This window comes from Cupriavidus sp. 2SB (assembly GCF_005503625.1).
Classification (GTDB): Bacteria; Pseudomonadota; Gammaproteobacteria; order Burkholderiales; family Burkholderiaceae; genus Cupriavidus.
In genome coordinates, this window is the sequence record NZ_SCMX01000005.1 from 1 (window position 1) to 112,023 (window position 112,023).

The window sequence follows — 112,023 nt, forward strand, 5'->3', positions numbered from 1 at the left end:
GAATAGCGCCGATCCTGCTTAGTAAGCTCCCCTCTCCCATGCAATGGGAGAGGGGTTGGGGGAGAGGGCTAGAAGTTCTGCTTGCCGAAGTTATCGCAAATTGAACGGCTGGCCCTCTCCCCCGCCCCTCTCCCGCCTTGCGGGAGAGGGGAGAAAACCGAGAGGGCGTTGAAAGCTCGCTCGCCTTACCAACGCCCGTAATACCCCCGGTGTCCGTAATACCCCCGTCCGTAATATCCACGTCCGTAGTACCCCCCACCGTAGTACCCCACCGATGGGCTGACCACGACGGCCGGCGCTGCATAGACCGGCGCGGGTGCCACGGCTGGGCCATACGGCGTGGGGTACACCGCGCAGCCGCCCAACATGGCCGCACCGGCCACTGCCAAACCCATCACCACGATTCTCGTTTTCATTTCGACGTCCTTATGTCGCAGCCATTGCGCGGCGGCAATGCGCTGCTCTCTAGAACGTTATACGGGCGGGTCTGGTAATACAGCGTCAAGCTGCTGTAACCCTTGTTACGATTCGCAACGCCTGCGCGAATGTAAGAGAAGACCGTAGGTCGGCTCAGACGTCGAAGCGGATGCCCTGTGCCAGCGGCAGCGCATCGCCGTAGTTGACCGTATTGGTCGCGCGCCGCATATAGCTCTTCCACGCGTCCGAACCGGATTCCCGTCCACCGCCGGTCGCCTTCTCCCCGCCAAACGCCCCGCCGATTTCCGCGCCGCTCGTGCCGATATTCACATTGGCGATGCCGCAGTCGCTGCCCGCCGCCGACATGAATCGCTCGGCCTCGCGCAGGGATTCCGTGAAGATGCACGACGACAGGCCATGCGACGCCGCATTGTTTAGCGCGATGGCTTCATCGAGCGAGGTATAGGGCATCAGGTAGAGAATCGGCGCGAAGGTCTCGGTGAGCATCGTGTCGTGCTGGATCTCGGTCAGCACCAGCGCAGGACGCACGTAGCACGCACGCGGAAAGCGGTCGGCCAATAGTCGTTCGCCGCCGTGGACGATATTGCCCTGCGCGCGGCAACTGGCCAGCGCATTCGCCATGGTGTCGCCCGCGGCCGCATCGATCAGCGGGCCAACGAGCGTGCCGGCCTGCAGCGGATCGCCCACCGGCAGCCGCGCATAGACCTGCCGCAGCCGCTGCGTCACGGTCTCGATCAGGTCCGCATGCACGAACGCACGGCGTAGCGTGGTACAACGCTGCCCGGCCGTGCCCGCCGCTGCGAAGGTCATCGCGCGAATCGTCAGTTCCAGATCGGCCGACGGTGCGACGATGGCTGCGTTGTTGCCACCGAGTTCGAGAATCGCGCGCTTGAAGTGCGAGGCGCAGGCCATGCCCACCTCGCGTCCCATCCGCGTCGAGCCGGTGGCGCTGACCAGCCGCACCGACGGATGCTGCACGAGCAACTGACCGAGCTGGCGCCCGCCGTCCAGCACGCAGCTCAGTCCCGCGAATTGCGGTGCGTGTTCGTCGATCACGCGATCCAGCAGCCCTTGCGCAGCCAGCGCGCAAAGCGGCGTTTTCTCCGACGGCTTCCACACCACGCCATTGCCGCACACCAGCGCCAGCGCCGCGTTCCACGCCCACACCGCCACCGGGAAATTGAACGCCGAGATCACGCCGCACAGCCCATACGGATGCCATGTCTCGCGCATCGCATGCGCGGGGCGCTCCGATGCAATCGTCAATCCATGCAACTGTCGCGACAGGCCCACCGCGAAGTCGCAGATGTCGATCATCTCCTGCACTTCGCCGAGACCTTCCTGCAGGATCTTGCCCGCCTCCAACGAGACGAGCCGCCCGAGTGCATCCTTGTGGATGCGTAGCATTTCGCCGAACCTGCGCACCACCTCGCCGCGTGCCGGTGCGGGCGTCAGTGCCCAAAGGCTTTGCGCCGCATGGGCGCGAGCGATGCGGGTATCGGCCTCGGCAGGCAGGCAAACCGGCACCTGGCCGAAGACCTCGCCATCGATGGGCGAGCGTACGCCGAGGGTGCCTGGCAATGCCTCGCCGCCAGTGAAGGGCTGCGCCAGTCCCATCGACTGGAAGCAACCGGCAATGTCGTGTGCTTTCATGCAAGCGTCTCCTGTAGTGGATGCCGCGCGTAATGCTGGCCGAAACGGTTGGCCAGGAATCGATCCAGCGGCATGGCCTCCTGCCGCACGAACCCCGCCTGCGGCAGCACGCCCGATGCCACCAGATCCAGCGCCGTGCAGATGCCTGCGGCAGTGGTCAACTGAATCGCGTTCACATGACCGATACCGGCAAAATTCTCCATCCCGCCGATGCGCGCCGAGAACGACGCCTGCGTCAGCGGACCGCGCTTGCCCTCGCCCTTCACACCGGGCGGATGGCCCGTCGCGCTGGCGAACACCACGACCACATCCTGCTCGGTCATCGGGATGGCGTTCTCAAGGATATCGCGCAGCCAGCCCCGCCGCTCGCGCATGCGCAGGTCGTTGAGCAGCAGCTTCATCTGCGCGCAATGACCGGGATAGCGCACCGACTTGTAATCGACCTGCCGCGCGCGGCCCGCCAGTGTCTCAGGCAGTGTGCCCAGTCCACCGGAGGTATTGAACGCCTCGTATTCCACGCCGTCCAGCGCGAAGGTCTCCAGCCCTTCCAGCGCGGGCACTTCCACGCGCCGCCCATCGACGATGGCTTCGCACGGATTGCAGTATTCGTTGATCAGCCCCTCGGTACTCCACGTGAGGTTGTACTTGAGCGCGTTGCTGGGATAACGCGGCAGCGCACCCACGCGCATGCGCAGGTCGAGCAGTTCGCCGCCACCACGCAGGAAGCGCTGCGCAAGATCGTGCCCCACCACGCCGATAAAGCCAGGCGCCAGACCGCACTGCGGCATCAGCACCGACCGCGCGCTCGCCGCCAGCTTCTGGATGGCCTGCGTGGCCGCGACATCCTCGGTCAGGTCGAAGTAGTGCACACCCAGTCGCGCCGCCACCGTCGCCACCTGAATGGCTGCATGGAACGGCAGCGCATTGAGCACGGCATCGGCGCCCGCTAGCAGCGCCGCGCAGGTGCCCGGCTCGGTGGGGTCGCCAGCACGCACCGCAATGCTGCGCGGCAGGCCGTCGAGACGGTGCGCATCATGATCGACAAGACATACGCGGTAATCGCCCGAATCGGCCAGCATGGCGGCAATGACGCGCCCGATCTTGCCGGCACCGAGCACGACCACCGATAGCGGCCGGGGAGTTTGAGGCAGGTCGCGCACGGCGGCGGGACCCAGCGTGGAAGGTTGCATGGCGGACTCCGTCGAAAACTGCCTTGGTCGATGCCTCAAGTATGGTCAGGCGCACGCACGTTTTACAGGCCCGAGATTGACGAAATCTCGTCATAATCCGACGTATCGACCATCCCTTCTGACGATTCGTCAGTTCACGTCATGGCAGACCTCGACCAGACCGACCGGCACCTGCTGGCGCTGCTGCAAGCCAACGCACGGGAAAGCGCGGCCAACCTGTCGCGCGCACTGGGCATTGCGCGGACCACAGTGGTGGCTCGCATCGCGCGACTCGAACGTATTGGCGTGGTGGCGGGCTACGGGGTAAGGCTCGGCAGCCAGATGGAGGACAACGCGATCCTGGCGTTCTGCGGACTGTCAGTGCAGCCCAAGGCGGCGCCCGGCGTGGTGCGGGCGCTGCAGCGGCTACCCGAGGTGGAGGAACTGAATTCGGTCAGCGGCCCGGTGGACTACATGGCCGTGATCCGCTGCGACACCCATGCGCGGCTCGACAAACTGCTCGACGAGATCGGCATGCTCGATGGGGTGAATCACACGACGACATCGATCGTGCTGGCGAGAAAGATTGATCGGCGGCGGGCGGCAGGGTAACGCTTGGTTTGCTCCCCTCTCCCATTTCATGGGAGAGGGGAGCGACCCGGTAGCAGAGAAAACCTCACCAACTCCCCGGATTCACCGGTTTAGCCGGCGCGGCCTTCTTGTCTTCCTTCTTCTTCGCCGCCGGCGCCGAGGCCGGTGGCGGTGCCAGGGACTTGGCCACCTCCGCATCGCGATTCGCCATCAGTGCGCGGGCCTGCGGCAGCAGCAATTCGATGGTGCCTTCGTTCGTCGCGTCGGGGATGGTGTAAAGCTCGACGGTCAGCGGCTTGCGCATCCAGCCCGCGTGGATCGTCTTCACGGACTTGCCGGCCTTGTCCTTCATCTCCTCGGCTTCCTGGCGGAACGGCTTGCCATAACGCGCGTTGAGCGCCTGCGCGGCCGCGTCCTGCGAGCGAATGCCGTCGGTCGGCACGATCATGCCGACCAGCGCGTTGCCGTCGACAATCGCCACCAGCCGCGGACCATCCATGAACACGGGCCGCTTGTCGCGCGGCACGCCCACCTGGCGCATCACGCCATCGCCACGCAACTCCACACAATAGGCGGTGACGTCCTTGCCATCAGGCGTGCGGTGATCGGCGCAATCGGGCAACTGCGGCAAGGGACTGCCGATCTCGAGCGTGTCGAGCATCGTCGAGAACTGGTCCTTGCCATCGGGAATCGCTACGGGGGCAGCCTTGGGCGCCGGCTGGGCGGCGGGGGCGGCATGGGCGACGGCGGTCGCCAGCAGGGCGGCGGTGGCCAGCCCGGCAAAAGGAAATCTCAAAACACACTCCTGAAAACGGCTCCGCATTGGAGCCGGCTCCGTGCCGAGGGTTCCTGCCGGACCGCGCTCACACCGGTGGTGTGATGCTGGGTCGACTATCGGCTAGCGGAGCAGATGCTTCACGGCCTGGAAGCATACCAGCGCCACGGCGATGACCGCTGCCCACAGCACCAGCCGCGGCAACGGGCTGGGCGGCAACTGGCGCGGCGGGGTGCGGCGGGCGGCGGGCGCGCGCATGCGCGAATTGGCCTGGAGCCCGCGTGTGTGCCACATCAGGCTGTCTGCGAAGACCTCGGCGACGGGCATCTTCTGCGACTGGGGCGCACGTGGTGCGGGATTCGAACGCGTACTGCCTGTACCGCCGGAACGCTGCGTGCCCATTTCCTGCTCCCCGAAAATGCATCGCGATGGTTGCCCGGCGGAAGGATGTGCCGACGGTACACAGCAAGGCCGGCCGATCTGCTGCCACCGGTCCGTGCGCGGCACATGTTAAGACAACGCCTCTACCGCCGCCATCGGCAAACGCGCCCCACCCCACACAGCAGCGGCGCGCACGCAACGGTCTGTAACCACGTGTTACGGCCGTGACTAGGAAGACGAGGTCTTGCGCCCGATGGCCATCGCTTCGCGGCGGAACGCGTGGCCCATGTGGTGATAGAACGGATGCGGATTGAACTGGCGCGACAGGAACGACGCCAGTAGCGAGGCCGCCAGCAGGTAGATCGTCAGGTCCTGCGTGCGCGTCATCTCCATGACGATCACACTGGCGGTAATCGGCGCCTGGGTAGCGGCGGCCAGGAATGCAGCCATCGACACCAGGGCCAGCACGCGCGGTTCCGCCATGCCGCTCATGAAGTGCGTCACGAAATCGGCAACGTTCGCTCCGATGCCCGCACCAATCGCCAGCGCCGGTGTGAAGATGCCACCCGGGATGCCCGCGAAGTACGACACCACCGTGGCGCCGAACTTTGCCAGCCCGAACCACAACGTGCTGTGCGGCTCCCCGTTGATCAGCCCCGATGCCTGCTCGTAGCCCGTGCCGAACGTCGCACCCTTCGTGGCCCAGCCCAGCGCCGCCACGATGATTCCGCAGACGAACGCTACCTGCACGGGCCGATTCGTCGCCCAGCCACGCCATGCCGATGGCACCAGTCCCGGCACGCCGGCGATCAGCAGCTTGGCGAACAGTCCGCCCATCACGCCATTGACCACGGCGCAGAGCAGCACTGGTCCCCACGCATCATGCAGCACCAGCAGCGGCACCTTGACGCTGAAATACGGGTTGTTGCCGAGCACCGCCAGCGACAGGAAGCCCGCGGTCAGCACACCGGACAGCACCAGCCTGTCCCAACGCACCGCCGTGCCGCGTCCCAGTTCCTCGATGGCAAACACCACGCCGGCCAGCGGCGTATTGAACGCGGCGGCCAGTCCGCCCGCCGCACCGGCGGCGATCAACGCGTTCGGATGAAAGCCGATCCGGAACTTCAGTTTCTCCTGAAACCATTGCCCCCAGGCGAGCATGGCCGCCGCGCCCACCTGCACCGAAGGCCCCTCGCGGCCCACCGAGGCACCGGCCAGCAGCGCGCCCGTGGTCAGCAACACCTTCCACATGGCCTGCCGGAACGAGACCAGCACGGTCTGCGCCGGTCCCGCCGGTGGCAGCGTGACCGCCGCAATGACCTGCGGAATGCCGCTGCCGCGCGCCTGCGGCGCCAGCCGGATCGTCAGCCAGCGCAGCGCCGCCAGACCGAAAGGCAACAGCAAGAAAGCCAACCAAGGCGTAGCCGTAGTCACCCGCGCATTCCAGGCCAGCGACACCTCGGCGATATAGGCGAACACCATCGAGAACAGCGCCACTGCGCCCGCGCCGCACATGAACACGCCATACCGCATCGACATCCGCGAAATCCGCCCCACCTGCCGCGACTTGCGCCGCGCGGCACGGTGCGCGCGTTGACGCAGTTCACGGAGACGGCTGGGAGAAGGCTCGGACTCGGACGACTCCGGAGGCGGCGAAGGCGGCGGCCCCGACGATTCGGACGGAGTTGGCGAATCGGCGCGGTCGGTGGGCTCGGTCATGAGGAAAGTTCGGGGGCGGGACAGAGCACTCGATGATACGCCTCGTCCCCAACCCATCGGGTCACAGCCTCGATTTCGCACGCCCGATCAGACGTCATGAATCGTAAATCTCTGAAATACGTGGCGTGTGCAGGAATCACGTCGCAAATGCCTTGGCTCTCGCTATAAGATCGTTGCCCAGCAAGCCAGTCATCACCGCGCCAGCCATTTCAACACCCGATTTTTTCGAGCGCGACTAGCGAATCGACGCAGTCGCAAATGGCCACCCCCTCCGGACGCATGATGCATTGCCTTGCAAAAAACCCCTGCCTGCTTGTATTCGTATTGCTGTGCGCGCCTTGTGCTTCCGTAGCGCTGGCCGACGAGAAGCGCGACTCGGACTCACCTTTCAAGATTGACGATTTCGCGCCTAAGAAAGGGCGCGCGACGTTCAGCGCAGGTGTTGGCTACACGGCATCCGATTCGAACAGGTTGAATGTCAGCGCCATCGCCGTGCCCATCTCGCACGCGTACTCCATCTTCATTCCAGACGTTTCGCTCGCCAACACCCGCAGCGACTCCTTGTTCACGCGACTTGGCCTGCGGTTGTCGGCCACCGACAGGCTGAACATCAGCGCCGGCCTGAAATTGGATGCGGAAAGGCGACAGTCATTGGATCGTCAGACATCAGGCTCTGAATACAGTGCGGGATGGCGGAACCTCACGATAGGTGCGGACTACCGAATCACCTCGGTGTTCTCGCAGCCCTTCGTGCTCGGCTTTGCGGAAATTGCCGTTGCCGACAACTCGTCGAACGACATCACTTACGGGTCCGCTGCAACTATCGGTATAGGCAGTCATTGGGCGTTCGATCCAGTCATTGCATCGATCACCGCCACGTACAGCTACCTGGGCACGCGAAGCGATAGCGGCACCCGCTACAACCCCGGCGACGTACTGGCTGCCGCAGCTTCATTTGGCGTCGCCATGAATCCTGAAATCACGCTGCGTGCCGGGATGATCCAGAGCTTTCGCGTTGGCGAGACGAACCGGATCGGAAGACAGTCTGGCACCACTTCAGCCGCATTCACGCTCGGATACACCCAACGGCTGTCGGCCTCGTTGGTGATGAATATCGACGCACAGGCGGGCGTTGCCGGTAGCGACAGGGCACAACTCTGGACCAACTTCACCTGGCGCCTATAACGCAAAATCCAAAGGAGTCTAGTCAAATGCAAAACGGTTCAATCAGGATCAAACACTGCGCTGCGGTCGGGCTTTGCACTATAGCGATGACCCTCCAAACGACTGCACAGGCAAGCACCACAACAAGACCTACTCCAATAACAACTGAAGACATTGAGTACCTGACCACGATGCTGCCGGACCGGCCTCCTCATTTAGAGTCCATCGACACCAGTGAAATGGACGAAGTCCGGGGCCGCTTTGGGCCGGTGGGCGCAGCCATCGGCGCGATTACAGGCGCGGCGGGATACTTCGGGGAAGCCATCGTATCCGGCCAAGGCTCCACGCAAGGCTTGCTCATCGCAACTGGCGTTGGCGCGGCAACCGGATTCATCATGGGGCCAGCCGGCAATCTGGGCGCAAATGCAATCCTCGGCGGAACCATGGGCTTTTATGGGGGAATGGCAACAGGTCTGCTAGGCCGCGGGTGCTCGGGCTGCCACGCCGATTATTCGAAAAAATCGAAGAACACTTTCCCCTCATTGATTAAGGCGTCGACTCCCAATGCGGTAACCAATGTCGCGATTCCATGATCCTGTCGTGCAGCCTGTACGTTCAGGTCTTCGGTGCGGTCGGCCTGCTTCTTTGTATTGCGTACTTCCGGAAGGTTGCATTTGGCCGTCCGGATATACGCATGACGGTGGTGAGCTTTTCGATAGCACTCGTCGTCGCGCTGTGGGCATGCCGCATTGCGGCGGAACGCCTATGCCCCGTTTGAACCGCATTAGCCGCTTACTGCTTCTGTTGCCATTGGGATGGTGCTATCAGGTTGGCGCCGCGTCGATCAATTATCCGCAGTGGGATATCTGGGAGCCAGTCCCCGTACGCTCGTGGACCGAAATACGCGACACAGGCATCGTCAAGCAACGCTTCGACTATTCTTGCGGCGCGGCGTCGCTGGTCACAGTCCTCAACAAGTATTTTGGTATCGAAGCAAATGAGGCGGACGTTATCGGCCGCATTGGCATAAAGGCCGCTTTTTCCATGACGGATCTGGCCGGTGCCGCGACCTCAATGGGGTTTAGGGCGCACGGCATCGGGCTGGATTACGACGCACTCACGCGCCTGCGCCGCCCTGTCATCGTCTATCTCGACTATTGGGACGACGGACACTTCTCCGTGCTTCGTAAGGCCGACCCGACTGGCGTATGGTTGGCCGATCCCGCATGGGGCAATATCCGCATGCCACGCGCGCGGTTCGAGAAGTTCTGGCTCACCCGCTCCAAGGTCTCCGCACCGGGCAGAATCCTGGCCTTTGTACCCGCAACCGAAACTGCTGTCCGCATCGACGACAGCTTCCTCCTACCGCCCCCAGCATCGGCACCTTTGATCACATTTCCGCCTCCCCACCCTCTTACGGGCTACCGCTGACAGCCTGCCCCCCAAACTTCCCCGGCAAACTTTCAATTCGCAAGCTACACTCCCCTTCATGCAATGACTTGCATTTCAAAAGTAAAAGAGAGGGGAGACGATGGCACAAACCGACTTTGCCAACATGCCCTGCCCGGTTGCCCGTTCGATGGCGATGCTGGGAGAGCGGTGGGCGATCCTGCTGATGCGCGAGGTCTATTACGGCAGTTCGCGGTTCGACGAATTCGAGAAGCATCTGGGCATTGCGCCGAACATCCTGAGCGCGCGGCTCAAGACGCTGGTGGAGCATGGGTTGCTTGAAAAGGCCCCGGCGCCCGGTGGCGGCGCGCGGCAGGTGTATCGGCTCACGGAGATGGGCCGCGATTTCTTTCCGGTCTATGTGTCGCTGAAAGCCTGGGCGGATCGCTGGATGGCTGACGAGAAAGGTCCGTTGACCGTGCTTGAAGACAAGCGCGATGGCGGCGAGATCGTTGCCGGGCAGTTGACGCGACCCGATGGCAGCACGATCACGGTTGACGATCTGCGCGTGCGTCCTGGCCCCGGTGCCGGCCGGTATCTGCGTGCGCGATTTGGCGATACCGCCGCGCAAGACACCTCCGCGGAGGCCGTCGATGAGCAAGCCTGACGCCATGGCGCTTGGTGGCGTGGTGGCGCCAACCGAAGCGGCTTCCTCTTCCGCGATTGCGCGACGCATTGCCGCGCTGGCCGCGCCCACCAGTCTGGTTGCCTTCCTGCAGGCCGGCGCGCAGCTGATCGAAACCTGGCTGGCAGCGCGGCAAGGTACGTCCGCACTGGCCGGGTGGGCCGTGGTGCTGCCGTTTGCGCTGCTGCTGCAACAGATGTCGACGGGAGCAATGGGCGGCGGCGTGGTGTCCGCCATCGCGCGGGCACTCGGGGCGGGCAAGCGCGAGGATGCCTCGTCGCTGGTCATGCACGCCATGTTCATTGCCGTGACGGCCGGGCTCTTGTTTGCCATCGCGCTCGCTGGCTTTCCGCATCAGATCTTCGGTGCCGTGGCCGGCGCGACGGCTGCGGAGGCTGCTGCCGATTACGCGATCTGGCTGTTCGGGGCCGGTGCGGTGCCCGCGTGGCTCGCCAATACGCTCGCTTCGGTGCTGCGCGGCGGCGGTCGCCATGCATTGGCGGCACGCGTGCTGGCGGCCATGTGGATCGTGTTTCCGATCCTGGCGTGGTGGTTCACCGAGCGCCTCGGTATGGGACTGGCAGGGATCGGCGCGGGGCTGGCAACGGCATCATGGGCCGCAGCGTTGATGATGGCCTGGGTGGTGCTGCGCGGCGGAGCGGGCTTCATGCCGACGCTGCGCGTGAAGCTCTCGGGTGCGCTGTTCTATCGCATCCTGTCGGTCGGGCTGATCGCCTGCGCGCTGGCATCGGTGGCCAATCTGACCACGATCCTCGTCACGGCGCAGTTGCGCCACTACGGCACCGCGACAGTGGCCGCCTACGGCATCTCGGCGCGACTCGAATTCCTGATGATTCCGCTCGCCTTCGGTGTGGGCTCGGCGCTGACGGCGTTGGTCGGTCGCGCCGTCGGCGCTGGCGATTGGCTCACGGCGCGGCGCACTGCGTGGGTGGGCGCGTGGCTCGCCCTGCTGATTGCTGGCAGTGTCGGCGCCGCAGTAGGTCTCGCTCCGGCACAGTTCGCAGGACTGTTCACGCAGGATGCGGAAGTCGCGAGCATCGCCGCGCGTGCGCTGTCATGGGTCGGGCCAGCGTTCGGCGGCTTTGGCCTCGGCATGGCGCTGTATTTTGCGTCGATGGGAGCGGGACGGATGCGTTGGCCGATCCTCGCCGGTCTCAGCCGCATCGGGCTGGCGGCAGGCGGCGGCTGGTTGCTCGCCAACGTAGGCGGCATGGGAATCGACGGACACTTCCTCGGCGTCGCGCTCGGCATCACGGCCTATGGGCTTGTGACCGCCATCGGCGTGCGCAAGAGCGAGTGGTCGGCGCGATAGCAAAGAAAAAGGGGAGCGGCGCGATGCCACTCCCCTTCCATCGATTCAACGCTTGATCGTTGAATTGTTCAATCGAACAGCGCGGTCAACCCTGCTACTGCTGCCGGAACATCGTTGGCTTCGGTCACAGCGCGCACCACCGCTGCGCTGCCCACGCCAACGGCGAGCACTTCGCGCATATTGGTCGCGTTCACGCCGCCGATCCCCACCAGCGACGGAATCACCGGTTTCATCAACGCCACGTACGACTGGAAGCGGCCCATGCCCTGCGGCTGGGTGGGCATGATCTTGGTCGTGGTCGGGAAGATGGCGCCCAGCGCCAGATAGCTCGGTGCGATGGCGGCCACGCGCAGCATCTCGGCATAACCGTGCGTGGACACGCCAAGCCGCAAACCCGAGGCGCGAATCGCATCGAGATCGGCCTCGTCCAGGTCTTCCTGGCCGAGGTGGATGCCGTAGATGCCGCTATCGCCGCCACAAGCCGCGTGATGATCGATCGCCACGCGCCAGTGGTCGTTGATGAACAGGCGCGACTTGCCACCCTTGGCCGCATTGGCCGCGCGCACGATCTCGGCCTTGACCGCTGCCGCATCGTCCGACTTGAAGCGCAACTGCACGGTCGGCACGTTCAACGGCACCAGACGCTCGATCCATTCCGCATTTGGCAGCACCACGTACAGGCCCAGTTCAGGGCACGGAGCGAAGGGCTGCGGCGGTGCCTCGGGCGATGCCAGCGCGGCGTGGCGCACGCGTGGAAAACGCGCAAACGTCTTCGGCCACTCCGTGGAACCCGTCTGCCAGGCACGCGCGATGCACAGCGCGTCATGCGCCGGGAAGTGTAGCGACAGCGCCGCGCACAGCTTCGCCACGAAGGCCGGCGCGTGCGCGTTGTCATCGTCGGCCTGCACGTCCAGCACCCATGTGCCCATCGGGGAACGTACCGTATCGATCCAGCGGCCGCCTTCGCGCTCGCTTTCGATCAACACCGCACCACCCGCCGTGACGCGATCGATGGCGTCGGCATCCGCCTCGCCATCGCTCAGCAACACATCATGCCGGCCCAGCGTCGCCGGCGCATTCGCCAGCGGCCATACCTGCCACGGCGTTGCGTCATGGCCGAACATCACGGCATAGCGCCGCATCAGATCGTCGAACAACGCAGCATCCATCGCTGCCGCCACACCCTGGCGTGTCATGTACGATCCTCCGCGCCTTCGGCGTGCCAGAACGGCATGCCCACCACCGGCGTGCTGGCCTGTGCCACCTCACGCTCGGGCATCGGGCCGGCCAGATAGGCGGTGCGGCCCGCATCCACGGCCAGCGCGAACGCGCGCGCCATGTTCACCGGATAGGCGGCCTGTGCCACGGCGGTATTGAGCAACACGCCGTCGTAGCCCCACTCCAGCACCTGCGCTGCGTGCGACGGCAGGCCGAGGCCCGCATCGACGATCAGTGGCGTGTCTGGCAGGCGGTCGCGCAGCGTGCGCATTGCGTGCGGATTCACCGCGCCTCGCCCCGTGCCGATCGGCGCAGCCCACGGCATCAACGCCTGGCAACCCACGTCGAGCAGGCGGCGGCACAACACCAGATCCTCGGTGCAGTACGGCAGTACCTTGAAGCCTTCCTTGATCAGCGTCTCGGCCACGGCGGGCATGTTGAGCGTGTCCGGCTGCAGCGTGTAATCGTCGCCAATCAGTTCGAGCTTGATCCAGTCGGTCTCGAACACCTCGCGCGCCATCATCGCCGTGGTGATCACCTCTTGCGCGGTGAAGCAACCAGCGGTGTTCGGCAGCACCGGCACGCCCAGCGTGCGCAGCATCTGCCAGAACGTATCGCCACCCAGCGTCTGGCCGTCGCCGCTGCCCACGGCAGTCTGGCGGCGCAGCGCCACGGTGATCATCGCGGGGCGCGATACTTCCACAGCCGCCTGCAGCGTGGCCGGCGACGGGTAGCGCGCGGTGCCCAGCAGCAGGCGTGAAGCAAACGATTCCCCGTACAGCACGAACGGATCGCGCAGGGTTTCAGTCGGTTCGAATGTCATGGGAACTAGCCTCCCGTCACGGGTTGCACGAGGTCGATCTTGTCGCCTGCGCTCAGCGTCCGGGCCGCATGCGCGGCGCGCGGGACAAATTCGCCGTTCACCGCAGCGGCGAACGGCGGCGCGATGGCTGCCGCACTGACCGCGTCCGCCAGCGTGGCGGTATCGGGCAGGTCCAGTGGCTGGCCATTGAGCAGGATATTCATGGTCGGTTTCAGATTAATGCAGCATGCCGGTGCCGATGTCCGCGAGCGCGCCCGATGCCAGCGACGCCACCTCTCGCACGGGCTGGATCATACCCGGCCAGCGCAGGGCGTCCGGCACCGCATGCGCGGCAGGATCATCTTCCAGCATCGCGCGCACCACGTGGCAGGCGGCCTCGGTCACCGCCGGCGCAATCAGCCAGCCATGGCGATACAGCCCGTTCACGCGCACCACGCGCGTGGCCTGGTCCACGCGGATGGCGGGCAGGTGATCGGGCCGTGTCGGGCGACGTTGCACATTGAGTTCGAGCACGCGCGCCTCGCCAAACGCAGGATGCAGCGAGTGCGCCGCAGAGAGCAGCTCCAGCGCGGAGCGCACGCTCATCGGCGATTCGTCCTCGCTTTCGATTTCGGTGGCGCCAATCACGTACAGGTCGTTCGGCTTCGGCGCGATATAGATGGGATAACGCGGATGCAGCAGGCGCACGGGGCGATGCAGCTTCACATCGGGCGCATGCACCCGCACCACTTCGCCACGCAGGCCGCGCAGGCCCGGCAGCGCGCGTCCGTTCTCGTCTTCGGGTTCGGCCCATGCCGTGCGCGCGCCGAGTCCCCGGCAATCGAGCACCACATTGGCCCGGATGCCGAGCGCCGGCAGCGAACTGGCTTCCACTTCGCCCGCCTCCCAGATGCAATGCAGACCTTCCGAGATGGCACACGCCAGCAGCGCGCGCATCGCGCCGCGGTTGTCGAGCTGGCCTTCGCCCTGCAGCAGCAGACCCTGCCCGAAGCGTCCGGCGAGTTCCGGTTCCACATCGGCCACGCCTTTGCCATCGAGTGCGCGCAGGCGCTGCTGCACCAGCTCGGGCGGCGCCACGGCGCGCATGCGATTGGTGAAGAGGGACACTTCGCTGCGGTCCCGCGCATGCCATACCACCAGCGTGCCGTCCTCCTGGAAGAACACGGGTTCGGGCAATTCCTTGAGCCAGGTGCGCCAGAGATCGACGCTGGCGATGCCGAGATCGACGATGCGCCGTTCCGCGATGGCGGATTCCGCCAGCGGTGCGAGCATGGCCGCGGCCACGTGTGCGGCAGAGCCGCTGCCGTCGGGGCCGCCACGCTCGATCAGCGCCACGCGGACGCCCGCGCGCACCAGATGCCAGGCGGACAACCGCCCGGCCAGGCCGGCGCCGAGTACGGCAACATCGAAGGACTGTACTGCTGTCATGGGCTTGTATGCCGGCGGCGTTGGCAAGAAGGTTGCGCCGGCCGGCCTCCGGTTGGGTGAATGCCGCCGCGCCGCGTGGGGGCGCCGCGCGCGGAACTCGGGTACTGCGGGCGCGCGTCTTGCGATACGCGCCCTTGCTACACAACAACCACGCTGGCTTACGAGTAGATCTTCGAACCCGTCTTCACGAACTCGATCGACTTTTCTTCCATGCCGCGCTGCGCTTCCGGCAACGACGCCGCGTAGTCGCGCACCTCCTGCGTGATCTTCATCGAGCAGAACTTCGGTCCGCACATCGAGCAGAAGTGAGCGATCTTGGCACCTTCGGCCGGCAGCGTGGCATCGTGGAACGAACGGGCGCGCTCGGGGTCGAGGCCCAGGTTGAACTGGTCTTCCCAGCGGAACTCGAAGCGAGCCTTGGACAGCGCATTATCCCGCAACTGTGCACCGGGCCAGCCCTTGGCCAGGTCGGCGGCGTGTGCGGCGATCTTGTACGTGATGATGCCTTCGCGCACGTCTTCCTTGTCCGGCAGGCCCAGGTGTTCCTTCGGCGTGACGTAGCACAGCATGGCCGTACCCATCCAGCCGATGTTGGCGGCGCCGATGCCGCTGGTGATGTGGTCGTAGCCCGGCGCGATGTCCGTGACCAGCGGTCCCAGCGTGTAGAACGGTGCCTCGTAGCAGTGCTTCAGTTCTTCATCCATGTTGGCCTGGATGCGCTGCAGCGGTACGTGGCCCGGACCTTCGATCATGACCTGCACGTCGTGCTCCCACGCCTTGGCGGTCAGTTCGCCCAGCGTGCGCAGTTCGCCGAACTGGGCATCGTCGTTCGAATCCGCGATGCAACCCGGACGCAGGCCATCACCGAGGCTGAACGACACGTCGTACGCCTTCATGATTTCGCAGATCTCGTCGAAGTGCGTGTACAGGAAGTTTTCCTTGTGATGCGCCAGGCACCACTTGGCCATGATCGAGCCGCCGCGCGACACGATGCCCGTCACGCGATCCGCCGTCATCGGCACGTAGCGCAGCAGCACGCCTGCGTGGATCGTGAAGTAGTCCACGCCCTGCTCCGCCTGCTCGATCAGCGTGTCGCGGAACATTTCCCAGGTCAGGTCCTCGGCGATGCCGCCGGTCTTGTCCAGCGCCTGGTAGATCGGCACCGTGCCGATGGGCACCGGCGAGTTACGCAGGATCCATTCGCGCGTCTCATGAATGTGCTTGCCCGTGGACAGGTCCATGATGGTGTCGGCGCCCCAGCGGATCGACCACACCATCTTTTCCACTTCCTCGGCCAGCGACGACGTCACCGCCGAATTGCCCAGGTTGCCGTTGATCTTCACGCGGAAGTTGCGGCCGATGGCCATCGGCTCCAGTTCCGTGTGGTTGATGTTGGCGGGAATGATGGCGCGGCCAGCGGCCACTTCACGGCGCACGAACTCCGGCGTCATGTCTTCCGGACGCATCGGCAGCGAGGCACCCAGCGGGTTGCCCGGATGCTGGCGCAGCAGCGCCTTGTACTCGGGCTTGTCGTACAGCGCCTGCATGTTCAGCGATTCGCGCAGCGCCACGTATTCCATCTCGGGCGTGATGATGCCGCGGCGTGCGTAATGCATCTGCGACACGTTCGCGCCGGCCTTGGCACGGCGCGGGTTCGTCAGTTGCGCAAAACGCAGGTGGGCGGTGGCCGGATCGTTGGCGCGCGCCAGGCCGTATTCCGACGACAGGCCCGACAGGACCTCGGTGTCGCCGCGCTCGGCAATCCACTGCTCGCGCACGGCGGGCAGGCCGGCCTTCAGGTCGATATGCACGTCCGGGTCGCTGTACGGGCCCGAGGTGTCGTAGACGGGAATCGGCGGATTCCCCATCTCGCCCTTGTCGGTGCGCGTGGCAGTCTGCAGGATCGTGCGCATCGGCACGCGGATATCGGGGCGGCTGCCGGGGATATAGGTCTTGCTGGAAGCCGGGTAGGCGAACTTCTGGTCGAGATCGCTTTCGAGCGATTCAAACGAAGCGGCAGGGGCGGTACGGGCCATGAGTGTCGTCCTCTCTTTGCGGGGATGGACGAAACCAGGAGCCCTGTGAGCCCGCAACGCGCGGCATGGCCGGCGGCGGCGTCCCGTTGCGGAAATTCCGCGGGACAGGAGACTTTCGGTTCTTCGTGAAACTTCCCACGCCGGTACTAGCCGGATCGGGTTCGAAGGGACTCTCTCAGCCGCCCGGCCCATCCGGACGGCACCCCTGTTTCATCCAACGGGGTGAATTTAAGCACAACGCCCTGCCCCGCGCCACCCAAAATTCGGTCGCAGCTGTCGTGCGTGCAAGTATCGAACGCCCATGCTGCGCTGCACGATGCATGGCGAGTGCCCGATGATGCGCGAACGGGGGCCGTGCATCGGGGCACCCTCGATATGGCGAACGCGCGAGTTGCCGTACCATGGCCCGCAGCAGGTTACCCATACACCCATCGCAGCAATCAGACTGTGCCAGGAGATGCCATGACCGCCACATCCGCCGCAGGGATCGCAGATTTCACCGACGCGCAGACCCACCGCGTGACCAACCAGGTTCCCGATCTCGCCCACTACAACCTGTTCGAATCCGATCCCGGCCTGCGCGCCGCGCTCGACAGGCTGGGCGGCAACTGGCAAGCCGACGCGCTGTCCACCTATGGAACACGGCTTGGCGATCCGGAGGTGCAAGCCTGGGCAGCCGATGCCAATCGTTTAACCCCTGAACTGCACACGCACAGCCGCACCGGCGAGCGCATCGATCAGGTCACGTTCCATCCCGCCTGGCACCAGTTGCTGACGCTGCTGCGCAGCCAGCAGTTGCAGGCGCTGCCGTTTGCACAACCGCGCGCCGGTGTATGGGCAGCGCGCACCGCTGGCTACTTCCTCCAGGCGCAGGTCGAATCCGGTTCGCTGTGCCCCACCACGATGACGCTGGCGAGCATCCCCGTACTCGCCAAGGAACCCGCACTGTTCGCCGATCTCGAATCGCGTCTCTATACGAAGGAACACGACGCGCGCGACCTGCCGTGGCGCGACAAGACCGCCGTGATGATCGGCATGGGCATGACCGAGAAACAGGGCGGCTCCGATGTGCGCGCCAACGCCACCGTGGCTGTACCGGTGCGCGGCGAGGGACGTGGCGCGGAATATGCGCTGACGGGCCACAAGTGGTTTTTCTCGGCGCCGATGTGCGATGCGCACCTCGTGGTGGCGCGGATGGGCGCAGCAGATGGTCCGCTCTCGTGCTTCTTCGTGCCGCGCTGGCGCGACGATGGCAGCAAGAATCCGATCCTGATCCAGCGCCTCAAGGACAAGCTCGGCAATCGTTCGAACTCCAGCAGCGAAGTGGAATTCCGTGGCGCCACGGGCATCCTGATTGGCGAGGAAGGACGCGGCATCCCCACCATTATCGAGATGGCGACCAACACGCGACTCGACTGCGTGATCGGCAGCGCGGCGCTGCTGCGTGCGGGGTTGGTGCAGGCGCTTCATCACGCACGACATCGCATGGCCTTCGGAAAGTTGCTGGCAGACCAGCCGCTGATGCGCAATGTACTGGCCGATCTCGCGCTCGAATCCGAAGCCGCCACGCAGATGATGATGGCGCTGGCCAACGCCTTCGAACACGCCGACGACGATCCGCTCGCCGCCGCATGGAAGCGCGTGATGACACCCGCCGCGAAGTTCTGGATCTGCAAGCGCGCGCTCGAAGCCACTGGCGAAGCGATGGAAGTCTGGGGCGGCAACGGCTACGTCGAGGAAGGGCCCATGGCGCGGCTATATCGCGAGGCGCCGGTCAATTCGATCTGGGAAGGCTCGGGCAACATCATGTGCCTCGACGTACTGCGTGCATTGCAGCGCACGCCCAACGATGGTGCGCTGATCCTGCAGGATCTCGCGCGACTCTCGAACGGTCATGCTGCCGTGCGCGCAGAACTCGCCTCGCTGCAGGCCATGCTGCGCGCACCCGCCGATACGCTCGAAGCCAGCGCGCGACGTTTCGCGCAAGGACTCGTGCTCACCGCGCAGGCCGCGTTGATGATCGCGCATGGCGATGCCGAGAGCGCCGAGGTCTTTATGGCGAGCCGATTGGGACGTCAGCATGGTCGCGTGTTTGGCACGTTGGATGTCGATATCGGCACATTGCAACGTCTTGTCGATCGCACCTGGCCGGCATAGGCGGAGAGATTGAAGGGAGAGGATGGCGAACATCGCACAGGGCTTTGCTGCATTGCGGGATTGATACCTCAAATGAGTGAACCCTGTGCCGTAAACGTTGTGGCGACGGGCTGTCTGCCCGCTGCGAAAACCAAGTCGTCACAACGGGACGGTCCGCGCCAAGTAACGTGTGCCGCCAAAGCCTCTCATGAATATCAGCAAACGCCTGCTTCTCACGTTCTCCCTGTCATTATTTGCGCTTCTCTTTGTCGGCCTTGGCGGTATCTGGCAGATGAAGAAATCCGAAGAGCGCTTCGAATACTTCAACGACAACACGCTCACCAGCGTGCGCGACCTCAACAATGTCAGTGGTGCGCTCAATACCGTGCGTGTGGCGCTGTATCGCCACGCCATGAGCGACGACGCCGGCGCCAAGACCGAAGCCGAAGCCCTGTTCGAACGCGGCAACAAGCGCTTTGACGACCTGGTCGCCAAATACGAGCGCAACAATATCTCCGACCCCACGGACCGCAAGCTGCTCGAAGCAGACCGCGATGCGATGAAGCGCTATCGCGAATCCACCGTGGCGTACCTTGAACGCTCGCGCGCCAACGACTTTGCCGCCACGCAGAAGATGATCACGTCCGGCGACCTCAACGTGGCATCCAACGCCGTACGCAAGGCGCTCGACGAACATCTGGAATACAACACGAAGCTCGGTGAGGAAGCCGTGGCGCACAACAAGGCCCAGTACGATGCCTCCGTGCGCCTGTTCTGGATTGTGATCGTGCTGGCTACCGCCGTGACCGCGTTCCTCGCGTATTCGCTTTTCCAGCGCATCCGCACCAGCCTCGCGGAGATTCAGGGCACGCTGGAACACGTCAGCCAGTCGCTCGACCTCGACCACCGCGCGCCCGTGGATCACCTCGATGAAATCGGCCTGACGGCACGCTCGTTCAACACGCTGATCGAGCGCGTGGGCGGCACGCTGCGCGAAGTGCGCCGCTCCACCGACTCGGTGAGTGTGGCCGCCGCGCAGATTGCAGCAGGCAACGTCGATCTCTCGTCGCGCACCGAAGAGCAGGCCGCATCGCTGGAGGAAACCGCATCGAGCATGGAGCAGCTCACGGCCACGGTGCGCCAGAACGCCGAGAACGCCCGTCAGGCTTCTTCGCTGGCCTCGAACGCCGCGCTGGTGGCCGACGAAGGCAACCAGGTGGTGCAGCAGATGGTGGATACGATGGGCGCGATCAGCGGCAGCTCGAACCGCATCGCCGACATCACCAACCTGATCGAAGGCATCGCATTCCAGACCAACATCCTGGCGCTGAACGCTGCCGTGGAAGCTGCGCGCGCAGGCGAGCAGGGTCGCGGATTTGCCGTGGTGGCAGGCGAAGTGCGCAGCCTCGCGCAACGCTCGTCTAGCGCGGCCAAGGAGATCAAGGAGTTGATCGAAGCATCGGTAGACACCGTGCGCACCGGCTCCGCGCAGGCGCATGGCGTAGGCAACACGATGAACGAGATCCGCCAGGCCGTGAAACGCGTCTCGGACATCATCGCCGAGATCTCCGCCGCATCGCAGGAACAAAGCGCCGGCATCGAACAAGTCGGTCACGCCGTGGGGCAGATGGATCAGGTCACGCAGCAGAACGCCGCACTCGTGGAAGAAGCCGCAGCGGCCGCGCAGTCGCTGGACGAACAGGCCGGGAAGTTGAGAGAGATGGTGGGGCAGTTTCAGATGCGGGGTTGAAACTCGCATCAACTACTCGCGGTTTGCTCCCCTCTCCCGCGCGCGGGAGAGGGGCGGGGGAGAGGGCAAGCCGTTCAAATTGCCCACATCGGCAAGCAGAACCTCCGACCCTCTCCCCCAACCCCTCTCCCGCACAGCGGGAGAGGGGAGAACACACCATCGGGAGACGAACCGTGCTACCCCGCCACTGCCGCCTCTCTAATCCGCAACGTCACATGTGGCGCGAACCGGATCAGATCATGCGCACGTTCCCCGATCATGATGGCAGGCGCATTCGTATTGCCGCCGATCAGCGTTGGCATGATCGACGCGTCCACTACGCGCAAACCCTCCACGCCGCGCACGCGCAACTGCGGGTCCACCACGGCCATCGCATCCATGCCCATGCGGCAAGTGCCCACCGGGTGGTAGATCGTATCCGCGTGCCGCCGGATCAGATCGCTCGCCGCCGCCCTTCCCTCTTCATGCAACGCCCGTCCGCCGAACACGGCCAGCGGCGGTTGCGCCAGAATCTCCTGCACGATGCGCAGCCCAGCCAGCAGATCCTCCATGTCTTGCGGATCGGACAGGTAGCGCGGATCGATCAACGGCGCGTCGCGCATGTCCGGCGACGCCAGCCGCACCTCGCCACGGCTGCGTGGCCGCAGCAGGCAGACGTGGCACGAATAGCCATGGCCCGCGCGCAGCCGCCGCATGTGGTCGTCGGCCATGCCCACCACGAAGTGCAACTGAAGGTCCGGCTCGGGCAAGCCCTGCTGGCTACGCACAAATGCGCCCGCTTCGGCAAAGTTCGAGGACATCATGCCACTGCGGTCGCGCCGATAGCGCAACGTCTCGCCAATCAGCCGCCGCACGCCACCGAACGACAAGCCGAATAGCTCCGCCACCGCCACGCGCCGATGCACGGCGATATCGACATGGTCCTGCAGGTTCGCGCCCACGCCGGCCAGGTCGTTCACGACGGCAATGCCGTGTTCGCGCAGATGCGCAGCGGGTCCCACGCCCGATGCCATCAGCAACTGGGGCGAGCCAAAGGCACCCGCCGAGACGATGACCTCGCGGCGCGCGTGCAGCACCACCTCCTGGCCATCGCGCCAGACCAGCACACCCACTGCTCGTCGCCCTTCGAACAGGATGCGCAGCACCTGCGTATCGGTCATCACATGGAGATGCGGGCGCCCGCCGTTGCTGCGACGATCGCGTGCATTGCCACCATGCAGATAAGCGCGTGCGGCATTCCATCGCTCGCCGTTGTGCTGCGTAACCTGATACCAGCCCACGCCCTCCTGTTCCTCGCCATTGAAATCATCATTGCGCACGATGCCCGCATGCTGCGCGGCGTCGATGAAATGCTGGACGAATGGATTGGGCGAACGCAGGTCGCTCACATGGAGGGGACCTGTACCGCCGTGCAGCGGATCGTCGTCATGGCCGGCCACGCGCTCGTTGCACTCGGCGCGGCGGAAGTACGGCAGCACGTCGTCCCACGACCAGCCATCGCAGCCGTTGGCAGCCCAGCCATCGTAATCGGCGGGGCGTCCGCGCGTGTAGATCATCGCGTTGATCGACGAACTGCCGCCCAGCCCTCGCCCCCGGGGCTGATAGCCGCGCCGGCCGTCGAGTCCGGTTTGCGGCACGGTCTGAAAGCCGTAGTTGCGCGCCCCGGCGCGCGGCAGCATGGCGGCGAGTCCGGCAGGTGTGCGGACCAGCACATGATGGTCGTGTCCGCCGGCCTCAAGCAGCGCGATGGTGTCGCTGCCGCTATCGGCCAGCCGTCCCGCCAGCGCGCAGCCGGCCGATCCAGCCCCTACGACGAGATAGTCAAAGGTCGTTTCCATCCGTATCCCCGTCACGCCACGGCGCACGCCAGCCGCGAAAATCCAGTGTAGGCGTTGCCATCCGGCTGGTGAAGCAGTGCAACCCCGCATCGGCGTGCTGCCCCACCCAATGCCCGACCGGGGCGTTTGGGAGAAGTCCTCCATTGATATAACGGGCGGGCTGGCTTATGGTGCCCGATGGCCCATGGACCAGACGTCACGGACCCACGATTCCAGGAAGGAGACAGCGCCAATGAGAGAAGTCCCCGCCATGTCGACGGTGTTCGACGCCATGCGCGCCGCCTCGCGCCACGACCAGACGCCGCCATGGGAAATCCGGGCAGACCGGCTGCGGCGGCTCAAGCGGCTGGTGCGCGACAACCACGAAGCCATCGCCGCGGCAATTAGCGCCGATTTCACGAATCGTCCCCGTCAGGAAACCGCGCTGCTGGAGGTATTCCCGAGCCTGGCCGGCATCGACGATGCGCTGCGCCACGGCAAGCGCTGGATGCGCGTGCGTCGCGTGAAGACCGGGCTCTGGTTCCTGCCAGCCAAATCGCGGTTGATGCCGCAACCACTCGGCGTGGTCGGGATCGTCGTGCCGTGGAACTATCCGCTCTACCTGGCGATCGGTCCGCTGGCCGGCGCCCTCGTGGCTGGCAACCGGGCGATGATCAAGTTATCGGAGTTCACGCCGCGTTTTTCCGAGTTGTTCGCGAAACTGGTGCAGACCACCTTTGCGCCGGACGAGGTGACTGTCGTCAACGGCGATGCACAGGTAGCCGCTGCGTTCAGCGCGCTGCCGTTCGATCATCTGCTGTTCACGGGTTCGACCAACGTCGGCCACCACGTGATGAAAGCCGCCGCCGCCAACCTGACACCGGTGACGCTGGAACTGGGCGGCAAATCGCCCGCCATCATCGGGCCGGGTGCCGATTTCGAGCGGGCGGTCGAACGCATCCTGGTCGGCAAGCTGCTCAACGCCGGCCAGACCTGCATCGCGCCTGACTACGTGCTCGTGCCGGCTGACCAGCAGGAGCGCTTTGTCGAAGCCGCGCGCCGCTGCGTGGCCCGGCTCTATCCCGACATCGCACGCAACCCCGACTTCACCAGCATCATCAGCCCGCGCCATTTTGCGCGCCTGGCCGAGATGATCGAGGCCGCCGCCCGCTCCGGCGCGCGCGTCGTGCCGCTGACCGACGCCGCGCCCGATGCTGCCGCGCGCCGCCTGCCGCCCGTGCTGCTGACCGATGTGCCCGTCGATACCCAGGCGATGCAGGAGGAGATTTTCGGGCCGATCCTGCCCGTGGTGACGTACCGCAACATCGACGACGCCATCGGCTTCGTGAACGCCCGCCCGCGCCCGCTGGCGCTGTATGTATTCGACAAGAACGGCGATGTGGTGGACCACGTGATGCGCCAGACTGTGGCCGGCGGCGTGACCGTCAACGACACGCTCTTCCATATCGCCCAGGACAACCTGCCGTTCGGCGGCGTCGGCCCCAGCGGCATGGGCGCGTATCACGGACAGGCCGGCTTCGAGACGTTCTCGAAGATCAAGCCGGTGTTTTATCAGGCGGGGTTGAATGGCGCGGGGCTGTTGAAGGCGCCGTATGGAAAGCGGTTCGAGCGGATGGTGAAGATGTTGATGGGGTAAGTGCTTCGCTCTTCCCCATTGTTTGCTCCCCTCTCCCGCCTTGCGGGAGAGGGGAGTAAAAACCAAGCGAGAGGGGAGTAAAAGCCGGGCGGGATAGCAAAGACTCAAGCCTCCACCATCTGCCTCCCCAGCATCCGCGACAACACCGCCTCCGGCGAATGCGTGCGATCCCCGATTGCTGCCGGGTCCAGATAGATCGTCTGTTCCATCATCGCCTTGCCGCGCATCGCCGCGTGCAGCAACTGATCGCTGAACACGATCCACGTGGCGCCTGGCGGGAAATGGAATTCCTGCTGCGGCACGGATTTCTGGTAGTCGAGATCGGCCTTGGCCAGATCGTGCAGCTGCAGCATGCGATGGTCGTACTCGCTGCGCGTGCGCTTGGTAATGTGCAACGTCTTCATGAGCCATGCCTGGCCCGGCCACATGCCATGCGTCTTCGGCACGAAATGCTTCGCGAAATCGCCAAACGGCTCACCCACTCGCCACACGCGCGGGGCTTCGCGATCGATGTTATGGAACACGCGCAGCAGGCGCTTGCCGAGCATCGGATTGGACGGGAACGAATCCACGTGCAGCCGCGTATCGTCCTTGCGCCAGCTCACGGGCCGGCCGGCGATCTCGCTCGGGCGCAGCGACGTGCCCGCACGTGTCATGTGTCCCGCGTATTCGGGAAACAGCGCGTGGATCAGTGCTTCGCTGGATTCCGCATAGCGGCGGATCAGGTTGTACAGATCGGTCAGGTCCTGTTCGGTGCCTGCCGCGCCGCGCACCGCCGTCTCGTTGGCGCGCAGGTTGATGTTCTTCGACTTGCCATCCGAGTAGCGCGGATCGAGAAAGCGTTCCTCGCCCGGCGTGAACTTGAAATCGAGATTCGGGAAATACAGCACGGCGCCCTGCTCCAGCTCGCGGCGCAGCGTCGCACGCGTTTCCGGCGACACCTCGGGCGACCACTCGGTATAGGGCTGGGTACGGATCAGGTCCAGGGACATGGCAATTCCGCTTGATCGGTTTCTCTTGGGATGGCCGGATTCTAACTCGCCTGACGCCCCACCAACATGTGATGCGAGACCAACAAAAAACCCCGCGCGATCCGCAAGGACCGGCGGGGTTCTTTCATGGGGCCGGAGCCCGGAGACTTACAGGCCGGCGGCAGCGCGCAGGATGGCGGCCTTGTCGGTCGCTTCCCACGAGAATTCCGGCTCTTCGCGGCCAAAGTGGCCGTAGGCAGCGGTCTTCTCGTAGATCGGGCGCAGCAGGTCCAGCATCTGGACGATGCCCTTCGGACGCAGGTCGAAGTGTTCCTGCACCAGTTCGGCAATCTTCTCGTCGGAGATCTTGCCGGTGCCTTCCGTGTACACGGTCACGTTGATCGGACGCGCCACGCCGATGGCGTAGCTGACCTGCACCTGGCACTGGCGCGCAATGCCCGCGGCCACGATGTTCTTGGCCACATAGCGGGCAGCGTAGGCCGCCGAGCGGTCCACCTTCGACGGGTCCTTGCCCGAGAACGCGCCGCCGCCGTGCGGCGAAGCACCACCGTACGTATCGACGATGATCTTGCGGCCGGTCAGACCGCAATCGCCTTGCGGGCCGCCAATCACGAAACGGCCGGTCGGGTTCACCAGGAACTTGGTTTCCTTGAGCATCTCGGCCGGCAGCACCGGCTTGATGATTTCCTCGATCACGGCTTCGCGGATCTGGGCTTGCGTGACGTCCGGGTGATGCTGGGTCGACAGCACCACGGTGTCCACGCTGTGCGGACGGCCGTCCACGTAGCGCACCGTCACTTGCGACTTGGCATCCGGACGCAGCCAGGGCAGGCGGCCGTCACGGCGCAGTTGCGACTGGCGCTCGACCAGGCGGTGCGAGTAATAGATCGGGAACGGCATCAGTTCCGGGGTCTCGTCGCAGGCGTAGCCGAACATCAGGCCCTGGTCGCCAGCACCCTGGTTCAGGTAGTCGTCCGAGGCGCGATCCACGCCCTGGGCGATGTCCGGGGATTGCTTGTCATAGGCCACCAGCACGGCGCAGCCCTTGTAGTCGATGCCGTAGTCGGTGTTGTCGTAGCCGATGCGCTTGATGGTGTCGCGTGCGACCTGGATGTAGTCGACGTTCGCAGTCGTGGTGATTTCACCCGCCAGCACGACCAGACCGGTGTTGCAAAGCGTCTCGGCAGCCACACGCGAATACTTGTCCTGAGCCAGGATGGCGTCCAGGATGGCGTCCGAAATCTGGTCGGCTACTTTATCGGGATGGCCTTCGGAGACAGATTCCGAAGTAAAGAGGAAATCGTTCGACACGATCTAGGTTCTCCAGGTTGGCTATGTGGCTATTGCGCGCCACCCTGAAAACCGTGCGGCGACGCTTTAGCGGTATTTAGGCCACTCTTATCGAGCGGTATCGCCCCGCAAGTTGTCAGTTAACTCGGCGATGGGCGGTATTATACGCCGCGACCGGGGATGCTGCATCGGGTCCAATCGAGCAAGCAGGCGCCCATACCGGACGTTATTCGGCTCGATTCAGGGCTGAAGTTTGGCAGCGCCCTGCCGATCACGCGACGTGATGTACGAGACGATTACACAAGATTCATCCCGGGATCGATTTCCCCTTTCTCCCTCATGACCTTTATCTTCTGGCTCATTTCCCGCTTGCCCCTGCGCGTCCTGCACGCCATTGGCGGCGCGCTGGGACTGCTGGCGGCCCGGCTCCCCGGCCGCTATGGGCGGCGGCTCGTGGAGAACTTCCGCCACGCCTACCCCGACGCCACCGATGCCATGATCGCGGAGGCCGCGCGCCATACTGGCCGCCTCATCGTCGAGATGCCGTATTTCTGGAGCCGCAAGTCGATCACCGTGCGGACCGATTGCTTCGACGATCACCTCTGGCCCGAGATGGACCGGCTCCAGAGTCAGGGCAACGGCCTGATTCTCACCACGCCGCACCTGGGCTGTTTCGAGATCCTGCCGCTCTCGCACGCCCGGCTCCGTCCCATTACCTGCCTGTTCAAGCCGCCGCACCAGCCCTGGCTGCGCGAGTTTGTCGAACGCATGCGCACCCGGCCCAACCTGGCCATGGCGCCCGCCACTCCGCGCGGCGTGCGCATGCTGGTCAAGGCGCTCAAGCGCGGCGAGGCCCTCGGCATTCTTCCCGATCAGGTACCGAGTGGTGGTGAGGGCACCTGGGCGCCGTTCTATGGCAAGCCGGCTTATTCGATGACGCTGGTCCATCGTTTGCAGCAACTGACCGGCGCACCGGTGGTCATGATCTATGCGCAACGGCTGCCGCACGGGCAGGGTTATCGCGGCCATGTGCGCGTGCTCGGCGACAACGGCAGGCTGCCCGACGACCCCGCCGCCGCATCGGCCACGATCAACGCCGCCATCGAAGACTTGATCAAGATCGATCCGACCCAGTACCTGTGGGGCTATAACCGCTACAAGCAACCAGGTGGCGCCGAACCGCCACCGGCAACGATGGCCTCCGCGCCAGTTTCGCCCGACACCACGACCCAAAATCATTGATGAGCCGCATATTTACCTCGCTCGGTATCGGTCTGCTGACCTTGCTGGGCAAGCTTCCGTATTCCTTTGTCGCCCGTTTCGGCGAGGCGCTGGGCAGCCTGCTGTACCGGATTCCCAGTTCGCGCCGCGAGGTCGTACGCGCCAACCTGCGCCTGTGCTTTCCGGAAAAATCTGCTGCGGAAATCGAAGCCATGTCGCACGAAACCTTCCGCAAGGTGTTTCGCAGCCTGGCCGAAGGCGGCATTTTCTGGACGTGCGGAGAGGACAAGATGCGCCGCCTCGTGCAGATCGACGATCAGGCCAACCTTCCCGCGCTCGACGGCACGCCGCACATTCTTGTCACGCCGCATCTATCCGGCCTCGAAGCCGGTGCCATCCGCCTGACGATGCATCTGCGCGACACTGTGGGCCGCTCGGGTGCCTCGCTGTACACGGTGCAGAAGAACGAACTGTTCGACAACTTCCTCAAGGTCGCCCGGGGGCGCTTTGGCGCCAACATGATTTCGCGCAATGACAGCGCGCGTAGCATCCTGCGCGTGCTCAAGCAAGGCGAGGCGCTTCAACTGATCTCCGACATGGATTTCGGCCCGCGCGACTCCGAATTCATCCCGTTTTTCGGCGCGCCGGCGCTGACGCTGACCGTGGTATCACGCCTGGCCCGCGCCTCCGGCGCACAGGTGGTGCCGATCTACACGGAGCAGTTGCCCGACTACAAGGGCTATGTGCTGCACATTCTGCCGGCCTGGGACAACTATCCCGGCGAGAGCGTCACGGAAGATACGCGCCGCATGAACCAATTCTTCGAGGATGCGATCCGCCCGCGTGTGGCGGATTACTACTGGGTGCACAAACGCTTCAAGCACCGGCCGCCCGGCGAACCTGACATCTACTGATTACAATGCCGAGCATGAAACTCCAGTTCACCAAAATGCATGGCGCCGGCAATGATTTCATCGTGCTGGACGGCATCCACCAGAAGCTCGACCTGACCGACGCCCAGTGGCGCGCGCTGGCCAGCCGGCATTTCGGCATCGGCGCGGACCAGATCCTGATCGTCGAGAAATCCGAGCGCGACGATGTCGATTTCCGCTACCGCATCTTCAATAACGATGGCGGCGAGGTGGAGCACTGCGGCAACGGCGCGCGCTGCTTCGTGCGATTTGTCAGCGAGAAGGGCATGACCGACAAGCGCACGGTGCGCGTGGAAGTCATGAACGGCATCATCACGCTGACGCTGCAGGATGACGGCCAGGTGACCGTGGACATGGGCGCGCCCGAACTGACGCCTGCCCGCGTGCCGTTCGTGCCAGCCGGCCTGCCCACGCGCACCGAGGGCAGCGACACGCTCTACGGCCTGGAGGTCAACGGCCGTACGGCATGGATCTCCGCCGTATCGATGGGCAATCCGCATGCGGTGCAGGTCGTCGAGGATGTGGAACAGTTCCCGGTGCTGCAGGATGGCCCCGTGATCGAGCATCACAAGACCTTCCCAAACCGCGTCAATGCCGGCTTCATGCAGATCGTGAACCGCCAGACCATCCGGCTGCGCGTATTCGAACGCGGCGCCGGTGAAACGCTGGCCTGCGGCACCGGCGCCTGCGCGGCGGTGGTGGCGGGCATCCATCGTGGCCTGCTCGACTCTCCGGTCAAGGTCCATACGCATGGCGGCGACCTGACCATCGCCTGGGATGGCGTGGGCCAGCCGGTGCAGATGACTGGTCCGGCCACGACGGTATTCGAAGGGTCTATTGACCTGGCCATGCTGCCTGCCTGACCATGAGGGCTTGCCTCCCGCACGTTCCGGGAGGTCATGAGGAACGCGGGGCCGCCCGGCCCCGTTCTCGGAGAGCCCATGAATCTGGACGATTTCCGCATTACCTCCGGCAAGTCTTTCAAGCTGGAATCCTTCGATCCCAAGTCCAAGCCACTCTCTGGCAGCACCAAGGCCATCGACCAGGCGCGTGTAACCGAAATCTCGGACTGGCTCGACAAGCAGCAGGACATCTTCTACGCCGAGCACTCGCGCAAGCTGCTGGTCATCCTTCAAGGCATGGATACCAGTGGCAAGGATGGCACTGTGCGCGGTGTCTTCCGCAGCTTCGATCCGCTCGGGCTACGCGTGGTCAGCTTCAAGGCGCCGACTGCCGAGGAACTGGCGCGCGACTACCTGTGGCGCGTGCATGCGCAGGTGCCGCGCAAGGGCGAAATCGTCGTCTTCAACCGCAGCCATTACGAGGACGTGCTGATCACGAGCGTGCACGGCTGGATCGACGATGCCGAATGCGCGCGGCGCTATCAGCAGATCCGCGCGTTCGAGCAGATGCTCACGGAGACCGGCACGACCATCGTCAAGTGCTTTCTCCACATATCGAAGGACGAGCAGAAGGATCGGTTGGAGCAGCGTATCGGCGATCCGCAGAAGCACTGGAAATTCGACGCGCAGGACCTGGCCGAACGCAAGTTCTGGAATGAGTACCAGCGCGTCTATGAAGCGGCCATCGCCGCCACGGCCACGCCCGCCAATCCGTGGTACATCGTGCCGGCCAATTCCAAGACGCACCGTAACCTGATGGTGGCAGAGATCCTGCGCGCGGTCTTCGCCCAGCTCAAGCCGGAGTATCCGCCGCCAAAGCCGGAACTGGCCAAGCTCGTGGTGGAGTAAGCCCGACGCTCAGGTATCTCCGTTCCCGCGATGCACGTCATGGGTGACGAAGGGCCGTTCCGGCCCCGGCATCGCGAGCCAGTGCGGATGCTTGAGCGTGTCGCGGATATCGTCGAGGCCGCTCGACCAGTGCTCGTGCATCGTCAGCACACCGAACTGGTAATCCTTGGCGCTGCCCTCGAACGATTTGTCGCGATAGATCAGCTGGATCACGTTGCGGCGCGCGTCGCAGGCATGATCGGCCGCGCGTTTGAACCACGGATCGTCGCGCTTCGACGGTGGCACCAGCGCCATCACCTCGCTCAACATGCGGCGATAGTTCTGCTGCTCGCGCATGACGTCGGTGATCGCCCGCGTGCGGCTGGAATACTGGATGTCCTTCTGGCGCTCGGCCACGTCCAGCAGGTTGTGCGGCAGCTTGCCGCGCGCGCTCCACAGATCGACCTGAAAGATCAGCGCATCCTTGCGCGGCTGGGCCACCAGCACTTCCTGCAAGGGCGTATTCGACACCAGCCCGCCATCCCAGTAGTACTCGCCATCGATCTCCACGGCCGGAAAGCCCGGCGGCAAGGCTCCCGACGCCATGAAATGCTCGGCCCGCAGCGTCATGCGCGTGTTGTCGAAGTAGGCGAAGTTGCCGGTCTTCACGTTGACCGCGCCCACGGAGACACGCATCTCTTTCGAGCGGTTCACGCGGTCGAAATCGACAAAGCGCTCCAGCGTGGCCTTGAGCGGCGCGGTGTCGTAGTAGCTGGCACTGCCCGGATCGTCGCGGCGCGCCCAGAGGTCCGTCACGGCGCGTGGTGTGAAGAAGCCGCGTTGCCCCTCCACCAATGCCCGCGCTGCGTTGACGCTATCGAACCAGATACGCATCGGCTCGGGCCACATCGGCGCGGCCTCGGTCAGCAGATCGAGCGGCAAACCGGGCAACCACGGCTGGGCGCAGATGTACTCCCAGAACGCGCGCAGTTGCGCCACACGTGTTTCAGGCGGATTGCCGGCGATCACGGCCGCATTCAGTGCGCCGATGGAAATTCCCGCCACCCAGTTCGGATGGATGCCGCCTTCCGACAGTCCCTGGTAGACGCCCGCCTGATACGAGCCGAGCGCCCCGCCACCCTGCAGCACCAGCGCGCGGATGGCATAGGCCTCGTGGGCCGGGCCGGTGTGCGGCGGCGCATCGGGGGCGCAATGCGTGAACGGCAGCGATTCGCTTTTGGCTGCACTGCGTTTCGCCTTGGCCGGCGTGGCGGCATCGGGGGAAGAATCCTGCGGGGGTGCGCCCTGCGCGCCGACCTGCTTCTTGACCGCTGCCACGTCCTGCCGCCGATTCTTCGCCACGCCGATGCTCCCTGGAATCCCTGGAAATGAAAACGGCCCCAAGCGGGGCCGTCGTATTGTGTGCTGTCAGACGCCGTACTTCTCACGGTAGGCAGCCACAGCGGCCCGGGAGTTCCCGAGCGCGGGGTCTTGCGACGCATCCAGATAGGCCAGCAGGTCCTTGAGCGAGGCGATGTTGATCACCGGCACACCGAATTCGCGCTGTACGTCCTGCACGGCGGAATGCGTGCCGATGTTGTCGGCGGTGCCGCTCTTTTCCATGCGGTCCAGTGCGATCAGCACGGCAGCGGGCTCGGCGCCGGCCGCACGGATCATCTGCATCGACTCGCGCACCGAGGTGCCCGCCGAGATCACATCGTCCACGATCACCACCTTGCCGCGCAGCTTGGCGCCCACCAGCGTGCCGCCCTCGCCATGGTCCTTGGCTTCCTTGCGGTTGTAGGCAAACCCGACGTCACGACCCATACCGGCCAGCGCCACCGCCGTGGCCGAGGCCAGCGTGATGCCCTTGTAGGCCGGTCCGAACAGCACGTCGAACTCCACGCCCGAGTCCAGCAGGGTCTTCGCGTAGAATTGCGCCACCTGACCCAGCATGGCGCCCTGGTTGAACAGGCCGGCGTTGAAGAAATACGGCGACTTGCGTCCGGCCTTGGTCACGAACTCGCCGAAGGACAGCACGCCCGCATCCAGTGCAAAGCGGATAAAGGACTGGCTGAGGTCGTCCGGCGTGGTCTGCTGCGTCATTCTTTTCTCTCTGATTTTCAAAATTTCCCGAGATGTTACGGATTATCAGCGCCAACCTCAACGGCATCCGCTCGGCCTCCAAGAAAGGCTTCTTCGAGTGGATGGGCAAGCAGGACGCAGACATGGTCTGCGTGCAGGAACTCAAGGCTCAGGAAGCCGACATGACCGAGGCGTTCCTGGCGCCACATGGCTACCACGGCTTCTTCCACTATGCGGAGAAGAAGGGCTATAGCGGCGTGGGTCTCTACACGCGCCACAAGCCCGAGCGGGTCGTCACGGGATTCGGCTGCGCCGAATTCGATGCCGAAGGCCGCTACGTCGAGGTGCAGTATCCGCACCTGGCCGTGATTTCGGTCTATGTGCCATCCGGCTCCAGCGGCGAGGAGCGCCAGCTCGCGAAATTCCGCTTCATGGAAGCCTTCCTGCCCCACCTGCTGGCGCTGAAGGCCACCGGCCGCGAGATCGTGCTGTGCGGCGACGTCAACATCGCGCACAAGGAAATCGACATCAAGAACTGGAAGGGCAACCTGAAGAACTCAGGCTTCCTGCCCGAAGAACGCGCGTGGATCGGTGCTCTGTTCGACAGCCACGGCTATGTGGACGTCTTCCGCCAGCTCGACCCCCGGCCCGACCAGTACACATGGTGGAGCAACCGCGGACAGGCCTACGCCAAGAACGTCGGGTGGCGTATCGATTACCACCTGACCACCGCGAAGATTGCCGCCACCGCCAAGGGCTGCGCGATCTACAAGGACGAGAAGTTCAGCGACCACGCACCACTGTCGATCGACTACGACTTTCCGTTGTGAAGAAAGTGGCGCCGTGATGACTTTGAGGGGAAGTTCCGGGGTGCGTCCCAATTCGGCGTAAACCCTGCGACCCGCCTCCAACCTCGTTACAATGCGGGGTATCTCGCCCCCCAGGGATGTGAGACTTTTCGCATTTGCATTTTTCAGAGTGAGTCCGCCATGGTTTTCAAAGTGTTCGTCGATGGTCAGGAAGGCACCACCGGTCTCCGGCTGCTTGACTATCTCTCGGGTCGCAGCGATGTCGAGCTGCTGCGCATTGCCGATGACAAGCGCAAGGATCCGCAGGAACGCGCACGCTTTCTGAATGCCTCGGACGTGTCGTTCCTCTGCCTGCCGGACGTGGCCTCGCGCGAGGCCGTATCGCTGGTGACCAACCCGGATACTTGCGTGATCGACGCCAGCACGGCGTTCCGCACGGCCGACAACTGGGCCTATGGCCTGCCCGAACTGACCCGTGGGCAGCGCGAGAAGATCCGCGCCAGCAACCGCATTGCGGTGCCGGGCTGCCACGCCAGCGCGTTTGTGATGGCGGTGCGTCCGCTGGTGGAAGCGGGCCTGATGCCGGCCAACTACCCGGCCACGGCATTTTCGCTGACGGGCTACAGCGGCGGCGGCAAGTCGATGATTGCGGAGTTCGAGGCGGGCGGTAACCCGAAGCTGATGAGCCCGCGTCCGTACGCGCTCGGTCTCTCGCACAAGCATCTCCCCGAGATGCGCGTGCAGGCCGGACTGGCCCAGGCCCCGATCTTCAATCCGATCGTCGGCAACTTCCTCAAGGGCCTGTCGGTCACGGTGCCGGTGTTCCCGTCGCTGCTGTCGCGCAAGGTCGATGCCGAGGCGATTCTCGACATCTACCGCAAGCACTATGAAGGCGAGCAGTTCGTTCGCGTGCATCCGTTCAATGCCGACGAGAACCTCGACCACGGCTTTTTCGACGTGCAGGCGAGCAACGACACGAACCGCGTGGACCTGTTCGTGTTCGGCAACGAGAACAACCTGAACCTGGTGGCCCGCCTGGACAACCTGGGCAAGGGTGCCGCCGGCGCGGCGGTGCAGTGCATGAACGTGCGACTCGGTGCCGACGAGGCCGCTGGCCTGAAAGCCTGACGATGCCGTCGACGCTACGGCGTCAGCGCAAAGAAAAACCGGCTCCCAGGAGCCGGTTTTTTCATGGGTGGCCGCAGGCGATGGAGCGCGGCCGAGCCCTACTTTTTCAGCGGACTGCGCTGATCCTCGTCGCCAGCATCCACCGGGGCGCCGCCCAGGTTGGCCATGTTGGGCTGGTGCATCGGCAGCTTGTCCATCGGCATGCTCATGGCCTGCGCGTAGAGCGGAAGCACTTCGTTCATGTGGGCTTCGAGCACGGCGATACGGCTGCGGCCCGACGGGTGGGTCGACGTGAACTCGTCCCCGGCCTGCAGCACCGTTCCCATCTTGCGCCACAGCGTGATGGCCGCGCGCGGGTCGTAGCCGGCGCGGGCGGCGATATCCATCCCGATCAGGTCGGCCTCGGTCTCCTCCCGGCGGGAGAAACGTAGCGACAGCACCTTGGCACGCGTGGCAATGTCCATGTTGCCGAGATTGCCGAAGCCAGTCAGTTGCGACACCACGTTGGCGCCCAGGTTGGAGATCTCGGCCTGGGCTGCGCGCTGCCGGGCATGCTCCTCCAGCGCATGGGCGATCTCGTGGCCCATCACCATGGCCACTTCGTCATCGGTCAGCTTGAGGTCGTCGAGCAGGCCGGTATAGACGGCCATCTTGCCGCCCGGCATGCAGAAGGCGTTGACCTGCTTCGAGCGGATCACGTTGATTTCCCACGGCCAGCGTCCGGCACGCGGATTCCAGAGCACGGTCTGCGGCAGCAGGCGAACGCCGATCTCGCGCAGGCGCTGCACCTGGGGATGATCGTCGCCGAGCAGGGTTTTCTTGGCGATGGCTTCCTGCCGGACCTGCTCGTACTCTCGGGCGGCCTGCTGGTCGATCACCTCCATCGGCACGATCATCCGCACGCGGGAGTCGTTGCGCTCCACGCGCACGCCGTCGTCGGGCGCGGCTACCACTGCCACCCCCTGTGCCATGGCAGGCAGCGCCAACGCGAAAATCGTAGCGGCCAGGGCGGCGCGCAAGCAGGTCTGACGCATGGTGTCGGGGACGATAAAGGTGGCGGCGGCGCGAACGGGTGATGCAATAATACACGCCAGCCTTTGCGCCTCCCCAACATGAATCTCCTCACTTACCTCGAATTTTTCAGGAATCCCCGGTTCGCCGCCATGCTCACGCTCGGCTTCGCCTCGGGGCTGCCGCTGGCGCTGACCTCCGGCACGTTGCAGGCGTGGATGACCGTGGAAGGGCTCGACATCAAGACGATCGGCTTCTTCTCGCTGGTCGGGCAAGCCTATATCTTCAAGTTCCTGTGGGCGCCGCTGATGGATCGCTACACGCCGCCGTTGCTCGGACGGCGGCGCGGCTGGCTGCTGCTGACCCAGCTCGGCCTCATGGCAAGCATCGCTGCCATGGCGTTCTGTCCGCCACAGCAGGCGCTCTGGGCACTGGCCGCACTGGCTACGCTGGTGGCCTTCCTGTCGGCCTCGCAAGACATCGTGTTCGATGCCTACAGCACCGACGTGCTGCGACCGAGCGAACGCGGACTCGGTGCGGCCATCAAGGTGCTCGGCTATCGGCTGGCAATGCTGGTGTCCGGCGGGCTCGCACTGTATCTGGCGGATCGGGTGCTGGGCTGGTCGAACATGTACCTGTGCATGGCCGGGCTGATGGGCATCGGCCTGTTGACATTGGCCTGGGCGCCGGAACCCGATGTGCCAGCGCGCGCGCCGCGCACACTTGAAGAAGCGGTGTTCGGTCCGCTGCGCGATTTCTTCGGCCGTCAGGGCGCGTGGTGGCTGCTGCTGCTGATCGTGCTCTACAAGCTTGGCGACGCCTTTGCCGGCAGCCTGTCCACCACCTTCCTGATCCGCGGGCTGGGCTTCGATCCGGGCGAGGTCGGCATCGTCAACAAGACGCTCGGGCTGGCCGCGACGATCATCGGCGCACTGTTCGGCGGATCGCTGATGGTGCGGCTCGGCCTGTACCGCTCGCTGATGCTGTTCGGCATCCTGCAGGCGGTCTCCAACCTCGGCTACTGGGTGCTGTCGGTCACGCCGCCCCACCTGTGGTCGATGGGCGCGACCATCGCCATCGAGAACCTGTGTGGCGGCATGGGCACCGCCGCGTTCGTGGCGTTGCTGATGACGCTGTGCAACCGGTCATTCTCGGCCACGCAGTACGCGCTGCTGTCCGCGCTGGCATCGATCGGACGCGTCTACGTGGGTCCCACCTCGGGCTACATGGTGGAAGCCTGGGGCTGGGCGCCGTTCTACCTCGGCACCGTCGTGGCCGCCGTGCCCGGCGTGGTCCTGCTCTGGGCGATGCGCCGCACGGTCCACCGCTACGAGGCGCAGGCGCGCGAGCCAGAGCCGGTGGCTGGCGCGCGCACTGCCTGATTATTCTTTGTAGTAGACGATTTGATGGGAGGTGGCGAGCAACTCACCTTCCGGACTCCAGATCTCCGCCGTCTGGTCAAAGAACCCCTGCCGAAACACGCGCGCCTGGGCGCTGCCCAGTACATGGCGATCACCGAGCGCGGCCAGCGTGGCGGCATCGGCGTGGAAATAAGTGGTCAGTGACACCGTGCCGGCGGGCACAAACCCGGCGCGCTTGAGAAAGATGCGCGGGTAGAAGGCGTCGCACAGGGCCGCAATGGCTGCATAGTCGGGCGTGCGCGCCGGCTCGTCGCGAATCCAGAATTGCGTCAGGCTGTCCGGGTTTTCAGTACCCGCCGCTGCGTTGGGCTTGGCGCCACGCACGGCGCGCATGTCGTAGCTGCCGATCCACTTGACCGGCGCAAACCCACCCATGCGCGGCAGCCCCTCAGCCGCCGGCACCTCGGGCATCTTCGCCTCGCCGCAATTCCAGGTCTCGCGCCGCACCGCGAACACGGCGCTGCCGGTGGTCGTGATCTCGCCGTTCTGCAGGAGTTCGAGGTGCCAGTGCTGGGTCGAGCGATTCGTGCGCGAAGGACGCGCCACCACTTCGAACGGCCCTTCCGCAATCGGGCCGGCAAAGTTGACGGTCAGCGCGCTGGGGTCGCCCAGCCGCTCGGGATGAGCGAGCGCCGCCTGCAGCATCACGGCCGCCGTGGCACCGCCAAACGGGCCGATCATGTTCCAGTAAGCCTGGCTCGTATGGCCCAGGTAGCGGTGTTCGCCGGCGGGTTCGAGTTGCAGGGCGTGATCGAGCGGATGGAGGGGCGCTTGCGTCATGGCAGAAAATAGTACGGTCGTTCGATGAATCCGTACGGTATGCCCGCCAGAGGGTTGCGTCAAGCTAGTCGCTACGCCACGCCCCTTCCGTTACGCCATCGTCACACCGCCGTGACGCGATACACGGCCAGGCTGCCGCGCCAGTTCACGCCCCAGTTGACGGTCACGCCTTCGTGCATCACCACGCGATCCAGCACGCGCAGGCCGACCTTGGGCGCCAGTTCCTCGAAATCGCCAATGGTCAGCACGCGCACGTTCGGCGTGTTGTACCACTGGTACGGCAGCGACTCCGACACCGGCATGCGGCCCCGGAATACCGACAGCCGATGCGGCCAGTAACCGAAATTCGGGAACGAGACAATGCATTCGCGCCCCACGCGCAGCGTGTCGCGCAGCACCTGGGCCGTGTTGTGGATGGTCTGCAGCGTCTGCGACAGGATCACCGTGTCGAAGCTTTTGTCCTCGAACAGTGCCAGTCCACCCTCCAGGTTCTGCTGGATTACGTGAACACCCTTCTGCGCGCAGGCCAGCACGCCCTCGTCGCGGATCTCGATGCCATAGGCATGCACGTCCAGTTCGTCCTGCAGCACGCGCAGCAGGCTGCCGTCGCCGCAGCCGGCATCGAGCACGCTGGAGTTGGGTTCGATCCAGCGCGCGATGGCGCGGAAGTCAGGGCGCAGCGCGAGGATATTGGGATTGGTGGCGGCGTTCATGCACCGATCTCCTCGGCAATGCGTTCGTAGTAGGCGCGCATCAGGTTGTGATAGCGCGGATCGTCGAGCAGGAAGGCGTCGTGGCCGTGCGGGGCATCGATCTCCGCATACGACACGCGGCGCTTGTTGTCGAGCAGCGCCTTGACGATCTCGCGGCTGCGGTTCGGCGCAAAACGCCAGTCCGTGCTGAAGCTCACCACCAGGAAATTGGAACTGGTCTGCGCCATGGCCCGCGTCAGGTCGCCGTCGAATGTCAGCGCAGGATCGAAGTAATCCAGCGCCCGCGTGATCAGCAGGTAGGTATTCGCGTCGAAGTACTCGGCGAACTTGTCGCCCTGGTATCGCAGGTAACTCTCCACTTGGAACTCGACGTCGAACGAGAACTGGATGTCCTCGGCCTTGAGCGTCCGGCCAAATTTCTCGGCCATGTCCTCGTCGGACAGGTACGTGATGTGGCCGATCATCCGGGCCACGCGCAGGCCGCGCTTCGGCTTCACGTTGTGCGCGTAATAGTTGCCGCCGTGGAAGTCCGGGTCCGACAGGATCGAACTGCGCGCCACCTCGTTGAACGCAATGTTCTGCGCCGACAGCTTGGGCGTGGACGCCACCACGATGCAATGGCGCAGCCGCTCCGGATACATCAGGCTCCAGGCCAGCGCCTGCATGCCGCCCAGGCTGCCACCCATCACCGCCGCGAACTGCGTGATGCCGAAGTGATCGGCCACGCGGGCCTGCGCGTTGACCCAGTCCTCGACCGTCACCACGGGAAACAGCGCGCCGTACGGCTGGCCCGTGGCCGGGTTGATGCTCATCGGCCCGGTCGAGCCGAAACACGACCCGAGGTTGTTCACGCCGATCACGAAGAAGCGGTTGGTATCGAGCGGCTTGCCGGGGCCCACCATGTTGTCCCACCAGCCGATATCGCGCGGATTGTCCGCGGCGATGCCGGCCACATGATGCGAGGCATTGAGTGCGTGGCACACCAGCACGGCATTGCTGCGAGCGGCGTTGAGCGTGCCGTAGGTTTCGACCATCAGGTCATAGCCGGCGAGCTGGGTGCCGTTGCGGAGCTTCAGCGGCTCGTCGAAATGCAGTCGCTGGGGCGTGACGACGCCAACCGAATCGGTCGGCACGTCGAGGACACCAGCGGGAGGGGCGACATCGGTCATTGAGCGGGCCCGCGCAAATGGCAGGCATAAAAAAACCCGACCGGCATATGCGTTGGATTCGCAGCCAAGTCGGGCTTTTCGCGGTGTCCCGCGTGCCGGTGCTGGAGCGTGGACGACATCGACATCATCTGTCACACGTCATTCGCGAGGCACCGACCCAACCTCTTTAGCCGCATTTATATTGGCGTCCCGGGGACACTCCCCAGGCTGCCGCGCGCCCGCAAGCCAGTCATCAAATCGGCGCGACCCGCACATTATAGTGCAAAGCGCGGGCCGTGCTCACGACCCTGCGCCCTGCACGGTTTTCACCCCAGCAGCACGCGCAGTTGCGCGTCGATGCTTTCAGCCGGCAGCTTGCGGAAGCCGCTCTTCGCGTAGCGGTGCCAGTGGCCTTGCACAGCGGCCATGATCAGCGCCACGCGCCCGGACACGTCCGCATCGGCCGGAAACGCGGCCTGCGAGACGGCCACCTTCAGGCACTGGCGCAGCGATGCCTCGATGCGGTCCACCATCTGGTTGATGCGCTCCTGCAGGCGCTCGTGCTCGCCCACCAGCGCCTCGCCGGTCAGCACGCGCGTCATGCCGGGATTCTTCTCGGCAAACGTCAGCAGCATGCGCACGATGGCCTGCAACTGGCGCAGGCCGTGCTCTTCCTGCGTGGTGATCTGGTTGATCAGCCCGAACACGGTCTGCTCGATGAAGCCGATCAGCCCTTCGAACATCTGCGCCTTGCTCGCGAAATGGCGATACAGCGCGGCCTCGGAAACCGACAGCTTGGCGGCCAGCGCCGCCGTGGTGATCTTTTCCCCGCGCGGATGCTCGAGCATGCCAGCCAGCGTCTGCAGGATCTGGATGCGGCGTTCGCCGGGACGCGGACGCTTGCGCGCCGGCGCGTCCGGATCGGCGACCGATGTGACAGGAGGCACTGGGGCCTCGGCCTGTCGAGCGATGGTTTGCGTCATGACCCGATTCTCCGCTTTTGTTTTAGGAGTTGATGCATCGATTGTACTTTTATGTCCACATAGCGCGGGCGATTGACCAGTCGCGCACGCGTTGCCGGCACCGCGCCGGCCTCGGTCTGTGGCGCCGTTGCCGCAGCCCGGGCTATCGCCGGGGTGCCCGGGTCCTGGCTTTCCGCCGCCACAAGCGTCACGGCGTGCTCCTGCGCCGCGTGTCCCGCGTGCTGGCGATCTTCGGCGGCCAGGGTCTGGCGCGTGGCGGCGTCGCGCGCCGTGCCATCCGCCGCTGGCCCCATGGGATGCGGACGCGACGGCGAGACCGTCCGCAGGAACCCGGTGACCCATGCCGTGCGAATGCCCATGCCGGCATAGTGCTTGAGGTGCGACAGCGTGTCCTCCACCAGCACCGCGCGATGCGCGGCCACGCCCGCCTGCGCCAGCAGGCGCAGCAGCATGCGCCGGTCCGGCTTCGGACCCAGATGGCCGTGGACCCACATGTCCTCGATGGCCACCACGCGCTCGAAACAGCGGTCGATGCCCGCCAGAGCCATCACCGCATGCGCATAGTCGCGCGGCGCGTTGGTGACCAGGATCTTGCGGCCGGGCAACCGGCGCAACGCCGTCGCCAGGCCACGCCGCACGCGCACCATGTCTGCCAGGTCCGGAAACTCGTGGGCGGCACGCAGGAAATCAGCCGGGTCCACCTGATGGTGGCGGATCATGCCGAGCAGCGTGGCGCCATAGCGTCGCCAGTAGTCCACGCGCAGTCGGCTGGCCTCGGCCAGGTCGCAGCCCAGCACACGCGCCACGTATGCCGTCATCAGCCCGTTGATGGCCGGAAAGATGGCGTGCGAGGCGTCATGCAGCGTATTGTCGAGGTCGAACAGCCAGACCGTGCTACCCGACGTGTCACCGGCGACATCGCGCCGCAGATGCCGGCGCGGACGGTGCGCGGACGTGTCGAGCCACGCGCGCGTGCGCGCCTTGCCCCGTCGCCGGGAGGGCTGGTGGATGAACACGCCTGGATTGTGAGAATGCAAGGGGAGACAGGAAGCGGAGCGGGAAGCCCGCGCGGGCCTCCCGGTGGCGCACTCAGTGCGAGCGGATCATCGTGCCGAACGCCTGTTCGGTCAGGATTTCCAGCAGCAGCGAGTGTTCGATGCGGCCGTCGACGATGTGAACCGAGTGAACGCCGCTCTTGGCGGCATCCAGTGCGGACGAGATCTTGGGCAGCATGCCGCCCGAGATCGTGCCATCGGCAAACAGTTCCTCGATCTCGCGCGCGGACAGGTCGGTCAGCAGATTGCCCTTCTTGTCCATCACACCCGGGATGTTCGTCATCATGACGAGCTTCTCGGCCTTCAGGATCTCGGCCATCTTGCCCGCCACCACATCGGCGTTGATGTTGTAGGCCTGGCCGTCATCGGAGAAGCCGATCGGCGAGATGACAGGGATGAACGCGTCGTCCTGCAGCGCCTTGACCACGGCCGGGTTGATGGCCTCGATATCGCCCACGAAGCCGATATCGATGAACGTGCCCGGGTTCTCGCGGTCCGGCATCTGCAGGCGCTTGGCGCGGATCAGCCCGCCATCCTTGCCCGTCAGGCCCACGGCCTGGCCGCCGTACTGGTTGATCAGCATGACGATGTCCTGCTGGACTTCACCGCCGAGCACCCATTCCACGACTTCCATGGTCTCTTCGTCGGTAACGCGCATGCCCTGGATGAAGGTGCCGACCTTGCCGACCTTCTTCAGCGCCTCGTCGATCTGCGGACCGCCGCCATGGACCACCACCGGGTTCATACCCACGAGCTTGAGCAGGATCACGTCGCGCGCGAACCCGTGCTTGAGCTTTTCCTCGGTCATCGCATTGCCGCCGTACTTGACCACAATGGTCTTGCCGTGGAACTTGCGGATGTAAGGCAGTGCCTCGGCGAGGATCTCGGCCTTGAGGGCGGGGGCGATGGCCGCAACCGTGGTGGCGGCAGGCCCAGGATTGTCAGCGTTCATGGCTTCGGACATTCCGTGTGATGTGGAGCAGGTATCATGATTAACCGTCCGCCTGGTAGGCGATACGGGCGAGGCCGGCGTTGCGGCTACCGGCCGGGCACAAGGGCCACAGCGGGACGATGTGCCCCGCAGGCGCCATCCGGCCACGGCAGGCGCCGATTTTACAAGAAACCGGCGGCAGCATTGCAATCGCTGCTTTGCAACAACGCTTTCAGACCATGACCGATCCGTCGACGATCCTGACTGGACAACTGCGCCCGGTGGAACGCTGCAGTGCATGCGGAGCCCCCTTCGTCTGCGGTTTCGTGGCCGGACTGCCCGAATGCTGGTGCGCCAGCCAGCCGCTGCTGCCCTCCCGCCAGATCGTGGCCAACCAGCACTGCCTGTGTCCGGACTGCCTCAAACAGCGTCGGGAATCCGCACCAGATTGAGACACTTCTGAATCCCGTCCAAAATTTTTGTTGTTTACCGGTGATTTGCACGTTGCGAATGACAAAAGCAACGATTTCCGGTTTAACATTCGCGGCATGAATAGCCTACGCGGAATCGATCTGAACCTGCTGGTAGTGCTGGAAGCGCTGCTGGCGGAACGCCATATCTCGCGCGCCGCGCTGCGGTTGCAGCTGAGCCAGCCTGCCGTCAGCCACTCGCTGGCGCGGCTGCGGCAGCTATTGGACGATCCGTTGTTGGTGCGTGGCCAGGGTGGGCTGGTGCTCACCCCGCGCGCCCACGAGCTTGCCGGTCCGCTGGCCGAGGCATTGGCGCAGGTGCGCATCCTGCTGGGCCCCGGCGGCTTCCAGCCGGCCACGGCACGTCGCACGTTCCGGCTGGCGATGTCCGACTACGGCGCGCTGGTGGTGCTGCCGCGCCTGCTGCGCACGGTGCGCAAGGCCGCGCCGAACATCGACCTCGTGGTCACGCAGTCGAGCCGCGAATCGATGACGGGGCAGATTGCCGACGGCGAACTCGATATCGCGCTGGGTGCGTTTTCCTTCGAACCCGAGGGCGTGCGCACCGCCGCGTTGTTCAACGACGATTTCGCCTGCGCCGTCGATGCCGCCACCGTGCGCGACACCGGACGCCTGGACCACGTGGCCTACCTCGCGCGCTCCCATGTGCTGGTCACCGGTCCCACGGAACGCGGCGAGGCCATCGACGCCGCTGTCACCCGACTGGGCGGGCGACGCAAGATTGCCTGCGTGGTGCAGCAGTGGAGCGTGGCACCAGGGTTGATCGTCGGCACCAACATGGTCCTGACGGCCGCGCGGCGCACGCTGGAGGCGCTGGCCGACGAGCGGCTGGCGATCTTCGAGGCGCCGTTCACGATTCCCGGCTTCACCTACAGCATGATCTGGCCGGAAAAAGCCGATGCCGATCCGGGGCACACCTGGCTGCGCGAACGCGTGCAGCAGGCGGCCACCGCCGCCACGGAAACCGAGGAAGACACCGCAGCGATCAGCCTGCGGGGATGAAAAAGGGGAGCGTCTGCTCCCCTTTTCGTTTGGTGCCGTTGCCGCTCAGTGCTTGTGGTCCATCTGGCCGCCGGACTGCGCCGGGGCCGCTACGTCGCGCACCTGCGCCTTGACCGTCTGCTCCGTCACCTTGCCGTTCTGCTCGATCTTCAGCGTGATGGGCACCGAATCGCCGGCCTTGAGTTGCTGCTTCAGGCCCATGAGCATGACGTGATAGCCGCCCGGCTTGAGCTGTACGTTCTGCATCTTCGGCAGGTCCAGCGACTCGATCGGACGCATGCGCATCACGTTGTTGTCCATCTTCATCTCGTGCAACTCGGCGCTGCCCAGCGGCGACGACACGCCGACCAGCTTCGCGCCCTGATGCGCATGAATCGTCATGAAGGCGCCCGACGCCGTCTGCGCCGGTACGGTGCCGCGCACCCAGGCGTCGCTGACATCGACCTGGGCCATGGCCTGGGCGCTGGTCAGCAGGCCGGCCACCCCAAGGGTGACGATCGAGGCGGCGCGCAGGGCGCGGGTTCTGACTTGCATACGGAACATCTCCACGAATTTGACAGGTTGGCTGCGTTGGCCCGATAGATCGAGCAGGTCGAACAGGCTGGAAGCCGGGACATTAGCATGATGTCGCGCGCTGCGTGCGCGACCTGCGCCACGCCCGAATGCGGCACGGTGTCGCACGGCAGGCAACCCCGCCCAGCATTGCTACACTCGCGCCATGCAAGCCTCGATCGACCTGCCCCCGCCGCCTCCGCCGGCCTTCGCCACTCCCCCTGGCATGCCGGGCATGCCAGCGCCCCGTCACAGCCTGGTGAGCATGCGCCGGCTGTGCTGGCTGCGCTGGGCATTGCTGGCCGGGCAGGCGCTGCTGCTGGCCCTGTGCGAATCCGTGGCCGGCATCCACCTGCCCTTCCAGCCGCTGCTGTTCCTGTTCGCGGTCCAGGCCGCGTTCAACCTCTATACGGTGGCGCGCCTGCGATGGCACACCCGGCGCAACACCATGCCGGGCGATCCGGAACTCATGGTGCAGATGCTGGTGGACCTGACCGCGTTGTCGGCCATCCTGTTCTATACGGGCGGCGCCACCAATCCCTTCGTGTCGTTCTACTTGCCGGGGCTGGCCATCGCAGCGGCCATCCTGCCGTGGCGGCTGGTGGCGCTGCTGGCCGGCTATGCGCTGACCTGCTACTCCCTGCTGCTGCTCGATTACGTGCCGCTGCATCTGCACAATCCCGACAACGCCGTGAACTATCACCTGGCGGGGATGTGGCTCAACTTCGTGGCCAGCGCGGTGATGATCGCGATCTTCGTGGCACGCCTGTCCAACGTGCTGCGGCAGCGTGACGCGCAACTCAACGACGCCCGCGAACTGCTGTTGCGCGAGGCGCGCGTGGAAGCGCTCAACGACCAGGCCGCTGCCGTGGCGCACGAGATCGGTACGCCGCTGGCCACGCTCGCCGTGATCGCCGGCGAACTGCGTGGCGACGCCGCCGACACCGCGCGCGGCAGGACCGCGATTGCCGATTACCTGCCCGACCTGCAAACGATGGAGCAGCAACTCGAACTGTGCCGCTCCATCCTGGCCCGGCTGCGTGCCGATCACCAGACGCTGGCGCCGCAACGCATCGATGCCTGGCTGACGTCGTTCGTGGAGCGCTGGCAGTTGCGCCATCCGCAAGCCAGCCTGCAAGCCGAACTCTCGCCCGACGCCGGCATGCAGGCCGTGGATACCGCGCGCGTGGCGCAGATCCTGACCATCGTGCTGGACAACGCCGCGCGCAGCCAGCAGGGCGAACATGGCGACGACGCACGAGGCGGGCCGCCGCTGGCGCTGGCAATCGCGCAGGAAGGCGATGCCCTGCTGCTGCGCGTGACCGATCACGGCAGCGGCATCGCGCCCGCGCTGCGCAGCCAGCTGGGCGAGCGTCCCGTTGCCAGCACGCTCGGCGGACAGGGTATCGGCCTGTATCTGGCGCAAAGCGCCGCGCGCCAACTGGGTGGACAACTCGCATGGCTCGACAATCCTGCCGGCGGCACCGTGACCGAACTGCGGCTGCCTATCGGCGATGCCACGCGCCGCCAGACCTTCAACCCCAACGCCTTCCAACCTTGATGATCGACGCCCCGGCGCCTGCCGATGCCACCCCCTTTCTTGTGGTCGATGACGACGAGGTCTTCTCCGGCACGCTGGCACGCGCGCTGACGCGCCGCGGCTATGCGGTGCAGGTGGCGCACAACAGCGCCAGTGCGCTGGCGCTAGCCACGAAAACGCCATTCGCCTACGTCACGCTCGACCTGCATCTCGGCCCGCCGCCTGATACGGGTGGCACTGCACCGGCAGAGTCGGGACTGCATCTGGTGGGACCGCTACGGCATGCACTGCCCGACGCGCGCATCCTGGTGCTGACCGGCTATGCGAGCATCGCCACGGCCGTGGCCGCAGTGAAGCAAGGTGCCGATGAATACCTGGCCAAGCCGGCCAATGTGGATTCGATCCTGACCGCGCTGATGGCAGGCGTGTCCGAGGATGCGGCGGAAGCCGCGTTGGAAGAGCCGGTGCCGCTATCGGTGGCACGGCTGGAGTGGGAGCATATTCAACGCGTGCTCACGGAGCACGGCGGCAATATCTCCGCCACGGCGCGCGCGCTGAATATGCATCGGCGCACGCTGCAACGCAAGCTCGGCAAGCGGCCAGTCTCGCGCTGATCGTCTGATGACGATGGATTACAGGCGAAGCTGGACGTAGTCCCAGCCGAGATCGTCGTCCGATGCCTCGGCGATACGCACGGCATCGCGGGCATGGCGATCCGCCAGTGTGACCAGCGCGCCGGAGGCCATGGCTTCAGCGGCGATCGCGGCCTGGGTGGCTACCTGCTTTGCCGGCTTCGTGCTGGCATGAGCGGGGGTATCGGGACGGATGCAGAGAAACACCGTCGCCGCCGTGATGGCAGCCACCACGCCGCCCACGGCCATCGCCACGCGACGCTTGCGCACGCGGTTGCTGCTCTTGAAGAAAGGTGTACGCGATTCCATGCGTGACATTGGCTCACTCCCGTTAATCTGTTTTGTGGAAGGTGCGGAAGGGTCTCATTCGCGGTCACGCCCGCGCCAGAGGCTTTACCAATGCTTACGGGTGTAAGGGCTGATGAAACACGGGGGACAACACCCTCTCCCGCCTCCGTCTGTCTCCCCTCTCCCGCACGCGGGAGAGGGGAGACAACCAACAGGATCGAAAGCGACATCGCAAAAACAAAAAAGCCGGACAACGTCCGGCTTTTTTGCATCAAGCGATCAACGCGCCATCACAGCACGTAGCGCGACAGATCTTCATTCCCCGCCAGATCGCCGAGACGTTCCTCGACATAAGCCGCATCAACAGTAATGGTCTCGCCCGACGATTTCGTCGCGTGGAACGACAGGTCTTCGAGCAGGCGCTCCATCACCGTGTACAGCCGGCGTGCGCCGATGTTCTCGACCTTTTCGTTCACCGAGAACGCGATCTCGGCCAGGCGGCGGATGCCGTCTTCGGCGAACTGCAGTTCCACCTCTTCGGTCTTCAGCAGCGCCTGGTACTGCTTGGTCAGGCTGGCGTCCGTCTGCGTGAGGATGGCCTCGAAGTCCTGCACCGACAGCGAGTCCAGTTCCACGCGAATCGGGAAACGGCCCTGCAGTTCGGGAATCAGGTCGCTCGGCTTCGACAAATGGAACGCGCCCGATGCGATGAACAGGATGTGGTCCGTCTTGATCATCCCGTACTTCGTGTTGACCGTGGTGCCTTCCACCAGCGGCAGCAGATCGCGCTGCACGCCCTGGCGCGACACCTCGCCGCCACCCACATCGCTGCGGCTGGCAATCTTGTCGATCTCGTCCAGGAACACGATGCCGTTCTGCTCGACGTTGGCAATCGCCTTGTGCTTGAGCTCTTCCTCGTTCAGCAGCTTGGCGGCCTCCTCGTCGATCAGCAGCTTGAACGCTTCCTTGACCTTCATCTTGCGGCGCGCCTTCTTGCCCTGGCCCATGCCCGCGAACATCGTGCGGATCTGCTCGGTCATGTCTTCCATGCCCGGCGGCCCCATGATGTCCATGCCCGGCATGGCAGCGGCCACTTCCAGCTCGATGTCCTTGTCGTCGAGTTCGCCCTGGCGCAGCTTCTTGCGGAATACCTGGCGCGTGTTCGAATCCTTGTCCTCATGCTGCTGGAAGCCGATATCGCGCGGCGGCGGCAGCAGCACGTCGAGCAGGCGATCCTCGGCCGCGTCCTCGGCCTTGGCGCGCACCTTCTTCATTTCCGATTCGCGCGTCTGCTTGACGGCCATCTCGGCCAGGTCGCGCACGATGGTGTCCACGTCGCGGCCCACGTAGCCCACTTCCGTGAACTTGGTGGCTTCGATCTTGATGAACGGCGCATCGGCCAGCTTGGCCAGGCGGCGCGCGATCTCGGTCTTGCCCACGCCCGTGGGTCCGATCATGAGGATGTTCTTCGGCGTGATTTCCTGGCGCAGCGGGTCTGCCACCTGCTGGCGGCGCCAGCGGTTGCGCAGCGCCACGGCCACGGCCTTCTTGGCCTTGTTCTGGCCGATGATGTGCTTGTCGAGTTCGGAAACGATTTCCGACGGGGTCATGGTTTGCGACATGGGGTTCCGTTCAGCGTCGGTCAGTCGATGGTTTCGATGACGAAGTTGGTATTCGTGTAGATGCAGAGTTCGCCGGCGATGGTCAACGCCTTCTCGACCACGTCCTTCGGCGATAGCTCGGTGTTCTCCACCAGCGCCTTGGCAGCCGATTGCGCGTACGCGCCACCCGACCCGATGGCCGCGATGCCGCCTTCCGGGTCCAGCACATCGCCATTGCCGGTGATGACCAGCGTGGTGTCCTTGTCGGCGGTGATCAGCATCGCCTCCAGGCGGCGCAGCGCGCGATCCGAGCGCCAGTCCTTGGCGAGATCCACCGCGGCGCGGGTCAGATTGCCCTGGTACTTTTCGAGCTTCGCCTCGAAGCGGTCCAGCAGCGAGAATGCGTCGGCCGTGCTGCCGGCAAACCCCACCAGCACCTTGCCGTTGTAGATGCGACGGACCTTGCGGGCCGTACCCTTCATCACGATATTGCCGAGCGTGACCTGGCCGTCACCGCCAAGCGCGACCTGGTTGCCGCGCCGGACGCTGACGATGGTGGTGCCGTGATACTGTTCCATGGTGCCTTTGCGTGAGAGGTGTCAGCGGCGTAGGTGGCGCCGCATGGCCCGCTTTCAAGGGAAGATTTTTCCGGCGTCCCCTCGGACGGCAGCTTTCCCACTATAGGCAACAGCTCACGGACAAAAATAAAAAAAGCCACGCATCGCGCGTGGCCTTTTCTTCATATTGCGACAGTCCGATCAGTCGGCGTACACGCCAGCCTTCTTGATCACCGGCGTCCACTTGTTGATTTCCGATGCCAGGAACGTGCGCAGCGAATCCGGCGTGGCGCGTTGTGCCGGCACGGCTTCCGCACCCAGTTCCGCCATCTTGGCGCGGAACGTCGGGTCCGTCACCGACTTCTGCAGCGCGGCCGAGAGCTTGTCGATGACCGGCTTCGGCGTGCCCTTCGGGGCGTACATGGCGTGCCAGATCTTGACTTCCACGCCCGGCATGCCCTGTTCGGCTGCGGTCGGGATGTCCTTGAACGCTTCCACGCGACGCGACTGCATGGCCGCGTAAGGCTTCAGCGCGCCTGCCTTCAGCTGGCCGGCGATGTTCGTGGTCTGGTCGCACATCAGGTTGACCTGACCGCCCAGGATGTCGGTCAGTGCCGGCGCCGTGCCCTTGTACGGCACGGTGGTCAGCTCGGTCTGGATCGCGCTCTGGAACAGCAGGCCGCACAGGTGCGAGGCCGAGCCGATACCGGCGTTGGCCAGCGACAGCTTGGCGGCGTTGGCCTTGATGTACGGGATCAGGTCCTTGAAGTTGGCGGGCGGCATTTGCTTGTTGCCCACCATGATCATCGGCACGTCGGCCACTTCACCGACCATCTCGAAATCCTTCAGCGGATCGAAGCCCAGGTTGCGATAGAGGGCCGGCGCAGTGGACATGCCGATATGGTGGATCAGGATCGTGTAACCGTCGTTCTTCGCCTGCGCCACTTTCTTGGCGCCGATGGTGCCGCCAGCACCGCCGAGGTTTTCGATCACGATCGTGGTGCCCAGGTGCTTGGACATGATCGCCGTGAGTTCACGCGACACCTTGTCTGTGGGGCCACCGGCCGCGAACGGCACCACGGCCTGAACCGGCTTGCTGCCCGGAAATTCCTGAGCCTGGGCTCCCGTGAAGGCACCCACGCCGGCCACAACCAGCGCGGCTGCAAATTTGATTGCAACTCGTTTCATTTGCGTCTCTCCTGTTCCCTCTGTAACCCGTTCCAGCGCCGCCCGCGCCGCCGGAAATCCCGCGTTTCGCGGGCACCGGCCCCGTCGATCCATATCGGAAAACACGGGGTGACCATCGGCACGATGTATGGGTGGTAAGCGGCTGCAAACCCCGCCGACAGGCGGAGCCGGAGGTGGATGTTAGCAACCGCGAACAAGCGCGAGGTATAGGGGCTAACCCGCGAGAAACGGACATATCCGAGGGAACCGAAGACTTCCTCGGACACTCACCCGAACGGGTGCGCAACGCCCTCCGGAAAGACCTTGCTTGTGCAACTGAATTGCAACTCGATGGGCGCTATGGTTAAATCTCCGGCATGACCCGCACCACCTCCGAACCCGCTTCCACGCGCGCCAAGACGCTGCCTGCCGAGGCGGAACCCGATACTGATGTCGATGCCGCGCAAGCTGCCCAGGCGCGGCTGCGGCATCTGGGCGCCCGTGTGACCCAGCCCCGCGTGGCGATCCTGGCTTGCCTGATCGATGCCGACGAGCCGCTGACGCACCAGGCCGTGATCGACCGCCTGCCGCCCGATGGCGACGTGGATCGCGTGACCGTGTATCGCGTACTCGACTGGCTCGTCGATCAGGGCATGGCACAGAAGCGCGCTGGCCGCGACCGCGTCTTCCGTTTCACGCTGGTGGAGCACGAGGCAGCCCGCGCACAGGTGCATCGGCAGCACAGCCACTTTCATTGCACGCGCTGTGACCGCACCTTCTGTCTCGAATCGGCGGGCAAGTCCGTAGCGCCCAGGGTGCCCAGCGGCTTTGCCGTGGAGCACGTGGAACTGACCGTCAACGGCGTATGTGCCGAATGCGGAAGGGTGCGCGATGCCGGCGGGCAGTAACACCGAACACTGAATAACATGCCGGCCAGACGCCGGCCCAACGATCTCCCTCGGAGTCCAACGACATGTCCAAGCTCATTCCGGTCACGATCCTGACCGGCTTCCTCGGTAGCGGCAAGACCACGCTGCTCAAGCGCATCCTGAACGAACAGCACGGCATGAAGATCGCCGTGATCGAGAACGAGTTCGGCGAAGAAAATATCGACAACGAGATCCTCGTGCAGGATGGCCGCGAACAGATCGTGCAGATGAGCAATGGCTGCATCTGCTGCACGATCCGTGGCGACCTCGTGCAGGCCCTGTCGGATCTGGTCACCCAGCGCGACGAAGGCAAGCTCGATTTCGACCGCGTGGTAATCGAGACCACCGGTGTGGCCAATCCGGGTCCTGTGGCGCAGACCTTCTTCATGGACGAGGAAATTGCATCGCGCTACCTGCTGGACGCCGTGATCACGCTGGTGGATGCCAAGCACGGCAACATCCAGCTCGACAAGCAGGAAGAAGCGCAACGCCAGGTGGGCTTTGCGGATTCGATCTTCATCACGAAGTCCGATCTGGTCAGCGCCGCAGAGGTGGACGACCTGCGCCACCGTCTGAAGCACATGAATGCCCGTGCGCCGATCCGCACCGCCAACTTCGGCGAGGCGCCGATCGACACGATCTTCGACCTGCGCGGCTTCAACCTCAATGAAAAGCTCGAGATCGATCCCGAGTTCCTGCGTACCGACGACCACGACCATGACCATGACCATGGGCACGATCATGCGCACGGCGAGGAGTGCGCCCCCGATTGCGGTCACGATCACTCCCATGACCACGGCCACGATCACGATCACGGGCATGGTCATGCGCACGACCACCATCACCACCACCACCACACGGACCGAATCGCCTCGTTCGTCTTCCGTAGCGACAAGCCGTTCCACTACGGCAAGCTGGAGGAATTCCTGTCGGGCATCCTGTCGGTGTACGGCGAGAAGCTGCTGCGCTACAAGGGCGTGCTCTATATGGAAGGGGTGGACCGCAAGGTGGTGTTCCAGGGCGTCCACCAACTGATGGGCAGCGACATCGGCGCCAAATGGGAGAACGAGACGCCCGGTACGCGCATGGTATTCATCGGCGTGGACTTGCCGCGCGACGCCATCCTCAAGGGCCTGACCGCCTGCCTCGCCTGATTCCCGTCCAGTCCATCGCTGGTTGACCGGGCAACGACCCGGTCTGCCCGATGCGTCATATGCCCCCGCCGCCACCCTGGCCGGCGGGCGGCCTCCCCCGCTTTCTGCGCCCGACACCCTCCAGATGGGTGGAATATGGGGAAAACTCCTGTCTCTTGTCAGTCTTTCTCCCATATCTCGAAGAAATTTGTTCAAGTACAATAGGCCGGATTTGATACGGGCGGCGCACCTCTGGGCGTTGCCGGTATTCGCAGGGCGGCAGGCGTCGTCAGCACGAGGCAAGGGCCGCCAGCAGGCGCGGTCGCAGGGCTTTAGTGCGGAGACCGCCCTCCGCCTGGGGTTCCTCGCATACGCGCCGTCACTCTTCGACGCGTAGAGAGAGGTGCCCCATGACAGCCGCAACAAAAAGCAAGGAAAGCCGCAGCAAGACAGTTACCGCTGCGACGGAGACGCTCAAGGCGCAGCCTGTAAAGGCGACGCCAGCTCCCCGCGGCAGTACGGCGCACGCCGAAGCGGGCGAGGCCAAGGGAGGCACGCGAAGCAGCAAGACTGCAGCCAGCCAGAGTGAAACAGCCGCACCGCGCAAGCGGACGGCCACTGCACCCGAGCGGACGAAGACACCGCCGGTCGCATCAACAAGAGAATCAGCAGGTACCATGAGCAGCAACAAAATTCTGACTGAAGCTGAAATCCTGAAGATGAGCGACAAGGACTACATGAACGAGGCGCAACTCGCCTTTTTCAAGAATCGCCTTCAGCAGCTTCGCGACGATATCCTCAAGAATGCGGACCAGACGACGGAGCACCTGCGCGAAACGGTCATCGTGCCGGACCCGGCCGACCGTGCCACGATCGAGGAAGAACACGCCCTCGAACTGCGCACGCGCGACCGTGAGCGCAAGCTGCTGAAGAAGGTGGAACAGTCGCTGCAGCGTATCGACTCCGGTGACTACGGCTGGTGCGAGGAAACCGGCGAGCCGATCGGCGTGCCGCGTCTGCTGGCCCGTCCCACCGCCACGCTGTCGCTGGAAGCCCAGCAGCGCCGCGAACTGCGCCAGAAGCTGTTCGGCGACTGATCCGCCGCTCGGCGCATCGAATGCTGGCCATGCGGCCCGGCCTTGCCGGGCCGTTTTTGTTTTTTGCGGCAAACCCCGCGTCCAGCCGTCTTGCCGTCACGCAGGCGCACTACCATTAGCTGTGAGTCCGGCCTGTTACCGCAGCCGGCTTTCTGCTACAGTCGCAACCTTGTTGCAATAACAGATACAACTTCCATCACATGGCCGCTCGCCTGCCCGTCACCGTGTTGTCCGGATTCACCGGCGCCGGCAAGACCACCGTGCTGCATCACCTCGCGTCGCAGCATGGCGCGCGCATGGCCGTGGTGGACAGCCAGGGCGACCTGCTGGCCGAGGTGGAGAAGCTGGCGCAGGCCGGCCAGCACGATCATGTGGTGATCGAGGCCACCGCCACCGACGAGCCGCTCGGCATTGCCGATGCCTTCGCGTTCGAAGACCAGCACGGTGGGCAGGCACCCGGCGTGGTGCATCTCGACACACTGGTAACAGTCGTCGATGCCAGCCGCTTCCTGCAGGACTTCCACGACGCAGACTTTCTCTCCGCACGCGGGCTGGCCGACGCCAACGACGACCGCACCGTTGTGGATGTATTGATCGACCAGATCGAAGTCTGCGACGTCATCGTCGTCAACAAGATCGACCTTGTCGATGCGGGCCAGTTGGGCCGCCTGCATGTGGTGCTGCACGCGCTCAATCCGCGCGCCGATATCGTCGATGCCAGCCATGGCAATGTGGCCGCCGAGCGAGTGCTGGGCACGGGCCGGTTCGATATCGATGCCACGCCGAATGCCGCAGGCTGGCAAGCCGCGTTGCAAGGTGATGCCGTGCCTGCCGCTGCGGGGGTCTCCACCCTGCTCTACCGTCGCCGCCGTCCGTTCCACCCGCAGCGATTCGCCGACCTGATCCATACCGATTGGATGCGCGAGCATGGCGACGTGCTGCGTTCGCACGGATTGTTCTGGCTGGCCAGCCGCATGGATATCGCCGGCAACTGGAGCCAGGCCGGCGGTGTCTGCCGTCCTGGTGCGGCCGGTGCCTGGTGGGCCGCCATCGACGCGGAGGAATGGCCGTCCGAAGGACTGGCACGCGCGGCCATCGAGGCCGACCTGCTCGAAGACGGCCTGCCCGCCGAGTACGGTGACCGCCGCCAGGAGCTGGTGCTGACCGGCATCGACCTCGATTCCGACGCGCTGCTCGCGCGGCTCGATGCGTGCTTGCTGACCGACGACGAAATGGCAGCAGGCCCGGAGACCTGGGCGACCTATCCCGATCCATTCCCGGACTGGGGTGACGCGTTCGACGACGTGCATGACCATGACCACGAAGGTCACGATCATGATCACGACCATGCGCACGATCACGATCATGGCGACGGCCCGTGTGGCTGCGGGCATGCGCACTGACATTCCGCTTCTCTCTCGCTGGCGGGCACGCGGCGTTGGCTTCTGGCCGGCGCTGTGGCTCGTGGCCTGCCTGTTGCTCGCGCAGCATGCGGGTCTGGTGCACCGCGTGGTGCACGGCGGTTTTCCGGCCTTGCCGCAAGTCAGTCTCGTGACGGCTGCGGATGCAAGCCATGGCGCCCATCACGGCGCCTCGTTCCTGAAACTCGGTCTCCACTCGTGCGTGCTGTTCGACGGTGCGACGATGGCTGACACCCTCTTCGGCAGTTTCACGCTGCCCGATCTCGCCTTCGGCAAGCCGGTCAAGCCGGCAAACCTGGCGTGGCGCTGGCCCGATCTGCCGGCCGCGCGTCCATTCCACTCCCGCGCGCCTCCATCCGCATTCGCATTCGTCTGATCGCCTGGGTCGTGGCGCACTGCCACGCGCCCTCGCGTCTGCCTGACCGGGCATGCCGCGCCTTGAGCCGCGCCGCATGCCCGCCCACTCGAATTCGAATCGCGAGCCATGTACTCGAACTCCAACCGTATTCCGGCGGTGCGCCGCACCCCGCTGGCGGCACTTGCCGCCCTGATCGCCACTGGTCTTTCCTCCGCCGCCATCGCGCAGGACGCCACTCCGCAAACGCTGAAGGAAGTGGTGGTCACCGCCAATCCGCTCGGCAGCGACCTGAACGACATGGTCGCGCCCGTCTCCACGCTCGGCGGCGATGCACTGACCGTGCGCCAGGGCAGCACGCTGGGCGAAACGCTGAACAGCCTGCCCGGTGTGACCTCGTCGTACTTTGGCCCCAACGCCAGCCGCCCGATCATTCGCGGTCTCGACGGCGACCGCATCAAGGTGCTGCAGAACGGCGGCTCCACGCTCGATGCCTCCACGCTGTCCTACGATCACGCGGTGCCCATCGACCCGCTGATCGCCGAGAAGATCGAAGTGGTGCGCGGGCCCGCCGCGCTGATGTACGGCGGCAATGCCGTGGGCGGTGTGGTCAACGTGATCGACAACCGCATCCCGCGCGATCCCATCACTGGGGTGTCTGGCGCAACCGATTTCAGCGGCACGATAGGCGGCGACAAGGGCCGCAACGCCAGCGGCATGATCGAAGCCGGCAACGGCAAGTTTGCGGTGCATGCCGACGCGTTCGTGCGCCAGACCAGCGACCTGCGCATCCCCGGTTATGCACGCAGTGGCACGCAGCGTGCCACGCAGCCGCTGCCCGAAGGCGAGAGCGAGGCGTACGGAAAAATCCCGAACACCAACGCGCACCAGGAAGGCGGATCGCTGGGCGGCTCGTACACATGGGCCGATGGCTTCGTGGGCGCGAACTGGTCCACGTATCGCAACGACTACGGCACACCGGCCGAGGAAGACGCACGCATCAAGATGCGCCAGGACCGTTTTGCACTGGAAGGCGAAGCCCGTAACCTGGGCGGCAGCACCAACGGCATCATCCAGTCGGTCAAGGGCAAGTTCAGCTACACCGACTACGAGCACCGCGAGATCGAGGGCGGCGAGACCGGCACCACGTTCAAGAATCACGGCTGGGATGCCCGACTGGAAGCCACGCACGGCAAGATCGGCAACATGACCGGTGTGATCGGCACGCAGTTCGGTCACACCGATTTCTCGGCGCTGGGCGAGGAAGCGTTCGTACCGACCACCGCCACGGACAACGCCGCATTCTTCGTCTTCGAGGAACTGCCGCTGATCTCGTCGGGCGATCTGAAGCTGAACTTCGGCGGTCGCCTCGATCACAGCCGCGTGAAAGCGAGCGCCAACGGGAACGACCGTTTCAGCGATGCCGAGCGCAGCTTCAACGCCGGCAGTGCGTCGGCCGGCCTGCTCTACAAACTCAACCCGGTCTGGACGGTCACGTCGAACCTGTCCTATACCGAGCGCGCGCCCACGTTCTACGAGCTGTACGCGAACGGCCCGCACCTGGCCACTGGCTCGTATGAAACCGGCGATCCAAACGCGAGCAAGGAACGCGCAACTTCGATCGACCTCGGCATGCGTTTCAAGCAGGGCAATCATAGCGGCAGCGTGTCGGGCTACTACAGCCGATTCCAGAACTATCTCGCACTGGTCAACACCGGTGGCTTCCGCGACGAGGAAGGCAATGTCGTAGCCGGTGGCGCTGACGGTGCACTGCCGGCTTACCAATACCTTGGCGTGCCGGCCACGCTGTATGGTTTTGAAGCCGACGGCAAGACGCGCCTGCTGAACAAGATGCTGACCACCAGCGACACGCTCGACTTCGAAGCGCGCGCGGATTACGTCCACGGCGAGAACCGCAGCAATGGCGAACCGCTGCCGCGTCTGTCGCCGCTGCGTCTGGGTGGCTCGCTGGTCTATGGCGCTGGCCGCTGGGGCGCACGCATCAACGTGGACTGGAACGCGCGCCAGAGCCGCGTGCCCGCTGGCGACACGCCGAGCGATGCGTACACGATGCTCGGTGTCGCGCTGACGTACAAGATGAAACTGTCGGGTACGGAAACGCTGTTCTATGTGCGCGGGGATAACCTCACGAACACGGAAGCGCGCAGCGCGACGTCGATCTTGCGGGATATCGCGCCGTTGCCGGGGCGGAGTGTGAGAGTGGGGATGCGGACGCAGTTTTAACTCGCGTTTCCGCTTGTTTGCTCCCCTCTCCCGCATGGCGGGAGAGGGGTTGGGGGAGAGGGCATGGCGGTGCAAGCTGCCACTATCGGCAAGCAGAAGCGCTGGCCCTCTCCCCCGCCCCTCTCCCGCTTGCGGGAGAGGGGAGAAAAGCATGGGGCAAGAGAGGCGGCAATCAATCCCGATTGCTCACCATCTCACCATCCCGCACCAACGCCCCCACCTTCGCCAGCGCCTTCATCGCCTGATCGAAGACCGCTTCCATCGACTGCGCCGCCACATACCGCGATCGCACCCGCTGCATCAGCGGCGTCCCGGCAAACCACGCAAACAGGTCTTCTCGCGAAATCGTCTGCGCTTCGAGCAGCTTGAATTTCACGAGCACGCGGATCGCATGCGTCGCGTTGCGTAGCGGATCGCTGCGCAGATACTCCAGCCGGCTGCGCGCACGAGTCACCGCCTGCGCCACATCATCGAATACCCGACCATGGCCGGGGATCACGATGCGGGCGTCGAGCGTATCAATGCAGTCGAGGATCGCTGCCTGTTCGGCAAAGCCGCTCTCGCCGTCCAACTCCGGGAAGATCACGCCGAAGCCGTTTTCCCACAACGCATCGCCGGAGATCAGGATGCGCGATTGCGGCGCGAACAGCATCACGGCGTGGGGATCGTGCCCCGATGCGGCGATAACCTGCCAGTCGATGCCACCGAGACACAATGTGTCCCCGTCGCGCAGCACATCATCGAACGTGAAGCGCGTGCACTGCTGCCCCGTAGCGACAAAGCTCAATGCATCGTCGTCCCATATCGATACCGCTGGCGCTTCCGCAGCCGGGATCGACGTCACCGGTTGCCAGCGCGCCTGCAGCGCCGCGTTGCCGCCGCAATGATCGGAATGGAGATGGGTGTTGATGACACGGCGCAGTGGTCGTCCATCGAGCGCGTTTTCCACCAACGCCACGGTCTGCGCGGCGTGTGTCACGTACCCCGTATCGACGAGGGTCGTGTCCTGCGTGGCATCGTCGATGAACAGCACGTTGTTCGCCGACAGCCAGCCGCGCTCGAACACGCGCAAGGTGTCGGGCAGCGCGATCATGCTTCGCTGCCCGCCTCGCACAACTGCGTCACGCGCGATGGCAGCAGCGCCCAGATGCGGCGGCGCTCCACGTCATCGGCTTTGGACCAGCCCGCAATTTCCTCGATGGTACGCAGGCAGCCTTCGCAATAGCCGCTCGTGCGATCCATCTTGCAGATGCTGCGGCATGGCGATGGCACGGGCGAGACGATATGCGCCGCCGCCGCGCCGCGCACCAGTTCCGACAGCAACCTGCGTCGTGCGGGTGTCATTGCGGCGCCTGTGCCACGTCCACCACCGGCGCGCCGGTCATGGCTTGCAACTGCTGGGGCGTGAGATTGAACACCGCGTGCGGATGTCCCGCCGCAGCCCAAACGCTCTGGTACTGGAACAGGTCCGCGTCGAGCAGCATCACGGGCGCCACCGCATGGCCGATCGGGCAGACACCGCCAATGGCATAGCCCGTCTTCTCGCGCACGAACTTCGCATCGGCCTTGCCCAGCGGACCTACGCGCGCAGCCACCTTGGCTTCATCCACGCGATTGCTGCCGCTGGCGATCACCAGCACCGGCACATCGTCCTTCACGCGACGGAAGATGATCGACTTCGCAATCTCGGCCACGCTGCAGCCGAGTCCGGCCGCGGCTTCGGCAGAGGTCTTGCCGGTGGCCGGCAGCATCACGACGGGACGGTCATGGCCGATGCCGGCGAGCAGATCGGCCACGCGCTGCGCGGATTCGGGCAGTGCGGGGGAGGGTGCGGGGGATGTCTGGCTCATGTCTTGTCTATCGTTCAAACGCAGGTAGCAGGCGCAGCAGCCGCCCACTTGGTCAGCAGCGCCTTGCCCACGCGCGAGCTGTTGGGGCGGCCAATGGACTGCGAGATAAAGTCGCCGGTGCGCACCACGGCTTCGAGATCGATGCCTGTGTGCAGGCCCATGCCGTGCAGCATGTACAGCACGTCTTCGGTGGCCACATTGCCCGTCGCACCCTTCGCGTACGGACATCCGCCAAGACCCGCCACCGATGCGTGGAAGATGGCGATGCCAACTTCCAGACTTGCCAGGATGTTCGACAGTGCCTGCCCGTACGTATCGTGGAAATGGCCCGACAGACGATCCATGGCGAATTCCGCCGACACCGCGCGCATCACCTCCTGCACCTTGGTCGGCGTGCCTACACCGATGGTGTCGGCGATATCGATCTCGTCGCAACCGAGTTCGCGCATGCGGCGCACCACATCGACCACGGCACTGACCGGCACGTCGCCCTGATACGGGCAGCCGAGCGAACAGGAGATACTGCCGCGCAGCCGCATGCCCGCTTCCTTCGCCGCCGCAGCCACGGGTTCGAAGCGCGTGATCGATTCGGCGATCGAGCAGTTGATGTTCTTCTGCGAGAACGCTTCGCTGGCCGCGCCGAAGATCACCACCTCATCGGCCCCGGCAGCCACCGCGCCTTCGAAGCCCTTCATGTTTGGCGTGAGCACCGAATACAGTGTGCCGGGCCGTCGCGCGATGCGTGCCATGACCTCGGCGCCATCGGCCATCTGCGGCACCCACTTCGGCGAGACGAACGATGCGGCTTCGATGTTGACGAAGCCGGCATCGGTCAATTGATTGATCAGCGCGACCTTGACGTCGGCGGGCACCATCGCCTTCTCGTTCTGCAGGCCATCGCGCGGCCCCACTTCGACGATCTTCACGTATTGGGGGATAGTCATCGTTATCTCCTCGTGCGCGGCATGGTGGCCGCGCCTTCGATCAGGGCTTTCAGTAGCCGCGCTGCAGGTCCACGACACCAGCGATTGGCTTGCCTTCGGACAGCAGCCGGATCTTGTCCGCAATCTGCGCGATGCTGTCTTCGCGCAGCGTCAGCGCGGAGATATGTGGCGTGATCGTGATGCGCGGTTCCTGCCAGAACGGATGCTCCGCCGGCAGCGGTTCGGTGCGGAACACGTCCAGCGTGGCGCCCGCGATCTGGCCATCCTGTACCGCGGCCAGCAGGTCTTCCTCCACCACATGCGGACCACGCGCCACGTTGATCACGTAGGCGCCCCGGGCCAGCTTGTACAGCAGATCCGTGCCGATGATGTCCTCGGTCTCGGGCGTCAGCGGCAGTACGTTGACGAGCACCTTGAGGCCATCGAGAAACGTCTTCTGTCCGTCATCGCCATGGAACGACTGCACGCCTTCCACGGTTTTTTCCGAACGGCTCCAGCCGCGCACGGGGAAGCCGAAGCTGGCGAGCGTACGCGCGATGTGCGAGCCAAGCGTGCCGATGCCCATCACGCCAATCGTGAAATCGGCACGACGATGCGGCTTCAGGAATTTCCAGTTGCCAGCCTTGTGCTGTGCATCATAGGCATCGAGCTTGCGGAAGTAGCGCAGCACGGCAGCGGTCACGTACTCGCTCATCTGTGCAGCCATGCCGGCATCGTCGAGACGCACGATGGGCACGCCTGCAGGCAGCGCATCGGGATGCGTATCGCGCAGGCGCAGAATGCCATCGACGCCCGCGCCCAGGTTGAACACGCCCTTGAGGTCCGTTCTGCCGCGCAGCATTTCCAGCGGCGGACGCCACACCACGGCGTAGTCCACGGACTGCCCCTGGCTCTCCTCCCAGGTCAGGCATTGCGCTTCCGGCAACACCTCGGCAAATCCTTCGATCCACGGCGCGTAGCGTCCATCAGGCACGTACAACTGCAACTTCATCTCGACTCCATTGTTGTGTGGGGCTATCCGGCGATTATGCGCTTGTCTTCTGGTTGTTGGCGGGCGGTGGGCGGTTAGCGCACGACGCGTAGTACTACCGTCCGTGGTTATGCGCTCCCCTCTCCCATGTCAGTGGGAGAGGGGTGGGGGTGGGGGTGAGGGCTGGAGGATCTGCTTGCCGACCTGTCGAAATTTGCACCGCTGGCCCTCTCCCCTAACCCCTCTCCCGCATGCGGGAGAGGGGAACAAAACTAGAGCGGGAGAGAAATTACGCGCCAGCCGCTTCCTCAACCGCAAACGCCAGCAACTGCGCGCCTTCCGCAACCTGCTCGCCCACGCCGTACAGCACCTCGCTCACCACCCCGTCCGTCGGCGCCGCGATGGTGTGTTCCATCTTCATGGCTTCCATCACCAGCAGCGGGGTGCCGCGCGTCACCTTGCTGCCGGGCTGCACCATCACGGCGATGACCTTGCCGGGCATCGGCGCGGTCAGCTTGCCGCCCTCGCCTTCTGCCTCGCCGGCATGCAGCAGCGGATCGAGCCAGCCGAGTACAGTATGGCGGCCGTCATGGAACACATGGAACGTATCGCCTTCGCGATGCACCTGTCCGTGCGTGCGGCGCGTGCCGAGGTCAACACGGATGTCGTCGGCCTTGAACGTGTACGCGAACGGTGCGGCTTGATCCGCGTAAATCAGCGTGCTCTTGCGCGTATCGCGCACATCGCCCTTGAGCACGACCTCCAGCTTGTGTCCCGCGGCTTCGAAATACAGCGTGCGCGTATCGCGGCCATTGAGGCGCCAGTTGCCGGCGTGCGTCCACGGCGAATGCCGGTCGGCCTCGTCGATGCGCCGCTCTTTCGACTCGCGCTCCAGCAACGCGGCCACAGCCAGCGCAATCGATTCGATGCCTGCCGATTTTTGCGGCGGGAACAGCGTGGCCTGATTGCGTTCGATGAGACCCGTATCGAGATCGGCCGTGCGGAAGGCGTCGGACTTGATCAGTCGCTGCAGGAACGCCACGTTCGTCGACAACCCCACCACGTGATAGTGCGCCAGCGCCTGGCTCATGCGATGCAGTGCTTCATCGCGATCGCGGCCCCAGACGATCAGCTTGGCGATCATCGGATCATAGAACGGGCTGATGGTGTCGCCCTCGCGCACACCGGCATCGATACGCACGCCCGCCGGGCCATGCGCATCGCCGCCGCGCATGAACTGCACCGCTGGCGGCGTACGCATGAAGCGCAGCGTGCCGGTGGATGGCAGGAAACCCTTCTCCGGATTCTCGGCGTAGATGCGCGCTTCCAGCGCATGGCCGTCGATGCGTAGTTGCTCCTGCGTGAGCGGCAATGCTTCACCGCATGCCACGCGCAGTTGCCACTCCACAAGGTCCTGCCCCGTGATCATTTCGGTGACCGGATGCTCCACCTGCAGGCGCGTGTTCATCTCCATGAAGTAGAACGAACCGTCCTGATTGGCGATGAACTCGACCGTGCCCGCGCCCACATAACCCACGGCGCGCGCCGCGGCTACGGCTGCCTCACCCATTGCGCGGCGACGCTCTTCAGTCATGCCCGGCGCAGGCGCTTCTTCCAATACTTTCTGATGGCGACGCTGCACCGAGCAGTCGCGCTCGAACAGGTAGACGCAGTTGCCGAGCGTATCGGCAAACACCTGGATCTCGATATGGCGCGGACGCGTCAGGTATTTTTCGACGAGCACCTTGTCGTCGCCGAAGCTGGCCAGCGCCTCGCGCTTGACCGATGCCAGCGCAGCCTCGAAGCCCTCGCCCGCATCCACCACGCGCATGCCCTTGCCACCGCCACCGGCGCTGGCCTTGAGCAGCACCGGATAGCCGATGCCGTCGGCCTCGCGCCGCAGCAGCGCGGCGTCCTGATCTTCGCCGTGATAGCCAGGCACCAGCGGCACTGCAGCTTTTTCCATCAACTGCTTGGCCGCGCTCTTGCTGCCCATCGCGTGGATGGCTTCGGCAGGCGGGCCGATGAAGACGAGACCCGCTTCCGCGCAGGCGCGTGCGAAATCCTCGTTCTCCGAAAGAAAGCCGTAGCCCGGGTGGATGGCCTGGGCGCCGGTCTCCTTCGCCATCTCGATGATGTGGTCCGCGCGCAGATAGCTGTCGCGCGCGGCCGGGCCGCCGATATGCACGGCCTCGTCGCAAAACGCGACATGCCGTGCGTCGGCGTCTGCGTCCGAATACACGGCCACCGTGCGAATGCCAAGGCGACGGCACGTGGCCGCTACCCGGCAGGCAATCTCGCCACGGTTGGCGATCAGGATCTTGTTGAACATGGCTCCTCCCTTGTTGTCTCCGGTCGGCGAGCCAGCGTCCTCAGATCGGCAAACCCTCTCCTGTTATCCCGCGTAGCCTTCCGCGCGGATGTCCAGGCGTGCCAGCAGTGCGCGGTCGCGATCTGCCTGCGGGTTGCCGGTCGTCAGCAGCCTTTCGCCGTAGAAAATGGAATTGGCGCCGGCCATGAAGCACAGCGCCTGCAATGCTTCGTCCATGGCCTCGCGGCCAGCGGACAGGCGCACCATTGCGCGCGGCATCGTGATGCGTGCCACCGCAATCGTGCGTACGAACTCGAACGGGTCCAGCGCTTCGGTGCCCGCCAGCGGCGTGCCCTCGACCTGCACCAGGTTGTTGATGGGCACCGACTCCGGATACGGGTCCATGTTCGCCAGTTGCGCGATCAGGCCCGCCCGCGCCGCGCGCGATTCGCCCATGCCCACGATGCCACCGCAGCAAACATTGATGCCTGCCTCGCGCACGTGGCCGATGGTGTCGAGCCGGTCCTGATACGTGCGCGTGGTGATGATCTTGCCGTAGAACTCCGGCGAGGTATCGAGGTTGTGGTTGTAGTAATCGAGGCCCGCGTCCTTCAGGCGCAGTGCCTGTTCGGCCTTCAGCATGCCCAGCGTGACGCAGGTCTCCAGGCCCATGGCCTTCACCTCGCGCACCATGTCGATCACGGGCTCCAGGTGACGCTCCTTCGGGCTGCGCCATGCGGCACCCATGCAGAAGCGCGTGGCACCGTTAGCCTTGGCGGCGCGCGCGGCGTCGAGCACGGCGTCCAGTTCCATCAGCTTCTCGGCCTTCACATCGGTATCGTGGTGCGCGCTCTGCGGGCAGTAGCCGCAATCCTCTTCGCAGCCGCCGGTCTTGATCGACAGCAGCGTGGACAGTTGCACGGTGTTGGCGTCGAAGTTCTCGCGATGCACTTGCTGCGCGCGGAACAACAGGTCGTTGAACGGCAGCGCAAACAGCGCGGCCACATCGTCCACGCGCCAGGCATCGGTGTCCTTCGATGCCGCGGCAGCGATATTGCGAGCCGATTGGCGCAGGGCATCGGCGGAGATGGAGGCGACGGTTTGTTCTTGAGCGATTTGAGTCATGATCGGTATTTCGTATTCTGTTCGTGGGGCGCGTCAGACGTGACGCTGCGCGGAAGTGGTGGCGAAGGCGCCGGCCTGCGGGCCATCCAGCAATGGCCTGAGATCGAGATGCTGCGCGGCGACGGCCGGGGCCACCTGCCAGGGCAGTTCGCCAAGCAGCGGCGCGTCCAGCGCATCCTGCAGCGTGACGATGTTCTCGGTGGGTAGCAGCATGTCCGGATCGATGCGGTTGGCGATCCATCCCGCCAGCCGCAGGCCGCGCGAACGGATCGCCTCGGCGGTCAGCATCGCGTGGCTCAGGCAGCCCAGGCGCACGCCCACCACCATGATCACGGGCAGGTCCAGCATCACGGCCAGATCGGCCGTGTTCCAGCGCGCCGCGCCCACATCGAGCGGCACGATAAAGCCGCCCACCCCTTCCACTACCACTGCCTCGGCCTGCCGACGCAAGCCATCGAATGCCAGGCGGATCGGACCGCGCGTGATGCGCTCCCCTTCGAGCGCGGCAGCCAGATGCGGCGATGCCGGCGTGCGGAAGAAGAACGGGCACATCTCGTCCTGCGGCACGATGACCGAACCCGCTGCGCGCAACTGGTCCACATCGTCGTTCTGCCACACATCGTCGAGCCACTCGCCACCTGCCGCGATGGGCTTCATGCCGACGGTGCTATAGCCCACGCCATGCAGCGCATGCAGCAACGTGGCCGTAGCGTGCGTCTTGCCCACGCCGGTATCGGTGCCGGTCACAAAGCAGGCAAAGCGCTCGGGCCGGTTCTCAATGATTCGGCTCATGCGGCCTCCCTGTGTGGCGCGGATGTGGCATGCGCCGGCACCAGGCGTGCGATCGCATCGACCAGGCGCGCCACATCCTGTTCCGTATGCGAGGCCGACAACGTGATGCGTAGCCGCGCCGTTCCTGCCGGCACCGTCGGCGGACGAATCGCACCGACCCGGAGCCCTTCCGCTTCCAGCGCGGCGGACAGCGCCAGCGCGGCGGCGTTGTCACCGACGATCAACGGCTGGATGGCAGTCTCGCTTTCGCCCAGTGTCCATCCCGCTTGCGCGGCCAGTTCACCCAGACCGTTGCGCAATTGCGCGATCAGATCGGCCAGATGCGCGCGACGGCACTCGCCTTCCTCGCCCGCGATGATGTCGAGGCTGGTCAGCAACGCGTGCGCCACGGCAGGCGGCGCAGCCGTGGTGTAGATGTACGGACGCGCCGTGTTCACCAGATGCTCGATGATCGTCGCGTGCGCGGCCACGAACGCACCGGCCACGCCAGCGGCCTTGCCGAGCGTGCCGATGTAGATCAGCCGCTCCGAGCGCAGGTTCAGATGTTCGAACACGCCCCGGCCATGCGCGCCGAGCACGCCAAAACCGTGCGCATCGTCGACGATGATCCACGCGTCATGCTGTTCGGCCAGCGCCAGCAGTTCGGTGAGCGGTGCGATATCACCATCCATGCTGAACACGCTGTCGGTGACGATCAGCTTGAGCTTGCTCGCGCTGTTCCGCAGCAATGCATCGAGCGCGGCGGTGTCCCCATGCGGATAGCGTTGCACGTCGGCCTTCGCCAGCCGCGCGCCATCGATCAGCGAGGCATGGTTCAGCGTCTCGCAGAACAGCGTGGCGCCTGCTGTACCGAGCGACGTCAGCACGGACAGGTTCGCCATGTAGCCCGTGCAGAAGTACAGCGCCTGCGCCTGCGGGATATGCGGCGACAGCCAACGCGCGAGTTCGTGTTCGAGCTGCGCATGGGCCAGCGAATGACCGCTGACCAGATGCGAGGCGCCACTGCCCGCGCCATAGCGATGCGCGCCTTCGGCCAGTGCATGCGCGATGGAAGGATGATTCGCGAGGCCGAGGTAATCGTTGCTGCAGAACGTCAGCAGCGGCTGCGGCTCGGCATCGATGGCGCCTACGGACTGGTGCGGCGCGCACGCGGTATGCGCGATGCGGCGGCGGCGCGTCAGCGCCTGCGCCTCGCGCTCGGCGGCGGCCTGTTGCAGGAGATCAAGCAGCATGGCGAGTCTCCTGTTCATCTTGCTGCGGACCGAGCACCGATTGCAGCGTCGCCAGCAGTTGTTCGCCGAGCCAGTTCGCCAGCGCGGCGTCGAAGACGTACGGCGGCATCACGTACAGCGTGTTGCCGATCGGACGCGCCAGCACGCCATGTGCACGTGCGGCGATGTGGAAGCGCGCGGCAAAGTCCGCACCGGCTGCATCGGCATCGACATCCGCCGCCCAGATCAGTCCACGCTGGCGTACGTTGCTGACGCGCGCATCGGCGGCAATACCGGCCATCGCATCGGCCAACCACTGTGCGCGGTCGCGGTTGTGTGCGAGCACATTGTCCTGCTCGAACAGGTCGAGCGTGGCGAGCGCGGCGCGGCACGCCAGCGGATTGCCCGTGTACGAGTGCGAATGCAGGAAGCTGCGTGCTATGTCATCGGCCACAAATGCACGCTGGATTTCCGGGCGCGACAGCACGAGCGACAGCGGCAGATAGCCACCGGTGATGCCTTTCGACAGGCACAGGAAATCGGGCCATGCATGCGGGGGCACGGGCTCGCCATCGCGCGTCTGCTCCCACGCGAAGAAGGTGCCGGTGCGGCCGCAGCCTACCGCGATTTCATCGGCGATCAGGTGGATGCGATAGCGGTCGCACAGTGCACGTGCGCCATCCAGATACGACGGGTCGTACATCGCCATGCCCGCCGCGCCCTGCACCAGCGGCTCGACGATCAACGCGGCGATCTGGCCCGCGCGCTCGCGCAGCAGGGTTTCCAGTTCGGCCAGCGCGCGTGCGGCCACATCGGCGGCGGTTTCGTCGCCCGCGGCCTGACGCGCATCGGGCGACATCACCACATGGGCGCGTCGCGTCAGCGGATCGTAGGCATCGCGGAAGATTTCCACGTCGGTGACGGCCAGTGCGCCGACCGTCTCGCCGTGATAGCCATGGCGCAGGCACACGAACTCGCGCTTGGTGGCGAGGCCAGTGTTGCGCCAGTAGTGAAAGCTCATCTTCAGCGCGATCTCGACCGCCGATGCGCCGTCCGAGGCATAGAACGCATTGCCGAGTGCATGGCCGGTGAGCGCGGACAACCGTTCGGCAAGTTCCACCGCCGGCGCATGCGTGCAGCCGGCCAGCATCACATGTTCGAGCGTTTGCAGTTGTGCGGTCAGCGCCGCGTTGATGCGCGGATTGGCATGGCCGAACAGATTGACCCACCAGGAACTGATGGCGTCGAAATAACGATGGCCGTCGGTATCGACCAGCCACGGGCCGTCACCACTGGCGATAGCCAGCGGCGGCTCGTTGCTGGCCGCATCGGGCCGCAGGCGCGTACACGGATGCCACACGGCACGCTGGCTGCGTGCGGCAAGCGTCTGTGTCTGGGGGACAGGATGTGTCAATGGACCCTCCTTGGAATAACCATGAGCCACGCCACCGGCGGTAGGTGCCGGGTGGTGATGGCTTTGGGGAAGCTCATGGTAGGAAGGGGCATTGGGTATTGGCAAATCTGCGGTCGTGCGGCGTTTATCGACGGATTAGAAGAGGAAGCGCGAAGTTGGTGGCGTTCGTGGTTTGTATGTCACTTGGGTGTGGCGTTTGGACGCTAACTTTCGGCATTTATTTGTTGTGCTGTCCCTTGCTCGCTGCTGGTTTGCTCCCCTCTCCCGCGAAGTGGGAGAGGGGCGGGGGAGAGGGCCAGCGGTTCTAAATGCGATATGTCAGCAAGCAGAGCCTCTTGCCCTCTCCCCCAACCCCTCTCCCGCCTTGCGGGAGAGGGGAGCAAAAAACCGAGGGGAGATCAATACACACTCAAACCTTCCAGCTCGCCGCCCGTTTCTCCAGAAACGACCGCACCCCTTCCCGTCCTTCCTCCGACGACCGGATCGATGCAATCCGGTTTGCCGTATCCGCCAGCAAATCCCCATCGATCTCCCGCCCCGACACTTCCTGCACCAGCCGCTTGCTTTCGCGCACGGCGTTCGGGCTGTTGCCGATCAGCGTGGCGGCGATCTCGGCCACTTTCTCGTCGAGTGCCTGCGGCGATGCCACCGCGTGAACAAAGCCCAGCCGCAGCGCTTCCGCCGCATCGAAACGTTCGGCCGTGATGAAGTAGCGGCGCGACGCCTGCTCCCCCATTGCGCGAATCACGTACGGGCTGATCGTCGCCGGCAGCAGGCCCAGCTTCGCTTCCGACAGACAGAAGTGCGCCGACTCCGCTGCCACCGCGATATCGCAGGCGGCCACCAGGCCCATGCCCCCGGCATAGGTGTCGCCTTGCACGCGTGCGATTACGGGCTTGGGGCAGGACCAGATCGTGTGCAACATCTGCGCCAGCGTGAGCGCGTCGGCGCGATTCTCGTCGTCCGAGTAACCGGCCATCTTCTTCATCCAGTTCAGGTCGGCGCCCGCGCAGAAGGCTGGACCATTGCCGGTCAGCACGATGGCGCGCACCTCGGGCGTATCGCCCAGCGCGCGGAAGGCGCCGGTCAGTTCGGCGATGACCGTTTCATTGAACGCGTTGCGCACATCGGGACGGTTCAGCGTGACCGTGGCGAGGTGGCGTTCGGCCGTGACCGTCAGCGTCGTGAATTGCATGTCTCTCTCCGTGTTCGGAATCGTTATGAAGTCTGCTCGACCGTGCCCGTCGTGGCGGAACTCTCGCGCTCGGGCAGGTCGTCGAACGGCAGTCCCAGTTGGCGGAAGAACGCGCCTACCTCGGGCAGCCACAGCGCCAGCCCCTTGCGGCTGCTGAACAGCTTGTGCGAATCGGTTTCAAACTCGCCGACATCGATAAAGCGCGCATCTGCCGCGCGGCCCGTCGCGTAGGACTTGTAGTTGTTGAACATGCGCTCCGGTAGCGGCCACGGCCAGAAGCTGTCGTTGTCGCCATAGATCCAGAGCGAGGGATAGCGCGCCGTGCGGCCATAGTCACCAAAGGCATCGATCAGGCCGTTCTCCCAGCCCGGGCACTTGTCGTTGCGCAGGCCGCCCGCAAAATTCACCACGCCGAGCACACCCGGATAGCCGATGGCCGACAGCGCCATGGTCGACAACCCGCCATACGATTGGCCGACCACGACAATGCGCAGCGGGTCCACGTAGGGGCGCTGCACGAGGTAGTCGAGCGCCGCCACCACATCCTCGGCCTGCTTTATGCCATTGGCATGAAAGTCGCACCCGCCCCCCACATAGACGCCGCCCGATTTCGAGAAGCCCTGCCGCATCGGCAGCGCCACCGCGTAACCGCGCCGCAGGAACTCGGCCGTCTGCGCCTCGAAGCGCGCGCGCCCCTGAAACGCGGGCTTGCCCGGCGACTTGCCGTGGTTGATCACCACGAGCGGAAACGGTCCCATCCCGGCCGGGCGGAAGATCGTCGTCTCCAGATTGATCGTCCTGTCCTGCCCCGTCTTCGGCACCATCACCACCTGCTCGATCACATGCGGCGGCAACGTGGATTGCGCGATGCTCACACCGCACCACGCCATGCCCGCCGCAGCGGCCAGCAGGAGCGTGAAAGCGCGGACGGAGGCAACAGCTCGGGACATGACAACAACCAACCTTCAGGAGAAAACGCACTACATGCGGAAGACGCCGAACTTCATCTCGCCGATCGGCGCATTGAGGCTGGCGGACAAACCAAGGCCGAGTACAGTGCGCGTCTGCGCGGGATCGATGACGCCATCGTCCCAGAGCCGCGCGCTCGCAAAATACGGATGGCCCTGGTGTTCATACTGCTCGCGGATCGGGGACTTGAACGCTTCCTCTTCGTCGGCGCTCCACTTGCCGCCCTTGGCCTCGATACCATCGCGGCGCACCGTCGCGAGCACACTCGCGGCCTGCTCGCCACCCATCACCGAAATCCGCGCGTTCGGCCACATCCACAGGAAACGCGGCGAATACGCGCGGCCACACATGCCGTAATTGCCCGCGCCGAACGAGCCGCCGATGATGACCGTGAACTTCGGCACCTGCGCCGTGGCCACTGCCGTGACCATCTTCGCGCCATTGCGCGCGATGCCTTCGTTCTCGTACTTGCGGCCCACCATGAAGCCCGTGATGTTCTGCAGGAACACCAGCGGAATCTTGCGCTGACAGCACAGTTCGATGAAGTGCGCTCCCTTGAGGGCCGACTCCGAGAACAGGATGCCGTTGTTGGCAATGATGCCCACCGGGTAGCCCCAGATCCGCGCGAAGCCGCAGACCAGCGTGGTGCCGTAGCGCGCCTTGAACTCGTCGAACTCGGAGCCATCGACGATGCGCGCGATGACTTCGCGCACGTCATACGGCTTGCGCGTATCGGTAGGAATCACACCGTACAGTTCCTCCACCGGATACAGCGGCTCCTGTGGTTCGTGCAATCGGATCTGGTCGGGCTTGCGACGGTTCAGGTGCTGCACGATATTGCGCGCGAGCGAGAGCGCGTGATGATCGTTCTGCGCGAAGTAGTCGGCCACGCCTGACAGCCGCGTATGCACGTCCGCGCCGCCGAGATCTTCCGCGCTGACTTCTTCACCGGTAGCCGCCTTCACCAGCGGCGGACCGCCCAAAAAGATCGTGCCCTGGTTCTTGACGATGATCGACTCGTCGCTCATCGCGGGTACATACGCACCGCCCGCCGTGCACGAACCCATCACCACGGCGATCTGCGGAATGCCCTGCGCGGACAGGTTCGCCTGGTTGAAGAAGATGCGGCCAAAGTGATCGCGATCGGGAAACACATCGTCCTGATTGGGCAGGTTCGCACCGCCCGAATCCACGAGGTAGATGCACGGCAGGTTGTTCTGCTCGGCTATCTCCTGCGCGCGGATATGTTTCTTGACCGTCATCGGGTAATACGTGCCACCCTTCACCGTGGCGTCGTTGCAGACGATCACGCACTCCTGCCCGGCCACGCGACCAATACCGGTGATGATGCCCGCGCCGGGCGCGGCATTGTCGTACATGTCGTACGCGGCCAGTTGCGACAGTTCGAGGAACGGCGTGCCCGGATCGAGCAGTTGCTGCACGCGGTCACGCGGCAGCAGCTTGCCGCGCCCGAGGTGCTTGTTGCGCGCGTCCTCGCCGCCGCCTTCGGCCAGCTTGGCGATCTTCTGCCGCAGGTCCGCCACCAGCGCCTGCATCGATTCGGCATTCGCCTTGAACGATTCTGCGCGTGCGTTCAGTTTGGTTTCCAGCGTGGGCATGTCTCTTCCTGTGGATGCTTTTTACGTTGCCTGCTTTTGCCGGGTACTACCTGTACTGCCTTGCTTCAATCCTGCTCTTTCAGCTCGCCGTCGATATAGAGCCAGCGCGCCGGAGTATTCGGCTCGCGCGGCTCGAAGACGAAGCGGCTCAGTTCCTCCATGCGATGCGCGCGCCCGCCCACCTTGTAGCGCGCCACAAACGCCACCGTGGCGTGCGTGTCGTCCTGCTGCACGTGCGATTTCACGGTGAGTCCGAGCCAGCGCGTGCCGTTGTCGAACGACAGGTCCTCGGGGCATGTCGAGACATGCCAGGTCTGCCGCAACCATCCCGCATCGCCCAGCACATAGGCGCTGTAGCGCGAGCGCATCAGCGCCTCTGCCGTGGTCGGCGCCGCTTCGCCGCGATGGAACCGTCCGCAGCAACTGGCATAGGGTCCGTTGCCGCAGGGGCACGCTGCGGCTGCCGCGTCGGCGGCGCGCTGCTTCGTCATGCGATCAACTCCGGAAGGTCGCGCATGTCCGTGAAGATGGTCTTCGCGCCCGCTGCGCGTAGCTCATCGGCCGAATTCAGCGCGGCGTAACCGAACACGGTCATGCCCGCCGCTACACCCGCCGTGGTGCCCGTGGGGCTGTCTTCCACCACTGCGCACCGCGAAGGGTCCACACCCATCGTGCGTGCGGCCAGCAGGTACACATCCGGTGCGGGCTTAGTGTGCTCGACTTCGGTCGACGAGAAGATGTGCTCGCGCTCATCATCGACAAACAGGTCGATCAGCCCCGTATGGTTCAGTTGCAGCTTGACCTTGATGCGGTCCGCACCCGAGGCCACGCAGACCGGCAGCCCGCTCGCCTTGATGGCTTCGATAGCCTGACGGATATACGGCACGGCTTCGAGTTCGGCCTGGAGCGTGGCGTTGCGGCGCACGAACCAGTCCGACAGGAAGTTCTCGGGCAACGGGCGGCCGAGACGGGCCTCGATGTTGCCGAGCTCATCCTTGACGGCGCGCCCAAGGAACCATCGCTGCGAGTCTTCGAGCGAAATCTCGATGCCCAGTTCGTTGAGCACACGATTCAGCAGGCGATGGACGATGGGCTCGCTGTCAACGAGCACACCGTCGCAGTCGAAGATCACACAATCAAAACGGGCGGACTGGTTTGCTACGGTCATGCGGGTTTCTTTTCCTTCGTCATGTCATTGCCGCCAACGGCGCGCAGTTCGGTCGTCCGTTGGCCTTTCAAATGGGCTTCCACCTGCTGGAAGCGGTCAAAGCCCCAGAACGGTTCGCCGTCGATGATGACGAAGGGCGAGCCGAACACGCCTTTCGCCATCGCCACGTCGATCTCCGACTTGAGCTGGTCCTTGATCTGATAGCTCGTGGCGCCTTCGTTCATCGCCACGGCATCGATGCCGAGCGCTTCGGCCAGCTTCGCGAGTTCGGCCGGTTCGGCGATGTTGATGTCATCGACAAACAGCGCGCGGTACACGGCCTTGGCGAAAGCCGTGGCCACGTCGCCGCCCCGATGATTCTGCAGCCACAGCACGGCACGCGCGGCGTGCTGCGTCGGCAGCGGGAAATGCGTGGGGCGCTTGTATTCGATGTCGTGAAACGCTGCGGTGCGCTCGAAATCGCGCCAGCAGTACTCGCCCTTGAGCGGGATCGATGGCAGCGGCGACGAGCCCGTGGTCTTGAACACCACGCCCAGCAGAATGGGATGCCAAAGCACGCCGCGCCCGTACTTCTGCGCGATCTCGTCAATGCGCGTGCTCGCGAAATAGCCGTAGGGCGAGGAGAAATCGAAATAGAAATCGATGGGGCTGGTCATCGCAAGGTGGCTCCGGTGAGGATGCGTTTCAGGGGCGTGTCAACTACGTTTCAGGTACGTCTCAACGTTGCAGCTTATCCAAACTTCTACGAGCTATCCAAGCGCGCGGGCGATCAAAATCTTCTGGATATCGCTGGTGCCTTCGTAGATCTGGCACACGCGCACATCACGATAGATCCGCTCCACCGGGAAATCGTTCACATAACCATACCCGCCGAACACCTGGATGGCATCCGAGCACACGCGCTCGGCCATCTCGCTGGCGAACAGTTTTGCCATCGCGGCTTCCTTCAGACAGGGCCGGCCCGCATCCTTCAGCGATGCCGCATGCCACACCATCTGGCGCGCCACCTCGATCTGCGTCGCCATGTCCGACAGCCGGAACTGCACGGCCTGATGCTGGAACAGCGGCTGGCCGAAGCTCTCGCGTTCCTTCGCATACGCCAACGCGGCGTCGAACGCGGCGCGCGCCATGCCGATGCTTTGCGAAGCAATGCCGATGCGTCCGCCTTCCAGACCGGACAGCGCCATCTTGTAGCCTGCGCCTTCCTCGCCCAGCAGGCAATCCGCCGGCACGCGGCAATCCTCGAATACGATCTGCGCGGTATCCGAGGAATGCTGGCCGAGCTTGTCCTCCAGGCGCGCGACGATATAGCCCGGCGTCGAAGTCGGCACCAGGAACGCGCTGATGCCGCGCTTGCCTGCTGCCTTGTCGGTCACGGCCATGACAATCGCCACATCGGCATACTTGCCGCTGGTGATGAACTGCTTCACGCCGTTGAGCACGTAATGATCGCCATCGCGGGTGGCCGTGGTGCGCAGTGCCGATGCATCGGAACCCACGTGCGGCTCGGTCAGGCAGAACGCGCCAAGCATCTCGCCGCGCGCCAGCGGTACGAGCCACTTCTGCTTCTGTGCATCGTTGGCAAACGCCATCAGCATGCTGCACACCGGGCAGTTGTTGACGCTGATGACCGTCGATGTGCCACCGTCGCCGGCCGCGATCTCTTCGAGGATCAGCGCCAGCGACAGATAGTCCAGCCCCGCGCCACCCAGTTCCTCGGGTACGGCCACGCCATAGGCACCGAGCCGCGCGAGTTCGCGATGCACGTCCTTGGGGAACGTCTTGTCGCGGTCCCACTGCGCGGCCTGCGGCGCGATCACGTCCTGCGCAAACTGGCGCACGGCGTCGCGGATCATTTCCTGTTCGGGGGTCAGCAGCATGTACGTTGTCTCGCGTGATGCGGCACGGGCGCACCCTTACCAGGGTATCGGCGCGCCGTCGTAGTTGTGGAAACTGCCGTTATCGGTCTGCGTCAGGCCAGCCAGCGTGCGACGAATGCCGGCCACGCTCTGCTGCGGCGTGAGGTCGGCCTGCGGTCCACCCATGTCGGTCTGCACCCAGCCCGGATGCAAGGCCACGCAGATGGCATGGCGCGCGTCTAGCGAGACGGACTTGAGTACCGCGTTGACCGCCGCCTTGCTGATGCGATACATCCACGCGCGGTTGCTCTCCATCCCGCCGATGCTGCCCATCTTCGATGACAGCACGGCCAGCACGCCGCCGCGCCCGTGATTGCCGGTCTCGACAAACGGCAGCAGCAACGGCAATGCCATCATCGGCCCCAGCACGTTGCTGTGCATCACCGCATCGAAATCCTGTTTCGGAATCGGCTGCGCGCCCTCGGTACGCGGCCCGATCACGCCGGCGTTATAGATCGCCACGTCGATCGTCTCGCCATCGAGCTTCCAGCCCAGGCCCGCTACCGCTGCGGCATCGGTCAGGTCCAGCTTGTGCGCCTCGGCGCCAAGCGCCTTGATCGCTTCGATACCTTCATCGCTGCGCGCGACGGCGATGACGCGCCAGCCATCGGCGCGGTACTGACGGACAAACTCAAGGCCGAGGCCGCGCGAGGCGCCGAGAACGAGAGCGGTGGGCATGGGAGAGATTCCTTTTTTGTTATTGGTTATCGATGAAGAACGGTCAGATGATTTCGATGCCGACCGCCGTGGCTTCGCCGCCGCCAATGCAGAGGCTGGCCACGCCGCGCTTGCCGCCGGTCTTGCGCAGCGCGCCGATCAGCGTGGTCATGATGCGCGCGCCCGAGGCGCCGATCGGATGGCCCAGCGCGCACGCACCGCCATGGATGTTGACCTTGTCGTGCGGAATCTTCAGATCGTGCATCGCGGCCATCGGTACCACGGCAAATGCCTCGTTGATCTCGAACAGGTCCACGCTGTCGCTGGTCCAGTCGAGCTTGCGATACAGCTTGGCGATGGCATCGACGGGCGCGGTCGTGAACCAGCCCGGCGCCTGCGCGTGCGAGGTATGGCCGAGCATGCGCGCCAGCGGCTGCAGGCCCAGCGATGTCGCGGTGGATTCGCGCATCATCACCAGTGCGGCGGCACCGTCATTGATCGACGACGACGATGCCGCAGTGATCGTGCCGTCCTTCGCAAACGCGGCTTTCAGCGACGGGATCTTGTCGACCTTGATGCGGCGCGGACCTTCATCGGTGTCGATCACGGTATCGCCACCCTTGCCCGAGATCGTCATCGGCACGATCTCCCAGCGGAAGTCGCCCTGCTCCGTGGCACGCTGCGCACGTCGCACCGACTCCATCGCGAACGCATCCTGCTGCTCGCGCGTGAACTGATACTTGGCCGCGCATTCCTCGCCGAAGGTGCCCATCGCGCGACCCTTCTCGTATGCATCTTCCAGACCGTCCAGCATCATGTGGTCGTAGATCATGCCGTGGCCGATGCGATAGCCGCCGCGCCCCTTCGGGATCAGGTACGGCGCATTGGTCATGCTTTCCATGCCGCCCGCCACGGCGATATCGAACGAGCCAGCCAGCAGCCCGTCATACACGCTCATCGCCGCGCGCATGCCCGACCCGCACATCTTGTTGACCGTGGTACACGCCACACCGAGCGGCAGCCCCGCACCAAGCGCGGCCTGTCGTGCCGGCGCCTGACCCTGTCCTGCTGGCAGCACGCAGCCGAACACGACTTCCTGCACCTGATCCGGCTGAAGACCGGCCCGCTCCACTGCTGCACGAATCGCCGCCGCGCCAAGCTGCGGCGCCGTCAGGCTACTGAGTTCACTCTGAAACGCGCCCATCGGGGTGCGTGCCGCAGAAACGATGACTACGTGATCTTGCATGTCTGTCTCCTCGTGAAGCGGGGGGGTTCTGATGACGGGTTCAGCGGATCGATGCCTGCGGCGGTTCGCCGTATTGCTGGAGTGCGGCAGCGGTCTGCGTCTGCAATTCGTCGTTGTTGCTGGCGGCCATGCCCAGATCGCGCAGCAGGCCGTCGGACACGCCATAGATCCAGCCGTGCACGGTCACTTCCTGACCGCTGGCCCATGCATCCTGCAGCACGGTGGTCTGGCAAACGTTGTTGACCTGTTCGATCACGTTCAGCTCGCACAGGCGCGTATGCGCATCGTCTTCACGCAGCACGGTGCCGAGATAGGCGGAATGCTTGTCGGCCACATCGCGCACATGGCGCAACCAGTTGTCGGCCAGGCCCACGCGCTCGCGCTTGAGCGCCACCTTGACGCCACCGCAGCCATAGTGACCCACCACGGTGATGTGGCGCACCTTGAGCACTTGCACAGCAAACTGGATCACCGACAGCGCATTCAGGTCGCTGTGCGCGATCACGTTGGCGATGTTGCGATGGACGAAGACTTCGCCGGGGGCCAGGCCCAGGATCTGGTTGGCGGGCACGCGCGAATCGGAGCAGCCGATCCACAGGTACTCGGGCGCCTGCTGGTTAGCCAGGCGCGTGAAGAATTCGGGGTCTTCCGCGTTGACGCGGTCTACCCATTCGCGATTGTTGCGGAACAGCTGGGCGATGGCTTCACTCATGCTGCCCTCCTTGCGTCGTCGATTGTTGCGCCGCCGTAGCGGTGATGAAAACGGTCATGCTGTGAATAGGCAAAAAAGTCATGGACATGACCGGCCAGAAGCCGGTCTTTGTAGTGCTGCCACATGGCAGCGTCAAAGAAATCGGGATGATGCCGCAGGAACGCGGCGCGCACGCGCGGATCGCCAAGCAGGAACGTGCGGTAGGTTTCCGGAAAGACATCGTGCGGACCTACGGTGTACCACACGTCGCCTGACATTTCCTCCTCTTCGTTGCGCGGCTCGGGCACGCGGCGAAAATTGCAGTCGGTCAGGTACTCGATTTCGTCGTAGTCATAGAACACCACGCGGCCATGGCGCGTGACGCCGAAATTCTTGTAGAGCATGTCGCCCGGGAAGATGTTCGCGGCGATCAGTTCCTTGATGGCATCCCCATACTCGCGAATGCCGTGGTCCACCTGTTCGTCGCTGCCGTCCTTGAGCCAGATGTTCAGCGGCGTCATGCGACGCTCGATATAGACGTGCCGCACCACGATCTCGTCGGTGCCATCCTTCGCACGCTGGTATTCGAGCATCGACGGTGCATGCTGCTCCAGTTCGCGCAACAGCGCGTCATCGAAGCGCGACAGCGGAAATGCCACGTTCGAATATTCAAGCGTATCGGCCATGCGGCCCACGCGGTCGTGCTGCTTCACGAGCTGGTACTTCGACTTCACCCCTTCGCGCGTGGTTTCCTTGGGCGCGGGGAACGTATCGCGGATCACCTTGAACACGTACGGGAACGAGGGCAGCGTGAACACCAGCATCACCAGTCCCTTGATGCCCGGCGCGCTGACGAAGCGGTCCGACGAATGCTGCAGGTGATGCAGGAAATCGCGATAGAACAGGTTCTTGCCCTGCTTGTGCAAACCCAGGCTCGAATAGATCTCGGCGCGCGCCTTGCGCGGCAACAGGTCGCGCAGGAACGTGACGTAGGCCGACGGAATCTCCATATCGACCATGAAGTACGCATGCGCGAACGAGAACAGGATCAGCAGTTGCTCGGGCCGCAGCAGGACCGCGTCGAGCACCAGCTTGCCGGACGCGCCATGGATGACCGGGATCACCATCGGCCAGGTCTGGTCGCCGTTGACGATGCGTCCAATGATGAAGGCCGACTTATTGCGGAAGAACAGCGACGACAGCGTATGCACCTGGAAATTCGGCGCCACGGTGAACGCGCCGGCATGTTCGTCGATGGCCTTGAGCACGTAGCCCACATCGCGCCGCAGATCTTCGAATGGCAGGTCGAGCTGGAAGTTATGCACGACCCGTTCGAAGCAGGCCGCCATGCCCTCGCGGCTGCCGGGATAGTAGGCGCGGTATGTGGGCCGCATCGGCGACTCTTCGTTCTCGATGTATTCCGTCGAGATGGCCGGGCGCACAAAGATGAAATCGTTGTTGAAGTACGAACGATGCAGGATGCGTGTGCAGACCGAGTTGAAAAACGTCTCGGCCAGTTCGGGCTGGTGGTGGTTGGTCAGCAGCCCGATGTAGTGCAGCTTGATCTGCTGCCAGATGGTGTCGTCGATATGCTCGGCGTCGTATTCGTCCTGCAGCAACACCTCGCATTCGCGCACGCGTTCGTTGTAGAACGCGATACGGTCGCGCTGCAGTTGCTGCAGCCCGTGCCAGTCAGCCGCCTCGAAGCGCGTCTTCGCCTGGATGCTGACTTCGCGGAACAGCCGGTAATGCTTGTCGAACCCGTCCAGCATGGTCCGCGCCACATCGTAGGCAATCTGCGAGGAAAGCAGCTTGGGGAAGTGGGACATGGACGGGCGGTTCCGAGCAAGAAAGAAAACGCGAAAGGCAGTCGAGATTGTAAGGGCGTTCGGCACTTACCATTGGGTATCCCCGCTGGCGAGAACCGAACGCGCGCCGATTACATCGTTTCCGCGAACAATTCGCGGCCGATCAGCATGCGGCGGATTTCCGAAGTGCCCGCGCCGATCTCGTACAGCTTGGCATCGCGCCACAGCCGGCCCACCGGATACTCGTTGATGTAGCCGTTGCCGCCGAGGATCTGCACCGATTCGCCCGCCATCCACGTCGCCTTCTCGGCGGTGTACAGGATCACGGCCGCGCAATCCTTGCGCACCTGGCGCACGTGATCGGTGCCCAGCGAATCCAGGTTCTTGCCCACCGTGTACAGATAGCTGCGTGCCGCCTGCAGCGTGGTGTACATATCGGCCACCTTGCCCTGGATGAGCTGGAATTCGCCAATGCTCTGGCCAAACTGCTTGCGGTCGTGGATGTACGGCGTCACTACATCCATGCACGCCTGCATGATGCCGACCGGGCCGCCCGACAGCACGGCGCGCTCGTAGTCGAGCCCGCTCATCAGCACCTTGGCACCGCTGTTTTCCGCGCCGAGGATGTTTTCCACGGGCACTTCCACGTCCTGGAACACCAGTTCGCCGGTGTGCGAGCCGCGCATGCCGAGCTTGTCCAGCTTCTGCGCGACCGAGAATCCCTTCATGCCCTTCTCGACGATGAAGGCGGTCATGCCGCGCGCGCCAAGGTCCGGCTCGGTCTTGGCGTAGACCACGAGCACGTCGCAGTCAGGACCGTTGGTGATCCACATCTTGGTGCCGTTCAGCACGTAGCGGTCGCCCTTGAAATCCGCGCGCAGCTTCATGCTGACCACGTCCGATCCCGCATTCGGCTCGCTCATCGCCAGCGCGCCGATCCAGTCGCCGGATACCAGCTTCGGCAGGTACTTCGCCTTCTGCGCAGCCGTGCCGTTGCGATGGATCTGATTCACGCACAGGTTCGAATGTGCGCCATAAGACAACCCAACCGATGCCGACGCCCGGCTGATCTCTTCCATCGCGATCATGTGCGCGAGGTAGCCCATGTTGGCGCCGCCGTATTCCTCGGCCACCGTGATGCCCAGCACGCCGAGATCGCCCATCTTCTTCCAGGCATCCATCGGAAACTGGTCGGTGCGGTCGATCTCGCCAGCGCGCGGTGCCAGTTCGGCCTGCGCCCAACTGCGCACGGATTCGCGCAGCATCTCGATGTCCTCGCCGAGATCGAATCTGAGGCCGGGAAGTTCGGTCATGGTTGTCTCCTGATTGGGCGTTTTGCTTGCGTTGTCTGGCTTTGGCTGTGTCGCTATTTTATTGACGTTTACGTAAACGTCAATTAGGTACGATGCGCAGGTTCGGACTCTTCTCTCACGCTGCCTGGCTGGTGCCTGCCGCGTGATGTGCCGCCAGCAGCGCCTTACACTGCCGCTCGTGCTGGTCGATCTCGGCAAGCTGCGCCTGCAGGTCTTCCATCTGGCGTTCCAGCGTGCCGCGATGCTGTGACAACAGATGCAGAAATCGTTCGAGTTGCGGCGCCGTATCGCGCGGAGATTCGTAAAGATCCAGAATCTCGCGGATCTCGTTGAGAGTGAGCCCTAACCGCTTGCCGCGCAGCGTCAGCTTGAGGCGGGTCCGCTCGCGGCTGTTGTAGACGCGCTTGCGTCCGCTGGGGCCTTCACGGTCGGGCGACAGCAGGCCCTGATCCTCGTAGAAACGGATGGCGCGTGGCGTGACTTCGAACTCGCGCGCGAGGTCCGTGATCGTGTAGGTGGCGGAAGATGGCTGAGCCGACATATGGCGTCCTGCGAAAGTGAACGATCGTTCGTGGATTCGTTGCGCGATCAAGTTTTTCGTCTAAGATGACGAACGTGGGTCGCAGATTGACGTTAACGTTAGCGTCAACTTCCCCGCCTGACAATCGACATTCGAGAGCGCGCCGGCAAAAGCCCCGAGCGCGCCGGCTTTTCCGTGAGACATCCCATGAACGCACTCGAACATCAGCTCCAGTATCCGTTTGGCGAAACCATGCCTGAACCGGGCAAGCGACAGGAGGTGGCGCCCGGCGTCTACTGGCTGCGCATGCCGCTGCCGTTTGCGCTGGACCACATCAACCTGTGGCTGGTCCGTGACCGCATCGAAGGCCGCGACGGCTGGACGATCATCGACTGTGGTATCACCAACGACACCATCAAGACCCACTGGGAAACGATCTTCGCCAACGAGCTGGAAGGACTACCCGTCCTGCGCGTGCTGGTGACCCACTGCCATCCCGATCACGTCGGGCTGGCGCACTGGATCTGCGGCCAGTGGGATGTGCGTTTGTGGATGAGCCTGGGCGACTACATGACCGCGCGCGTGATGGCCGGCGGCTCGGGCGTGGGTTCGAATGCGGGCGGCGATTTCGCGGCCAGCCACTTCGCGCGCCATGGCCTGACCGATGAAGACCATCTCGAAAAGCTGCGGGCGCGCAAGGCGTACTACCCGTCGATGGTGCCCGACGTGCCCACGCAATACCGTCGCCTGATGGATGGCGACACGGTGGAAATGGGCGCCGATCCGGCCACGTCGTCGTGGCGCGTGATCACGGGCTACGGCCATGCACCGGAACATGTGGCGCTCTACAACGCTGCGACCAACGTGCTGATTTCCGGCGACATGGTGCTGCCGCGCATCTCGACCAACGTCAGCGTCTTCGACATGGAGCCGGAAGCCAATCCGCTACAGCTCTATCTCGATTCGCTCGGCAAATACGACGATCTGCCTGCCGATGTGCTGGTGCTGCCTTCGCACGACCGCCCGTTCCGCAACATCCACACGCGCATCCGCCAGTTGCACGAGCACCATGTGGATCGTCTGGCCGAAACGCTCGACGCCTGCGCGGAAAAGCCCTGCCATGCGGTGGATATCGTCAGCGTGATCTTCCGTCGTCAGTTCGACATCCATCAGTTGACGTTCGCGATTGGCGAATCGCTCGCGCACCTGCATGCGCTGTGGCATCGCGGCGAACTGGTGCGGCACACGGGCGAAGACGGCATCATCCGCTTCACGAAAGCCTGATGCTTTCGCTGCTGGCGGCGGTCAGATACCGGCCGTCGCCAGTTCCTGCAGATACTTCACGCCGGCCACGGCGCGGCTGCCGTACCACGACAGCATCTCGCCATCCACCAGCAGCACGGGCTTGCCGATCTGGCGCTCCAAAGCATCGGCGTGATCCTCGGTGAAGCGGTACGGCTCGGTCGATAGCAGCACGGCGTCCAGCTCACGCACCAGTGCATCGCTCCATTTGAACGTCGGATAGCGCTCGCCTTCCGCATTGGGACGGCTGCAATCGCCATCGACACAGGCCACGAGCGCATCGTCGGGCCACGTCGACCAATTCACGAGCGCGAGCATCTGACTGATATAGGTGGCGCGCGACACCGTCATCCATGGGTCTTGCCAGATGGCGTAGAGCACGCGTCGTGGCGTCCATTTGCGTGCGCGCAGTGCATCGAGTGCTTCGCGCAAATTGAAGGATAGCCGCGCTGCCTCGGCCTGCTTGTCGAAGATGCCGCCGAGCAATGTGTACAGCGCGAAGTTATCGTCGGGACGACACGGATGGGTGACGATCACATGCGGCACGAAGCTGCGGATCTCATCGACGGTCTCCTTCCGGTTCTCGTCGATGTTGACGATGACGTGCGTCGGCGCCAACGCGCGCAGGCGATCCACCTTCACGTCCTTGGTGCCACCCACTTTCTCCACGGCCCGCACCGCAGGCTCGGGGTGGATGCAGAAGCCGGTGCGCGCGACAATGCGATCAGCGAGGCCGAGATCGAACAGCAACTCGGTGATCGATGGCACGAGCGAGGCGATACGCACCTCGCCGGAAGCGGTGTCATGTTGCTGGCCGATGGCATCGATCCACATCATGTGTCCCGCGCTTCCGCAGACTTGCGCGGCTTGCGCGGCGCGCGGCGGAACAATGCGTCGTAGAGCCAGAACGGCAGCACGTGCAGCACCGTTGCCACCACACCCATCTGCCACGGAATCACCTTGAACCGCGTGCCACCCGCGATCTCGCGCACCGCCTTGCGCGCGAAGTCATCGGCATCCATCAGGAATGGCATGCGATACGGATTGTGCGCGGTCATCGGCGTGCGGATATAACCCGGTGCGATGGTCACCACGCGAATCCGCTCGCGCGATTGTTCCAGCCGCAGGCTCTCCAGCAGCTTGATCACTGCTGACTTCGACGCACTGTAGGCCCCGCCACCCGGCAAGCCGCGCACACCCGCCACGCTGGCAATGCCAACGAGCGTCCCACGCCAGCCATCGGCGCCCGGGGGCTGCTTGCACATTGGCGAGAGAAACGGCTGGAACGTGGTCAGCGTGCCGAACCAGTTGGTATCCATGACGGCACGAAACTGCTCCAGATCCTCTCGCTCGCTGGCCACGGTGCCGACCGAAATGCCAGCATTGGCGATCACCACATCGGGACAGCCCACGTGCGTCAGGAAATCGTTTGCGGCCTCCAGCATCGCGTCGGCATCGCGCACATCGGCGGTGTAGATGCGTACGGCATCGGGATTTGGCAGGGTGTCGGCAAAAGCCCGCAATGCGTCTTCGCGCCGACCAACGAGACCCAATGCTGCGCCCTGCGCCGCATACGCCCGCGCCAGCGCCTGGCCAATGCCGCTGGACGCACCCGTGAGAAAGATCTTTTGATTTGGCATGGGGTGGAATATAGCTGGTTCAACCGCTTCCCTTGGTTTACTCCCCTCTCCCGCCATGCGGGAGAGGGGAGTAAACAATCAGGGATTCAAGCGCCCATAAAAAAACCCGGCGACACCGCCGGGTTTTTTGTCTTACCTCAAGCGCTCAAACGCTCAAAGCTTCTTTCCACGTACGCCGTCGACCAGGAAGTCCATGGTCTTGATCGCGTTGGGAATCGTGCCGGCGATCGAGGGCGAGGTTTCGTACTTGCCTTGCACCACGACAGTCGGCACGCCATCGATCTTGTACGCATCGGCAATCTTGTTCGCGCGCTGGGCGCTGGTCGTCACCGAGAACGAGTTATAGGTGTCGAGCCACTGCTTCTTGTCGATGCCGTTCTGCGCCATGAAGTCGGCGATCTCGTTGGTATCCAGCATGCGCTTGCGTTGCTTGTGGATGGCCTCGAAAACCTTGCCGGTCATGGCGTCGAGCTTGCCCAGCGATTCCAGCGCGTAGTAGATCTTGGTATGCGGCAGCAGGTCGTCACGGAAGGCTACCGGCACGCGCTTGAACACCACGTCCTTGCCCTGCTTCTTGATCCATGCTTCCAGTTCCGGCTCGAAGTCGTAGCAATGCGGGCAGCCGTACCAGAAGAACTCGGTCACTTCGATCTTGCCAGCCGGCACAGCTTGCGGGGCTTTCAGAACGGTGTAGTCCTTGCCTTCGGTCGGCGCGGCCATGGCGGCGGGCGCGGACATCAGCAGGCCGCTCACGGCGGCAACGGTAGCGATCAGTGCGGCAATTTTCTTCATGTTCGAAGGGCCTTACAGGTTGAACGTGCGATGAATGCGTCTGGATGATTGGGGCTAGGACCACGGCGGCGGCGCTTGGTTCACGCCGCCGCCACCCCATCCGGAATTATTGCTTGGTAAAGCGGATGACCGAGGCGTCGAAACCAGCCGACTGCAGGCGGTCCCGCACGCGGTTCATGTCCTCGATCCGGTTGAACGGTCCCACCCGAACGCGGTACATCTTGATCCCGTTGACATCGCGGTCCGTGACCCGCGCCTCGAAGCCCTGCATGGCCAGGTTGGCCTTCTGCCGGTCGGCATCATCCTGCGATCGGAACGCGCCCACCTGCAACAGGTATCCGACCTTGTTGGCATCGGCCTGTGCAATTTCTGCGATCGGATCGGCTACCGGCTTCTCGGCCGGACGCGTCACCGGCTTGTCCGCAGGCTTTTCGGCCGGCTTGTCCGTCGGCTTGATCGGCGTCAGGCCGTTGCCATTTGTCGCACCCGGCTCGGCCGGACGCGTCGTCGCCACGGGCGGCTGGGACGGTGCGGCGGGCGGCTCGGCCTGGCCCACGGGCTTGGCGGGCGTCTTGCTCCACAGCGGACGGTTCGGGTCCGACGGCTCGGCGCTTGGCTGCTGAGGCTGAGTCGGACTCGGCAGCGCGCTGGTCACGTTACCGGGCTCGGTCGCGCGCGGGGTGGCGGGGCCATTGACGCCCTTCTGCTGGAACGGCGCGGGCGACTTGGTGATGTACAACGCGATGACCACGGCAATCGCCAGGCCAACGATCAGGCCGAGCACCAGGCCCAGGAACGTGCCGCCGCGTTGCGTCAGGCGATGGCGGACGGTGCGCGCGGCGCGCTTGGCTTTGTGTTGCATGAAGTCCTCTTCGGTGATGCCGGGGATTATAGAGCCACCTGCACCGGGTTCAGGCTGCCTGTTCCCGATCCATCCGTTGCGGCGCGGACACACCGATCACGGCCAGACCGTTCCTGAGCACCTGACGCGTTGCGGCCAGCAGCGCCAGGCGGGCCCGCTTGACCGTCTCGTCGTCCACGAGCACGCGGTCCGCGTTGTAGAACGCGTGGAAATCCCCAGCCAGATCGCGCAGGTAGAACGCCACGGCATGCGGCGCCAGTTCGCCAGCGGCGGCGGCCAGCATGTCGGGGAACTCCGCCAGACGACGGCCCAGCGCAATGGCCTGCGGGCTGACATCGGCAGCGGTCACGGCCGCCAGGTCCACGCTGGCCAGCTCGGGCAGGCGCGCCTGCCAGTCGGCACCGCCCCATGCCTCGAAGATCGAGCAAATGCGCGCGTGGGCGTACTGCACGTAATACACCGGGTTCTCGTCGTTCTGCTTGAGCGCCAGGTCCACGTCGAACACGAATTCGGTATCGGCCTTGCGCGACAGCAGGAAGAAGCGCACCGCATCGCGGCCCCGCGTGAAGTGGGCGGGCCAGTCGGCCACGGCGCCTTCCAGGCAGCCGCGAATCGTCTCGCTGCCGCCGTTGCTCCATTCGATCAGGTCTCGCACGGTCACGTAGGAACCGGCGCGCTTGGAGATCTTGACCTCCTCGCCGTCCTTCATCACGGTGACCATCTTGTGCAGCACGTAGTCGGGGTAGCCCTGCGGAATGCCGATGTCCAGGCCCTGCAGGCCGGCGCGCACACGGGCAATGGTGCCGTGGTGGTCGCTGCCCTGCACGTTGATAACCTTGGCGAAGCCGCGCTCCCACTTGGTGGTGTGGTACGCCACGTCGGGCACGAAGTACGTGTACGTGCCGTCCGTCTTCTTCATGACGCGATCCTTGTCGTCGCCATCGTCCGTGGTGCGCAGCCACAGCGCGCCTTCGTTCTCGTACGTCTTGCCCTTGGCCACCAGCGACTGCACGGCCGATTCCACGCGGCCATCGCTGTACAGCGACGACTCCAGGTAATAGCGGTCGAACTTCACGCCGAACGCCTGCAGGTCGATGTCCTGCTCGTTGCGCAGATAGGTGACCGCGAACTTGCGGATCGACTCGATATCCTCGATGTTGCCCGATGCCGTGACCGGCTCGCCATCGGAGGCCGCCACGGTCTTGCCAGCCAGGAAGTCGGCAGCGATCTCGGCGATGTAGTCGCCGTTGTAGGCAGACTCGGGCCAGCCTGCGTCACCCGGCTTCATGCCGCGCGCCCGTGCCTGGACGGAGATGGCCAGCGTCTGGATCTGCACGCCGGCGTCGTTGTAGTAGAACTCGCGATGGACCTTCCAGCCCTGCCAGTCCAGCAGGTTGGCCAGCGCGTCGCCCAGCGCGGCCTGTCGGCCGTGGCCAACGTGCAGCGGGCCGGTCGGGTTGGCCGAGACGAACTCCACCAGCACCTGGCCATGCTCGCCGGCGGCCCGGGCACCGTAGCGGTCGCCTTCGGCCAGCACGGCGCGCAGCACCTCGGCGCGGGCGGCCGGGGTCAGGCGCAGGTTGATGAAGCCGGGACCGGCGATTTCCAGCGCGGCCACCAGCACCGAGGCACGCGGATCGGCGTTGACCGCGTCCACCACCTTCTGCGCCAGTTCGCGCGGGTTGGTCTTCAGCGCCTTGGCCACCTGCATGGCGATATTGCACGCCAGGTCGCCGTGGGCGGCTGCCTTGGGGCGCTCGAACGTGACCGCGGGCAGGTTGACGTCGGCCGGGGCCAGCGCACGCACGGCGTCAGTGAACGCGGCGGCGAGTTGTGAGGTCTGAACAGGCAGCATGGATATCTTGGCCTCGAAGGCGGAAGCTGCCGGTTGCGGGCCACGGCCAAGTGAAGGCCGCGCCGCCCAACCGACATTGCAAATCGGGAAACGCGGAATTTTATCAGGTGCTATGCTGACATCATGCGACTGGTCGGGCGCCTGGGGCGCGCGACCCCCCACTCGTGAAAGGAAACATCATGCTGATCACCTTCAAATCCCACGCGGCGCAGGACCTGATCATGATGAAGGACCTTGCCGTCACGCTGCTTGGCATCATCGGCAAGCACCTGGGCGAGCGCGGGGTGATCACGTCCGAGGAGATGCCGGCGGCCATCCGCAAGCTCGAAGCCGCCGTCCTGGACGCGAAGCGGACCCACCCGGCCGATACCACCGTTCACCCTGGCGAACAGGATGACAAGGAAGAGGAACCGCTGCATCTTGGCCAGCGGGCCTACCCATTCCTGGACATGCTGCGCCTCTCGCAGAAGGAAGGCACCGACGTGTTGTGGGGCGTCTGAGCCGCCTTCGCATTCGTTGCTCCCTGCTGCATAACCGTTTCACGGGCGGCCACGCGCCGCCAGCCTTGCTGCATCCGCAGAAAGGCTTCTGAAAGATTTGTCCATCGCCTTCCCCTGCGCACGAAAAAAAACCCGGACACCGTGAGGGGCCCGGGCATCCCGGATCAGGGATTTATCCGGAAAGGGGGTTGCTGCAAGATTGAAGGAAGCAAGACTTCCTTCGAATACGCATGACGTGGCCGTCGGATTGCTCCAGACGCTATTCGTCCGAACGGCGGCCCGCCAACATCAATCCGATACACGCGCCCACCAGGGCGGCAATACCGATGGCCTTCATCGGCGATTCGGCCACGCGCTGGCGGCCGTGATCCACGGCCACGCTGGCCTGGTCTCGCGCCCAGTGCATGCCGTCCAGGCTGCGTTCGCGCATACGCTCGGCCATCTCGTTGGCGCGCATGCGCAGGCGGCGGCCAGCGGCCAGCCCCTCCGCCGACCCCTCGTGCGCCAGCACGTCGATGGTTTGCTGGAGCTGGGCGATCAGCGCCTTGACTTCATCCGATGCGGGCGTCATGGCGTCGCGGCTATCGCGGGCGGAATGCTTGATCTGGCGAACAGCCGCATCGGCGCTGTCGTGCAGATGGTTGATTTCCTTACGGACCTTCGGATTTTGCGTGAGCATGTATGGACTCCTGTTTTCCGGTTCGGGATCTTTCAGCATGGCGCCCGTCAAGAGACCCGGCGGGCTTAGCCGAGACCTGTCGCGCTTACCGTCGGCGCACCAGGCCCATTACAAACGTCACCAGGGCCACCACCAGGAAGATGAAGAACAGGATCTTGGCAATCTCCACTGCGCCGGCTGCAATGCCACCGAAGCCGAAGATCGCCGCCACCAGGGCGACAATGAAAAAGACGAGTGCGTAATACAGCATGGCCGGTCTCCCGAGGTTAGCGGGCGCCCCGGTATGCCGGTTTGCCCGGCTTGCGCCACGGTGCGCAAGCTCATAGCCTCATGCTAGGGGCCGGCCCTTTGACCGCACACCGAAACCTGACCGATTCAGATGTCAGCCGAGTCCTACACCGCGCCGCGCGCCGCGCCGGATGCGGCGCCGGGCGCGCACCGGTACGATTGACCCCGCTGAAACGATGTGATTCCATGGCCGCCCGTGTGCCCTGCTTGTCGATGGGCGGCGCCTCAACCGGTACTCTCCCGATGGCCAAGCATTCCCTCCTTCTCCGTAATTCCCTGTTGCTGGCCGGGGGCATCGTGCTGACCCTGGCGGTGCTGATCGCATCGGAAACCGGCAACCTGCGCCTGCGCCAGGGCTATACGGAGGCCATCCGCTCCCAGCAATTGCAAAGTGATCTTGGCGCGCTGGCCGCCGAACTCGTCAATGCAGAGGCCGGGCAGCGCGGCTACCTGCTGACCGGAAAGGAGAGCTATCTCGATCCGTACTACAAGGCACTGCCGCACATCACCGACCTGATGGCGCGCATCCGCCAGCATTACGCCGATGACCCCGAGGGGCTGCGGCTATTCGGCGAGACTTCGCAGTTCGTGACGCGCAAGCTCAACGAGATGGCACTGACGCTGGTCTACGGCAAGCGCGACGTGGACGTGGCGCTCGACATGATCCGCACCGACTTCGGCAAGCAGACCATGGAAAGCGCGCGGCGCGGACTGGAACAACTGCAGGTGCGCGAGTCCGGCACGGTCACGCACAACCTGGAAGCTGCCGAGCATGACCTGCAGTTGTCGCGTTACGGCATCGGCCTGCTGACCGCCATCAACATCCTGCTGCTTGTCACGGTGGGACTGGGACACCAGCGCCGCATGACGATGGCCGAGGCGGCCCGCACCCAGCTCGAAGAAGAAAGCGCACGGCTCGACCGCAAGGTGCGCGCACGCACGCGGCAACTCTCTGCACTGGCCGCTCACTTGCAACGCGTAACCGAAGACGAGAAGACACGGCTGGCGCGCGAGTTGCACGACGAACTTGGCGCGATCCTCACGGCCATCAAGCTCGACCTGCACTGGGTCAAGATGCGCGTGCAGGCCACCCACCCCGAAGCGCGCGACAAGATCACACGCGTGATGCAGCATGCCGACCAGGCCATCCAGATCAAGCGGCGTCTGATCGAGGATTTGCGGCCCACGGTGTTGCTGAACCTTGGGCTGCGCGAAGCCATCGTCCAGTTGGTGGAAGACGTTGGCGCCCGGAATCAGTGGGAGACCGAACTGGTGCTGCCCGAGTCGCTGCCCCAGTTGCGCGACAACGCCGCTATCGCGATGTACCGCATCGTCCAGGAATCGCTCAACAACGCCAGCAAGTACGCGGAAGCCACGCATGTGTCCGTAATCCTGGCCTGCACCGACCAGCAGATCACGCTGACCATCCGCGACGATGGCCACGGCCTGCCGCCTGACTTCGACGTCACCACCACCGCCGGCCATCACGGTCTGCTCGGCATGGAGCAGCGCGTGCTGGCACTGGGTGGCACGATGCATGTGGATTCCTCGCCGGAAGAGGGCGTGACGATTCGGGCAGAGGTGCCGCTGACGACCGCGGTGCTGGCACCGCCTGAGGAGGCGGCGGAGGTTTGAGGGATTGATGCGGAGAGGGAGAGGTTCTTGTATTTGCTCCCCTCTCCCGCTTGCGGGAGAGGGGCGGGGGAGAGGGCCGGCAGTTCAAATTGCTATGTGGTCGGCAAGCAGAACCTCATGCCCTCTCCCCCAACCCCTCTCCCGCTCTGCGGGAGAGGGGCGCAAGACAGTGGGAGATGTGAGCTACCCCGCCGACATCGCATATTCCTCGATCACCCGGAACACCTGCTCCAGTTCCAGCGATTTGTCGAAGAAATAATCCGCACCGGCATCGGCGCACTGGCGCCGGTACATGGATACCTGGGCGTGGTTCGTGTAGACGATGCGGATGCCGGACATGCTGGCTTTCTGCATTTCGCGCAGGACATTGATGCCGTTGCCCTGACGCAGTTGCAGATCGACGATCACCACGTCGTAGTTGCCGCGCGCGGCCAGTCCCACGGCCATGCTCTCCGTATCGGCCCAGTCCACCTCCTTCACAAACGGAAAGGCGGTGAGATATTCCAGCAGCATGCCCCGCAACACCTCCGAGTCCTCGATCAGGAGGACTCGCAGCGAGCGAGGGGAAGAGGCCGTGGCTTGCTCCGGCATGGCTGTTGGAACGGGGCTGGAGGTGGTTATGCGATAGAAGTCCGACGTGAGCTGCGGTGGATACCTATTCGACCAGGCCGTTCTTGATGGCGTAGTAGGTCAGGTCGGCGTTGGTCTTCATACCCATTTTCTCCAGGATGCGCGAGCGGTAGGTGCTCACCGTCTTCACGCTCAGGAACAGTTCGTCGGCGATCACCGAGACGGATTGGCCGCGCGAGAGTTTGCAGAAGATCTGAAACTCGCGCTCGGACAGCGTCTGGTGCACGGGTTGTTCGGTTGGCTTGTCGAGTCCGCCGATCAGCAGGTCTGCCACGACGGGGCTGACATAACGGCGGCCCTGCGCCACGGTGCGGATGGCCTTGACGAGATCGTCCGGCGCGGATTCTTTCGTCAGATAGCCCGACGCGCCCGCACGGATCAGGTTGATCGCGTACTGGTCTTCCGGATAGGTGGACAGGATCAGCACCGGCAGGTTAGGCAGGCGCTGGCGGATCAGCTTGAGTACATCAATGCCGTTGCGATCCGGCATGGAGATATCGAGTACGAGCACGTCGAACTCGCTATCCCGCAACTGCGCCATCACTTCATCGCCGCTCGCGGCTTCGCCCGTCACCTTGATGTCGGGCTCCTCTGAAATGAACTGGCGCAGACCGGCGCGCACGATCTCATGATCGTCGGCGATCAAGACGCGAATCATCGGGTGTCTCCACGGTGAGGGGTACGGCCAGCCTGCCGAAGCACGAACCGGGCCGGTTTCCTGCATTGTAGTGCTGGCGCCGCGCGGAAGATGTCGGTGTCAGGCTGACATGGGCGGGGAGATCCGCGCTGGGGAAATGCTGCACTGCGGCGCACAAAACGACAACGGGCGCCATCACGGCGCCCGTCTTCTCTTCATTGTTCCCGACCCCGGCAGATGGCGGTCTGGAGGGTCCCGCCGTCTGCCGGTTGTCAATGGAACAGAGGATTACTGGATCTTGGTGCCGCCATCGGCACCGGCCGAAGCACCCAGCGCGCTGCTTTCGGCGCCGTCCTTCTTCGACTTCGACTTGCTGGCGTGGCTGCCCTTGGTCTTCGTCGTCTTGTCAGCCTTGTGAGCCTTGTCCGCCTTGCCACCCTTGTCGGCATGCGACGCCGGGTCGGCTGCGCTCGGGCTGGCCGGCGTTACGGCACCGGTTGCCGCACCGCCAGCATTGACACCGGCGTTCGCGCCAGCGCCCAGGCTGCCCGACGGAGAAGCCGGCGTAGTGGCCGTTATGCCGCCACCGGCTTGCGTACCGGCGGTGACGCCAGTCCCTTGCGCCATCGCCAGCGACGAGGCAGCAGCAATCGACAGGGCAGACAGCGAGATCAGCAGCTTCTTCATGGATGAGACTCCTTGACTGGTATGCACCGCAAGCGAAACATTCGCTGCGGCATTCACGCGGTGTCACGTGAACTGGGTTCCAGTCTAGGGAGCACGACCATGCCGGTCTGTGAGCACTTGTAATGCCCTGTAAGCAGTGGTGAAGACATTGCGGACATGAACGACGATCATCGCGCCGGCATCGCCAGATAACGTCCGCATCGGGAATCCCTTACGCATCAACGTTACCCGCGCGGCGACCACGCAACAAAAAGCCGGGAGGCCGCTGATATGCGGCGTCCCGGCTCTCACAATGCATTGCAACTGCTTACAGCTGCGACTTCGCCGCTTACAGGTTCGGCGCCAGCGCACGCTCCAGCGTCAGGCGATCCTCGCCACGGCGGGCCACCATATCGTCGAGCTGGTCCTGCCCGATCTTGCCCACGCTGAAGTACGTCGAGTCCGGATGCGACAGGTAGAAACCGCTGACCGATGCCGCCGGCGTCATTGCCAGCCCTTCGGTAATGCCCATGCCGATATCCGCTGCATCGAGATACTCGAACATCGGCGCCTTGACCGTGTGTTCCGGGCAGGCCGGATAGCCCGGCGCCGGACGGATGCCGCGATACGTTTCGTCGATCAACTGCTCGTTGCTCAGCGACTCCGCCGCGTCGTAACCCCACAAGTCCTTGCGCACGCGCTCGTGCAGGCATTCGGCAAACGCCTCGGCCAGACGGTCGGCCAGCGACTTGAGCATGATCGCGCTGTAGTCGTCGTGATCGGCTTCGAACTGCGCTTCCTTCTTGTCCACGCCAATGCCGGCCGTCACCGCGAACACGCCGATGTAGTCGGCCACGCCGCTCGACTTCGGCGCAACGAAATCCGCCAGGCAGCGGTTCGGACGCTTCACACCATCCACCACGGGACGCTCGCTCTGCTGGCGCAGGTTGTGCCACGTCATGGCGACCTGCGTGCGCGACTCGTCCGTGTAGATCTCGATATCGTCGTCGTTGACGGTATTCGCCGGCAGCAGCGCGATCACACCATTGGCCGACAGCCAGCGGCCCTGGATCAACCGGGCCAACATGCTCTTGCCATCGGAGAAGACGCGGCGCGCCGATTCGCCAACGATCTCGTCGTTGAGGATGTCGGGGAATTTGCCAGCCAGATCCCAGGTCTGGAAGAACGGGCCCCAGTCGATGTACTTGGCGAGTTCGGACAGATCGTAGTTGCGGAACACGCGGCGGCCGATGAACTTCGGCTTCGGCGGCACATAGGTGCTCCAGTCGATCGGCGTCTTGTTCGCACGCGCCTCGGCCAGCGTCACCATCGGCGTGGCCTTCTTGTTGGCGTGCTGCGTGCGGATGCGGTCGTAGTCGGTCTTCAACTCGTCCAGGTACTTCGCGGCGCCTTCATCGGACAGCAGGCTCGACGCCACGCTCACCGAGCGCGAGGCATCGGGCACGTACACCACCGGACCATCGTAGTTCGGCGCGATCTTGACGGCGGTGTGCACGCGCGACGTGGTGGCGCCGCCAATCAGCAGCGGAATCTTCTTGATGCGGAAGTAGTCGTCGCGCTGCATCTCGGACGCCACGTACGCCATTTCTTCCAGCGACGGCGTGATCAGCCCCGACAGGCCCACGATGTCTGCGCCCTCGACCTTGGCACGCGCCAGGATCTCGTTGCACGGGACCATCACGCCCATGTTGACCACTTCGTAGTTGTTGCACTGGAGCACCACCGAGACGATGTTCTTGCCGATGTCGTGCACGTCGCCCTTCACCGTCGCAATCACGATCTTGCCGCGTGCGCGCACATCGCCGCCAGCCTCGGCCAGCAGGCGCTTCTCTTCTTCGATGTACGGCAGCAGATGCGCCACGGCCTGCTTCATCACGCGCGCGCTCTTGACCACCTGCGGCAGGAACATCTTGCCCGCGCCGAACAGGTCGCCCACCACGTTCATGCCGTCCATCAGCGGGCCTTCGATCACCTCGATCGGACGACCGCCGCGCGCCGCCACTTCCTGGCGCACTTCCTCGGTGTCCTCGACGATGAACGTGGTGATGCCATGCACCAGTGCGTGCGTCAGACGCTGCGACACCGGCACCGGCTGCTCCGGCGTGCCGCGCCAGGCCAGGTTCTCTTCCTTCTTCTGGCCGCCGCCCTTGAACTTGTCGGCAATCTCCAGCAGACGATCGGTGGCGTCATCGCGACGATTCAGCACGACGTCTTCCACGCGCTCGCGCAGCTCCGGATCGAGCTGGTCATACACGCCGAGCTGGCCGGCGTTGACGATGCCCATGTCCATGCCCGCCGCAATGGCGTGGTACAGGAACACGGTGTGGATCGCCTCGCGCACCATGTCGTTGCCGCGGAACGAGAACGACACGTTCGACACGCCGCCGCTCACCTTGGCATACGGCAGGTTCTGCTTGATCCAGCGCGTGGCCTCGATGAAGTCCACCGCGTAGTTGTTGTGCTCCTCGATACCGGTCGCCACCGCGAAGATGTTCGGATCGAAGATGATGTCTTCGGGCGGGAAGCCCACTTCGTTTACGAGAAAGTCATAGCTGCGCTTGCAGATCTCGGTCTTGCGCGCGAACGTGTCGGCCTGACCCTTCTCGTCGAAAGCCATCACCACGCTGGCCGCACCATAGCGGCGAATCATCGTGGCGTGATGGCGGAACTGCTCCTCGCCTTCCTTGAGCGAGATCGAGTTCACCACAGCCTTGCCCTGCACGCACTGCAGGCCCGCTTCGATCACGTCCCACTTCGACGAGTCGATCATGATCGGCACGCGCGCGATGTCCGGCTCCGACGCAATCAGATTCAGGAAGCGCACCATCGCCGCCTTCGAATCGAGCATTGCCTCGTCCATGTTGATATCGATGATCTGCGCGCCATTCTCGACCTGCTGGCGCGCCACGGCCAGCGCCTCGTCGAACTGGCCGTTCAAAATCATCCGCGCGAATGCCTTGGAACCGGTGACGTTGGTCCGCTCGCCAACGTTGACGAACAGCGTGTCGTCATCGATCGTGAACGGCTCCAGGCCGGACAGGCGCATCGGACGCGGGGGCAGGTGTTGCTGGCTCATGATTCTTTTCTCTATGCTCGGTGCGTGCGATGTGTCAGGCGGCGGCGTCTTCGGCCACGTTGTCGGAATAGTTCGCCCACGCGCGCGGAGCCTTGTTGGCGACGCGCTTGGCGATGGCCGCGATGTGGTCCGGCGTGGTGCCGCAGCAGCCGCCCACCAGGTTCACGAGGCCCGATGCTGCGAATTCCTCCACCAGTGCCGAGGTGACCTCCGGGGTTTCGTCGAAGCCGGTATCGCTCATCGGATTCGGCAGGCCCGCGTTCGGATAGCACGACACGGCGGCGTCGCAGATCTTGGCCAGCTCAGCCACGTACGGGCGCATCAGCGTGGCACCCAGCGCGCAGTTCAGGCCGAAGGTGACCGGACGCGCATGGCGCAGGCTGTTCCAGAACGCTTCCACGGTCTGGCCGGACAGGATGCGGCCAGAGGCATCGGTCACAGTGCCCGAGATCATCACGGGCACGCGCTCGCCGGTGTCCTCGAACAGTTGGTCGATGGCAAACAGTGCAGCCTTGGCGTTGAGCGTGTCGAAGATCGTCTCGACCAGGAACACATCGGCGCCGCCTTCGAGCAGGGCCTTGCCTTGCTCGTAGTACGAGTGGCGCAGTTCCTCGAACGAGACATTGCGCGCGCCGGGATCGTTGACGTCCGGGCTGATGCTGGCCGTCTTGGGCGTCGGGCCGAACGCGCCGGCCACGAAGCGCGGCTTCTCGGGCGTGCTGTACTTGTCGCAGGCGATGCGCGCGAGGCGGGCGGCCTCGACGTTCATCTCGTACGCCAGGTCCGCCATCTTGTAGTCTTCCTGCGCCACGCGCGTAGCCCCGAACGTGTTGGTCTCGATCAGGTCGGCACCGGCAGCCAGGTATTGCTCGTGGATTTCGCTGATGACCTCGGGACGCGTCAGCAGCAGCAGTTCGTTGTTGCCCTTGACGTCGATGGGGTGGTCCAGGAAACGCGTGCCGCGATACTCGGCTTCGCCAAGCTTGTAGCGCTGGATCATCGTGCCCATGGCGCCGTCGAGGATCAGGATCCGTTCACGGAGCAGCTTGGGAAGGCTGGCGGCCCGGGTATAGGGGCGGGGGGCAGGTTGGACGGCGCTCATCTGGGGCTTCACTGGAATGTCACCATCGGTCCACGGTATGACGGACCGCCGGCGCAAAATTTGGGCAAGATCGCGATTTTATCAGGTAGATCAAGGTATTGCGGCCGGCAGGAAAGGGGCTTTCCAAGGCTTTTTCGCCGGTTGTCAGGTCCGGCCTGCACGCCTACACTGAGAGACGCTTACGCCACGAACCCCGGTATTCCCGTCAACGCCATGCAACACCTGACCCCCAGCGATGCCCGCACGCTGCTCGATGCCGAGCCCGATGGGCTGTTCATCGACTGTCGCAGCGAGATGGAGTACCTGTTCGTCGGCCATCCGCAAGGTGCGCATAACGTCCCCTGGAATGATGGCCCCGACTGGGAGGTCAATCCGCACTTTGTGCAGGCGGTAAAAAAACTGGCCGGCCATGCCTCGGCGCGTCCGGTGATCCTGATCTGCCGCAGCGGCAACCGCTCGGCAGCGGCGGCGCGGGCGCTGGAAGGCGCCGGATTCACCACGGTCTATAACGTGTTGCACGGCTTCGAAGGGGACCTCGATCCGCACCGGCATCGTAATACCGTCAACGGCTGGCGCCATGACGGCCTGCCGTGGGAACAATACTGAACGCCTTGCCCGAACCAAAAGAAAACGCCCGCTGATGCGGGCGTTATCGTGTCCGGATCGTGCGTTGCCAGTCGTTGACTCAATGCATGACAAGGGGGTTGTTCATGACAATGTCGAACTTGCCGAGGAATTCGTCCACTTCCTCGACCGATGGCTCGCTCTCGATCAGACGCGTCACATCGGCGCGGAAGGTCTCGGCCATATGGCCGCCGAGAAAAATTTCGCGTTTCAGGTTCTTGTCGACGATTTCGTAGCCGCCCGAGGCAAGGGTCGCATGCTCGACATCTGCGCCAAACTCGACAATGCAATAGTTGTCGCTGTTGTAGATCATTTGCATCGCACTACCTCCTGGCGTATGGTTGGCGCCCTGTTCCTGGCCGGAACCGACGCGATTTCCTCTCCAAGCTGAGGGTAGCCGTCCGTAATTCAAGTCGGACGCGCCTCGTGCAGCTGCTTGTCCCTGGTTGTTGCTTGTTGCCCTTTTGCTGCCCTCTTACATTGGGCATCGGCGCGTGAAGCAAGTTTCTTGAGCACCGGGCACTACTGTGTTGCGAACTACACGGTTGCGTTACGGAATATCACACTGTCCGCCACATGCAGCGTGGCCGAGGAACACGTCGAACACGGCATGGAACCGTTCCGGCTGTTCGATAAACGACAGGTGCGCAGCGTCGGGAAGCACCTCCAGCTTCGCACCAGGAATTTTTTCGGCAATGGATTGGGCCATCGACACCGGCGCACCCTCATCCTTGTCGCCCACAACCACCAGCGTCGGGCAACGAATCCGCCGGATGGCCTCGGCCAGATCGAATGCCAGGATGGCCTGCGCCACCCCCACAAACCCTTGCACCGGCGTGGCGCGAATCATCTGCGCAATCCGTTCGACTCCCTCGGGATGACCGTCGCGATAGGGCTGCGTCATCCAGCGTTCGAGCGTGCCTTCCTGCAAACCCTTCATGCCATGCGCCTCTGCCTGGCCAATCCGGTTGGCCCACATCGGATGCGCTGTCATGGGAGTATGGTCGATCGTGTCCACCAGGGTGAGCGATAACAGCCGCTCGGCGTGGCGAACACCCAACGTCTGCCCCACCATCCCGCCTACCGATACCCCACAGAAATGCGCCTGGCCGATATCGAGCGCATCCATCACTGCAACGACATCATCCGCCAGACGGGTCATCGTGTAGGCGCCCACGGGGGCATCGCTGCCGCCATGACCCCGCATGTCGATGCGCAACACGCGATAGCGCGAGGCCAGATGGCGGGCAGTGTCGTCCCACAGTGTCAGGTTCGCAGCCAGCGCGTGGGCCAGTACGACCCACGGGCCCTCGCGGCCGTCGACCCGAACCTGAAGTCCGACATCTCCCGCCTGGATGCGCTGCGACCCTGTGTCAGACATATGGCAATCCCTGTGTTGTCCAGCGTTGTCACGGCGCTCACTATCACCGCCCCTCACTACTACGATAGACGAGATCAATTTGTGTGCCATCGGGTTCCGTCTGACGCAACCGCGCTGGCATCCAGTCCAATGACGGCGCCAGCCAGATTTCCACGCGACGGCGATCTCCCGGGTGGCGTGGCAGCCGCATGAAGTGGCGCGTGCGCACCATGCCCGTGCCGATATCGATATTCTCCTCACCCACGTACTGAACCTGCATCGGCTCCACTTCCGTGGTGTCCGCCACATTGAACGTCTCCGTGACACCCGGTGTGGCATAGCGCTGCGGGTCGCCGCGCGCCCATCCCACCAGTTGCAGGAACACGCTGAACCGGTCCTGGAAGTTGGTCGGCATCGGCACCTGGCCGCCACGCGTTTCAAACACCACCGTACTTGCGGCGTGATCGAAGCGGGCCACCGCCTGCTTGTTGCGGCGGGCCTCCTGGTATCGCGTGGGCTGCAGGCCGCGTGCGGTCATGTCACCGCTGCTTTCAAACGCGAAGCGGAACCACAGCACGCGCGTTTCCACCGCCAGCCGGTAGTGCCGGCCATCCTGCTCCCATCGGATGGTGCCGTCGGGGTTTTGCACGCCATTGACGAAACTCGCGTAACGCATGGTCACCGAAGGTGGCGGCGCATAGTTCGGCCCAGGCACGGCGGGCGCTTCCGTAGGCGCGCTGGCCTTGGCACCCGCGTTGGCATTGGCGGCATCGCCCGTGCCGCCGGCTCCGGCATTGGCGGTGGTATCACCGCTCGTCGAGGTAGCAAGCGCAGGCGCTGCCGGTTCTGGGGTGGATTCGGTTTCAGGAACGGGCGTTTGAGCAGCCGGTGCCGGACGCACTTTGGGCGGTGGCCGGGGCCGTGGCGGCGCAGGCGGTGCCGGAGGGGGAATCAGGATCGCCTCAAGCGCAGGCGTATCCGGCAGCGGCGGCAGCGTGGTCAACGGTATGTGGTTCAGGCCGAGCAGCACCAGCGCATGCGCGATCGCCACCAGTACGAGCACCACCAGCCAGCGACGGATACGCCGATAGCGGGGCGAACGCGAAGAATGCCTACGAGGGTTGGCCGTCCTGTCCGGCCGGTTGGCTGTCGCCAAGGTAACCGAGCTCCGAAGAGATCTGCCGCGCGATGTCGCGCACACGCCGATCCACCGCACCGCCCCATTCTGCATCGAATACGCTCTGCGCGCCGAGCACGATGAGCGCCATCGACAAATGGCCGTTGGCATCGAACACTGGCGTGGAGATCGCGTTGATGCCCGGCAGCACGCCGCCCCGCGTGCGCGCCGCGCCGCGCTGGCGGACATCGACGCAGATGGCGTCGTATTCGGCGAGCGATGCGGGCATGTCAGGCAGTGCGGCATCGCTGCGTGTCGAGAGTTCGCGCTCGATCAGCGGCAGTGTCTGACGCCGTGACAAATAAGCGCCATACAACCGCCCCGTGGCCGAATTCAGCATCGGCATCACATCGCCCAGCCGCAGACTTACGCTGACTGGATGGCTCGATTCCTCCCAATGCACGATGGTGGGACCATGGTTACCCCATACGGCGATGCCGGCAGTCTGGTCGATCTCGTCGCGCAGTTGCGACAGCAACGGCCGCGCGCGTCGCACCGGATCGAGCCGGTTCAGACCCGCCAGCCCGAGTTGCAGCGCGAAGGGTCCGAGGTCATAGCGCTGGCTGACGGCATCCTGCGTCACGGCGCCCAGCCGCTGGAAGCTGACCAGGTATCGGTGCGCCTTGGCCGGATTCATGTCGGCGGCGGCAGCCAGGTCGCGCAGCATCATCGCGCGTGGCGAGGCCGCCAGTGCCTGCAGCAGCCGGAAGCCGACTTCGATCGACTGGATGCCAGCACGCTTGTCGTCGTCACGTGCGTCGTCGGAGTTGTCGTGGTCGTCCACAACCGTCATGCGTGCTCGCTAAAGGGAAATTGGAGAAATCGGAAAAGTGCTGCCGGCCATTCTATACAAGCCGGCCCGTCGCGGATTCACGACCCCGCTCCGGTAGACTACCGCCCATCCATTTCGCCCAACGTTCGCAAACGTTCGATTCCGCATGAAACTCGCCACATTGAAGGACGGTTCGCGCGACGGCCAGCTCGTCGTTGTCTCGCGCGACCTGAAGACCGCGCACTACGCCACCGATATCGCCGGCAAGATGCAGACCGTGCTCGACGACTGGCAGTTCTACGCGCCGCAACTGCAGGATCTCTACGATGCACTGAACGCGGGCCGCGCGCGCCATCCGTTCCCGTTCGAGCCCAAGCACTGCATGGCCCCGCTGCCGCGCGCCTATCAATGGGCCGACGGCTCGGCCTATGTGAACCATGTGGAGCTGGTCCGGAAGGCGCGCGGCGCCGAGATGCCGCCCGAGTTCTGGACCGATCCGCTGATGTACCAGGGCGGCTCGGACGACTTCATCGGCCCGCAGGACGACATCGTCTGCGCCAATGAAGCGTTCGGCATCGACTTCGAAGCCGAAGTGGCCGTCATCACCGGCGACGTGCGCATGGGCGCCACGCCCGAGCAGGCCGCCGAGGCCATCCGTTTGGTCATGCTGGCCAACGATGTGTCGCTGCGCAACCTGATTCCCGCCGAACTGGGCAAGGGCTTCGGCTTCTTCCAGAGCAAGCCCGCCACGGCCTTCTCGCCCGTGGCCGTCACGCCCGACGAACTGGGCGATGCGTGGCAGGACCGCAAGGTCCACCGCCCGATGACGGTCCACTGGAACAGCAAGAAGGTAGGCACGCCCGACTGCGGCACCGACATGGTGTTCGACTTCGGCCAGTTGATCGCCCATATCTGCAAGACCCGCAATGTGCGTGCGGGCAGCATCGTCGGCTCGGGCACGATCTCGAATGTGGATCGCAAGAAGGGCTACGCGTGCATCGCCGAGAAGCGGACCATCGAAACCATCGAGAACGGCAAGCCGGAAACCGAATTCATGAAGTTCGGCGATTCCGTGCGTATCGAGATGCTCGACGCCGATGGCAAGTCGATCTTCGGCGCCATCGATCAGGAAGTGGTGGCCCGGTAATCGCAGCCATCGCATCGGGACCGGGTGCAAACCCGGCTTGCCCCACCCCGTACCGATCCGCCTATAATTCCCCGACCGTCCGGTCGGGGAATTTTTTTGCCCGGACGGGCCGTCTCCCACACGAAAGACAGAGAGCCCGCCGACATGACCTCCGAAGACCAGACGCTGTCCCCCCGCCTGTCGCGCTATCAGGCGCTCACGCTGCGCCGCCACGGCCCGGTGCTCGAAGTCATCATGGGCGCGGCACAGTCGTCCAACCGCAAGCTGGCCACGGCGGATGCCAACATGCACCGCGAACTGGCCGAGATCTGGCGCGACATCTCCGCCGATCCCGATATCCGCGTCGCCATCATCCGGGGCGAAGGCAAGGGCTTCTCGGCCGGCGGCGACCTGGCGCTGGTGGAGGACATGGCCAACGATTTCGAGACCCGCACCCGGGTCTGGCACGAGGCGCGCGACCTCGTTTACAACGTCATCAACTGCGACAAGCCCATCGTCTCCGCCATGCACGGCCCGGCCGTGGGCGCGGGGCTGGTGGCCGGGCTGCTGGCCGATATCTCGATTGCGTCGAAGACCGCGCGCATCGTCGATGGACACACGCGGCTGGGCGTGGCTGCGGGCGATCATGCGGCCATCGTGTGGCCGCTGCTGTGCGGAATGGCCAAGGCCAAGTACTATCTGATGCTGTGCGAGTCGGTCAGCGGCGAGGAAGCCGAGCGGATCGGCCTGGTATCGCTGGCAGTGGAAGAGGACGAACTGGTTGCCAAGGCATTCGAGGTGGCCAACCGGCTCGCGGCGGGTTCGCAATCCGCCATCCGCTGGACCAAGTACGCGCTCAACAACTGGCTGCGCATGGCCGGTCCCGCGTTCGATACCTCGCTGGCGCTTGAATTCATGGGCTTCGCTGGCCCCGACGTACACGAAGGCATGGCGAGCCTGCGCGAGAAGCGGCCGCCCCAGTTCCGGTAACCGGCCGTCCTCTCCCTAGTCGGACGGCCCCGACAGATGGAGTGCCGCACCATGTTCGGACAGATCCCCGATTTCTCGAATAGCTTCGACCTGCTGCGCAGGATGTGGTCCAGCGGCAGCGGCATGCCCAGCGGCCTGATGCCTGGCCTGAGCGCAATGACGCCGCCGATGGACCTCGACGAAGTCGACAAGCGCATCCACGACCTCAAGGCCGTGGAAAGCTGGCTCCAGCTCAACACCAACCTTCTGCGTACCACGATCCAGGGCCTCGAAGTCCAGCGCGCCACGCTCGTAGCGCTGCAGACTTTCGGCAACGCCCTGTCTCCCGAGAAGATGCAGAGCGCGATGGAGAACGTGGCCCGCGCGGCCAACGCCCCGAGCGCGCATCCAGCCCATCACGCCAACCCGTTCGAGACGCCGCGCACGGTGTCCGAGGCACAGGCCGATGCCGAGAACGACGTCCCTGACGAGGAAGAAGCCGACTCGCCGCCCGAGTCTGCCGCCGAAACCGGGGACGCCGCTGCGTCCGACAGCGGCAACGCGCAACTGCCGCCCAATGCCGCACTGTGGTGGGACCTGCTGCAGCGCCAGTTCGCACAGATCGCCAGCAGCGCGGCGGCGGCCAGCGCCGCGCCGTTCGGCGGGGGCATGTCGGGGATGCCCGGAATGCCCGGGATGCCAGGATTTGGCGGCATGGCCGCGGGGGCTGACGGCGCCGAGCCGGCCAGTCAGGCGCCCTCGACGGCCGCGCCAAAACCCACTGCACGGAAAGCCACCGCGAAAAAGCCTGCTGCAAAGAAGCCTGCAGCCAAGGCGCCCAAAAAGGCAGCCGCCCCAAAAACGGCCCCCGACGAGGCCAAGTGATGCATGCCGGGCGTGGCCAACGCTCGGCCTCCCCCCTCGCGGGAAGTGTCGTAGTCGCACCACTTTCGGGCGCCCTGTCAGGCGCACCGATAAAAATCCATCAGCGTTTGCTGAAAGACACTAGAGAAAACATTCGAGAATGTTTCCTGTCTGGTAGAATCCGCCAGTGATTTCAAAGGCTTAGGCATGCTCTACCCCGAACTCTTCAAATCGTTGGAAGCGGTCCGCTGGCACATGGACAAGGACATCCCGTGGGATTCCTTCGACGCGAGCCTGCTCACCGACGACCAGGCGAAGACCATCCGCATGAACGCAATCACCGAATGGTCGGCCCTGCCCGCCACGGAAATGTTCCTGCGCGACAACCGCGACGATTCCGATTTTTCGGCGTTCATGAGCATCTGGTTCTTCGAGGAACAGAAGCATTCGCTGGTGCTGATGGAATATCTGCGCCGCTTCCGTCCGGACCTGGTCCCGACCGAGGAAGAACTGCACGCCGTGCGCTTCGAGTTCGATCCGGCCCCGCCGCTGGAAACGCTGATGCTGCATTTCTGCGGCGAGATCCGCCTGAACCACTGGTACCGCCGCGCTGCCGAATGGCACTCGGAACCGGTGATCAAGCATATCTACCGCACGCTGTCGCAGGATGAAGCCCGCCATGGCGGCGCCTACCTGCGCTACATGAAGAAGTACCTGGCCCAGTTCGGCGATACCGCCCGTGCCGCGTTCGCCAAGATCGGTGTCCTGATGGCTTCGGCTCGCCGCACCGAGAAGCCGCTGCACCCGACCAACCTGCACGTGAACAAGGCCCTGTTCCCGAACGACACGGTGCAATCGCGCCTGCCGGACCCGGACTGGCTCGAGCACTGGCTCGACGAACAGATCCGCTTCGACGAGGTCTGGGAGAAGAAGGTCATCGAACGGATCCTGCACAACATGTCGCTGCTGTTCGAGCGCACGTTCGATTCCGTCCAGGACCTGAACCGCTACCGCAAGGAACTGAACGCCAACCTGCAGGCCGCCCAAGCCTGAGTTGACGCTTCTCCGCCGCGTGACAAGACCCCATCGGATACGATGGGGTTTTTCATTGGCGCGCCGACTTTTCCGACTCGCTCTCTCCCATGAACGCACCCGCCTACGAATCCAAGCTCGTTCCCGCCGACGACATCGCCGCCCTGCAAGCCGCCGTGGCCGCGCTGCCCCGCCCGCTGGTCTTCACCAACGGCGTGTTCGACATCCTCCATCGCGGCCACGCCACCTACCTGGCGCAGGCCCGCGCGATGGGCGCCAGCCTGGTGCTGGGCGTGAACAGCGACGCGTCGGTGAAGATGCTGGGCAAGGGCGACGACCGCCCGCTCAACAACGAGGCCGACCGCATGGCATTACTTGCCGCACTGGCCGCCGTGGACCTCGTGGCAATGTTCCGCGAGCAGACGCCGGTGGAGTTGATCCGGCTGGTACGCCCGGATATCTACGTGAAGGGCGGCGATTACGATATCGACACGCTGGAGGAAACGCGGCTGGTGCGGAGTTGGGGCGGCGAGGCGTATGCCATCCCATTCCTGCATGACCGGTCGACGACGAAGTTGTTGACGAAGGTGAGGGCTGGCTGAGTTTGCGGTTCTCCCGCACTGTTCTGGCTCCCCTCTCCCCCGCCCCTCTCCCGCAAGCGGGAGAGGGGAGAAAACCGAGGGTCGGTGCGAATGCTGCTGCCGGTATGCTCCCCTCTCCCACGAAGTGGGAGAGGGGTTGGGGGAGAGGGCCGGAGGGTCTGCTTGCCGACCATACGGCAATTTGCACTGCTGCCCCTCTCCCCCGCCCCTCTCCCGCAAGCGGGAGAGGGGAAAAAACCATCAGCCCCGCGCCGCACCTTCGACGCGCGCCTGCATCCCTCCCTTGCAAGCCTGCATCACCTCCGCCCCATAGCGCTGGCGCACCTCTTCCATCCGCGCGCGCAGCGCTTCGTCCGTGGTTGCCACGCGCAGCCATTGGCGCGAGATATTGCGCGGGGCGTCGCTGATCAGCGCCGTGCGGACGCCCTGGCCTCGCAGGGATTCCAGGAATCGATCCGCGCGCTCCCGTTCGCGGAACAGGCCTAGCGATACCGTGAAGGACTCCGCTTCCTCATTGCTGACCACCGAGACATCCGTCACCTTGCGGCGGCGTAGTTCGGCCAGCTTGCGGTCGGCGTTTTCGCGCGTGGCCTGCGCGGGCAGATGCACCCACCAGCGCACCTGTTCGCTGCGTTCGAACTGATCTACCGGCAACGTGCTGCCCGCTGCAATCGCCACCAGATCCTCGCGTGCGTGAGCGACGGACTGCGCCGTGAAGCCGCCCATTTCCATGCAGCTATCCTCGGCCCGCACGGGAGCCGATGTCGATGCCAGCGTGACCTTGCCGGGCGTGGCGCTGCGCGGTGCGGGCGTGGCGGCGGGCGCAGACGCGTCGTCGCGCGGTTGCAGTTCCATCCGTTCGCCGCGCACCTGCTGATCCACACGCTGTGGCTCGCGCGGGCTTTCGAACAACCCTGAGAAGGGCTGCGGACCGAACGCGCCCAGCAAGGCCGCCAGCAGCAAGGCGTTGGCCACCAACAGGGCGATCAGCAGGATGTTCAGACCTTTCCGGGACATGGGGAAGCGCGCAGGTGTTTGTCAGTAGGAGCCAGGGTCGGCCAATCAGGCAGGTTGCGCCATCGCATGCAACCCAAGCAGCACAAGATTATCGTGCATCTCGAAGGGCATCGCGAGCGCGCCGGCCACCGCGTGGCGCGCTCCACCCGACAGCAGGCAGCGCACCGGCCCGCGTTCGCCCAACGCGCGCCAACTGCGCTCGATGGCACCGGCCTGTGCAGCCAGGCAGCCTGCAGCGATGGCATCGTGAGTGTTGTCTGCGCCCAACGCTCGCACCGCGCGCGCGGCGCCCGCACCGGTGTCCAGCACATCGAGTTCGGGCAGTTGCGCCGTGTTGCGCGCCAGCGTGCCCAGCATCAATTCCAGCCCCGGCAGGATCAGCCCACCCTCGAAGCGCGCCCCTTCCGGCGTGGCCGTGACGATATCGAGCGTCGTCGCCGTGCCGGCCGTGACGATCAGCAGCGTCTCCCCGGGCAGCCAGCGATGCGCGCCGATGCTGCCGACCCACCGATCCACGCCAAGCTGCGTGGGCTCGCGATACCCATTGACGAGGTTGCCGTACGCGCTGACCGTGCGTACCCATTGCAGCGGTACATCGCCCGGCACGTCACCGAATGCTTCGGCCAGCAGCGCCTCGACCTCTCCGGCCAGCGTGGCACCGGCCACGTTGGCGATCCAGACAGCCGGTGCCACCCCGGCACCTCGCAGATGACGCCATGTACCCACCAGCGCGGCCCGCTCGGCCGGCACTGCGTGCGATGCCGCACCGGCGTGCTGCCACGGCGTGGGCAGCGCACCCGACTGGGTAGTCTGTGCAAGGGGTGGCGGCTGGCTATCGTCGCACCATGCCCACTTCAACCGTGTGTTGCCGATGTCGATCAGCAGTGCGCTCATGCCGGGGCTCCACGCAGCGAGACTTCGCCGCTGGTGATCGGCTCCAGCCCGTTGGCCGTCTCCAGCAGCAGGTGGCCCTCGCCATCGACGCCACGCGCCAGCCCCTCGGCCACCACCGCGCCGTCGTGCAGCAGCCGCACCGGCTCGTTGCGGAACGCGTCGCGCGCAGACCATGCCGGGGCCAGCGGTGCAAAACCTTCGGCCAGAAATACTTCGCGCATCGCCGCCAGCCGGTTCAGCACGGCACCGAGGATGCGCGTGGGATCGCGATGCGGATCGAAAGTCGGCAGCACCTCGGCCACGCCCGACAGGTCGCGACCCAGCGCCGCTTCCATGCGTGCATCGCGTACGAGATTCAGGCCGATGCCGATCACGGCCCACAGGCGCTGCGGCCCCGCAGGCACCGACTCGATCAGGATGCCGGCCAGCTTGCGGCCATCCACCTGCAGGTCGTTCGGCCACTTGAGCCCCACCGCCGTCGCCGCCCCGCAATCCTCCAGCGCCTGCGCCACGGCCAGCCCTACAGCCAGGCTCAGTCCGCTGAGGCGCGCCGGCGCCAGTGCCAGCGGCATCGCTACCGAAAATGTCAATCCAGCCTGCCCTTGCCACGGACGCCCTTGCCGACCGCGACCGGCTGTCTGCCGATACGCCACGCGCACCTGGGCCCGCGCGTCGTCCCAGGTTGCCGAGCGGCATGCCTGCGTCAGGTCGGCATTGGTCGAACCCGTCTCGGCCACGACATCGACCTGCCAGTCTCGCGCCGCGCCACCATCGAGAGTGCGCCGCAAGACGCTTTCATCGATGTGCCACGCCGGCAGCGCGGCAGCATCGTCGGTGAGGGCAGAGATCGGCGTGGAGGTTGAGCGGTCGGGCATGTAGGAAAAATCCGGGTAACGAAACGCGGGCGCGGGGCTGCCGAGATTGTAGCTGTGGCCGTGTCAGAGGATGTCTGGCGGCAACTCGGCGATGGGTAGCATAGAATCGGGACTCAGCCATCACATCATCACCCTCTTTTGGACAGCCCCCCGACGCCCGCCATCGACATCTCGCGCCAGGACGGCGCCTGCAGCGTCAGCCTGCAGGGCGACTGGACCGCGCTCGCGCTTGCCGGCTGCCATGAGGCCAAGGGCCTGCGCGGACAACTGCAGAAGCTTGCCGGCGCACCCGACAACACGCGCTGGTCTCTTGCCGCCGTGACACGGCTCGACCACATCGGTGCGCAACTGATCTGGCAGGCGTGGAACGGCCGCATGCCCGAGCGCGTGGAACTGAACGAGGGCCAGCGCCGCGTGTTCGACCGCATCGCCGGGCTGCGCAACGATGGCTGGAAGAAGACGATGGTCGACCGGTTCAATCCGATCACGCTCTTCGGCGCCGCGCTGATATCGTTCTTCGCGCAACTCGGGGTGGGCATCACGATGCTCGGCCAGCTGACCTTCGACCTGTTCCGCTTCCTGCGTGCGCCGCAGCGTGGTCCGTGGCGCGAGATCTCGGCCAATATCTACAACGTGGGCTACAAGGCGCTGGGCATCACGGCGCTGGTGGGGTTCCTGATCGGCATCGTGCTGTCGTACCTGTCCGCCAACCAGTTGCGGATCTTTGGCGCCAGCACCTTCATCGTCAACATCCTGGGCATGGCCGTGATCCGCGAACTGGGTCCTGTGCTGGCGGCCATCCTGATCGCGGGGCGCTCGGGCTCGGCCATCACCGCACAGATCGGCGTGATGCGCGTGACCGAGGAGCTCGATGCGATGCGCGTGATGGGCATCTCGCACGGCTTCCGGCTGATCATGCCGCGCGTGATCGCGCTGGCCATCGCCATGCCGCTGCTGGTAGCGTGGACGGATCTCATGGCCCTGCTCGGTGGCATGACCGCCGCGCGCTTCCAGCTCGGCATCAGCTTTGCCTTCTTCCTGCGCCAGCTGCCCGATGCGGTGCCCGTTGCCAACCTGTGGCTCGGGCTCGGCAAGGGCGTGGCATTCGGCATGCTGATCGCGCTGACGGCCTGCCACTATGGCCTGCGCATCCGGCCCAACACGCAGAGCCTGGGCGAAGGGACGACGGCATCGGTGGTGACGTCGATCACCGTGGTGATCATCGCCGACGCGATCTTCGCCATCCTCTTCAAGGACGTGGGGCTATGACCGATTCCATGCCACCCGACGTCCAGCGCGGTACGCCACGCGAGAAAATCATCGAGGTGCGCGACCTCGTGAAACGCTATGGCGACAACGTGGTGCATGACGGCCTGAACCTCGACGTCTATCGTGGCGAAGTCCTGTCGATCGTCGGTGGCTCCGGCACCGGCAAGACCGTGTTGCTGCGGCAGATTGTCGGGCTCGACCGGCCCACCTCCGGCACCATCCGCGTGTTTGGCGAGAACCCGGCCGCGCTGACCGCCGCGCAACTGCAGGCCCTGCGCAACCGCTGGGGATTGCAGTTCCAGCGCGGCGCGCTGTTCTCGGCACTGTCCGTGATCGACAACATCGCGCTGCCGCTGCGTGAATTGCGCGCGTTGCCGGACAACCTGATCTGCCAGGCCTCGCTGCTGAAACTGCAACTCGTGGGACTCTCGGCCAAGGATGCCGACAAGATGCCATCCGATCTTTCGGGCGGCATGATCAAGCGCGTGGCGCTGGCCCGCGCACTGGCACTGGAACCGGAACTCGTTTTCCTGGACGAACCCACTGCCGGCCTGGACCCGATGGCGTCCGACGACTACGTGGACCTGATCCGCGAACTGCGCCGCGAGCTAGGCCTGACCGTGGTCATGATCACGCACGACCTGGACACCCTTGTGGCGCTGTCCGACCGCGTGGCCGTGCTGGCCGACCACAAGGTGCTGGCCGCCGCGCCCATCCCCGAAGTCATCCGGGTCGATCATCCTTTCATTCGTGAATATTTTCTGGGCGACCGCGCCCAGCGCGCGCTGCAGGCGCTGCCCGCCCCGCACGGGTCCGGCAACTCCGCAGCGCCCAGTGGAGACACCTGATGGAAAACAAATCGAACGCCTTTCTTGCCGGCGTGTTCACCATCGGCCTGGCCATCCTGGTGCTGTTCGCGCTGTTCTGGTTCAGTAGTGACCACGCCGTGCGCGTGCCGTACGACCTGATCACGCGTTCCACGGTGAACGGGCTCGGGCCGCAGGCCGATGTGAAGTATCGCGGGCTCGACGTGGGCAAGGTGGTATCCATCAAGTTCGATCCGCAGGTGCCGGGCCAGATCATCGTGCGCATCACCGTCAACCAGGACACGCCGATCACGCGCACCACCTATGCCACGCTCGGTTTTCAGGGTGTCACCGGCATCGCGTACGTGCAACTGGACGATACCGCGCGCGAAGAGGGCGCCAGCACCAACTCGCCGCGCCTGCCCACTTCGGCGCGCGAACCGGCGCGGATCGTGATGCGGCCCGGCTTCTTCGAGGAACTGGAGAAGCGTGGCGACTCGCTGCTGACGCAGACCGAAACGCTGATGGCATCGCTCAACGAGATGTTCCAGACCACCAATCGCGACGAGCTCATGTCGGCGATCAACTCGGTGCACCAGACCGCCGAGGATTACTCGAAACTCGCCAAGTCCCTGCAACCGGCCGTGAACCAGTTGCCCAAGGCCGTGGAAAACCTCAACGCCACGCTGGCCTCCACGCGCCGGCTGGCCGACGACCTGGCCAATCCGAATGGCACGGTGATGTCCACGGTGAATCGCGTAGGCGAGAACATGCAGGGTGCCGCGGATTCCGTGCAGAAGGCCGCCGGCATCTTCACGCAGGAAACGCTGCCACAACTCAACGGCCTGGCACGCGACGCACGGCAGACCGCGCGCAGCATCGACCGCGCAGCCGGCCAGTTCAACGACCAGCCCAGCAGCGTGCTGTTCGGCGGCCCGTCGCCCACGGCAGGTCCGGGCGAGCCGGGCTTCCAGGCGCCTTGAACCCGAACATGAAGCGCACCGAGCGCCCCAGCCGAGATTCCGCCATGAATGCTTCCGCCCTCATCCCTTTCGCGCGCATCGCCACACTGGCCACGCTGCTGGTTCTCACCGGCTGCGGCGTGTTGCCTCAGTCGCGCAGCACCACCACCTATGACCTCGGCCCGCTGGCTGCCGCGCCATCGCAACCGCCTGCCCGCCTGCCCAAGCTGCGCGTGGCCGAGACCGATGGTCCCACGTGGATGGATGGCCGTGGCATCTACTACCGTCTGCAGTACACGCAGGCGCAGCGGTTGCAGTCGTACGCGACGCAGCGCTGGGTCGACGCCCCGACGCGGCTGTTCGACGACCGGCTGCGCGATGCGGTGTCGGGCCGGGGCGAACTGACCTGGTATGGCGACACCAGCGTGCCAGCCATCAAGGTGGACCTGCTGGGTTTCGAACAGGTCTTCGATACGGCCACCAGCAGCCGTGGCGTGGTGCGTGCGCGCGCCACGGTATTCCACAAGAACCTGATCGGGCAGAAGACATTCGTTGCCGAGCAGCAGGCGACGAGTGCCGATGGCGCAGGCGGTGTGAAGGCGCTGGCCGCGAGCAGTGACGCAGTGATCGCCGCCATCCTCGACTGGGCAGCCGCGTTGCCGCTGGAAGCCGCGACGGCCACCGGCCCCGCCGCGTTGCCGCGCGCCAATCCGCCATCGCGCGACAGCGTGCCGATACCGCCCGTGGACACGCCAAAAGCCACGGCGCCGCGCCAATGAAGCGTACAGTGCTTAACCCGTTGTAACGGTTGCGAGCCGTCATGCTTTCGGACAGCGCCCCGCCTCCCACACCGCCGCAGGACTTGCG

110 protein-coding genes and 1 riboswitch (1 of these 111 only partly in view) are annotated in these 112,023 nt (G+C 64.6%); of the genes, 40 read left to right on the top strand and 70 right to left on the bottom strand.

What is annotated here, in order from left to right; all coding sequences use genetic code 11:
* Positions 1-185: 185 nt before the first annotated feature.
* The 3 genes from FFS21_RS03375 to FFS21_RS03385 form a co-directional block, all read right to left on the bottom strand.
* Positions 186-395: a hypothetical protein gene (locus FFS21_RS03375; RefSeq protein ID WP_137923664.1), complete on the bottom strand. Its 210-nt coding sequence runs from the start codon at positions 393-395 to the stop codon at positions 186-188.
* A gap of 175 nt (positions 396-570) precedes the next feature.
* Positions 571-2,091 (bottom strand): L-piperidine-6-carboxylate dehydrogenase, encoded by a 1,521-nt coding sequence (gene amaB / locus FFS21_RS03380; RefSeq protein WP_137923534.1) that lies wholly within the window; start codon positions 2,089-2,091, stop codon positions 571-573.
* Positions 2,088-3,281, bottom strand: coding sequence for a saccharopine dehydrogenase family protein (locus tag FFS21_RS03385; RefSeq protein ID WP_137923535.1), 1,194 nt, complete (start codon positions 3,279-3,281; stop codon positions 2,088-2,090). Before FFS21_RS03385 ends, amaB begins: the two co-directional genes overlap by 4 nt.
* Before the next feature lie 141 nt (positions 3,282-3,422).
* Here FFS21_RS03385 and FFS21_RS03390 point away from each other — a divergent pair, with 141 nt between their 5' ends.
* On the top strand, positions 3,423-3,872 hold the full coding sequence (locus tag FFS21_RS03390; RefSeq protein ID WP_137923536.1) for an Lrp/AsnC family transcriptional regulator: 450 nt from the start codon (positions 3,423-3,425) through the stop codon (positions 3,870-3,872).
* A gap of 64 nt (positions 3,873-3,936) precedes the next feature.
* Here the strand turns inward: FFS21_RS03390 and FFS21_RS03395 are convergent, their stop codons facing one another.
* The 3 genes from FFS21_RS03395 to FFS21_RS03405 all read right to left on the bottom strand — a co-directional run bounded on the left by FFS21_RS03395 (position 3,937) and on the right by FFS21_RS03405 (position 6,726).
* Positions 3,937-4,647 carry a hypothetical protein gene (locus FFS21_RS03395; RefSeq protein WP_137923537.1) on the bottom strand — a complete coding sequence of 237 codons (711 nt, stop codon included), beginning with the start codon at positions 4,645-4,647 and terminating at the stop codon, positions 3,937-3,939.
* Between the two features lie 102 nt (positions 4,648-4,749).
* Complete coding sequence (locus FFS21_RS03400) at positions 4,750-5,028, bottom strand: hypothetical protein (RefSeq protein ID WP_137923538.1); 279 nt, start codon at positions 5,026-5,028, stop codon at positions 4,750-4,752.
* Between the two features lie 207 nt (positions 5,029-5,235).
* Entirely contained in the window at positions 5,236-6,726 is a 1,491-nt protein-coding gene (locus tag FFS21_RS03405; protein WP_137923539.1) for a chloride channel protein, read from the bottom strand.
* Positions 6,727-6,984: 258 nt separating this feature from the next.
* Between FFS21_RS03405 and FFS21_RS03410 the strand changes: the two genes are divergently transcribed.
* From FFS21_RS03410 to FFS21_RS03430, 5 genes are all read left to right on the top strand, one after another.
* Positions 6,985-7,911 carry a hypothetical protein gene (locus tag FFS21_RS03410; RefSeq protein ID WP_137923540.1) on the top strand — a complete coding sequence of 309 codons (927 nt, stop codon included), beginning with the start codon at positions 6,985-6,987 and terminating at the stop codon, positions 7,909-7,911.
* 26 nt (positions 7,912-7,937) lie between these two features.
* Positions 7,938-8,483 (top strand): hypothetical protein, encoded by a 546-nt coding sequence (locus FFS21_RS03415; RefSeq protein ID WP_137923541.1) that lies wholly within the window; start codon positions 7,938-7,940, stop codon positions 8,481-8,483.
* 172 nt (positions 8,484-8,655) lie between these two features.
* Complete coding sequence (locus tag FFS21_RS03420) at positions 8,656-9,321, top strand: C39 family peptidase (protein WP_160471231.1); 666 nt, start codon at positions 8,656-8,658, stop codon at positions 9,319-9,321.
* Between the two features lie 100 nt (positions 9,322-9,421).
* The gene (locus FFS21_RS03425) at positions 9,422-9,946 is read left to right on the top strand and encodes a winged helix-turn-helix transcriptional regulator (protein WP_137923543.1); all 525 of its coding nucleotides are present in this window, start codon (positions 9,422-9,424) and stop codon (positions 9,944-9,946) included.
* A gap of 4 nt (positions 9,947-9,950) precedes the next feature.
* A complete protein-coding gene (locus tag FFS21_RS03430) occupies positions 9,951-11,297 on the top strand; it encodes an MATE family efflux transporter (protein WP_502705150.1) in 1,347 nt (448 codons plus the stop codon).
* Between the two features lie 68 nt (positions 11,298-11,365).
* Here the strand turns inward: FFS21_RS03430 and FFS21_RS03435 are convergent, their stop codons facing one another.
* From FFS21_RS03435 to thiC, 5 genes are all read right to left on the bottom strand, one after another.
* The gene (locus FFS21_RS03435) at positions 11,366-12,493 is read right to left on the bottom strand and encodes a thiamine phosphate synthase (RefSeq protein ID WP_137923545.1); all 1,128 of its coding nucleotides are present in this window, start codon (positions 12,491-12,493) and stop codon (positions 11,366-11,368) included.
* Entirely contained in the window at positions 12,490-13,338 is an 849-nt protein-coding gene (locus tag FFS21_RS03440) for a thiazole synthase (RefSeq protein ID WP_137923546.1), read from the bottom strand. The genes FFS21_RS03435 and FFS21_RS03440 overlap by 4 nt, the downstream gene beginning before the upstream one ends.
* Before the next feature lie 5 nt (positions 13,339-13,343).
* Positions 13,344-13,541 (bottom strand): sulfur carrier protein ThiS, encoded by a 198-nt coding sequence (thiS, locus tag FFS21_RS03445; RefSeq protein WP_137923547.1) that lies wholly within the window; start codon positions 13,539-13,541, stop codon positions 13,344-13,346.
* A 13-nt stretch (positions 13,542-13,554) separates the two neighbouring features.
* Positions 13,555-14,766: an FAD-dependent oxidoreductase gene (locus FFS21_RS03450; RefSeq protein ID WP_137923548.1), complete on the bottom strand. Its 1,212-nt coding sequence runs from the start codon at positions 14,764-14,766 to the stop codon at positions 13,555-13,557.
* A 158-nt stretch (positions 14,767-14,924) separates the two neighbouring features.
* Positions 14,925-16,802 (bottom strand): phosphomethylpyrimidine synthase ThiC, encoded by a 1,878-nt coding sequence (gene thiC / locus FFS21_RS03455; protein WP_137923549.1) that lies wholly within the window; start codon positions 16,800-16,802, stop codon positions 14,925-14,927.
* A gap of 115 nt (positions 16,803-16,917) precedes the next feature.
* A riboswitch (TPP riboswitch) is annotated at positions 16,918-17,019 on the bottom strand.
* A gap of 245 nt (positions 17,020-17,264) precedes the next feature.
* Here thiC and FFS21_RS03460 point away from each other — a divergent pair.
* Positions 17,265-18,959, top strand: a complete 1,695-nt coding sequence (locus FFS21_RS03460; RefSeq protein ID WP_137923550.1) for an acyl-CoA dehydrogenase family protein — start codon at positions 17,265-17,267, stop codon at positions 18,957-18,959.
* Positions 18,960-19,146: 187 nt separating this feature from the next.
* The gene (locus FFS21_RS03465; RefSeq protein WP_137923551.1) at positions 19,147-20,688 is read left to right on the top strand and encodes a methyl-accepting chemotaxis protein; all 1,542 of its coding nucleotides are present in this window, start codon (positions 19,147-19,149) and stop codon (positions 20,686-20,688) included.
* 176 nt (positions 20,689-20,864) lie between these two features.
* Here FFS21_RS03465 and FFS21_RS03470 read toward each other — a convergent pair whose 3' ends face one another.
* Positions 20,865-22,526, bottom strand: coding sequence for a GMC family oxidoreductase (locus FFS21_RS03470; RefSeq protein ID WP_137923552.1), 1,662 nt, complete (start codon positions 22,524-22,526; stop codon positions 20,865-20,867).
* 232 nt (positions 22,527-22,758) lie between these two features.
* Here FFS21_RS03470 and FFS21_RS03475 point away from each other — a divergent pair, with 232 nt between their 5' ends.
* Complete coding sequence (locus FFS21_RS03475; RefSeq protein ID WP_137923553.1) at positions 22,759-24,162, top strand: coniferyl aldehyde dehydrogenase; 1,404 nt, start codon at positions 22,759-22,761, stop codon at positions 24,160-24,162.
* A 104-nt stretch (positions 24,163-24,266) separates the two neighbouring features.
* On the opposite strand, the gene kdoO is transcribed toward FFS21_RS03475, so the two are convergent.
* Both kdoO and metK read right to left on the bottom strand, forming a co-directional pair.
* Positions 24,267-25,154, bottom strand: a complete 888-nt coding sequence (gene kdoO, locus FFS21_RS03480) for a Kdo hydroxylase KdoO (protein WP_171020315.1) — start codon at positions 25,152-25,154, stop codon at positions 24,267-24,269.
* A gap of 147 nt (positions 25,155-25,301) precedes the next feature.
* Positions 25,302-26,465 carry a methionine adenosyltransferase gene (metK, locus tag FFS21_RS03485; RefSeq protein WP_137923555.1) on the bottom strand — a complete coding sequence of 388 codons (1,164 nt, stop codon included), beginning with the start codon at positions 26,463-26,465 and terminating at the stop codon, positions 25,302-25,304.
* Between the two features lie 318 nt (positions 26,466-26,783).
* Between metK and FFS21_RS03490 the strand changes: the two genes are divergently transcribed.
* The 4 genes from FFS21_RS03490 to FFS21_RS03505 all read left to right on the top strand — a co-directional run bounded on the left by FFS21_RS03490 (position 26,784) and on the right by FFS21_RS03505 (position 30,348).
* Positions 26,784-27,686: a lysophospholipid acyltransferase family protein gene (locus FFS21_RS03490; protein WP_137923556.1), complete on the top strand. Its 903-nt coding sequence runs from the start codon at positions 26,784-26,786 to the stop codon at positions 27,684-27,686.
* Entirely contained in the window at positions 27,686-28,579 is an 894-nt protein-coding gene (locus FFS21_RS03495) for a lipid A biosynthesis lauroyl acyltransferase (protein ID WP_237380003.1), read from the top strand. The genes FFS21_RS03490 and FFS21_RS03495 overlap by 1 nt, the downstream gene beginning before the upstream one ends.
* 14 nt (positions 28,580-28,593) lie before the next feature.
* Positions 28,594-29,460 (top strand): diaminopimelate epimerase, encoded by an 867-nt coding sequence (gene dapF, locus FFS21_RS03500; protein ID WP_137923558.1) that lies wholly within the window; start codon positions 28,594-28,596, stop codon positions 29,458-29,460.
* 78 nt (positions 29,461-29,538) lie between these two features.
* On the top strand, positions 29,539-30,348 hold the full coding sequence (locus tag FFS21_RS03505; RefSeq protein WP_137923559.1) for a PPK2 family polyphosphate kinase: 810 nt from the start codon (positions 29,539-29,541) through the stop codon (positions 30,346-30,348).
* A gap of 9 nt (positions 30,349-30,357) precedes the next feature.
* On the opposite strand, the gene FFS21_RS03510 is transcribed toward FFS21_RS03505, so the two are convergent.
* Together FFS21_RS03510 and pyrE are read right to left on the bottom strand one after the other, a co-directional pair.
* Positions 30,358-31,689: a DUF3734 domain-containing protein gene (locus FFS21_RS03510; protein WP_249359097.1), complete on the bottom strand. Its 1,332-nt coding sequence runs from the start codon at positions 31,687-31,689 to the stop codon at positions 30,358-30,360.
* 66 nt (positions 31,690-31,755) lie between these two features.
* Positions 31,756-32,433 carry an orotate phosphoribosyltransferase gene (pyrE, locus tag FFS21_RS03515; protein ID WP_137923560.1) on the bottom strand — a complete coding sequence of 226 codons (678 nt, stop codon included), beginning with the start codon at positions 32,431-32,433 and terminating at the stop codon, positions 31,756-31,758.
* A gap of 32 nt (positions 32,434-32,465) precedes the next feature.
* On the opposite strand from pyrE, the gene FFS21_RS03520 reads away from it, so the two are divergent.
* The gene (locus FFS21_RS03520) at positions 32,466-33,242 is read left to right on the top strand and encodes an exodeoxyribonuclease III (RefSeq protein WP_137923561.1); all 777 of its coding nucleotides are present in this window, start codon (positions 32,466-32,468) and stop codon (positions 33,240-33,242) included.
* A gap of 159 nt (positions 33,243-33,401) precedes the next feature.
* The gene (gene argC, locus FFS21_RS03525; protein ID WP_137923562.1) at positions 33,402-34,349 is read left to right on the top strand and encodes an N-acetyl-gamma-glutamyl-phosphate reductase; all 948 of its coding nucleotides are present in this window, start codon (positions 33,402-33,404) and stop codon (positions 34,347-34,349) included.
* A 98-nt stretch (positions 34,350-34,447) separates the two neighbouring features.
* On the opposite strand, the gene FFS21_RS03530 is transcribed toward argC, so the two are convergent.
* Positions 34,448-35,383: a M48 family metallopeptidase gene (locus FFS21_RS03530; RefSeq protein ID WP_137923563.1), complete on the bottom strand. Its 936-nt coding sequence runs from the start codon at positions 35,381-35,383 to the stop codon at positions 34,448-34,450.
* Positions 35,384-35,461: 78 nt separating this feature from the next.
* Between FFS21_RS03530 and FFS21_RS03535 the strand changes: the two genes are divergently transcribed.
* A complete protein-coding gene (locus FFS21_RS03535; protein WP_137923564.1) occupies positions 35,462-36,742 on the top strand; it encodes a muropeptide transporter in 1,281 nt (426 codons plus the stop codon).
* Here the strand turns inward: FFS21_RS03535 and FFS21_RS03540 are convergent, their stop codons facing one another.
* The 6 genes from FFS21_RS03540 to argB form a co-directional block, all read right to left on the bottom strand.
* Positions 36,743-37,561 (bottom strand): acyl-CoA thioesterase, encoded by an 819-nt coding sequence (locus tag FFS21_RS03540; RefSeq protein WP_137923565.1) that lies wholly within the window; start codon positions 37,559-37,561, stop codon positions 36,743-36,745. It abuts the gene before it with no gap.
* Between the two features lie 101 nt (positions 37,562-37,662).
* Entirely contained in the window at positions 37,663-38,274 is a 612-nt protein-coding gene (gene metW / locus FFS21_RS03545) for a methionine biosynthesis protein MetW (RefSeq protein WP_130392048.1), read from the bottom strand.
* Positions 38,271-39,443 (bottom strand): homoserine O-succinyltransferase MetX, encoded by a 1,173-nt coding sequence (metX, locus tag FFS21_RS03550; protein WP_137923566.1) that lies wholly within the window; start codon positions 39,441-39,443, stop codon positions 38,271-38,273. Before metX ends, metW begins: the two co-directional genes overlap by 4 nt.
* Positions 39,444-39,748: 305 nt before the next feature.
* Complete coding sequence (gene slmA / locus FFS21_RS03555) at positions 39,749-40,405, bottom strand: nucleoid occlusion factor SlmA (protein WP_137923567.1); 657 nt, start codon at positions 40,403-40,405, stop codon at positions 39,749-39,751.
* Positions 40,402-41,421: a pyrimidine 5'-nucleotidase gene (locus FFS21_RS03560; protein WP_137923568.1), complete on the bottom strand. Its 1,020-nt coding sequence runs from the start codon at positions 41,419-41,421 to the stop codon at positions 40,402-40,404. The genes slmA and FFS21_RS03560 overlap by 4 nt, the downstream gene beginning before the upstream one ends.
* A gap of 73 nt (positions 41,422-41,494) precedes the next feature.
* Entirely contained in the window at positions 41,495-42,412 is a 918-nt protein-coding gene (argB, locus tag FFS21_RS03565; protein WP_130392044.1) for an acetylglutamate kinase, read from the bottom strand.
* A 218-nt stretch (positions 42,413-42,630) separates the two neighbouring features.
* Here argB and FFS21_RS03570 point away from each other — a divergent pair, with 218 nt between their 5' ends.
* Positions 42,631-42,843 (top strand): cysteine-rich CWC family protein, encoded by a 213-nt coding sequence (locus FFS21_RS03570; protein WP_137923569.1) that lies wholly within the window; start codon positions 42,631-42,633, stop codon positions 42,841-42,843.
* A 96-nt stretch (positions 42,844-42,939) separates the two neighbouring features.
* Positions 42,940-43,884, top strand: a complete 945-nt coding sequence (locus FFS21_RS03575) for a LysR family transcriptional regulator (RefSeq protein WP_137923570.1) — start codon at positions 42,940-42,942, stop codon at positions 43,882-43,884.
* A 45-nt stretch (positions 43,885-43,929) separates the two neighbouring features.
* Here FFS21_RS03575 and FFS21_RS03580 read toward each other — a convergent pair whose 3' ends face one another.
* Positions 43,930-44,418 (bottom strand): copper chaperone PCu(A)C, encoded by a 489-nt coding sequence (locus FFS21_RS03580; RefSeq protein ID WP_137923571.1) that lies wholly within the window; start codon positions 44,416-44,418, stop codon positions 43,930-43,932.
* A gap of 253 nt (positions 44,419-44,671) precedes the next feature.
* Here FFS21_RS03580 and FFS21_RS03585 point away from each other — a divergent pair, with 253 nt between their 5' ends.
* Together FFS21_RS03585 and FFS21_RS03590 are read left to right on the top strand one after the other, a co-directional pair.
* Positions 44,672-45,997, top strand: coding sequence for an ATP-binding protein (locus tag FFS21_RS03585; protein ID WP_237380001.1), 1,326 nt, complete (start codon positions 44,672-44,674; stop codon positions 45,995-45,997).
* On the top strand, positions 45,997-46,590 hold the full coding sequence (locus FFS21_RS03590; RefSeq protein WP_137923572.1) for a response regulator transcription factor: 594 nt from the start codon (positions 45,997-45,999) through the stop codon (positions 46,588-46,590). The genes FFS21_RS03585 and FFS21_RS03590 overlap by 1 nt, the downstream gene beginning before the upstream one ends.
* Positions 46,591-46,608: 18 nt before the next feature.
* Here FFS21_RS03590 and FFS21_RS03595 read toward each other — a convergent pair whose 3' ends face one another.
* The 4 genes from FFS21_RS03595 to FFS21_RS03610 form a co-directional block, all read right to left on the bottom strand.
* A complete protein-coding gene (locus FFS21_RS03595; protein WP_137923573.1) occupies positions 46,609-46,926 on the bottom strand; it encodes a hypothetical protein in 318 nt (105 codons plus the stop codon).
* A gap of 260 nt (positions 46,927-47,186) precedes the next feature.
* Positions 47,187-48,518 (bottom strand): ATP-dependent protease ATPase subunit HslU, encoded by a 1,332-nt coding sequence (gene hslU / locus FFS21_RS03600; RefSeq protein WP_137923574.1) that lies wholly within the window; start codon positions 48,516-48,518, stop codon positions 47,187-47,189.
* A 20-nt stretch (positions 48,519-48,538) separates the two neighbouring features.
* A complete protein-coding gene (gene hslV / locus FFS21_RS03605; RefSeq protein WP_066735031.1) occupies positions 48,539-49,075 on the bottom strand; it encodes an ATP-dependent protease subunit HslV in 537 nt (178 codons plus the stop codon).
* A gap of 180 nt (positions 49,076-49,255) precedes the next feature.
* Entirely contained in the window at positions 49,256-50,242 is a 987-nt protein-coding gene (locus FFS21_RS03610) for a tripartite tricarboxylate transporter substrate-binding protein (RefSeq protein WP_137923575.1), read from the bottom strand.
* A 356-nt stretch (positions 50,243-50,598) separates the two neighbouring features.
* On the opposite strand from FFS21_RS03610, the gene FFS21_RS03615 reads away from it, so the two are divergent.
* The 6 genes from FFS21_RS03615 (at position 50,599) to FFS21_RS03640 (ending at position 57,400) form a co-directional block, all read left to right on the top strand.
* On the top strand, positions 50,599-51,129 hold the full coding sequence (locus tag FFS21_RS03615) for a Fur family transcriptional regulator (protein WP_137923576.1): 531 nt from the start codon (positions 50,599-50,601) through the stop codon (positions 51,127-51,129).
* A 65-nt stretch (positions 51,130-51,194) separates the two neighbouring features.
* The gene (locus tag FFS21_RS03620; protein ID WP_137923577.1) at positions 51,195-52,304 is read left to right on the top strand and encodes a CobW family GTP-binding protein; all 1,110 of its coding nucleotides are present in this window, start codon (positions 51,195-51,197) and stop codon (positions 52,302-52,304) included.
* Between the two features lie 389 nt (positions 52,305-52,693).
* Entirely contained in the window at positions 52,694-53,380 is a 687-nt protein-coding gene (gene dksA / locus FFS21_RS32365) for an RNA polymerase-binding protein DksA (RefSeq protein WP_237379999.1), read from the top strand.
* Positions 53,381-53,580: 200 nt separating this feature from the next.
* Positions 53,581-54,783, top strand: a complete 1,203-nt coding sequence (locus FFS21_RS03630) for a GTP-binding protein (protein WP_137923579.1) — start codon at positions 53,581-53,583, stop codon at positions 54,781-54,783.
* The gene (locus FFS21_RS03635; protein WP_249359099.1) at positions 54,716-55,177 is read left to right on the top strand and encodes a hypothetical protein; all 462 of its coding nucleotides are present in this window, start codon (positions 54,716-54,718) and stop codon (positions 55,175-55,177) included. The genes FFS21_RS03630 and FFS21_RS03635 overlap by 68 nt, the downstream gene beginning before the upstream one ends.
* Before the next feature lie 108 nt (positions 55,178-55,285).
* Complete coding sequence (locus FFS21_RS03640) at positions 55,286-57,400, top strand: TonB-dependent receptor (RefSeq protein WP_137923580.1); 2,115 nt, start codon at positions 55,286-55,288, stop codon at positions 57,398-57,400.
* 172 nt (positions 57,401-57,572) lie between these two features.
* Here the strand turns inward: FFS21_RS03640 and FFS21_RS03645 are convergent, their stop codons facing one another.
* The 23 genes from FFS21_RS03645 to FFS21_RS03755 all read right to left on the bottom strand — a co-directional run bounded on the left by FFS21_RS03645 (position 57,573) and on the right by FFS21_RS03755 (position 81,143).
* The gene (locus FFS21_RS03645; RefSeq protein ID WP_137923581.1) at positions 57,573-58,493 is read right to left on the bottom strand and encodes an MBL fold metallo-hydrolase; all 921 of its coding nucleotides are present in this window, start codon (positions 58,491-58,493) and stop codon (positions 57,573-57,575) included.
* The gene (locus FFS21_RS03650; RefSeq protein WP_137923582.1) at positions 58,490-58,744 is read right to left on the bottom strand and encodes a DUF1289 domain-containing protein; all 255 of its coding nucleotides are present in this window, start codon (positions 58,742-58,744) and stop codon (positions 58,490-58,492) included. The genes FFS21_RS03645 and FFS21_RS03650 overlap by 4 nt, the downstream gene beginning before the upstream one ends.
* Positions 58,741-59,250 carry a YbaK/EbsC family protein gene (locus tag FFS21_RS03655; RefSeq protein ID WP_137923583.1) on the bottom strand — a complete coding sequence of 170 codons (510 nt, stop codon included), beginning with the start codon at positions 59,248-59,250 and terminating at the stop codon, positions 58,741-58,743. The genes FFS21_RS03650 and FFS21_RS03655 overlap by 4 nt, the downstream gene beginning before the upstream one ends.
* Before the next feature lie 14 nt (positions 59,251-59,264).
* The gene (locus tag FFS21_RS03660; protein ID WP_137923584.1) at positions 59,265-60,194 is read right to left on the bottom strand and encodes a hydroxymethylglutaryl-CoA lyase; all 930 of its coding nucleotides are present in this window, start codon (positions 60,192-60,194) and stop codon (positions 59,265-59,267) included.
* Positions 60,195-60,243: 49 nt separating this feature from the next.
* Positions 60,244-61,185 (bottom strand): 2-hydroxyacid dehydrogenase, encoded by a 942-nt coding sequence (locus FFS21_RS03665; RefSeq protein ID WP_137923585.1) that lies wholly within the window; start codon positions 61,183-61,185, stop codon positions 60,244-60,246.
* A 268-nt stretch (positions 61,186-61,453) separates the two neighbouring features.
* The gene (locus FFS21_RS03670) at positions 61,454-63,496 is read right to left on the bottom strand and encodes an acetyl/propionyl/methylcrotonyl-CoA carboxylase subunit alpha (protein WP_137923586.1); all 2,043 of its coding nucleotides are present in this window, start codon (positions 63,494-63,496) and stop codon (positions 61,454-61,456) included.
* 63 nt (positions 63,497-63,559) lie between these two features.
* The gene (bioB, locus tag FFS21_RS03675; protein ID WP_137923587.1) at positions 63,560-64,600 is read right to left on the bottom strand and encodes a biotin synthase BioB; all 1,041 of its coding nucleotides are present in this window, start codon (positions 64,598-64,600) and stop codon (positions 63,560-63,562) included.
* 33 nt (positions 64,601-64,633) lie between these two features.
* The gene (gene bioD, locus FFS21_RS03680; RefSeq protein WP_137923588.1) at positions 64,634-65,392 is read right to left on the bottom strand and encodes a dethiobiotin synthase; all 759 of its coding nucleotides are present in this window, start codon (positions 65,390-65,392) and stop codon (positions 64,634-64,636) included.
* Entirely contained in the window at positions 65,389-66,624 is a 1,236-nt protein-coding gene (bioF, locus tag FFS21_RS03685; RefSeq protein WP_137923589.1) for an 8-amino-7-oxononanoate synthase, read from the bottom strand. The genes bioD and bioF overlap by 4 nt, the downstream gene beginning before the upstream one ends.
* Positions 66,614-68,017: an adenosylmethionine--8-amino-7-oxononanoate transaminase gene (gene bioA, locus FFS21_RS03690; RefSeq protein WP_137923590.1), complete on the bottom strand. Its 1,404-nt coding sequence runs from the start codon at positions 68,015-68,017 to the stop codon at positions 66,614-66,616. Before bioA ends, bioF begins: the two co-directional genes overlap by 11 nt.
* Positions 68,018-68,426: 409 nt before the next feature.
* Entirely contained in the window at positions 68,427-69,212 is a 786-nt protein-coding gene (locus FFS21_RS03695; protein WP_137923591.1) for an enoyl-CoA hydratase/isomerase family protein, read from the bottom strand.
* Between the two features lie 23 nt (positions 69,213-69,235).
* Positions 69,236-70,162 (bottom strand): prolyl oligopeptidase family serine peptidase, encoded by a 927-nt coding sequence (locus tag FFS21_RS03700; protein WP_137923592.1) that lies wholly within the window; start codon positions 70,160-70,162, stop codon positions 69,236-69,238.
* Between the two features lie 30 nt (positions 70,163-70,192).
* Positions 70,193-71,800, bottom strand: a complete 1,608-nt coding sequence (locus tag FFS21_RS03705; protein WP_137923593.1) for a carboxyl transferase domain-containing protein — start codon at positions 71,798-71,800, stop codon at positions 70,193-70,195.
* A gap of 65 nt (positions 71,801-71,865) precedes the next feature.
* The gene (locus FFS21_RS03710; RefSeq protein WP_137923594.1) at positions 71,866-72,291 is read right to left on the bottom strand and encodes a YchJ family metal-binding protein; all 426 of its coding nucleotides are present in this window, start codon (positions 72,289-72,291) and stop codon (positions 71,866-71,868) included.
* Positions 72,288-72,968, bottom strand: coding sequence for an HAD family hydrolase (locus FFS21_RS03715; RefSeq protein WP_137923595.1), 681 nt, complete (start codon positions 72,966-72,968; stop codon positions 72,288-72,290). The genes FFS21_RS03710 and FFS21_RS03715 overlap by 4 nt, the downstream gene beginning before the upstream one ends.
* The gene (locus tag FFS21_RS03720; RefSeq protein ID WP_137923596.1) at positions 72,965-73,624 is read right to left on the bottom strand and encodes a 2-hydroxychromene-2-carboxylate isomerase; all 660 of its coding nucleotides are present in this window, start codon (positions 73,622-73,624) and stop codon (positions 72,965-72,967) included. The genes FFS21_RS03715 and FFS21_RS03720 overlap by 4 nt, the downstream gene beginning before the upstream one ends.
* A gap of 93 nt (positions 73,625-73,717) precedes the next feature.
* Positions 73,718-74,848, bottom strand: coding sequence for an acyl-CoA dehydrogenase family protein (locus FFS21_RS03725; RefSeq protein ID WP_137923597.1), 1,131 nt, complete (start codon positions 74,846-74,848; stop codon positions 73,718-73,720).
* 36 nt (positions 74,849-74,884) lie between these two features.
* A complete protein-coding gene (locus FFS21_RS03730; protein ID WP_137923598.1) occupies positions 74,885-75,565 on the bottom strand; it encodes an SDR family oxidoreductase in 681 nt (226 codons plus the stop codon).
* A 43-nt stretch (positions 75,566-75,608) separates the two neighbouring features.
* Entirely contained in the window at positions 75,609-76,790 is a 1,182-nt protein-coding gene (locus tag FFS21_RS03735) for an acetyl-CoA C-acetyltransferase (RefSeq protein ID WP_137923599.1), read from the bottom strand.
* Positions 76,791-76,830: 40 nt separating this feature from the next.
* Positions 76,831-77,502, bottom strand: coding sequence for a carbonate dehydratase (can, locus tag FFS21_RS03740; protein WP_137923600.1), 672 nt, complete (start codon positions 77,500-77,502; stop codon positions 76,831-76,833).
* Complete coding sequence (aceK, locus tag FFS21_RS03745; RefSeq protein ID WP_137923601.1) at positions 77,499-79,310, bottom strand: bifunctional isocitrate dehydrogenase kinase/phosphatase; 1,812 nt, start codon at positions 79,308-79,310, stop codon at positions 77,499-77,501. Before aceK ends, can begins: the two co-directional genes overlap by 4 nt.
* A 110-nt stretch (positions 79,311-79,420) precedes the next feature.
* Complete coding sequence (locus tag FFS21_RS03750; protein WP_137923602.1) at positions 79,421-80,602, bottom strand: isovaleryl-CoA dehydrogenase; 1,182 nt, start codon at positions 80,600-80,602, stop codon at positions 79,421-79,423.
* 115 nt (positions 80,603-80,717) lie between these two features.
* Positions 80,718-81,143, bottom strand: a complete 426-nt coding sequence (locus FFS21_RS03755; protein WP_137923603.1) for a MerR family transcriptional regulator — start codon at positions 81,141-81,143, stop codon at positions 80,718-80,720.
* A gap of 186 nt (positions 81,144-81,329) precedes the next feature.
* Between FFS21_RS03755 and FFS21_RS03760 the strand changes: the two genes are divergently transcribed.
* Positions 81,330-82,406: an MBL fold metallo-hydrolase gene (locus tag FFS21_RS03760; RefSeq protein ID WP_137923604.1), complete on the top strand. Its 1,077-nt coding sequence runs from the start codon at positions 81,330-81,332 to the stop codon at positions 82,404-82,406.
* Between the two features lie 21 nt (positions 82,407-82,427).
* Here FFS21_RS03760 and FFS21_RS03765 read toward each other — a convergent pair whose 3' ends face one another.
* From FFS21_RS03765 to argS, 5 genes are all read right to left on the bottom strand, one after another.
* Positions 82,428-83,258: a helical backbone metal receptor gene (locus tag FFS21_RS03765; protein ID WP_137923668.1), complete on the bottom strand. Its 831-nt coding sequence runs from the start codon at positions 83,256-83,258 to the stop codon at positions 82,428-82,430.
* Positions 83,258-84,064, bottom strand: a complete 807-nt coding sequence (locus FFS21_RS03770) for an SDR family oxidoreductase (RefSeq protein WP_137923605.1) — start codon at positions 84,062-84,064, stop codon at positions 83,258-83,260. The genes FFS21_RS03765 and FFS21_RS03770 overlap by 1 nt, the downstream gene beginning before the upstream one ends.
* A gap of 153 nt (positions 84,065-84,217) precedes the next feature.
* Positions 84,218-84,856 (bottom strand): thiol:disulfide interchange protein DsbA/DsbL, encoded by a 639-nt coding sequence (locus FFS21_RS03775; RefSeq protein ID WP_137923606.1) that lies wholly within the window; start codon positions 84,854-84,856, stop codon positions 84,218-84,220.
* A gap of 106 nt (positions 84,857-84,962) precedes the next feature.
* Positions 84,963-85,718, bottom strand: coding sequence for an SPOR domain-containing protein (locus FFS21_RS03780; protein WP_137923607.1), 756 nt, complete (start codon positions 85,716-85,718; stop codon positions 84,963-84,965).
* Positions 85,719-85,767: 49 nt separating this feature from the next.
* Positions 85,768-87,573, bottom strand: coding sequence for an arginine--tRNA ligase (gene argS, locus FFS21_RS03785; protein WP_137923608.1), 1,806 nt, complete (start codon positions 87,571-87,573; stop codon positions 85,768-85,770).
* A gap of 179 nt (positions 87,574-87,752) precedes the next feature.
* Here argS and FFS21_RS03790 point away from each other — a divergent pair, with 179 nt between their 5' ends.
* Positions 87,753-88,073: a DUF1840 domain-containing protein gene (locus tag FFS21_RS03790; RefSeq protein WP_137923609.1), complete on the top strand. Its 321-nt coding sequence runs from the start codon at positions 87,753-87,755 to the stop codon at positions 88,071-88,073.
* Between the two features lie 259 nt (positions 88,074-88,332).
* Here the strand turns inward: FFS21_RS03790 and FFS21_RS03795 are convergent, their stop codons facing one another.
* Complete coding sequence (locus FFS21_RS03795) at positions 88,333-88,752, bottom strand: ElaB/YgaM/YqjD family protein (protein ID WP_137923610.1); 420 nt, start codon at positions 88,750-88,752, stop codon at positions 88,333-88,335.
* 85 nt (positions 88,753-88,837) lie between these two features.
* Positions 88,838-89,002 carry a DUF1328 domain-containing protein gene (locus FFS21_RS03800; protein WP_084003954.1) on the bottom strand — a complete coding sequence of 55 codons (165 nt, stop codon included), beginning with the start codon at positions 89,000-89,002 and terminating at the stop codon, positions 88,838-88,840.
* 281 nt (positions 89,003-89,283) lie between these two features.
* Between FFS21_RS03800 and FFS21_RS03805 the strand changes: the two genes are divergently transcribed.
* Complete coding sequence (locus tag FFS21_RS03805; RefSeq protein WP_137923611.1) at positions 89,284-90,675, top strand: CHASE3 domain-containing protein; 1,392 nt, start codon at positions 89,284-89,286, stop codon at positions 90,673-90,675.
* Positions 90,676-90,858: 183 nt separating this feature from the next.
* On the opposite strand, the gene FFS21_RS03810 is transcribed toward FFS21_RS03805, so the two are convergent.
* From FFS21_RS03810 to FFS21_RS03830, 5 genes are all read right to left on the bottom strand, one after another.
* Complete coding sequence (locus tag FFS21_RS03810; protein ID WP_137923612.1) at positions 90,859-91,266, bottom strand: response regulator; 408 nt, start codon at positions 91,264-91,266, stop codon at positions 90,859-90,861.
* Between the two features lie 64 nt (positions 91,267-91,330).
* Positions 91,331-91,963 carry a response regulator gene (locus tag FFS21_RS03815; RefSeq protein ID WP_137923613.1) on the bottom strand — a complete coding sequence of 211 codons (633 nt, stop codon included), beginning with the start codon at positions 91,961-91,963 and terminating at the stop codon, positions 91,331-91,333.
* A gap of 267 nt (positions 91,964-92,230) precedes the next feature.
* Entirely contained in the window at positions 92,231-92,629 is a 399-nt protein-coding gene (locus FFS21_RS03820) for a hypothetical protein (protein WP_137923614.1), read from the bottom strand.
* 328 nt (positions 92,630-92,957) lie between these two features.
* The gene (gene metH, locus FFS21_RS03825) at positions 92,958-95,705 is read right to left on the bottom strand and encodes a methionine synthase (protein ID WP_137923615.1); all 2,748 of its coding nucleotides are present in this window, start codon (positions 95,703-95,705) and stop codon (positions 92,958-92,960) included.
* A gap of 34 nt (positions 95,706-95,739) precedes the next feature.
* Positions 95,740-96,807, bottom strand: coding sequence for a homocysteine S-methyltransferase family protein (locus FFS21_RS03830; protein WP_137923616.1), 1,068 nt, complete (start codon positions 96,805-96,807; stop codon positions 95,740-95,742).
* Positions 96,808-97,020: 213 nt separating this feature from the next.
* Between FFS21_RS03830 and FFS21_RS03835 the strand changes: the two genes are divergently transcribed.
* The gene (locus tag FFS21_RS03835; RefSeq protein WP_137923617.1) at positions 97,021-97,413 is read left to right on the top strand and encodes a rhodanese-like domain-containing protein; all 393 of its coding nucleotides are present in this window, start codon (positions 97,021-97,023) and stop codon (positions 97,411-97,413) included.
* A gap of 79 nt (positions 97,414-97,492) precedes the next feature.
* On the opposite strand, the gene FFS21_RS03840 is transcribed toward FFS21_RS03835, so the two are convergent.
* The 4 genes from FFS21_RS03840 to FFS21_RS03855 form a co-directional block, all read right to left on the bottom strand.
* Positions 97,493-97,750 carry a BTH_I0359 family protein gene (locus FFS21_RS03840; protein ID WP_137923618.1) on the bottom strand — a complete coding sequence of 86 codons (258 nt, stop codon included), beginning with the start codon at positions 97,748-97,750 and terminating at the stop codon, positions 97,493-97,495.
* A gap of 231 nt (positions 97,751-97,981) precedes the next feature.
* Positions 97,982-98,812, bottom strand: a complete 831-nt coding sequence (locus FFS21_RS03845) for an alpha/beta fold hydrolase (RefSeq protein ID WP_137923619.1) — start codon at positions 98,810-98,812, stop codon at positions 97,982-97,984.
* A 43-nt stretch (positions 98,813-98,855) separates the two neighbouring features.
* Positions 98,856-99,947, bottom strand: a complete 1,092-nt coding sequence (locus FFS21_RS03850; protein WP_349304712.1) for a DUF3108 domain-containing protein — start codon at positions 99,945-99,947, stop codon at positions 98,856-98,858.
* Entirely contained in the window at positions 99,904-100,761 is an 858-nt protein-coding gene (locus tag FFS21_RS03855) for an IclR family transcriptional regulator (protein ID WP_137923620.1), read from the bottom strand. Before FFS21_RS03855 ends, FFS21_RS03850 begins: the two co-directional genes overlap by 44 nt.
* A gap of 145 nt (positions 100,762-100,906) precedes the next feature.
* Between FFS21_RS03855 and FFS21_RS03860 the strand changes: the two genes are divergently transcribed.
* From FFS21_RS03860 to rfaE2, 5 genes are all read left to right on the top strand, one after another.
* A complete protein-coding gene (locus tag FFS21_RS03860) occupies positions 100,907-101,887 on the top strand; it encodes a fumarylacetoacetate hydrolase family protein (protein ID WP_137923621.1) in 981 nt (326 codons plus the stop codon).
* Positions 101,888-102,031: 144 nt separating this feature from the next.
* Entirely contained in the window at positions 102,032-102,856 is an 825-nt protein-coding gene (locus FFS21_RS03865; RefSeq protein WP_137923622.1) for an enoyl-CoA hydratase/isomerase family protein, read from the top strand.
* Between the two features lie 51 nt (positions 102,857-102,907).
* Positions 102,908-103,720, top strand: coding sequence for a PhaM family polyhydroxyalkanoate granule multifunctional regulatory protein (locus FFS21_RS03870; protein ID WP_137923623.1), 813 nt, complete (start codon positions 102,908-102,910; stop codon positions 103,718-103,720).
* 186 nt (positions 103,721-103,906) lie between these two features.
* Positions 103,907-104,752, top strand: coding sequence for a ferritin family protein (locus FFS21_RS03875; protein WP_137923624.1), 846 nt, complete (start codon positions 103,907-103,909; stop codon positions 104,750-104,752).
* An 89-nt stretch (positions 104,753-104,841) separates the two neighbouring features.
* Entirely contained in the window at positions 104,842-105,333 is a 492-nt protein-coding gene (rfaE2, locus tag FFS21_RS03880; protein WP_137923625.1) for a D-glycero-beta-D-manno-heptose 1-phosphate adenylyltransferase, read from the top strand.
* Between the two features lie 240 nt (positions 105,334-105,573).
* Here the strand turns inward: rfaE2 and FFS21_RS03885 are convergent, their stop codons facing one another.
* Genes FFS21_RS03885 through FFS21_RS03895 form a run of 3 tightly spaced genes read right to left on the bottom strand, consistent with a single transcriptional unit; the run spans position 105,574 to position 108,119 of the window.
* Positions 105,574-106,350 (bottom strand): SPOR domain-containing protein, encoded by a 777-nt coding sequence (locus FFS21_RS03885; protein ID WP_137923626.1) that lies wholly within the window; start codon positions 106,348-106,350, stop codon positions 105,574-105,576.
* Positions 106,351-106,395: 45 nt separating this feature from the next.
* Entirely contained in the window at positions 106,396-107,244 is an 849-nt protein-coding gene (locus tag FFS21_RS03890; protein WP_137923627.1) for a type III pantothenate kinase, read from the bottom strand.
* Positions 107,241-108,119: a biotin--[acetyl-CoA-carboxylase] ligase gene (locus tag FFS21_RS03895; RefSeq protein WP_137923628.1), complete on the bottom strand. Its 879-nt coding sequence runs from the start codon at positions 108,117-108,119 to the stop codon at positions 107,241-107,243. Before FFS21_RS03895 ends, FFS21_RS03890 begins: the two co-directional genes overlap by 4 nt.
* A gap of 138 nt (positions 108,120-108,257) precedes the next feature.
* On the opposite strand from FFS21_RS03895, the gene FFS21_RS03900 reads away from it, so the two are divergent.
* The 5 genes in view from FFS21_RS03900 to FFS21_RS03920 are tightly spaced (at most 44 nt apart) and all read left to right on the top strand, a layout consistent with a single transcriptional unit that may run on beyond the window.
* Entirely contained in the window at positions 108,258-109,388 is a 1,131-nt protein-coding gene (locus FFS21_RS03900) for an MlaE family ABC transporter permease (protein ID WP_137923629.1), read from the top strand.
* Positions 109,389-109,396: 8 nt separating this feature from the next.
* Complete coding sequence (locus FFS21_RS03905; RefSeq protein ID WP_137923670.1) at positions 109,397-110,236, top strand: ABC transporter ATP-binding protein; 840 nt, start codon at positions 109,397-109,399, stop codon at positions 110,234-110,236.
* Positions 110,236-111,177: an MlaD family protein gene (locus FFS21_RS03910; protein WP_171020316.1), complete on the top strand. Its 942-nt coding sequence runs from the start codon at positions 110,236-110,238 to the stop codon at positions 111,175-111,177. Before FFS21_RS03905 ends, FFS21_RS03910 begins: the two co-directional genes overlap by 1 nt.
* A 44-nt stretch (positions 111,178-111,221) precedes the next feature.
* Complete coding sequence (locus FFS21_RS03915) at positions 111,222-111,935, top strand: ABC-type transport auxiliary lipoprotein family protein (RefSeq protein WP_237379994.1); 714 nt, start codon at positions 111,222-111,224, stop codon at positions 111,933-111,935.
* 41 nt (positions 111,936-111,976) lie between these two features.
* On the top strand, positions 111,977-112,023 hold the 5' portion of the coding sequence (locus FFS21_RS03920) for a VanZ family protein (protein ID WP_137923632.1). It continues 1,240 nt past the right edge of the window; only the first 47 of its 1,287 coding nucleotides appear in the window; the start codon lies at positions 111,977-111,979; its stop codon lies beyond the right edge, outside the window.

Excerpts from the sequence above, each read along its gene's own strand:
- FFS21_RS03465 (WP_137923551.1), top strand. The coding sequence starts at position 19,147 with ATGAATATCAGCAAACGCCTGCTTCTCACGTTCTCCCTGTCATTATTT.
- FFS21_RS03875 (WP_137923624.1), top strand. The coding sequence starts at position 103,907 with ATGCTCTACCCCGAACTCTTCAAATCGTTGGAAGCGGTCCGCTGGCAC.
- FFS21_RS03435 (WP_137923545.1), bottom strand. The coding sequence starts at position 12,493 with ATGACACGCCAGGGTGTGGCGGCAGCGATGGATGCTGCGTTGTTCGAC.
- argB (WP_130392044.1), bottom strand. The coding sequence starts at position 42,412 with ATGAACGCTGACAATCCTGGGCCTGCCGCCACCACGGTTGCGGCCATC.
- FFS21_RS03720 (WP_137923596.1), bottom strand. The coding sequence starts at position 73,624 with ATGACCAGCCCCATCGATTTCTATTTCGATTTCTCCTCGCCCTACGGC.
- FFS21_RS03765 (WP_137923668.1), bottom strand. The coding sequence starts at position 83,258 with ATGTGGATCGATGCCATCGGCCAGCAACATGACACCGCTTCCGGCGAG.
- thiS (WP_137923547.1), bottom strand. The coding sequence starts at position 13,541 with ATGAATATCCTGCTCAATGGCCAGCCACTGGACCTGCCCGATACCGCC.
- FFS21_RS03400 (WP_137923538.1), bottom strand. The coding sequence starts at position 5,028 with ATGGGCACGCAGCGTTCCGGCGGTACAGGCAGTACGCGTTCGAATCCC.
- FFS21_RS03730 (WP_137923598.1), bottom strand. The coding sequence starts at position 75,565 with ATGCCCACCGCTCTCGTTCTCGGCGCCTCGCGCGGCCTCGGCCTTGAG.
- FFS21_RS03645 (WP_137923581.1), bottom strand. The coding sequence starts at position 58,493 with ATGATCGCGCTGCCCGACACCTTGCGCGTGTTCGAGCGCGGCTGGCTG.
- FFS21_RS03865 (WP_137923622.1), top strand. The coding sequence starts at position 102,032 with ATGACCTCCGAAGACCAGACGCTGTCCCCCCGCCTGTCGCGCTATCAG.
- pyrE (WP_137923560.1), bottom strand. The coding sequence starts at position 32,433 with ATGACGCAGCAGACCACGCCGGACGACCTCAGCCAGTCCTTTATCCGC.
- FFS21_RS03430 (WP_502705150.1), top strand. The coding sequence starts at position 9,951 with ATGGCGCTTGGTGGCGTGGTGGCGCCAACCGAAGCGGCTTCCTCTTCC.
- FFS21_RS03405 (WP_137923539.1), bottom strand. The coding sequence starts at position 6,726 with ATGACCGAGCCCACCGACCGCGCCGATTCGCCAACTCCGTCCGAATCG.
- FFS21_RS03505 (WP_137923559.1), top strand. The coding sequence starts at position 29,539 with ATGAATCTGGACGATTTCCGCATTACCTCCGGCAAGTCTTTCAAGCTG.
- amaB (WP_137923534.1), bottom strand. The coding sequence starts at position 2,091 with ATGAAAGCACACGACATTGCCGGTTGCTTCCAGTCGATGGGACTGGCG.
- FFS21_RS03655 (WP_137923583.1), bottom strand. The coding sequence starts at position 59,250 with ATGAGCCAGACATCCCCCGCACCCTCCCCCGCACTGCCCGAATCCGCG.
- FFS21_RS03530 (WP_137923563.1), bottom strand. The coding sequence starts at position 35,383 with ATGCGTCAGACCTGCTTGCGCGCCGCCCTGGCCGCTACGATTTTCGCG.
- rfaE2 (WP_137923625.1), top strand. The coding sequence starts at position 104,842 with ATGAACGCACCCGCCTACGAATCCAAGCTCGTTCCCGCCGACGACATC.
- FFS21_RS03665 (WP_137923585.1), bottom strand. The coding sequence starts at position 61,185 with ATGAAGTTGCAGTTGTACGTGCCTGATGGACGCTACGCGCCGTGGATC.
- FFS21_RS03410 (WP_137923540.1), top strand. The coding sequence starts at position 6,985 with ATGGCCACCCCCTCCGGACGCATGATGCATTGCCTTGCAAAAAACCCC.
- FFS21_RS03420 (WP_160471231.1), top strand. The coding sequence starts at position 8,656 with ATGCCCCGTTTGAACCGCATTAGCCGCTTACTGCTTCTGTTGCCATTG.
- FFS21_RS03870 (WP_137923623.1), top strand. The coding sequence starts at position 102,908 with ATGTTCGGACAGATCCCCGATTTCTCGAATAGCTTCGACCTGCTGCGC.
- FFS21_RS03725 (WP_137923597.1), bottom strand. The coding sequence starts at position 74,848 with ATGCTGCTGACCCCCGAACAGGAAATGATCCGCGACGCCGTGCGCCAG.
- FFS21_RS03635 (WP_249359099.1), top strand. The coding sequence starts at position 54,716 with ATGATCACGACCATGCGCACGATCACGATCATGGCGACGGCCCGTGTG.
- FFS21_RS03610 (WP_137923575.1), bottom strand. The coding sequence starts at position 50,242 with ATGAAACGAGTTGCAATCAAATTTGCAGCCGCGCTGGTTGTGGCCGGC.
- FFS21_RS03425 (WP_137923543.1), top strand. The coding sequence starts at position 9,422 with ATGGCACAAACCGACTTTGCCAACATGCCCTGCCCGGTTGCCCGTTCG.
- dksA (WP_237379999.1), top strand. The coding sequence starts at position 52,694 with ATGACAGCCGCAACAAAAAGCAAGGAAAGCCGCAGCAAGACAGTTACC.
- FFS21_RS03835 (WP_137923617.1), top strand. The coding sequence starts at position 97,021 with ATGCAACACCTGACCCCCAGCGATGCCCGCACGCTGCTCGATGCCGAG.
- argC (WP_137923562.1), top strand. The coding sequence starts at position 33,402 with ATGGTTTTCAAAGTGTTCGTCGATGGTCAGGAAGGCACCACCGGTCTC.
- FFS21_RS03820 (WP_137923614.1), bottom strand. The coding sequence starts at position 92,629 with ATGAAGAAGCTGCTGATCTCGCTGTCTGCCCTGTCGATTGCTGCTGCC.
- kdoO (WP_171020315.1), bottom strand. The coding sequence starts at position 25,154 with ATGTCCCTGGACCTGATCCGTACCCAGCCCTATACCGAGTGGTCGCCC.
- FFS21_RS03440 (WP_137923546.1), bottom strand. The coding sequence starts at position 13,338 with ATGACATTCGAACCGACTGAAACCCTGCGCGATCCGTTCGTGCTGTAC.
- FFS21_RS03840 (WP_137923618.1), bottom strand. The coding sequence starts at position 97,750 with ATGCAAATGATCTACAACAGCGACAACTATTGCATTGTCGAGTTTGGC.
- FFS21_RS03885 (WP_137923626.1), bottom strand. The coding sequence starts at position 106,350 with ATGTCCCGGAAAGGTCTGAACATCCTGCTGATCGCCCTGTTGGTGGCC.
- FFS21_RS03375 (WP_137923664.1), bottom strand. The coding sequence starts at position 395 with ATGGGTTTGGCAGTGGCCGGTGCGGCCATGTTGGGCGGCTGCGCGGTG.
- metH (WP_137923615.1), bottom strand. The coding sequence starts at position 95,705 with ATGAGCCAGCAACACCTGCCCCCGCGTCCGATGCGCCTGTCCGGCCTG.
- FFS21_RS03715 (WP_137923595.1), bottom strand. The coding sequence starts at position 72,968 with ATGACCGTAGCAAACCAGTCCGCCCGTTTTGATTGTGTGATCTTCGAC.
- FFS21_RS03540 (WP_137923565.1), bottom strand. The coding sequence starts at position 37,561 with ATGACGCAAGCGCCCCTCCATCCGCTCGATCACGCCCTGCAACTCGAA.
- FFS21_RS03595 (WP_137923573.1), bottom strand. The coding sequence starts at position 46,926 with ATGTCACGCATGGAATCGCGTACACCTTTCTTCAAGAGCAGCAACCGC.
- FFS21_RS03860 (WP_137923621.1), top strand. The coding sequence starts at position 100,907 with ATGAAACTCGCCACATTGAAGGACGGTTCGCGCGACGGCCAGCTCGTC.
- FFS21_RS03910 (WP_171020316.1), top strand. The coding sequence starts at position 110,236 with ATGGAAAACAAATCGAACGCCTTTCTTGCCGGCGTGTTCACCATCGGC.
- FFS21_RS03815 (WP_137923613.1), bottom strand. The coding sequence starts at position 91,963 with ATGATTCGCGTCTTGATCGCCGACGATCATGAGATCGTGCGCGCCGGT.
- can (WP_137923600.1), bottom strand. The coding sequence starts at position 77,502 with ATGAGTGAAGCCATCGCCCAGCTGTTCCGCAACAATCGCGAATGGGTA.
- FFS21_RS03575 (WP_137923570.1), top strand. The coding sequence starts at position 42,940 with ATGAATAGCCTACGCGGAATCGATCTGAACCTGCTGGTAGTGCTGGAA.
- slmA (WP_137923567.1), bottom strand. The coding sequence starts at position 40,405 with ATGACGCAAACCATCGCTCGACAGGCCGAGGCCCCAGTGCCTCCTGTC.
- FFS21_RS03475 (WP_137923553.1), top strand. The coding sequence starts at position 22,759 with ATGAGAGAAGTCCCCGCCATGTCGACGGTGTTCGACGCCATGCGCGCC.
- FFS21_RS03670 (WP_137923586.1), bottom strand. The coding sequence starts at position 63,496 with ATGTTCAACAAGATCCTGATCGCCAACCGTGGCGAGATTGCCTGCCGG.
- bioF (WP_137923589.1), bottom strand. The coding sequence starts at position 66,624 with ATGCTGCTTGATCTCCTGCAACAGGCCGCCGCCGAGCGCGAGGCGCAG.
- FFS21_RS03830 (WP_137923616.1), bottom strand. The coding sequence starts at position 96,807 with ATGAGCGCCGTCCAACCTGCCCCCCGCCCCTATACCCGGGCCGCCAGC.
- FFS21_RS03795 (WP_137923610.1), bottom strand. The coding sequence starts at position 88,752 with ATGCTCACGCAAAATCCGAAGGTCCGTAAGGAAATCAACCATCTGCAC.
- hslU (WP_137923574.1), bottom strand. The coding sequence starts at position 48,518 with ATGTCGCAAACCATGACCCCGTCGGAAATCGTTTCCGAACTCGACAAG.
- FFS21_RS03640 (WP_137923580.1), top strand. The coding sequence starts at position 55,286 with ATGTACTCGAACTCCAACCGTATTCCGGCGGTGCGCCGCACCCCGCTG.
- FFS21_RS03890 (WP_137923627.1), bottom strand. The coding sequence starts at position 107,244 with ATGAGCGCACTGCTGATCGACATCGGCAACACACGGTTGAAGTGGGCA.
- FFS21_RS03775 (WP_137923606.1), bottom strand. The coding sequence starts at position 84,856 with ATGAAGAAAATTGCCGCACTGATCGCTACCGTTGCCGCCGTGAGCGGC.
- FFS21_RS03450 (WP_137923548.1), bottom strand. The coding sequence starts at position 14,766 with ATGACAGCAGTACAGTCCTTCGATGTTGCCGTACTCGGCGCCGGCCTG.
- FFS21_RS03490 (WP_137923556.1), top strand. The coding sequence starts at position 26,784 with ATGACCTTTATCTTCTGGCTCATTTCCCGCTTGCCCCTGCGCGTCCTG.
- FFS21_RS03495 (WP_237380003.1), top strand. The coding sequence starts at position 27,686 with ATGAGCCGCATATTTACCTCGCTCGGTATCGGTCTGCTGACCTTGCTG.
- FFS21_RS03570 (WP_137923569.1), top strand. The coding sequence starts at position 42,631 with ATGACCGATCCGTCGACGATCCTGACTGGACAACTGCGCCCGGTGGAA.
- aceK (WP_137923601.1), bottom strand. The coding sequence starts at position 79,310 with ATGTCCCACTTCCCCAAGCTGCTTTCCTCGCAGATTGCCTACGATGTG.
- bioB (WP_137923587.1), bottom strand. The coding sequence starts at position 64,600 with ATGACTCAAATCGCTCAAGAACAAACCGTCGCCTCCATCTCCGCCGAT.
- FFS21_RS03695 (WP_137923591.1), bottom strand. The coding sequence starts at position 69,212 with ATGCAATTCACGACGCTGACGGTCACGGCCGAACGCCACCTCGCCACG.
- FFS21_RS03700 (WP_137923592.1), bottom strand. The coding sequence starts at position 70,162 with ATGTCCCGAGCTGTTGCCTCCGTCCGCGCTTTCACGCTCCTGCTGGCC.
- bioD (WP_137923588.1), bottom strand. The coding sequence starts at position 65,392 with ATGAGCCGAATCATTGAGAACCGGCCCGAGCGCTTTGCCTGCTTTGTG.
- hslV (WP_066735031.1), bottom strand. The coding sequence starts at position 49,075 with ATGGAACAGTATCACGGCACCACCATCGTCAGCGTCCGGCGCGGCAAC.
- FFS21_RS03535 (WP_137923564.1), top strand. The coding sequence starts at position 35,462 with ATGAATCTCCTCACTTACCTCGAATTTTTCAGGAATCCCCGGTTCGCC.
- FFS21_RS03460 (WP_137923550.1), top strand. The coding sequence starts at position 17,265 with ATGACCGCCACATCCGCCGCAGGGATCGCAGATTTCACCGACGCGCAG.
- FFS21_RS03650 (WP_137923582.1), bottom strand. The coding sequence starts at position 58,744 with ATGACACCCGCACGACGCAGGTTGCTGTCGGAACTGGTGCGCGGCGCG.
- FFS21_RS03855 (WP_137923620.1), bottom strand. The coding sequence starts at position 100,761 with ATGACGGTTGTGGACGACCACGACAACTCCGACGACGCACGTGACGAC.
- FFS21_RS03905 (WP_137923670.1), top strand. The coding sequence starts at position 109,397 with ATGCCACCCGACGTCCAGCGCGGTACGCCACGCGAGAAAATCATCGAG.
- FFS21_RS03915 (WP_237379994.1), top strand. The coding sequence starts at position 111,222 with ATGAATGCTTCCGCCCTCATCCCTTTCGCGCGCATCGCCACACTGGCC.
- FFS21_RS03585 (WP_237380001.1), top strand. The coding sequence starts at position 44,672 with ATGCCAGCGCCCCGTCACAGCCTGGTGAGCATGCGCCGGCTGTGCTGG.
- FFS21_RS03895 (WP_137923628.1), bottom strand. The coding sequence starts at position 108,119 with ATGCCCGACCGCTCAACCTCCACGCCGATCTCTGCCCTCACCGACGAT.
- FFS21_RS03590 (WP_137923572.1), top strand. The coding sequence starts at position 45,997 with ATGATCGACGCCCCGGCGCCTGCCGATGCCACCCCCTTTCTTGTGGTC.
- FFS21_RS03385 (WP_137923535.1), bottom strand. The coding sequence starts at position 3,281 with ATGCAACCTTCCACGCTGGGTCCCGCCGCCGTGCGCGACCTGCCTCAA.
- FFS21_RS03390 (WP_137923536.1), top strand. The coding sequence starts at position 3,423 with ATGGCAGACCTCGACCAGACCGACCGGCACCTGCTGGCGCTGCTGCAA.
- FFS21_RS03735 (WP_137923599.1), bottom strand. The coding sequence starts at position 76,790 with ATGCAAGATCACGTAGTCATCGTTTCTGCGGCACGCACCCCGATGGGC.
- FFS21_RS03615 (WP_137923576.1), top strand. The coding sequence starts at position 50,599 with ATGACCCGCACCACCTCCGAACCCGCTTCCACGCGCGCCAAGACGCTG.
- FFS21_RS03750 (WP_137923602.1), bottom strand. The coding sequence starts at position 80,602 with ATGACCGAACTTCCCGGCCTCAGATTCGATCTCGGCGAGGACATCGAG.
- dapF (WP_137923558.1), top strand. The coding sequence starts at position 28,594 with ATGAAACTCCAGTTCACCAAAATGCATGGCGCCGGCAATGATTTCATC.
- FFS21_RS03520 (WP_137923561.1), top strand. The coding sequence starts at position 32,466 with ATGTTACGGATTATCAGCGCCAACCTCAACGGCATCCGCTCGGCCTCC.
- FFS21_RS03660 (WP_137923584.1), bottom strand. The coding sequence starts at position 60,194 with ATGACTATCCCCCAATACGTGAAGATCGTCGAAGTGGGGCCGCGCGAT.
- metX (WP_137923566.1), bottom strand. The coding sequence starts at position 39,443 with ATGACCGATGTCGCCCCTCCCGCTGGTGTCCTCGACGTGCCGACCGAT.
- FFS21_RS03760 (WP_137923604.1), top strand. The coding sequence starts at position 81,330 with ATGAACGCACTCGAACATCAGCTCCAGTATCCGTTTGGCGAAACCATG.
- FFS21_RS03755 (WP_137923603.1), bottom strand. The coding sequence starts at position 81,143 with ATGTCGGCTCAGCCATCTTCCGCCACCTACACGATCACGGACCTCGCG.
- metW (WP_130392048.1), bottom strand. The coding sequence starts at position 38,274 with ATGAACGCCGCCACCAATCCCAATATCCTCGCGCTGCGCCCTGACTTC.
- thiC (WP_137923549.1), bottom strand. The coding sequence starts at position 16,802 with ATGGCCCGTACCGCCCCTGCCGCTTCGTTTGAATCGCTCGAAAGCGAT.
- FFS21_RS03710 (WP_137923594.1), bottom strand. The coding sequence starts at position 72,291 with ATGACGAAGCAGCGCGCCGCCGACGCGGCAGCCGCAGCGTGCCCCTGC.
- FFS21_RS03800 (WP_084003954.1), bottom strand. The coding sequence starts at position 89,002 with ATGCTGTATTACGCACTCGTCTTTTTCATTGTCGCCCTGGTGGCGGCG.
- FFS21_RS03620 (WP_137923577.1), top strand. The coding sequence starts at position 51,195 with ATGTCCAAGCTCATTCCGGTCACGATCCTGACCGGCTTCCTCGGTAGC.
- FFS21_RS03705 (WP_137923593.1), bottom strand. The coding sequence starts at position 71,800 with ATGCCCACGCTGGAAACCAAACTGAACGCACGCGCAGAATCGTTCAAG.
- FFS21_RS03770 (WP_137923605.1), bottom strand. The coding sequence starts at position 84,064 with ATGCCAAATCAAAAGATCTTTCTCACGGGTGCGTCCAGCGGCATTGGC.
- FFS21_RS03805 (WP_137923611.1), top strand. The coding sequence starts at position 89,284 with ATGGCCAAGCATTCCCTCCTTCTCCGTAATTCCCTGTTGCTGGCCGGG.
- FFS21_RS03790 (WP_137923609.1), top strand. The coding sequence starts at position 87,753 with ATGCTGATCACCTTCAAATCCCACGCGGCGCAGGACCTGATCATGATG.
- FFS21_RS03780 (WP_137923607.1), bottom strand. The coding sequence starts at position 85,718 with ATGCAACACAAAGCCAAGCGCGCCGCGCGCACCGTCCGCCATCGCCTG.
- FFS21_RS03630 (WP_137923579.1), top strand. The coding sequence starts at position 53,581 with ATGGCCGCTCGCCTGCCCGTCACCGTGTTGTCCGGATTCACCGGCGCC.
- FFS21_RS03810 (WP_137923612.1), bottom strand. The coding sequence starts at position 91,266 with ATGCCGGAGCAAGCCACGGCCTCTTCCCCTCGCTCGCTGCGAGTCCTC.
- FFS21_RS03470 (WP_137923552.1), bottom strand. The coding sequence starts at position 22,526 with ATGGAAACGACCTTTGACTATCTCGTCGTAGGGGCTGGATCGGCCGGC.
- FFS21_RS03580 (WP_137923571.1), bottom strand. The coding sequence starts at position 44,418 with ATGCAAGTCAGAACCCGCGCCCTGCGCGCCGCCTCGATCGTCACCCTT.
- FFS21_RS03845 (WP_137923619.1), bottom strand. The coding sequence starts at position 98,812 with ATGTCTGACACAGGGTCGCAGCGCATCCAGGCGGGAGATGTCGGACTT.
- argS (WP_137923608.1), bottom strand. The coding sequence starts at position 87,573 with ATGCTGCCTGTTCAGACCTCACAACTCGCCGCCGCGTTCACTGACGCC.
- FFS21_RS03415 (WP_137923541.1), top strand. The coding sequence starts at position 7,938 with ATGCAAAACGGTTCAATCAGGATCAAACACTGCGCTGCGGTCGGGCTT.